General features: G+C 71.8%; 85 protein-coding genes and 1 tRNA gene (1 of these 86 only partly in view). 41 read left to right on the forward strand and 45 right to left on the reverse strand.

Annotated elements, in window-relative coordinates; genetic code table 11:
- Positions 1-52: 52 nt before the first annotated feature.
- Positions 53-2,590 carry an FtsX-like permease family protein gene (locus AC5P1B_RS02765; protein WP_493884540.1) on the reverse strand — a complete coding sequence of 846 codons (2,538 nt, stop codon included), beginning with the start codon at positions 2,588-2,590 and terminating at the stop codon, positions 53-55.
- Complete coding sequence (locus AC5P1B_RS02770; protein WP_493884541.1) at positions 2,587-3,612, reverse strand: ABC transporter ATP-binding protein; 1,026 nt, start codon at positions 3,610-3,612, stop codon at positions 2,587-2,589. The genes AC5P1B_RS02765 and AC5P1B_RS02770 overlap by 4 nt, the downstream gene beginning before the upstream one ends.
- A 304-nt stretch (positions 3,613-3,916) precedes the next feature.
- Here AC5P1B_RS02770 and AC5P1B_RS02775 point away from each other — a divergent pair, with 304 nt between their 5' ends.
- Positions 3,917-5,098, forward strand: coding sequence for a cation:proton antiporter (locus AC5P1B_RS02775; RefSeq protein WP_493884542.1), 1,182 nt, complete (start codon positions 3,917-3,919; stop codon positions 5,096-5,098).
- Between the two features lie 277 nt (positions 5,099-5,375).
- Here AC5P1B_RS02775 and AC5P1B_RS02780 read toward each other — a convergent pair whose 3' ends face one another.
- On the reverse strand, positions 5,376-5,687 hold the full coding sequence (locus AC5P1B_RS02780) for a trypco2 family protein (RefSeq protein WP_493884543.1): 312 nt from the start codon (positions 5,685-5,687) through the stop codon (positions 5,376-5,378).
- A gap of 92 nt (positions 5,688-5,779) precedes the next feature.
- Between AC5P1B_RS02780 and AC5P1B_RS02785 the strand changes: the two genes are divergently transcribed.
- The 3 genes from AC5P1B_RS02785 to AC5P1B_RS02795 are packed head-to-tail and all read left to right on the forward strand — an operon-like array spanning position 5,780 to position 11,966.
- The gene (locus tag AC5P1B_RS02785) at positions 5,780-9,517 is read left to right on the forward strand and encodes a tetratricopeptide repeat protein (RefSeq protein ID WP_493884544.1); all 3,738 of its coding nucleotides are present in this window, start codon (positions 5,780-5,782) and stop codon (positions 9,515-9,517) included.
- 11 nt (positions 9,518-9,528) lie between these two features.
- Positions 9,529-10,638, forward strand: a complete 1,110-nt coding sequence (locus AC5P1B_RS02790; RefSeq protein WP_493884545.1) for a GlnX family signal transduction membrane protein — start codon at positions 9,529-9,531, stop codon at positions 10,636-10,638.
- Entirely contained in the window at positions 10,635-11,966 is a 1,332-nt protein-coding gene (locus tag AC5P1B_RS02795) for an extracellular solute-binding protein (protein ID WP_493884546.1), read from the forward strand. The genes AC5P1B_RS02790 and AC5P1B_RS02795 overlap by 4 nt, the downstream gene beginning before the upstream one ends.
- A gap of 129 nt (positions 11,967-12,095) precedes the next feature.
- Here AC5P1B_RS02795 and AC5P1B_RS02800 read toward each other — a convergent pair whose 3' ends face one another.
- Positions 12,096-13,232 (reverse strand): PP2C family protein-serine/threonine phosphatase, encoded by a 1,137-nt coding sequence (locus tag AC5P1B_RS02800; RefSeq protein ID WP_493884547.1) that lies wholly within the window; start codon positions 13,230-13,232, stop codon positions 12,096-12,098.
- A 180-nt stretch (positions 13,233-13,412) separates the two neighbouring features.
- On the opposite strand from AC5P1B_RS02800, the gene AC5P1B_RS02805 reads away from it, so the two are divergent.
- Positions 13,413-14,642: a GNAT family N-acetyltransferase gene (locus AC5P1B_RS02805; protein WP_493884548.1), complete on the forward strand. Its 1,230-nt coding sequence runs from the start codon at positions 13,413-13,415 to the stop codon at positions 14,640-14,642.
- Positions 14,643-14,745: 103 nt separating this feature from the next.
- On the opposite strand, the gene AC5P1B_RS02810 is transcribed toward AC5P1B_RS02805, so the two are convergent.
- Together AC5P1B_RS02810 and AC5P1B_RS02815 are read right to left on the reverse strand one after the other, a co-directional pair.
- On the reverse strand, positions 14,746-15,567 hold the full coding sequence (locus AC5P1B_RS02810; protein WP_493884549.1) for an Fpg/Nei family DNA glycosylase: 822 nt from the start codon (positions 15,565-15,567) through the stop codon (positions 14,746-14,748).
- A 109-nt stretch (positions 15,568-15,676) separates the two neighbouring features.
- Positions 15,677-16,162, reverse strand: a complete 486-nt coding sequence (locus AC5P1B_RS02815) for a ribose-5-phosphate isomerase (protein WP_493884550.1) — start codon at positions 16,160-16,162, stop codon at positions 15,677-15,679.
- Between the two features lie 156 nt (positions 16,163-16,318).
- Between AC5P1B_RS02815 and AC5P1B_RS02820 the strand changes: the two genes are divergently transcribed.
- Positions 16,319-17,740: an amino acid permease gene (locus AC5P1B_RS02820; protein ID WP_493884551.1), complete on the forward strand. Its 1,422-nt coding sequence runs from the start codon at positions 16,319-16,321 to the stop codon at positions 17,738-17,740.
- 178 nt (positions 17,741-17,918) lie between these two features.
- Here the strand turns inward: AC5P1B_RS02820 and AC5P1B_RS02825 are convergent, their stop codons facing one another.
- A complete protein-coding gene (locus tag AC5P1B_RS02825) occupies positions 17,919-18,521 on the reverse strand; it encodes a biotin transporter BioY (protein WP_493884552.1) in 603 nt (200 codons plus the stop codon).
- Positions 18,522-18,839: 318 nt separating this feature from the next.
- On the opposite strand from AC5P1B_RS02825, the gene AC5P1B_RS02830 reads away from it, so the two are divergent.
- The 5 genes from AC5P1B_RS02830 (at position 18,840) to AC5P1B_RS02850 (ending at position 26,995) form a co-directional block, all read left to right on the forward strand.
- Entirely contained in the window at positions 18,840-20,276 is a 1,437-nt protein-coding gene (locus AC5P1B_RS02830; protein WP_493884553.1) for an amino acid permease, read from the forward strand.
- 141 nt (positions 20,277-20,417) lie between these two features.
- Positions 20,418-21,875, forward strand: coding sequence for an amino acid permease (locus AC5P1B_RS02835; RefSeq protein ID WP_493884554.1), 1,458 nt, complete (start codon positions 20,418-20,420; stop codon positions 21,873-21,875).
- A 226-nt stretch (positions 21,876-22,101) separates the two neighbouring features.
- On the forward strand, positions 22,102-22,743 hold the full coding sequence (locus tag AC5P1B_RS02840) for a superoxide dismutase (protein WP_493884555.1): 642 nt from the start codon (positions 22,102-22,104) through the stop codon (positions 22,741-22,743).
- A 396-nt stretch (positions 22,744-23,139) separates the two neighbouring features.
- Complete coding sequence (gene pepN, locus AC5P1B_RS02845) at positions 23,140-25,746, forward strand: aminopeptidase N (RefSeq protein WP_493884556.1); 2,607 nt, start codon at positions 23,140-23,142, stop codon at positions 25,744-25,746.
- A 220-nt stretch (positions 25,747-25,966) separates the two neighbouring features.
- A complete protein-coding gene (locus tag AC5P1B_RS02850) occupies positions 25,967-26,995 on the forward strand; it encodes a hypothetical protein (RefSeq protein ID WP_493884557.1) in 1,029 nt (342 codons plus the stop codon).
- On the opposite strand, the gene AC5P1B_RS02855 is transcribed toward AC5P1B_RS02850, so the two are convergent.
- Positions 26,979-28,232, reverse strand: a complete 1,254-nt coding sequence (locus AC5P1B_RS02855) for a serine hydrolase domain-containing protein (protein WP_493884558.1) — start codon at positions 28,230-28,232, stop codon at positions 26,979-26,981. The two genes, AC5P1B_RS02850 and AC5P1B_RS02855, sit on opposite strands and share 17 nt — an antisense overlap.
- 98 nt (positions 28,233-28,330) lie before the next feature.
- On the reverse strand, positions 28,331-30,103 hold the full coding sequence (locus AC5P1B_RS02860) for a TIGR03767 family metallophosphoesterase (protein WP_493884559.1): 1,773 nt from the start codon (positions 30,101-30,103) through the stop codon (positions 28,331-28,333).
- 364 nt (positions 30,104-30,467) lie between these two features.
- Between AC5P1B_RS02860 and AC5P1B_RS02865 the strand changes: the two genes are divergently transcribed.
- The 3 genes from AC5P1B_RS02865 (at position 30,468) to pepN (AC5P1B_RS02875) (ending at position 37,734) form a co-directional block, all read left to right on the forward strand.
- Positions 30,468-30,740 (forward strand): DUF1876 domain-containing protein, encoded by a 273-nt coding sequence (locus tag AC5P1B_RS02865; RefSeq protein WP_493884560.1) that lies wholly within the window; start codon positions 30,468-30,470, stop codon positions 30,738-30,740.
- 943 nt (positions 30,741-31,683) lie between these two features.
- Positions 31,684-35,010 carry a S8 family serine peptidase gene (locus AC5P1B_RS02870; protein ID WP_493884561.1) on the forward strand — a complete coding sequence of 1,109 codons (3,327 nt, stop codon included), beginning with the start codon at positions 31,684-31,686 and terminating at the stop codon, positions 35,008-35,010.
- Between the two features lie 144 nt (positions 35,011-35,154).
- Complete coding sequence (gene pepN, locus AC5P1B_RS02875; protein ID WP_493884562.1) at positions 35,155-37,734, forward strand: aminopeptidase N; 2,580 nt, start codon at positions 35,155-35,157, stop codon at positions 37,732-37,734.
- Between the two features lie 160 nt (positions 37,735-37,894).
- Here pepN (AC5P1B_RS02875) and AC5P1B_RS02880 read toward each other — a convergent pair whose 3' ends face one another.
- The 6 genes from AC5P1B_RS02880 to AC5P1B_RS02905 all read right to left on the reverse strand — a co-directional run bounded on the left by AC5P1B_RS02880 (position 37,895) and on the right by AC5P1B_RS02905 (position 44,695).
- Positions 37,895-38,866, reverse strand: a complete 972-nt coding sequence (locus tag AC5P1B_RS02880) for an acyl-ACP desaturase (protein WP_493884563.1) — start codon at positions 38,864-38,866, stop codon at positions 37,895-37,897.
- 145 nt (positions 38,867-39,011) lie between these two features.
- Complete coding sequence (gene alc, locus AC5P1B_RS02885) at positions 39,012-40,193, reverse strand: allantoicase (protein WP_493884564.1); 1,182 nt, start codon at positions 40,191-40,193, stop codon at positions 39,012-39,014.
- Between the two features lie 158 nt (positions 40,194-40,351).
- Positions 40,352-41,278: a LysR family transcriptional regulator gene (locus AC5P1B_RS02890; protein WP_493884565.1), complete on the reverse strand. Its 927-nt coding sequence runs from the start codon at positions 41,276-41,278 to the stop codon at positions 40,352-40,354.
- 251 nt (positions 41,279-41,529) lie between these two features.
- A complete protein-coding gene (locus tag AC5P1B_RS02895) occupies positions 41,530-41,772 on the reverse strand; it encodes a hypothetical protein (protein WP_493884566.1) in 243 nt (80 codons plus the stop codon).
- Entirely contained in the window at positions 41,769-44,408 is a 2,640-nt protein-coding gene (malQ, locus tag AC5P1B_RS02900) for a 4-alpha-glucanotransferase (RefSeq protein ID WP_493884567.1), read from the reverse strand. Before malQ ends, AC5P1B_RS02895 begins: the two co-directional genes overlap by 4 nt.
- Positions 44,408-44,695: a hypothetical protein gene (locus AC5P1B_RS02905; protein WP_493884568.1), complete on the reverse strand. Its 288-nt coding sequence runs from the start codon at positions 44,693-44,695 to the stop codon at positions 44,408-44,410. The genes malQ and AC5P1B_RS02905 overlap by 1 nt, the downstream gene beginning before the upstream one ends.
- Positions 44,696-45,354: 659 nt before the next feature.
- On the opposite strand from AC5P1B_RS02905, the gene AC5P1B_RS02910 reads away from it, so the two are divergent.
- Together AC5P1B_RS02910 and AC5P1B_RS02915 are read left to right on the forward strand one after the other, a co-directional pair.
- Positions 45,355-45,519, forward strand: coding sequence for a hypothetical protein (locus tag AC5P1B_RS02910; RefSeq protein WP_493884569.1), 165 nt, complete (start codon positions 45,355-45,357; stop codon positions 45,517-45,519).
- 80 nt (positions 45,520-45,599) lie between these two features.
- The gene (locus AC5P1B_RS02915) at positions 45,600-48,701 is read left to right on the forward strand and encodes a beta-N-acetylglucosaminidase domain-containing protein (RefSeq protein ID WP_493884836.1); all 3,102 of its coding nucleotides are present in this window, start codon (positions 45,600-45,602) and stop codon (positions 48,699-48,701) included.
- A 187-nt stretch (positions 48,702-48,888) separates the two neighbouring features.
- Here AC5P1B_RS02915 and AC5P1B_RS02920 read toward each other — a convergent pair whose 3' ends face one another.
- Complete coding sequence (locus AC5P1B_RS02920) at positions 48,889-49,425, reverse strand: HNH endonuclease (protein ID WP_493884570.1); 537 nt, start codon at positions 49,423-49,425, stop codon at positions 48,889-48,891.
- 239 nt (positions 49,426-49,664) lie between these two features.
- Between AC5P1B_RS02920 and AC5P1B_RS02925 the strand changes: the two genes are divergently transcribed.
- From AC5P1B_RS02925 to AC5P1B_RS03000, 16 genes are all read left to right on the forward strand, one after another.
- A complete protein-coding gene (locus AC5P1B_RS02925; RefSeq protein ID WP_493884837.1) occupies positions 49,665-50,747 on the forward strand; it encodes a mechanosensitive ion channel family protein in 1,083 nt (360 codons plus the stop codon).
- Between the two features lie 448 nt (positions 50,748-51,195).
- On the forward strand, positions 51,196-52,353 hold the full coding sequence (locus AC5P1B_RS02930) for an ROK family transcriptional regulator (RefSeq protein ID WP_493884838.1): 1,158 nt from the start codon (positions 51,196-51,198) through the stop codon (positions 52,351-52,353).
- A 122-nt stretch (positions 52,354-52,475) separates the two neighbouring features.
- Complete coding sequence (locus tag AC5P1B_RS02935; RefSeq protein WP_493884571.1) at positions 52,476-53,825, forward strand: ABC transporter substrate-binding protein; 1,350 nt, start codon at positions 52,476-52,478, stop codon at positions 53,823-53,825.
- 11 nt (positions 53,826-53,836) lie between these two features.
- The gene (locus AC5P1B_RS02940) at positions 53,837-54,835 is read left to right on the forward strand and encodes a carbohydrate ABC transporter permease (RefSeq protein WP_493884572.1); all 999 of its coding nucleotides are present in this window, start codon (positions 53,837-53,839) and stop codon (positions 54,833-54,835) included.
- A gap of 4 nt (positions 54,836-54,839) precedes the next feature.
- Positions 54,840-55,748, forward strand: coding sequence for a carbohydrate ABC transporter permease (locus tag AC5P1B_RS02945; protein WP_493884573.1), 909 nt, complete (start codon positions 54,840-54,842; stop codon positions 55,746-55,748).
- A 6-nt stretch (positions 55,749-55,754) separates the two neighbouring features.
- On the forward strand, positions 55,755-57,041 hold the full coding sequence (locus AC5P1B_RS02950) for a 6-phospho-beta-glucosidase (protein ID WP_493884574.1): 1,287 nt from the start codon (positions 55,755-55,757) through the stop codon (positions 57,039-57,041).
- Positions 57,032-58,084, forward strand: coding sequence for an N-acetylglucosamine kinase (locus tag AC5P1B_RS02955; RefSeq protein WP_493884575.1), 1,053 nt, complete (start codon positions 57,032-57,034; stop codon positions 58,082-58,084). The genes AC5P1B_RS02950 and AC5P1B_RS02955 overlap by 10 nt, the downstream gene beginning before the upstream one ends.
- A gap of 293 nt (positions 58,085-58,377) precedes the next feature.
- Positions 58,378-58,608 (forward strand): hypothetical protein, encoded by a 231-nt coding sequence (locus AC5P1B_RS02960; protein WP_493884576.1) that lies wholly within the window; start codon positions 58,378-58,380, stop codon positions 58,606-58,608.
- A complete protein-coding gene (locus AC5P1B_RS02965) occupies positions 58,601-59,428 on the forward strand; it encodes a DUF2637 domain-containing protein (protein WP_493884577.1) in 828 nt (275 codons plus the stop codon). Before AC5P1B_RS02960 ends, AC5P1B_RS02965 begins: the two co-directional genes overlap by 8 nt.
- A gap of 616 nt (positions 59,429-60,044) precedes the next feature.
- Positions 60,045-61,520 carry a GlnX family signal transduction membrane protein gene (locus AC5P1B_RS02970; protein WP_493884578.1) on the forward strand — a complete coding sequence of 492 codons (1,476 nt, stop codon included), beginning with the start codon at positions 60,045-60,047 and terminating at the stop codon, positions 61,518-61,520.
- Between the two features lie 14 nt (positions 61,521-61,534).
- Positions 61,535-62,557: a glutamate ABC transporter substrate-binding protein gene (locus AC5P1B_RS02975; RefSeq protein ID WP_493884579.1), complete on the forward strand. Its 1,023-nt coding sequence runs from the start codon at positions 61,535-61,537 to the stop codon at positions 62,555-62,557.
- A 145-nt stretch (positions 62,558-62,702) separates the two neighbouring features.
- Positions 62,703-64,064: a hypothetical protein gene (locus tag AC5P1B_RS02980; RefSeq protein WP_493884580.1), complete on the forward strand. Its 1,362-nt coding sequence runs from the start codon at positions 62,703-62,705 to the stop codon at positions 64,062-64,064.
- The gene (locus AC5P1B_RS02985; protein ID WP_493884581.1) at positions 64,061-67,192 is read left to right on the forward strand and encodes a serine/threonine-protein kinase; all 3,132 of its coding nucleotides are present in this window, start codon (positions 64,061-64,063) and stop codon (positions 67,190-67,192) included. Before AC5P1B_RS02980 ends, AC5P1B_RS02985 begins: the two co-directional genes overlap by 4 nt.
- Before the next feature lie 849 nt (positions 67,193-68,041).
- On the forward strand, positions 68,042-69,457 hold the full coding sequence (locus AC5P1B_RS02990; protein WP_493884582.1) for a PP2C family protein-serine/threonine phosphatase: 1,416 nt from the start codon (positions 68,042-68,044) through the stop codon (positions 69,455-69,457).
- A 202-nt stretch (positions 69,458-69,659) separates the two neighbouring features.
- Positions 69,660-71,018, forward strand: coding sequence for a vWA domain-containing protein (locus AC5P1B_RS02995; RefSeq protein ID WP_493884583.1), 1,359 nt, complete (start codon positions 69,660-69,662; stop codon positions 71,016-71,018).
- A gap of 79 nt (positions 71,019-71,097) precedes the next feature.
- Positions 71,098-72,870 (forward strand): FHA domain-containing protein, encoded by a 1,773-nt coding sequence (locus AC5P1B_RS03000; RefSeq protein WP_493884584.1) that lies wholly within the window; start codon positions 71,098-71,100, stop codon positions 72,868-72,870.
- Positions 72,871-73,140: 270 nt separating this feature from the next.
- Here the strand turns inward: AC5P1B_RS03000 and AC5P1B_RS03005 are convergent, their stop codons facing one another.
- Complete coding sequence (locus AC5P1B_RS03005) at positions 73,141-74,289, reverse strand: methyltransferase domain-containing protein (protein WP_493884585.1); 1,149 nt, start codon at positions 74,287-74,289, stop codon at positions 73,141-73,143.
- 124 nt (positions 74,290-74,413) lie between these two features.
- Here AC5P1B_RS03005 and AC5P1B_RS03010 point away from each other — a divergent pair, with 124 nt between their 5' ends.
- On the forward strand, positions 74,414-74,818 hold the full coding sequence (locus AC5P1B_RS03010; protein WP_493884586.1) for a globin: 405 nt from the start codon (positions 74,414-74,416) through the stop codon (positions 74,816-74,818).
- A gap of 41 nt (positions 74,819-74,859) precedes the next feature.
- On the opposite strand, the gene AC5P1B_RS03015 is transcribed toward AC5P1B_RS03010, so the two are convergent.
- The 7 genes from AC5P1B_RS03015 to AC5P1B_RS03045 all read right to left on the reverse strand — a co-directional run bounded on the left by AC5P1B_RS03015 (position 74,860) and on the right by AC5P1B_RS03045 (position 86,020).
- Positions 74,860-75,831, reverse strand: coding sequence for a DUF8185 domain-containing protein (locus AC5P1B_RS03015; protein WP_493884587.1), 972 nt, complete (start codon positions 75,829-75,831; stop codon positions 74,860-74,862).
- Positions 75,828-76,313 carry an acyl-CoA thioesterase gene (locus AC5P1B_RS03020; RefSeq protein WP_493884588.1) on the reverse strand — a complete coding sequence of 162 codons (486 nt, stop codon included), beginning with the start codon at positions 76,311-76,313 and terminating at the stop codon, positions 75,828-75,830. The genes AC5P1B_RS03015 and AC5P1B_RS03020 overlap by 4 nt, the downstream gene beginning before the upstream one ends.
- Before the next feature lie 5 nt (positions 76,314-76,318).
- Positions 76,319-77,983, reverse strand: coding sequence for an energy-dependent translational throttle protein EttA (gene ettA, locus AC5P1B_RS03025; protein ID WP_493884589.1), 1,665 nt, complete (start codon positions 77,981-77,983; stop codon positions 76,319-76,321).
- An 830-nt stretch (positions 77,984-78,813) separates the two neighbouring features.
- The gene (locus AC5P1B_RS03030; RefSeq protein WP_493884590.1) at positions 78,814-80,268 is read right to left on the reverse strand and encodes a Cys-Gln thioester bond-forming surface protein; all 1,455 of its coding nucleotides are present in this window, start codon (positions 80,266-80,268) and stop codon (positions 78,814-78,816) included.
- A 211-nt stretch (positions 80,269-80,479) separates the two neighbouring features.
- On the reverse strand, positions 80,480-80,941 hold the full coding sequence (locus tag AC5P1B_RS03035; protein ID WP_493884591.1) for a single-stranded DNA-binding protein: 462 nt from the start codon (positions 80,939-80,941) through the stop codon (positions 80,480-80,482).
- A 259-nt stretch (positions 80,942-81,200) separates the two neighbouring features.
- Positions 81,201-84,029: a GTPase gene (locus tag AC5P1B_RS03040; protein WP_493884592.1), complete on the reverse strand. Its 2,829-nt coding sequence runs from the start codon at positions 84,027-84,029 to the stop codon at positions 81,201-81,203.
- Positions 84,026-86,020 (reverse strand): dynamin family protein, encoded by a 1,995-nt coding sequence (locus AC5P1B_RS03045; protein ID WP_493884839.1) that lies wholly within the window; start codon positions 86,018-86,020, stop codon positions 84,026-84,028. The genes AC5P1B_RS03040 and AC5P1B_RS03045 overlap by 4 nt, the downstream gene beginning before the upstream one ends.
- A gap of 391 nt (positions 86,021-86,411) precedes the next feature.
- Here AC5P1B_RS03045 and AC5P1B_RS03050 point away from each other — a divergent pair.
- A tRNA-Arg gene (locus AC5P1B_RS03050) sits at positions 86,412-86,484 on the forward strand.
- Positions 86,485-86,653: 169 nt separating this feature from the next.
- On the opposite strand, the gene AC5P1B_RS03055 is transcribed toward AC5P1B_RS03050, so the two are convergent.
- Positions 86,654-87,175 (reverse strand): ATP-binding protein, encoded by a 522-nt coding sequence (locus AC5P1B_RS03055; protein WP_493884593.1) that lies wholly within the window; start codon positions 87,173-87,175, stop codon positions 86,654-86,656.
- A gap of 288 nt (positions 87,176-87,463) precedes the next feature.
- Between AC5P1B_RS03055 and AC5P1B_RS03060 the strand changes: the two genes are divergently transcribed.
- Positions 87,464-87,709, forward strand: coding sequence for a DUF397 domain-containing protein (locus tag AC5P1B_RS03060; protein ID WP_493884594.1), 246 nt, complete (start codon positions 87,464-87,466; stop codon positions 87,707-87,709).
- A 77-nt stretch (positions 87,710-87,786) separates the two neighbouring features.
- On the forward strand, positions 87,787-88,683 hold the full coding sequence (locus tag AC5P1B_RS03065) for a helix-turn-helix domain-containing protein (RefSeq protein ID WP_493884595.1): 897 nt from the start codon (positions 87,787-87,789) through the stop codon (positions 88,681-88,683).
- 249 nt (positions 88,684-88,932) lie between these two features.
- Here the strand turns inward: AC5P1B_RS03065 and AC5P1B_RS03070 are convergent, their stop codons facing one another.
- The 5 genes from AC5P1B_RS03070 to AC5P1B_RS03090 form a co-directional block, all read right to left on the reverse strand.
- On the reverse strand, positions 88,933-89,763 hold the full coding sequence (locus AC5P1B_RS03070) for an SAM-dependent methyltransferase (RefSeq protein WP_493884596.1): 831 nt from the start codon (positions 89,761-89,763) through the stop codon (positions 88,933-88,935).
- Between the two features lie 164 nt (positions 89,764-89,927).
- Positions 89,928-90,428: a hypothetical protein gene (locus tag AC5P1B_RS03075; RefSeq protein WP_493884597.1), complete on the reverse strand. Its 501-nt coding sequence runs from the start codon at positions 90,426-90,428 to the stop codon at positions 89,928-89,930.
- Between the two features lie 45 nt (positions 90,429-90,473).
- Complete coding sequence (locus tag AC5P1B_RS03080) at positions 90,474-91,571, reverse strand: helix-turn-helix domain-containing protein (protein ID WP_493884598.1); 1,098 nt, start codon at positions 91,569-91,571, stop codon at positions 90,474-90,476.
- An 862-nt stretch (positions 91,572-92,433) separates the two neighbouring features.
- The gene (locus AC5P1B_RS03085; RefSeq protein ID WP_493884599.1) at positions 92,434-93,714 is read right to left on the reverse strand and encodes an MFS transporter; all 1,281 of its coding nucleotides are present in this window, start codon (positions 93,712-93,714) and stop codon (positions 92,434-92,436) included.
- Between the two features lie 177 nt (positions 93,715-93,891).
- Positions 93,892-95,493, reverse strand: coding sequence for an FAD-dependent oxidoreductase (locus tag AC5P1B_RS03090; protein WP_493884600.1), 1,602 nt, complete (start codon positions 95,491-95,493; stop codon positions 93,892-93,894).
- A gap of 165 nt (positions 95,494-95,658) precedes the next feature.
- On the opposite strand from AC5P1B_RS03090, the gene AC5P1B_RS03095 reads away from it, so the two are divergent.
- The 3 genes from AC5P1B_RS03095 (at position 95,659) to AC5P1B_RS03105 (ending at position 98,440) form a co-directional block, all read left to right on the forward strand.
- Positions 95,659-95,817 (forward strand): hypothetical protein, encoded by a 159-nt coding sequence (locus AC5P1B_RS03095; RefSeq protein ID WP_493884601.1) that lies wholly within the window; start codon positions 95,659-95,661, stop codon positions 95,815-95,817.
- Positions 95,818-96,407: 590 nt separating this feature from the next.
- Positions 96,408-98,021 (forward strand): FAD-dependent monooxygenase, encoded by a 1,614-nt coding sequence (locus AC5P1B_RS03100; protein WP_493884602.1) that lies wholly within the window; start codon positions 96,408-96,410, stop codon positions 98,019-98,021.
- Between the two features lie 206 nt (positions 98,022-98,227).
- Positions 98,228-98,440: a DUF4287 domain-containing protein gene (locus tag AC5P1B_RS03105; protein ID WP_493884603.1), complete on the forward strand. Its 213-nt coding sequence runs from the start codon at positions 98,228-98,230 to the stop codon at positions 98,438-98,440.
- A 136-nt stretch (positions 98,441-98,576) separates the two neighbouring features.
- Here AC5P1B_RS03105 and AC5P1B_RS03110 read toward each other — a convergent pair whose 3' ends face one another.
- The gene (locus AC5P1B_RS03110) at positions 98,577-98,936 is read right to left on the reverse strand and encodes an ArsR/SmtB family transcription factor (RefSeq protein ID WP_493884604.1); all 360 of its coding nucleotides are present in this window, start codon (positions 98,934-98,936) and stop codon (positions 98,577-98,579) included.
- A gap of 220 nt (positions 98,937-99,156) precedes the next feature.
- Between AC5P1B_RS03110 and AC5P1B_RS03115 the strand changes: the two genes are divergently transcribed.
- Positions 99,157-100,518 (forward strand): MFS transporter, encoded by a 1,362-nt coding sequence (locus tag AC5P1B_RS03115; RefSeq protein WP_493884605.1) that lies wholly within the window; start codon positions 99,157-99,159, stop codon positions 100,516-100,518.
- Positions 100,519-100,578: 60 nt separating this feature from the next.
- On the opposite strand, the gene AC5P1B_RS03120 is transcribed toward AC5P1B_RS03115, so the two are convergent.
- The 5 genes from AC5P1B_RS03120 to AC5P1B_RS03140 all read right to left on the reverse strand — a co-directional run bounded on the left by AC5P1B_RS03120 (position 100,579) and on the right by AC5P1B_RS03140 (position 105,402).
- Entirely contained in the window at positions 100,579-101,349 is a 771-nt protein-coding gene (locus tag AC5P1B_RS03120; protein WP_493884606.1) for a thioesterase II family protein, read from the reverse strand.
- Positions 101,350-101,389: 40 nt separating this feature from the next.
- The gene (locus AC5P1B_RS03125; protein WP_493884607.1) at positions 101,390-102,733 is read right to left on the reverse strand and encodes a beta-ketoacyl synthase N-terminal-like domain-containing protein; all 1,344 of its coding nucleotides are present in this window, start codon (positions 102,731-102,733) and stop codon (positions 101,390-101,392) included.
- Positions 102,734-102,862: 129 nt separating this feature from the next.
- On the reverse strand, positions 102,863-104,170 hold the full coding sequence (locus AC5P1B_RS03130) for a beta-ketoacyl-[acyl-carrier-protein] synthase family protein (RefSeq protein WP_493884608.1): 1,308 nt from the start codon (positions 104,168-104,170) through the stop codon (positions 102,863-102,865).
- Positions 104,160-104,402 (reverse strand): acyl carrier protein, encoded by a 243-nt coding sequence (locus AC5P1B_RS03135; protein ID WP_493884609.1) that lies wholly within the window; start codon positions 104,400-104,402, stop codon positions 104,160-104,162. The genes AC5P1B_RS03130 and AC5P1B_RS03135 overlap by 11 nt, the downstream gene beginning before the upstream one ends.
- On the reverse strand, positions 104,389-105,402 hold the full coding sequence (locus AC5P1B_RS03140) for a UbiA family prenyltransferase (RefSeq protein WP_493884610.1): 1,014 nt from the start codon (positions 105,400-105,402) through the stop codon (positions 104,389-104,391). Before AC5P1B_RS03140 ends, AC5P1B_RS03135 begins: the two co-directional genes overlap by 14 nt.
- 486 nt (positions 105,403-105,888) lie before the next feature.
- Here AC5P1B_RS03140 and AC5P1B_RS03145 point away from each other — a divergent pair, with 486 nt between their 5' ends.
- Positions 105,889-107,286 (forward strand): cytochrome P450, encoded by a 1,398-nt coding sequence (locus tag AC5P1B_RS03145; RefSeq protein WP_493884611.1) that lies wholly within the window; start codon positions 105,889-105,891, stop codon positions 107,284-107,286.
- 126 nt (positions 107,287-107,412) lie between these two features.
- On the opposite strand, the gene AC5P1B_RS03150 is transcribed toward AC5P1B_RS03145, so the two are convergent.
- From AC5P1B_RS03150 to AC5P1B_RS03190, 9 genes are all read right to left on the reverse strand, one after another.
- Positions 107,413-107,790: a hypothetical protein gene (locus tag AC5P1B_RS03150; protein WP_493884612.1), complete on the reverse strand. Its 378-nt coding sequence runs from the start codon at positions 107,788-107,790 to the stop codon at positions 107,413-107,415.
- Positions 107,791-107,918: 128 nt separating this feature from the next.
- Positions 107,919-109,502, reverse strand: coding sequence for an FAD-dependent oxidoreductase (locus AC5P1B_RS03155; protein ID WP_493884613.1), 1,584 nt, complete (start codon positions 109,500-109,502; stop codon positions 107,919-107,921).
- 287 nt (positions 109,503-109,789) lie between these two features.
- Positions 109,790-110,032: a CDGSH iron-sulfur domain-containing protein gene (locus AC5P1B_RS03160; protein ID WP_493884614.1), complete on the reverse strand. Its 243-nt coding sequence runs from the start codon at positions 110,030-110,032 to the stop codon at positions 109,790-109,792.
- Between the two features lie 130 nt (positions 110,033-110,162).
- Positions 110,163-110,819, reverse strand: coding sequence for a HemK2/MTQ2 family protein methyltransferase (locus AC5P1B_RS03165; RefSeq protein ID WP_493884615.1), 657 nt, complete (start codon positions 110,817-110,819; stop codon positions 110,163-110,165).
- A gap of 154 nt (positions 110,820-110,973) precedes the next feature.
- Positions 110,974-111,480 (reverse strand): DinB family protein, encoded by a 507-nt coding sequence (locus AC5P1B_RS03170; protein WP_493884616.1) that lies wholly within the window; start codon positions 111,478-111,480, stop codon positions 110,974-110,976.
- Complete coding sequence (locus AC5P1B_RS03175; protein WP_493884617.1) at positions 111,477-112,025, reverse strand: flavin reductase family protein; 549 nt, start codon at positions 112,023-112,025, stop codon at positions 111,477-111,479. The genes AC5P1B_RS03170 and AC5P1B_RS03175 overlap by 4 nt, the downstream gene beginning before the upstream one ends.
- A 66-nt stretch (positions 112,026-112,091) precedes the next feature.
- Positions 112,092-114,272 carry an MMPL family transporter gene (locus tag AC5P1B_RS03180; RefSeq protein ID WP_493884618.1) on the reverse strand — a complete coding sequence of 727 codons (2,181 nt, stop codon included), beginning with the start codon at positions 114,270-114,272 and terminating at the stop codon, positions 112,092-112,094.
- A gap of 60 nt (positions 114,273-114,332) precedes the next feature.
- Complete coding sequence (locus AC5P1B_RS03185) at positions 114,333-115,142, reverse strand: class I SAM-dependent methyltransferase (protein ID WP_493884619.1); 810 nt, start codon at positions 115,140-115,142, stop codon at positions 114,333-114,335.
- A gap of 96 nt (positions 115,143-115,238) precedes the next feature.
- Positions 115,239-115,343, reverse strand: partial view of a MupA/Atu3671 family FMN-dependent luciferase-like monooxygenase gene (locus tag AC5P1B_RS03190; RefSeq protein WP_493884840.1) — the 3' portion only. 3,042 nt of this gene lie beyond the right edge of the window; only the last 105 of its 3,147 coding nucleotides appear in the window; its start codon lies beyond the right edge, outside the window; the stop codon is at positions 115,239-115,241.

Raw genomic sequence — 115,343 nt, forward strand, 5'->3', positions numbered from 1 at the left:
ACGTCGTGTCGTCAGCCAGTGTCCCGGCTCCACGCGCCGGGTGCTCCCCCGGTCACTGCTTCTCACCCGCTCCCCCAAGGCCGGTGGCCCGTAGTGCCATGCGGGCGGGGACCGTGGTGGAGACGACACCGAGGAGGAGGGTGGCGCCCGCGAAGGCCGCGTAGAGCTCGGGCGGGATGTGCGGGCCCGAGCCGGTGATGCCGCGCGTCATCGGGTTCAGGGTGGCCAGCGCGATGGCGGTGCCCAGGACCAGGCCCGCCGCCGCTACCAGCAGGGCCTCCCAGCGGACCATGCCGAGGATCTGCCGCCTGGTGGAGCCGATCAGGCGCAGCGTGGCCAGTTCTCGGCGGCGGTCGAGCACGGTCATGACCAGCGTGTTGGCCGCAGCGATGGCGGCGAAGCCGCCGAGGACGGCGGCCATGGTGGTGTTGGCCCAGGCGTTGAGCTCGCGGTCCTTGTCCTGGGCCGCCGCGTAGCCGTCGCGGTCGGTGACGTCACCGAGGGGGGACAGCGCCGCGGCGACCTTGGCGGGCGGTGCGCCTGCCGCGTCCTTGATGAGGATGTCGCTGTCGAAGGCGGACGACACATGACCGGCGAGGGCGGACCTGGGCAGGGTGAGCTGGGAGATGCCCAGGCCGCGTCCGTACGTCGCGACGATCTCCGGCTTGGCGCGGGTGCCGTCCGGCAGCCGCAGAACGAGCCGGTCGCCGACCTCGACGCCCGCGGAGTCGGCCAGCAGGGAGTCGATGGCCACGGTGCCGGGGCGGCCGATGGAGTGCGGGTCTCCGGCGCGTACGTCGAGATCCTGGACGGCGCGCAGGTCGCTGCCGGTGCCGGAGACGCCCTGGGCCGACGCGCTTTGCAGCCGGCTGCCGCCGCCGGAGCCCATGGGGACCAGGACGCCGGTCCGCAGCAGGCCGACCGCCGTGTCCACGCCGGGCGTGCGCGCGGCGCGGGCGGTGGCGTCGGCGGGCAGGCCGTCCGAGGACGAGATGACGTGGTCGGCGACGATCCCGGCGCGGCGCTGGTCGGCCATCGCGTGGTCCTCGCTGGTGTGCATGAACACCAGTGTTGACGCGAAGGCCATGGCCAGCACGATCGGGGTGATCGCCGAGGCCAGGCGGCGGGAGTTGGCGCGGGCGTTGGCGGCGGCGAGGTTCGCCGCGGCGTTTCCGGCGCGCAGTGGCAGGCCGATGAGCCAAGCGCAGGCGCGTGCGATGAGGGGCCCGAGCAGGCCGACGGCGACCATGAACGCCATGACGACGCCGAGCGCGACGTTCGCCGCGTCCTCTCCGGTCTCCTTCGCCGCGACTCCGGCGAGGACGATGCCGCCGACGAGGGCGCCCGCGCCGAGGAGGGTGCGGATGACGCCGGGGCTGAAGCGTTCCACGGCGGACTCGCTCAGCGCCTGGCCCGGCTTGATCCGGGCGGGGCGGCGGGCCGCGAGCAGCCCGGCGACCAGTGAGGTGAGCAGGCCCGCGCCGACGGCGCTGACCAGCGGAATCCAGGAGACGGCGAGATCGACGGAGGCGGGGATGGCGCTCTTGTCCCGCAGTTGCCCGAACCACCAGGCGGCCAGGGCGACGCCGGGCAGGCAGCCGATCACTCCGGCGAGCGGCGCGACGAGCAGGGCCTCGGTGGCGACGGACCGGCGCAGCTGGCGCGGGGTGGCACCGATGGCGCGCAGCAGGGCGAACTCGCGGCGGCGCTGGCCCACGCAGAGGGCGACCGTTCCCGAGGCCGTGAACACGGCGACCATGGTGGCGATGCCGCCGAAGGAGCCGCCGAGGGCCATGAGGAGTTCCTTGGCCTCGGCGAGGCCCGGCTGCTCCACTTCGCCTCTGCCGTCGCCGGTGTGGATGTCGGCCTTGCTGTCGACGGCCTCCTTGACCTGGTCGGCGAGCCGGGCGGTGGGGGTGCCCGGCTTGGCGAGGACGGCGATGGCGTCGATCTTTCCGGGGTGGCCGGAGAGCTGGATGGCCTGGGTGTCGGTGAACCAGACGGTGGGGGCCGCCGGTTGGGGGCGCTGGGCCGGGCGGGTGATGCCGGAGACGCGGAAGTGCCGGGCGCCGTCGGAGGTGGTCAGGGTGATCCGGTCTCCGACATGGGCGGCACCGGCCTTGGCGGTCGCGGGGTCGAGCACGACGTCCCCGGCGGTGCGGGGTTCGGCGCCGTCCGCCAGCCGGGTGCCGGTGAAGGCGGTCGAGCCCCAGCCGTTCGCGGTGGCGGTGCCCGTTTCCGTACGGACCTGGTAGCCGATGTCGGGGATGGCCGCGGCGACCCCGGGAACGGCGGCGAGCTTCGTGGTGAGCGCGGCGTCGAGGCGGGCCAGGTCGGGCACCAGCTCCCCCTCGTCCTCGCGGTCTTCGCCGCTGCCCGTGTAGTGGTGGGCGCGCTGGTCGGCCGCGGCGACCACGGGGACGTCGGCGTAGCGCTGCGGTGGCACGGAGGCCCGTATACCGGTCTCCAGCAGGATGCCGCAGGCGGAGACGATCATCGCGGCCATCATCAGCGCGACGAAGGTGCCGGCGAAGGAGGCGGGTTTGAAGCGGACGGCCGCGCGGGCCAGCCCGTTGGTGAGGGCTCTCATGCCGCAGCTCCGGCCGCCATGGAGTGCGGAGGCAGGTGCGGCATGGGGCTCGTACGGGCGGTGAGCGCCGCCATCCGGTCGGCGATCTGCTGGACGGAGGGCCGGACCATCTGGTCGGCGATCGAGCCTTCGGCGAGGAACAGGACACGGTCGGCGTAACCGGCGGCGGACGGGTCGTGGGTGACCATCACGACGGTGGCGGACAGGCGGTCGACGGCGTCGCGCATGAGGGCCAGAACCTCGCCCGCCGTGCCGGTGTCCAGGGCTCCGGTCGGTTCGTCGGCGAAGATCACGTCAGGCCGGGTGATCAGGGCACGGGCGATGGCGACGCGCTGCTGCTGGCCGCCGGAGAGCTGGCCGGGGCGGCGCTTGGTGTGGCCGTCGAGCCCGACCTGGGCCAGTACCTCGCGGGCCCGGTGGCGGTCGGGGCGCTGCCCGGCGAGCCGCATCGGGAGCAGCACGTTCTGCTCGACGGTCAGCGAGGGCAGCAGGTTGAACGCCTGGAAGACGAAGCCGAGGCGGCTGCGGCGCAGCTCGGTGAGCTTGTTCTCCTTCATGCCGGTGATCTCGGTGCCGCCGAGTCGTACGCAACCGGCGGTCGGCCGGTCGAGCCCGGCCGCGCATTGCAGGAAGGTGGACTTGCCGGACCCGGAGGGGCCCATCACGGCGGTGAAGCTGCCGCGCGGCAGGGCGAGGTCGATGCCCCGCAGCGCGTGGACGGCTGAGGAGCCGCGCCCGTACTGGCGGCGCAGCCCGCGCAGTTCGACGGCCCAGTTCCCGGGCGGGGCGGCCGCCGCGCCGTGGGAGGAGGCGGCGTCCCATCCGGCGGCGGGTGCGCCGTCGGGACGAGCGGACCGGTCGGCGGTGCCGTAGCGGCCGCTGTCCGGGCCGCCGACGGGGTATGGGTCGGCGACGGGGTACGGGCCGCCGACGGGGTACGGGGCGCCAGGTGGTGCGGCCTGACCGGTCCGCTTGTCCCGACGCCTGCTGCGCAGCCCCATGGTGTTCCCGTCCTTCGCCAAACGTGTGATGTGCGAACACCTCGAACGTACGGAGCGAAGGCGCGTCGGAGCCATGACGGCCGCTACCCGATGCATGGTGGGGAAAACCCGACAGCCGGACGCGGGTCAGCCCTCGGCAGGGCTCCCGGAGGGCTCCGACGGGGCCGGCTCACGAGGCGTCTCACGAGCACCGGAGGAGCCCTTTCACCAGCACCCAAAAACACTTTGGTAAACTAACTACTGACGATTTCTTGACTCCCCCTTGACCTAGTCGTCAGGCCAACTCCCTGGAGGAGCTATCGGACACGCGGACACCCTCATCGCCATGGGCGGGGCGTTTCTCGCCGCCGCCGTGCTCGCCCGCCTCGGCGCCCGGATCGGGCTGCCCACGATCCCCCTGTTCACCCTGGCCGGGATCTTGCTGGGCCCGCATACGCCCGGCTTCGTGCTCGTCGACGACCCGCACGAGCTGGAGATGCTGTCCGCACTCGGTCTGGTGCTGCTGCTCTTCTACCTCGGCCTTGAATTCCACATGGACGACCTCAAGACCGGTGGCCGCGCGATGGCCGTGGCCGGTGGGGCCTATCTCGCACTGAATGTCGGCGCGGGCCTCGCCTTCGGCTTCGTGCTCGGCTGGGGCACATCGGAGGCGCTGGTCCTCGCGGGAGTGCTGGGCATCTCCTCGTCGGCGATCGTCACCAAGGTCCTTGTCGACCTCGGCCGGATCGGCAATCCGGAGACCAGGCCCATCCTCGGCATCATCGTCGTGGAGGACGTCTTCCTCGCTCTCTACCTCGCCGCACTCCAGCCGGTGATCTCCGGCGCCGACGACCTGGCCTCGGCCGCCGTGGACGCGGGCAAGGCGTTCGGCTTCCTGCTGCTGCTCGCCGCGCTGGCCCGCTGGGGCATCGGCGCCATCGGCGGGGTCATCGCCACCAAGGACAACGAGCTGCTGGTCATCTCCTTCCTGGGCGCCGCTGTGTTCGTCGCCGGGGTCTCGGAGTGGTTCGGTGTCGCGGACGCCATCGGCGCCTTCATGGTCGGCCTGATGCTCGGCGCCACGACCTCCGGGGACCGCATCCGGGAGCTGGTGCATCCGCTGCGGGACGCGTTCGGCGCGATCTTCTTCTTCGCCTTCGGGCTCTCCATCGATCCGGGCGACCTGCCGACGGTGCTGTGGCCGGTGCTGGCCGCCGTCGCGGTCACCCTCGCCATGAACGTGCTGGCCGGGCTCGTCGCCGCCCGCGTCTACGGGTTCGGTCCCGGCCCCGCGGCGAACATCTCGACCACCCTGCTCGCCCGGGGCGAGTTCGCGCTGATCCTGGCCACGATGGCGGCGGGCGCGGGGCTGGACGACAGGCTGGCGCCCTTCATCGCGGGGTACGTGCTGATCCTCGCCGTGCTCGGCCCGCTCGCGGCCGGTAGCTCCCACCGACTGGCGCGGCTGCTTCCCGGCGGGCGCCGCGACGCCCTGGCGGAAGCGGAATCGGGTCCGGCCAGGAGCTAGGCCGTGGCGGCGGGTCATGCCGGGGAGGGGGTGCCCCTGTTCGTGCTTCGCGGGCTGCGGGTGCGTTGTGGCTGGTCGCGCAGTTCCCCGCGCCCCTGACAGGGCACGCCCCTTCGCTGCGCGAACTGCCCCCGGCGGGGCATGCCGGGCAGAGGCAGCCCCTGTCCGTGCGTCGCGGACCGCGGGTGCGTCCTGGCTGGTCGCGCAGTTCCCCGCGCCCCTGACAGGGCACACCTCTTCGCACAGCCACCACGGCCCAACCCGCGGGACAGAACAGCTACCGCCGGTCCCCGCCCACGCTGAAGTGCGGGCTCTCCCTGCCGTGCGGCTTCAGCTCGATCTGGACGCGGTGCGTGGTCTCCCTGGCCGCGGCGGCCCCCGCGCCCGCCGTGATCACGCCGATCCGCAGCGCCGCCCGGCCGGCGCCCTCCCGCCGGATCTGGACCTCGAACTCCAGGCTCACCCGCTCCACCAGGAAACTCAGTTCGCTCTCCGCGCCGCTGCGCTGAGCCCGTTCCAGTTCGTCCCTGACCTCTCCGATGACCTCGGCCAGCCCCGCCACGCGCGCGTCGTCGTCCCGCTCGCCCATCGTGATCTCCCCCGTTCGCTGTCGTCCCCCGACGGTCCCAGCCGTTACGCCCTGGGGTCTTTTGTCACCCCGCGTGGCTATCGTTGAGCAGTATGAAGGAGCTGAGCCGCGCTTCCAACTCCTGGAGATCGGAGGAAAGTTGGCGGGTGCGCCTGTTCCGTACGGGGGAGCGCGAGCGGCATCCACCGCTGGGTGCCGGGGTGCTGCTGCCCGGCGGTCTCGTGCTCACCTGCGCCCATGTCGTGCTTGCCCGCGCCACCGCGGGAGGCGGCCCCCAGAGCCGTACCCCCTTCGACTCGGTGTACGTGGACTTCCCCGCCGCCCCGGGCGCCGCCGCCGAGCCCTTGCGGGCCCGGGTGATGCGGGAGCATCTGGTCCTGCCCACCCCGTTGTTCAGCGGCGACCTCGCCCTGCTCAAGCTCGACCACGAGCCACCCGCGACACCGGCCGTGCTGCACCGGCAGATCCCCGCGCGCGGCGAACGCGTCCACACCACCGGCTACCCCGACGACCTGTGGGGCGGCGAGACCGTCGACGCCCGGCTCATGGGGCGCGGCGGACCCGGACTCAATCCCGAGTGGGTACAGCTGGACACGCTCGGCGCGCCGTATGTGATCCGGCACGGTTACAGCGGCGGCGGCGTGGTCCACGACCGTTCGCGGCGGCTCATCGGCATCGTGGTGCACCAGTTCGGCAGGCCGCAGGCGCCCGTGCCGCTCGCGCACGCCTACATGATCCCGACCGAGACGGTCCTCAAGCACCTGCCGCTGGAGCGGCTGGGCCTCACGGTGACCGGCACCCGCGCCGTCTCCCGGGACATCGCCGTAGCCCCCCGGCAGACCGACAGCGCCCGCGCCCCCGGGCTCCGCCGCTGGCTGACCCGCTGGCTGGAGCGGGCCGAGGAGACCGACCCGGTGGAGATCGCCTTCGCCCGGGAGGGCGAGCGGGAGATCACGCACACCCTCCAGTCCACCCTCACCCTCGCCGACCGCGAGCAGAACCCGCGGCCCACCTCCGGCGGCGACCTGGACGAGCCGCGGGCGGGCAGCATCGACCTCGCCGTGGACGCCACCAACGACACCGTGGCACGGCTCGCCGCCCGCGTCGCCGACCGTGCCGGACTCGACTCCGGCGGCGACCAGGACGCCGTGGTCCGGCGGATCGCCGCCGAGGCGCCGCCGCTCACCGCCGCCTTCCTGTCCGTGGACCGCTCGGCCTCCCCTGACGAGGACGTACTTGAGCTGCTGCGCGCGCTGTGCCGACGCCGGAGCCGACTGCTTCTGGTCTTCCGCGACCCGGAGGCCGCCCTGCTCACGCTGGTACGCAAGGAGCTGCTGGAGTCGCGGTGGACCGAGCTGCGTGCCGACCATGTCGCGGCGCGCCTCGCCCGCCTCGCCGACGCCGAGCACCGGTTGCGGCAGCTGCGGGCGAGTGCGCCCGCCGCTCGTCCCGTGCCGCACGCGCCGCCGCCCCGCGCTCCCGGACTGCGCCGGGAACTGGACCGGTTGCGCCGCCCCGGGCCGTACGACGACGTGCCTGCCCGGCCCTACCGGCTGTTCCGGCTCGACATCGCCGCCGAGGAGGCGCTGCTGCGGGCCGAGACCGCCGAGCGGCTGCTTGACCGGCCCCGCGACCCCCGCGAGTTCGTCGTGGAGCCACCCGGCGGCGGGCTCACGGATCTGCCCGTCGTCGCCGTACGCGATCCTGACGCGCTCGTCGGCCCGGACCCGGCGCCCGACACCGGCGACGGCGGGCGGGGCGATCACGCGCTGGCCCGTGGAGACCTGCTGCAACAGCAGTACAGGGTCGTCGGCCCGCTCGGTCAGGGCAGCTACGGCCAGGTGTATCTGGCCCGCGACCTGCCCCTGGTGAACCGGCCCGTGGCACTCAAGGGCGTGCTCGATCCGGATGATCCGGCGGCTGTACGGCAGGCGCAGCAGGAGCGGCTGCGGCTGGTCAGCCTCAACCATCCGTCGGTCATCCGCGTGATCAATTACGCCCAGCATCCGCGCGGTACCGCCGAGTTCATCGTGATGGAGTTCGCCGACGGGGCTCCGCTGTGGTGGATCGCCGACCGGATCGCGCACAGCGACCCGCCGTTCTCCGGCTTCCGGGTTCACGAGTTCGTCGTCTCGTACGGGCTGCGCGTGCTCGACGCGCTCAGTTACCTGCACGACCAGGAGGAGTTCGTCTACGGGGACCTCTCGCTGACCAACGTGCTGCACTGCGGCAACGGCATCAAGCTCATCGACCTCGCCGGTGTGCGGAAGATCGGCTCACCCGGCCCTGTCACCTACCGGCCGCCGGAGGTCGGCGAGTCCGGCGCGATGACCATCGCGGGCGACCTCTACAGCGTCGGCGCCGTACTGAAGGAGCTGCTGCGAGGCGGTCCGCCGCCGCCCTCCGACCTCGGTACGGAGTCGCTGCAATGGGCGCTGGCCCGGGCGACCGCGCATGACCCGAAGGAACGGTATGCCACCGCGCAGGAGATGGCCCTGCAACTGCGCGGCGTGCTGCGCGAGCTGCGTTCCCTGCGGCTCGACGAGGAGACCTTCGAGCCGTCGCCGCTCTTCTCGCCCGCGGCCGCCGCTCTCGACGGCCAGCTCGGCACGGCCCCGCCGCCGCACCACTGGCGGCGCGGCGGCAACCGCAAGCGTCCCCTCACCGTGCGGGTGCCAAGACCCGCCGAGGTCGCCGTGGGGCTGCCGGTGCCCAAGCCGGACCCCAAGGACCCCAACTGGAAGGAGCTCCAGCGCACCTCGTACGACGACCCGGCCGGTCTGCTCCAGCTCAGCGACGAGTGGCTGGCCTCGCCGGAACTCCACCTGCTGCGCTGCCGGCTCCATCTCGACCTCGCCCGCGACCCGGCGCACTCGCGCGGTGACCAGCTGGTCGCCGCCGGTCTGGAACTCGACAAGGCGCACCGGCTGCTGCCGGGCCTCGCCGACTTCGACTGGCGCCTGCGCTGGCACCAAGGGCTGATCGAGCTCGCCCACGACCGCCCGGAAGACGCCCTGGAGACCTTCACCAAGGTCTACGCGGCCATCCCCGGCGAGTACGCGCCGAAGCTCGCTCTCGGCTACTGCCACGAGAAGTGCGGCGACGCGAACCGGGCCATGGAGTTCTACGGGGCGGTGTGGCGCCGCAACCACGCCCTGGGCAGCGCGGCCTTCGGGCTCGCCCGCATCCAGCTGGCCCAGGGCCGCCCGGACCAGGCGCTGACCACGCTCGAAGGCGTCCCCGCGGATTCCCGGCACCGCACCGCCGCGCGGACGGCGATGGTCCGCATCCACGCCAGCCTGCCCGCCGACGGCGCGCCACCGACCGTGGCCGCCGCCGTCCGTGCCTTCATGGGGCTGCACCGGCTGTTCCGCCACGAGGGCCTCACCGACCGGCACGCCCGCGAACGGCTCACCGCGGATCTGCGCGAGCTGCTGCTCGAACTGGTCCGTACGGCGCGGCGGCGCGGCGACGGGCGGGACCCGCTGGCCGAGCTGCACCAGGCGCTGCCGCCCGGCGTGCGGGCCCCGCGCACCGAAAGGGAGCTGCGCGAACAGCTCTCCGACAGCTACCGGCAGCTGGCCAAGCAGGTCCCGCGCACCGCCCGCGCGGAGGACGCCGCGCTGGCGGAGGCGCTCCTCGACAACGCCTACCGCACCCGGCCCCTCGGTCTGCGCCACCGGCGCGGCGACCGGCGGCGGCCATGGCCACTGGGGCGGCTGCTGTCCCAGCCGCAGTCCCAGGCACAGCCGCAATCGCAGCCGCAGCCGCCGTCGCGGTCGCGGGGCTCCGCCGACGGGGGTCGGCCGATGAGGGATGAAGAGGTGTGAGGGGTGGGGAGATGAGGGGGTATGCGCGGGGTCTCGTCATCGCCGCCCGCCGGGGGTTGTCGCGGTGCGCTCGGCTGCTGCCCTGGCTGTGGCGATGGGCCACCGGACGTGCCGGGTCCCCGCAGGGCCGCCGGACGCCGACCTCCGCGTTCCTGCGCAGCCGCATGCTGCTCCTGCCCGCCCTCGCCCTGGCCGTCCTCGGCCTCGCCGGTACGGCCTACTTCGACGTCCACGGCCGGACGGAGAGTCTGCGGGACCGGCACTCCCCCGCGCTGGTGGACCTGGCCCAGGCACGCACCGCGCTGGAACTGGCGCAGCAGGAGGCCGTTCGGCGGCTCGGTGGGAACGCCCAGGTCGGGCTCGGCGAAAGGTACCGCTCGCTGTTCACCGAAGCGTCGCAGAGCCTCAACCGGGCGGCGCGGACGGAAGCTCTCGACAAGGAGCAGGACCAGGAGCTGCGGGTGGTGTCCGGTCTGGTCGTCGCGTACGGCGACTGGATCGCGTGGGGAGACCGGCACGAGGCATCGGCCGCCCTGCGGGAGGCGGGACTCACGTACGCGGAGAGCCAGTTGCGGGACGAGGCCGATGAGCCGACCGCCATTCTGGACCGGATCGAGGAGCTGGAACGTCAGCTGCGCGCGGGCGCCGGGGAGCGTGCCGGGTGGGGTCCGCTGACCGTGGCGGCCGCGGTGGGAGCCGCGGTGGCGGCCGCGCTGTTCGCGGTGGCGGCCGTCGGCACCCTCGTCTACCTCCGCTTCCGGCTGATGCTGATGAGCGTGCCGCTGGCGGTCGCCGCGCTGCCGGTGCTGCTCGCCCTCGTCCCGCTGGCGATCGGGGGTGCGACCGAGCACGACGCACAGCGCCACGCGTACGGGACCCTCCGCGAGCTGGCGCACCTGGGCACGAGCCGGTCGGCCCCCGCCGCGATCGAGGCCCACGAGGCCGACCTCGCCACGCGGATGCGGCAGGCGCACCCGACGGGCTGGGCGGTCACGGCGGGCGTCGCCCTCTCGGTGGGCACGGTGGGCGCGGCGGCGTGCGGGGTCACGCTGCTCGTCTACGGGCGTGAGTATCTGCGGCGGCGCAGGTACCCCGCGTTGTTCAAGGACGCCGAGCTGTGAGGACACCGGAGGACAAGGGTGGTGGTGCGCGCGTGAGCGGCCGGGCGGTGAGAGGGATACGGGCCCTGCTGGCGGGCTGCCTGCTCGCCGTCCTCGGCGCGGGGACGGGCAGCTGCTCCCTCGATGACGACCGGCGGACCCTGGTGGTCCTCGGCCCGTGGACGGACGGCGAGGAGAAGCCCTTCGAGAAGGTGCTGGAGCGCATCGGTGAGCGCACCGAGCGCCGTTACGTCTACAAGGGCACCCGGTCGCTGCGGGAGACCCTGGTCGCGCAGCTCCAGGCGGGCGCCCCGCCCGACGTGGCCATCCTCAACAGCCCGGGCGAACTCGCCGAGTACGCGCGCGAGGGCGCCGCCCAGCCGCTGCCCGAGAAGGTGGCGGCCGCCGCGGTCCAGCCGTGGGCGCCCCGGATCACCGTCGTCGGCGGGGACGGCGTCGCCCGGGACCACGCGTACTGGGCGCCGGTGCGGGTGGATCTGAAGGGCCTCGTGTGGAGCCGCGCGTCCTCGTCCGGGAAGGCCCCCGACTGGTGTCTGGGCATGAGTTCCGGAGCCACCTCCGGTTGGCCCGGCACGGACTGGATCGAGGACCTGCTGCTGCGGCGCCAGGGCCCTGCGGTGTACGAGGACTGGGCGACCGGCGACCTGGCGTGGACGGACCGCCGGGTGCGGCGCGCCTGGACGGACTGGGGCGAGCTGCTGACCACGGAGACGGCGAGGAAGGCGCTCGCCACGCCGTTCGAGGACCTCGGACGGAAACGGTACGGGCTGCTCAACCGGAAGACCGACGCCTGCACGCATGAGCACCAGGGGTCGTTCATCCGCCGCCACTACGGCGACGACGTCATGCCCGCCCCGACCGCCCGGTTCGTCCCCGGCCTGCCGCCTGACCGCAATGTCTTCGCGGTCTCCGGGGACATGGCGGCCGTCTTCAAGACGAGCGACGACGCCTGGCAGCTGCTCTCCGAGCTGACCTCGGGCCCGGCGCGCGCCGACTGGGTGCGGGCGGCGAAGCCCGGGGAGCGGCCGTACTTCCCCGGCGGGCCCGTCCGGGGGCCGACGCGGCCGACTCCTGGCACCGCCGCCGTGCAGCGGCTGCTGACCGGGGCCGACCGGATCTGCTTCGACGCGTCGGACGCCATGCCGCCGACGCTGCGCGGGGCGTTCAGCCGCGCCGTACTGGAGTTCCTGGCCGCGCCGGAGGACGGCCGAAGACTCGACGGGCTGCTGCGGCGGCTGGAGGCGGAGCGGCTGCTGCAACGGGAGGACGGGACGTTCGCCCTGGACGACCTGTGCGACCGGCCGGTGGCGTCCGGCCGGCCGGGCTGAGACATGGCCTGGACACGGCGCGCCCCGACAGGGGCGCGGGGAACCGCGCGACCAGCCACGACGCACCCGCACTCCACAACACACGGACACGGACAGAGGCTCCCCCAGCACGGTCCGCCGGACAACGGCTCAGTGCCGGCAGATCAGCAGCAGCGCGCGGTCGTCGTTGACGTCCTTGGCCACGCTCTCGATCAGGTGCCAGGCCGCGCCCTGGAAGCCGCTCGTCACATAGCGGTCGGCTTCGCCGCTCAGCCGGTCGATGCCCTCGGAGATGTCCTGTTCCGCGGTCTCGACCAGCCCGTCGGTGAACAGCATCAGCACGTCGCCGGGGTGCAGGCTCCCCTTGACCGCGTCGAACTGCGCCCCGTCGTAGACCCCGAGGAGCGGCCCTCCGGCGGTGATCTCCTCCCAGCGCCCGGTGCCCGCGTGCAGTTGGAGCGCGGGCGGATGCCCGGCCGACAGCAGCTCGTACTCCCCGCTGTCGAGGTCGAGTACGAGATGGATGGAGGTCGCGAAGCCTTCGTCCCAGTCCTGGCGGAGCAGATAGCCGTTGGCCGCGGGCAGGAAGCCGTGCGGCGGCAGCGAGCCGAGCAGGCCGCCGAACGCGCCCGACAGCAGCAGTGCCCGGGAGGCCGCGTCCATGCCCTTGCCCGAGACGTCGGTGAGGACGACCTCCAGCGAGCGGCCGCCGTTGGTGCGGGCGGCGACGACGAAGTCGCCGGAGAAGGACTGCCCGCCCGCGGGGCGCAGCGCCATCTCCCGGTGCCAGCCCCGGGGCAGCTTCGGCAGTTTGCTCTGCACCCGGATGCGCTCGCGCAGGTCGAAGAGCATGGTCCCGCCACCGCGCCACGGCACGCCGACCCGGCTGCGGAACTGCGCGATGAGCAGCCCGAAGAAGCCGACGGCGGCGACCACGAGGATGGTGCCCGGGCTGACCCGGTCCTCGCCGCCGGTGTACGGGCCGAGCGCTTCCGCCTCCACGATCAGGGCGACCGCGGACGCCGCGTACAGCGCGAGCAGGCTCGCCGGGCGCAGCAGCAGCCCTCCGGCGATGATGGGCAGCACGAGGGCGGCCGGGTCACACAGGTCGGGCTGGGCGATGGTGCCCGCGGCGATCGCGGGTACGGCGATGAGCAGGGTGACGAGCGCGAGCCAGTCCGAGCCGCCGCCACGGAAGTAGTCGACCCCGGCCTTGCGCACGCTGGTCCGGGCCCGGTGCAGCGCTTTGCGCATCCGGGCCTTCGGGGATTCCACGCCGCCAGTCATCGCATCGGGACCCTATCCACCCACCGCCATGCTCCGCACATTTCATCGTCTCCGACGCTTCGCATGGGGGGCGCCTCCAGCGGCGCGTCGATTCGCGCGCGCTTCGGGTCACCGGCCGAGATGGGCAATCTTAAGCGAAATACGTTCGCCTGTGCGGGTAAGCGAGGGTAGGCATGGGTTATGACAACCAAGTTGCGTGTGTTACGTCCCGACGAATGGGACGGCTGGTTCGACACCCTGGAGTTGGCCTTCGGCGGGGTCGCGGAGGCCCCGGAGGAACGGGAGCTGTGGCGCGATCTGACCGAGGTCGAGCGATCGATGGGCGTGTGGGACGGCGCTGACTGTGTGGCCACGGCGGGGGCGTTCAGTTTCCGGCTCGCCGTGCCGGGCGGCGCCGTGGTTCCCGCCGCGGGCGTGACCATGGTGGGCGTGCGGCCCACGCACCGGCGGCAGGGCATGCTGCGGTCGATGATGCGGCGGCAGCTCGACGACATACGGGCCGCGGGTGAGCCCGTCGCCGTACTGACCGCCTCGGAACCGGCTATTTACGGACGTTTCGGGTACGGCGCCGCGACCCAGAGCCTGTACGGGACCATCGATCTGGCCCAGGTGAGCTTGACCGTTCCCGAGGGCACCGACGGCGTCCGGCTGCGCATGGCATCCCCGGACGCCTCCCTGGAGGCGTGCGAGGCGGTGTACGCCCAGCAGGTCGCGCTGCGGCCCGGCGGGCTGGTGCGGCTGCCCGGCTGGGAGCGGCTGGGGCCGCATGACCCGCCCGCTGAACGTGAGGGGCACTCGCCGCTGGTGTGCCTGCTCGCCGAGGTGGACGGCGAGGTCGTCGGCTACGCCCGCTACAGCGTCAAGCCCGACTGGGACCTGTCCGGCGCCAGGGGCATCGTGCGGGTACGGGACATCGCGGCGGTGCGTCCTGAGGCGTACGCGGCACTCTGGCGCTGCCTGTTCGAGATGGACCTGATGTCAGTGATCACCCTCAGGAACCGTCCCGTCGACGACCCGGTGCTGCAACTGGTCTCCGACATCCGCCGCTGCGAGCTGCGGCTCATCGACGCGATGCACGTACGGCTGGTCGAGGTCGGCGCGGCGCTTGAGGCGAGGACGTACGCGGCGCCGGTGGAGGTCGTCTTCGAGGTCGAGGACGCGTTCTGCCCGTGGAACCAGGGCCGTTGGCGGCTCGTCGGGGACCAGAAGGGCGCGTCCTGCTCGCGTACGGAGGACGCGGCCGATCTCGCGCTCGGCGTCCGGGAGTTGGGCTCCGCCTACCTCGGTGGCGTCTCGCTCACCTCCCTCGCGGGCGCGGGCCGGGTGCGGGAGCTGCGGCAGGGCGCGCTGGCGGAGGCGTCGGTGGCGTTCGGCAGCGAGCGGGCGCCCTGGCTGCCGCACCGCTTCTGAGGAGTCCGGGGGAGGCGGGGGAGCGTCAACGCCCGCCCCGCCTTGGCCCCTTCCGCCTTGGCCCGTTCTGGTCCCGGCGCCGTCGGCCGCGAGCGCGCAGACGCTAGCGACGCTGGCAGGCCGGGCACCAGAACAGGTTGCGGGCGGCGAGTTCGGCGGTGCGGATCTCGCCGCCACAGACATGGCAGGGCTGGAGTGCCCTGCGGTACACGTAGACCTCTCCCCCGTGGTCGTCCACGCGCGGCGGGCGGCCCATGGCCTCGGGGAGGTGCTCGGGCCTCACTGTATCGATGCGGTTGTTTCGTACACCCTCGCGCATCAAAATGACCAAGTCCGCCCAGATGGCGTCCCATTCCGCCCTGGAAAGGTCACGACCGAGCCGGTACGGATCGATTCCGTGCCGGAAAAGGACCTCCGCGCGGTAGACGTTGCCGACCCCCGCGATCACCTTCTGGTCCATGAGCAGCGCGGCGACGGTGGTCCGGCTGCGCGACACGCGCAGCCAGGCACGCTCGCCGTCGCCCGTGGGTCCGTGCGGCGGGCGCAGCGGGTCGGGGCCGAGCCGGTCGTGTATCGCCTGCTTCTCGACATCGGTGATCAGCGCGCAGGTGGTGGGCCCGCGCAGATCCGCGTACGCGTCGGCGTTCGCGAGCCGCAGCCGTACGGTCTCGGTCGGCGGCGGCGCCGGGGCCGGGCCGAACGTCAGCTTTCCGAAGAGGCCGAGGTGGATGTGGACCCAGCCGGAGGCGGCGAAGCCGAGGAACAAGTGCTTGCCGTGGGCGTCGGCGTCGTCCATCGGCTGGCCGTCGATCAGCGCCGCGCCGTCGGCGAACTTGCCCTGCGGGCTGCTCGCCCGTACCGCGCGGTCAGCGAACCGGTCCCGGTAGTCCGCCGCGAGGCGGTGGATCGTATGCCCCTCGGGCACGGTTGCTCCTCCGGAGTGGGCGCGGGCCCAGGGCGCGCGGCGGACGGCCGCCGCGCGGCCTGGAGCCGCCGCCTTCGTCGGGTGGCGGCCGGCAGGGGGCCGCCGGGTGCTACGGCTGCGGGTGGTGGGCCGGGATGGGCGGGAGCTCGCCGGTCAGCTCGTACGTGGAGAGCATGTCGATGCGACGGGTGTGACGCTCCTCACCCGAGTACGGCGTGGCCAGGAAGACCTCGACGAAGCGCGTCGCCTCTTCCTGGGTGTGCATCCGGCCACCGATGCTGAGCACGTTGGCGTTGTTGTGCTCCCGGCCGAGGGCGGCGGTCTCCTCGCTCCAGGCCAGTGCGGCACGGACGCCCTTGACCTTGTTGGCGGCGATCTGCTCGCCGTTTCCGGAGCCGCCGATCACGATGCCGAGGCTTTCGGAGTCGGCCGCGGCGCCTTCGGCGGCGCGGAGGCAGAACGGCGGGTAGTCGTCCTGGGCGTCGTAGATGTGCGGACCGCAGTCGACGGGCTCGTGGCCTGCGGCCTTGAGCCATTCGACGAGGTGGTTCTTGAGTTCATAGCCGGCATGGTCGGAGCCGAGGTACACGCGCATGTGCAGAGTGTGGCATGAGCGGGGCGGGGTAGCGGCCCATGGGTGCGGAAGGCAGCCTTCCGGGATGCAACGATTTGGAATCACATCTTTCACGCAAGGTTCGCCCTGCGTTTGAATGCCTGAGCCTCACAACGCCCTCAATGTGAAGGATCGCGCATGAGCACCCAGCCGCCACCTGTAAAGGTGGCCACGGCGCCCGGAACCTCCGGTGACGCCCCCCAGGACAGCCTCAAGGCCGGCCTGAAGAACCGGCACCTGTCGATGATCGCGATCGGCGGAGTGATCGGCGCGGGCCTGTTCGTCGGCTCGGGCGCCGGGATCGCCAAGGCGGGCCCAGGAATCCTCATCTCGTACGCCATAGCCGGCCTGCTGGTCGTGCTGGTGATGCGGATGCTCGGCGAGATGGCCGCCGCCGACCCGACCTCGGGGTCGTTCTCCGCCTACGCGGACCGCGCGCTCGGCCGCTGGGCCGGTTTCAGCATCGGCTGGCTGTACTGGTTCTTCTGGGTCGTGGTGCTCGCCGTCGAGGCCACGGCGGCCGCCGCCATCCTCACCGAATGGGTGCCGTCCGTCCCGCAGTGGGCCTGGGCGCTGATCGTCATGGTGGTACTGACCGCCACGAACCTGGCCTCGGTCGGCTCGTACGGTGAGTTCGAGTTCTGGTTCGCCGGGATCAAGGTGGTCGCCATCGCCGCCTTCATCGTGATCGCCGGGCTCGCGGTCTTCGGCGTGCTGCCGGACACCGAAGCGGCGGGGACCTCTCATCTGACCGGAGACGGCGGCTTCCTGCCCAACGGGCCGGGCACGATCTTCTCGGGCATGCTGCTCGTCATCTTCTCCTTCATGGGCAGCGAGATCGTCACGCTGGCCGCCGGTGAGTCCGCCGAGCCGGAGAAGATGGTGAGCCGCGCGACCAACAGCGTCATCTGGCGTATCGGCATCTTCTACCTGGGCTCGATCGCCCTCGTGGTGACGCTGCTGCCGTGGAACTCCAAGGCCGTGGTCGAAGACGGCCCCTATGTCGCGGCGCTCAACGAGATCGGCATCGCGCACGCCGGGACGATCATGGATGTCATCGTGGTGACCGCCGTGCTGTCCTGCCTCAACTCCGGCCTCTACACGGCCTCCCGGATGGCCTTCTCGCTCGGCCAGCGCGGTGACGCGCCGAAGGCGTTCGGCAAGGTCGACAAGCGCGGAGTGCCCGCGGCCGCGATCTGGTCCTCGGTGGCCTTCGGGTTCGTCGCCGTCATCTTCAACTACACGTCGCCCGACACCGTCTTCGAGTTCCTGCTGAACTCCTCCGGCGCGGTCGCCCTGTTCGTGTGGCTGGTCATCTGCTTCTCGCAGCTGCGGATGCGGCCGATCATCGAGCGGGAGATGCCCGAGCGGCACTCGGTGAAGATGTGGCTCTACCCGTATCTGACGTACGCGACGATCGGGCTGATCCTCTTCATCATCGGCTACATGTTCTACGACAAGGACGGCCGGGAGCAGATGGTGCTCTCGGTGGTCGTGGGCGTGCTGGTGCTGGCCGCGGGGCTGGTGCTCGACCGGCGCAGGCAGCGGGCCAAGGCGTAGTCATCCGGCGGCCGGGGCTCGCTCAGCTCTCCCCGCCCGGGCCGGGGGGAGCGCCCGCCGGACGGGCTTGCCGCCAAGCCCGTCCGGCGCCCGAGGAGAGCGCCGCCGGAGGCGGGACTTCTTCCAGTCCGCCTCCGGCTTCCCGGCTTCCTCCGGCGCGGCGCCTGACCCGCGCGGGTCAGGCCCGGCGGTCCAGCAGTCGCCAGGCGGTGGGCAGCAAGCCCATCGCGAGGGCGGCCTTGAGCGCGTCGCCGAGGAGGAACGGGGTGAGGCCCGCGGCGATGGCCTCGTTCAGGGAGATGTCGGCGGCCAGGGCCAGGTACGGCACGCCCACCGCGTAGGTGATCGCGGAGCCGACCGCCATCGTGCCCACGGTGCGCAGCATGCCGCGGTCACCACCGCGGCGGGCCAGCGCGCCGACGGCGGTCGCGGCGAGCATCATGCCGATGACGTAGCCGAAGGACGGCGCCGCGGCGCCGGAGCCACCCTCGGCGAACCACGGCATGCCCGCCATGCCGACGACCGCGTACACCAGCAGGGCGAGCAGGCCGCGCCCGGCGCCGAGCGAGGCTCCGACCAGCAGGGCGGCGAAGGTCTGCCCGGTGACCGGCACCGGCGAGCCGGGGACGGGGACGGCGATCTGTGCCGCGACGCCGGTGAGCGCGGCGCCGCCCACGACGAGCGCCGCGTCACGGGCGCGGGCGCGGCCCGAGGTGGAGACCTGCAACAGGTCGGCGAGGACCGAACCGGTCCTGGCAGTGGAGGCGGAAGCGAGGCTCAACGTTTCTCCCCGAAAGATGTGATGGACAGGTAAGTGGTGGACAGGCGGGACAGGCTGACGTTAGCCCAGCTGCCAACTGCCGCTCACCGTGAACTGATGACAAACCCGGGGCATGGGTCTTGGTGACTTCCCCCTCTGGTCCGGGTGTCCCTGTAGACCTGTGGTTTCGCCGTTTCGGCTGGTCGCGTGATGCTCATCACGAAGGACCGGTCGGCAGCCGCTCGCTTTGCGAGGGCGTGGGCCCGACGGCGAGACTGTGGAGTCTCACCAACACGGTCGGCACTTGTGTGTCCCGGCCATCGCGAGAGTACGAGCGTCATGCACTCCCCCAACCTCCGCCCGGGGGCGACCCCGCCCCCGCCCGCCGCAGTCGGCGCCCGTGCCGAAGAACCGCTCGCCGGTGGGCTCAAGCAGCGGCATATGACGATGCTCGGCCTCGGCGGGGTGATCGGAGCCGGGCTCTTCGTCGGCTCGGGCGCCGGGATCGCCGTGGCCGGGCCCGGCATCGTCCTGTCCTATGTCATCGCCGGTGGTCTCGCGATGCTGGTGATGCGGATGCTCGGCGAGATGTCGGCGGCGATGCCCGCCTCGGGGGCGTTCTCGGTCCACGCGGAACGGGCTCTTGGCCGGTGGGCCGGGTTCTCGGTGGGCTGGCTGTACTGGTTCCTGCTGGTGGTCGTGCTCGCCGTGGAGGCGACCGGCGCGGCGGGGATCGCGCACGGCTGGGTGCCGGAGGTGCCGCAGTGGGCGTGGGTGCTGCTGTTCATGGTGGTGTTCACCGCCGCCAACCTCGTCGCGGTGAGGAACTTCGGCGAGTTCGAGTTCTGGTTCGCCGCGCTGAAGGTGGGCGCGATCGTCCTCTTCCTCGCGCTCGGGCTGCTGGCCGTCTTCGGAGTGCTGCCCGACACCGAGGCGGTGGGGCTCGCCAATCTCACGGGGCAGGGCGGATTCCTCCCCGAGGGCTGGGGCGGTGTGGTCTCGGGCGTACTCGCCGTCGTCTTCGCCTTCGGCGGTCTTGAGGTCGTCACCATCGCCGCCGCGGAGTCGGACGACCCGGCACGCGCGGTCGGCCGCGCGGTGCGCAGCGCGGTGTGGCGCATCCTCTTCTTCTACATCGGCTCGATGCTGGTGATCGTGACCGTGCTGCCGTGGACGGCGATGTCGCCCGGCAGGAGCCCGTACGTGGCCGTGCTCGACCACATCGGGGTGCCCGCCGCCGGTCAGATCATGAACATCGTGGTGTTCGTGGCGCTGCTGTCGGCGCTCAACGCGAATCTGTACGGCTCGTCGCGGATGGTCTTCTCGCTCGCCGAACGCGGCGAAGCGCCGCGTTCGTTGCTGCGTGTGACAGGCGGCGGGGTGCCGCGCAGGGCGGTGTTCGCCTCGGTGACGTTCGGCTTCGTCTCCGTGCTGCTGAATCTGAGGTGGCCGGATTCGATCTTCCAGTATCTGCTGAACGCGGTGGGCGCCGTACTGCTCTTCGTATGGGCGCTGATCGCCGCTTCACAGCTGCGGCTGCGGCGCCGGATCGAGCGGGAGGCGCCGGAGCTGCTGTCGCTGCGGATGTGGTGTTTTCCCTGGTTGACCTGGCTGGCGCTGGTCGCGATCGGGGCCGTGCTGGTGCTGATGCTGACCGACGACGAGGCCAGGCCGCAGCTGCTGTGGTCGGCCGGGGCGACCGCCGCCGTGCTGATCGTGGCCTGGCTGCGGGAGCTGTTCACCCGTCGCGCGGTGGGTGAAAAGTCACCTACCTGACGATCGGTCGGGTACGGAGCGTGACGTGAGCGTCTGGATATCGGACAGGAAAGCTCCGACTGTTGTCCTGAGCGGACAAGCGCCCCAGACTGGGGCCTTCATGCGCACGCCATGGCTCTCACGGACTGGACTTCAATCACCATGAACTGGACACCCTCGTCCTCCGCGCCCGAGCGCGAGCCGACCGAAAAGGTCACGGACGGCGACGGAGCCGACGCGACCGACCGCGCGGATCTCGGCCATGGTCTGAAGCAACGCCATCTGTCGATGATCGCGCTCGGCGGCGTGATCGGGGCAGGGCTGTTCGTCGGCTCCGGCGCCGGCATCGCCGCCGCCGGCCCCTCCATCGTCCTCGCGTACGCCGGGTCCGGCCTTCTGGTCATGCTGGTCATGCGGATGCTCGGCGAGATGTCCGCGGCCAACCCGGCTTCGGGCTCCTTCTCCGTGCACGCCGAACGCTCCATAGGCCCGTGGGCGGGCTTCACCGCGGGCTGGATGTTCTGGATGCTGCTGTGCGTCGCGGTCGCCGCCGAGGGCATCGGCGCGGCCGCGATCATGACGGACTGGTTCCCCAGCACTGAGTCATGGATGTGGGTCGCCCTCTTCATGGTGCTGTTCACCGCCACCAACCTGGCGGCGGTCAGCAACTTCGGCGAGTTCGAGTTCTGGTTCGCCGCACTGAAGGTCGCCGCCATCGCGGTCTTCCTCATCCTCGGCGTCCTCGCCATAGCCGGCGCGCTGCCGGGGACCGACGCACCCGGCTCCGACAACATCACCGGTGACGGCGGATTCATGCCCAACGGCGTCGACGGCCTCGTCGTCGGCCTGCTGGCCTCGGTCTTCGCGTACGGCGGCCTGGAGACGGTGACCATCGCCGCGGCCGAGTCGGAAAGCCCGCGCAAGGGCGTCGCCAAGGCGGTCCGTACCGCGATGTGGCGGATCGGCCTGTTCTACGTCGGCTCGATGCTCATCATCGTCACCCTCATCCCCTGGGACCACGTCTCCGTCGTCAGCGACGGCCCGTACGTCGCGGTGCTCAACCACCTCGACATCCCGGCGGCGGGAGAGACGATGAACGTCATCGTCCTGATCGCCCTGCTCTCGGCGATGAACGCCAACATCTACGGCTCCTCGCGCATGGCGTACTCGCTCGTCGCACGCGGCCAGGGCCCGAAGTTCCTGCGTACGGTCAGCGGCCGGGTGCCGCGCCGCGCGGTGCTGGCGTCGGCCGCCTTCGGCTTCGTCGCCGTGCTGTTCAACTACTGGTGGCCCGAGACCATCTTCAAGTGGCTGCTCAACATGGTCGGGGCCGCCGTGCTCGTGGTGTGGGGCTTCATCGCCGTGGCGCAGTTGCGCGGCAGGCGGCGGCTGGAGCGGGAGGCGCCCGAGAAGCTCATCGTGCGCATGTGGCTCTTCCCGTATCTGACGTGGGTGGCCCTGGCGGCGACGGTCGGCGTGCTGCTGCTGATGCTCCGCGAGGACGACACCCGCACGCAGCTGTTCTTCACCATGGGCCTCGCCGTGGTCTTCGCGGTCACCGGATACATCCGGCAGCGGACGGCGGAGGACGCCGCGTCCAAGAAGGCGACGGCGGGCTGACCCAGCCGCGGCGCGGGCCCGTACGGCCCGCGCCCGCACCATGCGATGCCGCGCGCCCTGGCTGACAGGGCGTCTGCGCACCCCGGAGGCGGGGTGGTTCCTCAGACCGGGGAACCACCCCGCCTCCGTCTTTCGGACCAGGTCAGGGTCCTTCCGTGGCGCGAAATGGTCTTGCTGGTAGCGTGCACTTGCAAGTTAATTGCAATAAGCAGTCGGAGGGCTCGGCATGGCCATCTACACACTTCCTGAACTTCCGTACGACTACTCGGCGCTGGCTCCGGTGATCAGCCCCGAGATCATCGAGCTGCACCACGACAAGCACCACGCCGCCTACGTCAAGGGCGCCAACGACACCGTGGAGCAGCTCGCGGAGGCCCGGGACAAGGACCAGTGGGGCGCGATCAACGGCCTGGAGAAGAACCTGGCCTTCCACTTGTCCGGTCACATCCTGCACAGCATCTACTGGCACAACATGACCGGTGACGGCGGCGGCGAGCCGCTGGACAAGGACGGCGTGGGCGGTCTCGCCGACGCCATCGCCGAGTCCTTCGGCTCCTTCGCCAAGTTCAAGGCGCAGCTGACCAAGGCCGCGGCCACCACCCAGGGTTCCGGCTGGGGCGTCCTCGCGTACGAGCCGGTCAGTGGCCGTCTCATCGTCGAGCAGATCTACGACCACCAGGGCAACGTCGGCCAGGGCTCGGTGCCCGTGCTGGTCTTCGACGCCTGGGAGCACGCCTTCTACCTCCAGTACAAGAACCAGAAGGTGGACTTCATCGAGGCCATGTGGCAGGTCGTCAACTGGCAGGACGTCGCCAAGCGGTACGAGGCCGCCAAGGCGCGCGCCAACACGCTGCTGCTCGCGCCGTAAGGCGCCGGGGCACCGACCCCACGGGGCCTCCGCCAACCGGTGCGGCGGCCCCGACCCCCCAGCCTCCTGCCTCGTGATCGTCTTCTCACCCTTCACGCGGGCAGGCGGAAGGGCGAGGCCCCCGCGCGGTCGACTCGCGCGGGGGCCTCGCCGCGCCATGGTGCGGGCCGCCCCTGGGGAACGGAGCGCGGCCCGGCGGCGGGCGGCTCACGCGGGCGGCTCACGCGGGCGGCTCACGCGGGCGGCTCACGCGGGCGGCTCCGGCCGCGTCCCGCGGGGCGGGGCCGGCCGGCTCGCACCCGCCGTAAGCGGAGCGCTTGTCTTGCCCCGCCCTTACACCGCGCATGAAATGATTCCCGGTGTTCGATATTCGACCACTGGCAAGGGAGCCGCGTCGTGCCCGGTGAGAACCTGACCCGTGAAGAGGCCCGCGAGCGGGCGAGGCTGCTCACCGTTGACGGCTACGACGTGGCGCTCGACCTGCGGTCCGCCGTAGCGGCGGACGAGCCGGCGGACGGGCCGCGCACCTTCGGCTCCACGACGACCATCCGGTTCCGCTGCGCCGAGGAAGGCGCCGCCTCGTTCGCCGACCTCCTCGCGCCGTCCGTGACCGCGGTGACCCTCAACGGGCGCGCCCTCGACCCGGCGGTGGTCTTCGACGGCACGCGCGTCGCCCTGTCCGGCCTGGCCGCTGAGAACGTGCTGACCGTCGAGGCGCGCTGCGCGTACAGCAGGACCGGTGAGGGGCTGCACCGCTTCGCCGACCCGGAGGACGGCGAGATCTACCTCTACACGCAGTACGAGCCCGCGGACGCCCGGCGCGTCTTCGCCGCCTTCGAACAGCCCGACCTCAAGGCCCCTTTCACCTTCTCGGTGACCGCTCCCGAGGGCTGGCTCGTGCTCGGCAACAGCGAACGGGACGGCGATCCCTCCGCCGCCGACGGCGGCGGGACACTCACCCGCTTCGCGCCGACCCGGCCCATCTCGACGTACATCACGGCGGTCGTCGCCGGCCCGTACCACTACGTACGGGACCACTACAGCCGCACGTTCGACGACGGCAGCGTCCTGGAGATCCCGCTCGGCGCCCTGTGCCGCAAGGGCCTCGCCAAGCACTTCGACGCCGATGACATCTTCACCGTCACCAAGCAGGGCCTGGACTTCTTCCACGACCACTTCGACTACCCCTACCCGTTCGGGAAGTACGACCAGGCGTTCGTGCCCGAGTACAACATCGGCGCGATGGAGAACCCCGGATGCGTCACCTTCCGCGAGGAGTACGTCTTCCGCGGCAAGGTCACCGACGCCTCCTACGAGGGCCGCGCCACCACCCTGCTGCACGAGATGGCCCACATGTGGTTCGGCGACCTCGTCACCATGGAGTGGTGGAACGACCTGTGGCTCAAGGAGTCCTTCGCCGACTTCATGGGCGCCTTCGCGCTGGTCGGCTCGACCCGGTTCACCGACGGCTGGATCTCCTTCGCCAACCGCCGCAAGAGCTGGGCCTACCGCGCCGACCAGCTGCCCTCCACGCACCCTGTCACCGCCGACATCAGGGACCTGGAAGACGCCAAGCTCAACTTCGACGGCATCACCTACGCCAAGGGCGCCTCGGTGCTCAAGCAGCTCGTGGCGTACGCCGGGCAGGACGCGTTCCTTGAGGGCGCCCGCCGCTACTTCAAGCGGCACGCCTACGGCAACACGACCCTCGCCGACCTGCTGTCCGTGCTGGAGGAGACCTCGGGCCGGGACATGACCGCCTGGTCGGCCGCCTGGCTGGAGACCGCGGGGGTCAACGCCCTCACCCCGCAGGCCACCTACGACGCGGCCGACCGGATCACCGAGCTGGCCGTCCTCCAGGAGGCCGCGGAGGGCCATCCGACGCTGCGCCCGCACCGCGTCGCCGTGGGCCTCTACCGGCGCGCGGGCGCGGACGGCAAGCTGGAGCGGTACGCGCGCGCCGAGGCCGACATCTCCGGGCCCAGGACCGTCGTGACCGAGCTCGCCGGGGCCGAGCGGCCCGAGCTGATCCTGGTCAACGACGACGACCTGACGTACTGCAAGATCCGGTTCGACGAGGGCTCGCTGGCCACCCTGCGCAAGCACCTCGGCGAGCTGACCGACCCGCTCGCCCGCGCGCTGTGCTGGTCGGCGCTGTGGAACCTGACCCGCGACGGGCTGATGCCGACCCGCGACTTCCTCTCGCTCGTCGAGCGGTTCGCGGGCGCCGAGAGCGACATCGGCGTCCTCCAGATGGTGCAGTCCTGGGCTTCCTACGCGCTGGCGCACTACGCCGTGCCGGGCAGGCGCGAGCAGGACGCTCGGGCGCTGGCGCACAGCACGCTGCGTGAGCTGCGGTTCGCCGAGCCCGGCAGCGGCCACCAGCTGGCCTGGGCGCGGTTCTTCGCCGGTGTCGCCACCACCGAGGCCGATCTCCAGCTGCTGACGGGACTGCTCGCGGGCAGCGCCAAGATCGACGGTCTCGCGGTCGACCAGGAGCTGCGCTGGACGTTCCTGGCCACGCTCGCCGGGCGGGGCGCCGCCGACGCTGCCGCCATCGCCGCCGAACTGGCCAGGGACGACACCGCCTCCGGCAAGCGGCACCAGGTCCGCTGCCTGGCCGCCCGGCCTTCCGCGCAGGTCAAGGCAGAGGCGTGGCAGTCGGTCGTGGAGTCCGACGCGCTGTCCAACGCGCTGGTGGAGGCCACCATCGCCGGATTCGACCAGCCGGACCAGCGCCACCTGCTCGCACCGTACGCGCCCCGGTACCTGGACGTCATCGAGCGCGTATGGCGGGAACGTTCCATTGAGATCGGCATGGCCATCGTGAGGGGCCTGTTCCCGCTCCGCCAAGGCGACCAGCCGACGCTGGACGCGGTCGACGCGTGGCTGGAAAAACACCCCGGCGCGGCGCCCGCGCTGCGCCGGCTGGTGCTTGAGGGGCGCGACGACCTGGCCCGCGCGCTGCGGGCGCAGAAGTGTGACGCGATGGCCACGCGCTAGCGCATGACCGCTGCCCGAACTGGGCAGACCTCGCGCCGGGCGGGTGATCTCCACACCCGTCCGGCGTCCGGCAAGCACGGCGAGCGGACGGGAATCCAGCACGTCGACAGGCCTCTCATCGGCAATCGAACTCCCGTACTTTAGTGCGGTGTTGTCCTGATTTATCGACGGTTTTGTCACAGCGGTTCATAGTCACACCGGACGCGGAAGTCTCCCGGGCATGACCCAAGACTTCGCCACTACCGGCGGCGGGGCGCCCTCCCCACTCGCGCCCCGCCCCCTGCGCCACCTGTCAGCGGCCCAGCGCCGCGTCCTGACAGCCCGCCAGCTGCGTGAGCACGGCGTGCCCGCGGCGATCGCCGCCGAGCGCGGCCACCCCGGCGGCCCCTGGCAGCAGCTCCTGCCCGGCGTCTACCTGCTGCACGCCGAGCCGCCCAGTGGCGAGGAGCGCGCGGGCGCCGCCCTGCTGTACGCGGCCACCCCTGGCCCGGGTCAGGGCCCTTACCCGGGGACGATGCTCACAGGACCGGCCGCGCTGGCGCTGCGCCGCTTCACCTGCGTTCCGCCGCTGGACGACCTCGACCGCTTCGATGTGCTCGTGCCACGCACCCGGCGACTGCGCTCCACAGGCTTCGTCCGCGTGCTGCGCACCACTTCCCTGCCGCGCCCGCTCGACATCGCCGGATTGCCGGTCGTGTCCGTCGCCCGCGCCCTCGCCGATACCGTCGCCCAGCTCACCGACCCCGCCGTGGTGCGCCGGCTGCTCACCGAGGCGCTGCGCGGCGGCCACTGCGAGGCGGCGGACGTGGTGCGGGAGCTGTCGCGGGCCCGGCTGCTGGGCAAGTCGCATCTGGTGGACGCGGTGGAGGGGCTGCTCGCCGAGGGGAGAGCCGTCGCCGAGGGGCAGTTGTACGCCCTCGTGCGCGAGCACGGCCTTCCCGAGCCGGTATGGAATGTCGGACTCCGGCTGCCTGGAGGTCCGTTCCTTGGCCCCGTGGACGCGTACTGGCCGCACGAGGCGGTCGCTGTCGAGCTGGTCGCGCGCGGCCCGCTGCCCCACGAGGACGCACCCTGGCCGCAGGACATCCGCAAGCGCGAGCACCTGGAAAGCCTTGGCATCACGGTCGTCCAGCTCACCGCGCGGCAGCTGCGCGATTCGCTGGAGCGGCAGGCCGCGGTCGTACGTACCGCCCTGATGGCGTCGGTCGACCACGAGCCCGCCGCGTACGTCGTTATCCTGCCGCGGTGATCGCCGGGGTCAGGTCGGCGCGAAGGCCCTTGTCCAGCCGCTGGTCGGCCTTCTGGCCGGACGCGCCGCAGAACTCGGCGTTGATCACGGCCGGGCCGCCGTTCTTCCAGTCGCCGTTGGTGTTCACCGACACCGAGTGGCGGCCGTCCCTGGTGGCGAACGACTGGCTGAGGGACCCGTGGATGGCGCCGTCGTGGCCCCACAGCTTCTTACCGCACGGCACCGTGTAACGGATCAGGCCGAGGCCGTACCGCACATCCGGGTTGTCGGCACCGACGGAGACGGTGGTCGTCATCTGCTTGAGCTGCGCGGCCGGCAGCAGCTTGCCGCCCAGCAGAGCGGCGTAAAAGCGGTTCAGGTCGCCCGCGGTCGAGATCATCTCACCAGCCGACCAGCCCCACGAGGGGTTGAGCCTGGTGACGTCGTACGTCTTCTTCGCCGGGTCGTCGGGGAGCTTCGAGTACGCCTTGCCGCTGGGCTGCGGCAGGTCGGCCTTCGTACCGGGGAAGGTGGTGGAGGTCATCTTCAGCGGCTTGGTGATCCGGCGCTGGACCTCCGCCTCGTACGGCTTGCCTGTCACCTTCTCGATGATCATCCCGGCGACGATGAAGTTGGTGTTGCTGTAGCGCCAGGAGGTGCCGGGCTTGAAGTCCGGGCTGTGCTTCATGGCCAGCCCGACGGCCTCGCGCGGCGTCCAGGTGTCGTAGCGGTGCTGGAAGAACTCCATGGTGGCCCACTGCTTCAGGAAGCCCGGGTCCGCGGTGTAGTTGTAGAGGCCGCTGGTGTGGTTGAGCAGCTGGCGCACGGTGACCTTGCGGCCGTCGTGGCCGTTGCCGCGGACCAGGCCCGGCAGGTACGTCTCGACGCTCTTGTCGAGGTTGACCTTCTTCTCCGCCTGGAGCTGGAGCATGACGGTCGCCACGAGCGACTTGGTGATGCTGCCCGCCCGGTACCGGTCGTCCTTGCCGCGCTTCTTCTTCGTCGTCAGGTCGGCGACGCCCGCGTTGCCGTTCCAGGTGCCGTTCTTGTCCCGGACCTGCCCGACCACTCCGGGAATGCCCTCCTTGACGACGGCGTTCATGGCGGCCTGAGCGGCGGAGTGCGCGCCCTTGGCTTCGGCGGCGTCGGCAACCCCGGTCGCCCCGGCGGCCGGGGCGGTCAGTACGGCGGTGCCCATCGCGGCCACCGCTATGGCCCCGGCCAGGACGGTGCGTATCGCGCCAGTCGGTATATGCATGAGACCTCTCTTGACGAACGTTTCTCCGGTGACCTGCTTCCGCCCAGGTCGAGAGACAAGACGCCAAGATCAGTTGTTCGGTTCAGCTCGCGTGTGTGTCAGCGCTTGCGGAGCAGCAGTTCCGTGTTCCGGTCGCCCGGCTCGCCGGAGAGGGTGGAGCTGGCGCCCGGGGCGTTGAAGGACAGCTCGCGGTAGAGGGCGGCGAGGCCGGTCTGGGAGAGGTCGGCGTAGTCCGTACGGTGCGGCGCCGCCGACTCGACCAGGGTGGTGAACAGGGACAGCGTGCCGTCCTTGTTGTCCACCAGCTCGAAGACCCTGGCCAGTTGGGGGAAGTCGATGTGGGAGGCCGTGGTGATCTCCCAGAAGGTGCCGCGCGGCGTGATCTCGTTCCTGTGGCTGTGGCCGTTGATCCAGGCCAGCACGTTCCGGTTGCGGCGGAACAGGGCCACCAGCTCGCCGCCGCCGTGCCGCGCCTCGTTCGGGCGTGCCGGGTCCCGGTTGACGTTCTTCATGCCGCGGCTGTAGTGGTGGCTGAAGACGATGACGTGCTCGTCCTTGTGCGCCTTCAGGGTCCGCTCCAGCCAGCGCAGTTGGGCGGTGCCGACGGAGCCGGTGTAGTGGCCGCCGGGGTCCGTGGAGTCCAGGCTGATCCCGATCACGTCGGCCGAGACGCGGAACGCGTAGTAGAGGGTCCCCGCGTCGAGGTTGGCCTTCGTGTAGCCGTGCCCGACGGGGCCGTGCCCCACGTGCCGGGGGTCGAAGTGCGCGGCGAGGTACTCGCGGGCGGTGAACGGGGCCCTGCGCTCGTCGGCGGTGACCCTGCGCATGCCCTTCGCGTGCGCGCGCAGCAGTTCCTTCATGCGCGTGCCCCGGGGGTCGTCGCCCTTCCGCTCGGCCTGGTAGATCTTCTCGGCCTCGGCCGCCGGGATGATCTGGAGCTTGCGGTCGCCGGTGGCCATGTCCGCGAGGAAGCTCCCGCCGAACGCGTAGGCACCGCCGCTCAGGTCGTCGTGGTTGCCCACGGTCGAGTACCACGGTATGCGCAGACCGGGGCTGTTGACGCTGCGCAGGGCGGCCTTCAGGAAGCCGTCGAGCCGGGGGAAGCCGAGCTTCTTGTCGGCGTCGCGCAGCGCGCTCTGCGGGTGCCAGAAGTCCTTGATGCCGCTGTCCTGCACGCCCTCGTACCGCTGGGGGTCACCGGTGTTGGGGGTGATCCGGCCGCCGCTCATGGCGGTCAGGAACCAGTCCAGCTCGACGCGCGAGTTGTTGTCGGTGTTGTCGCCCGTGGTCATCACGAAGGACAGCGGCGCACCCGTCTCCGGCCCGCCGCGCAGCCCGTTGATCCGTTCGATGAGGGAGACGGCTCCGGGCACGGACAGCGCCTCGTGCGGCCGCCAGGCGCCGACGCGCCCCGACCGCAGGAACTCGTAGCGCAGCGGGTGCTGCACATCGGTCACGTGGAGGTCGGTGAGCTGGACGAACGACGCGAGGGTGGTGCGCCGCTCGGTGCGCCCGCTCTTGGCCGCCGCGAGTTCGCCGCGCACCGTGCGGGCCCACCCCGGGCCGTCCCCCAGCCGCCGGTAGCCACCGCCACCGCCGCGCGGGGCGGCCACGCTCCGCAGCGTCGTCCCCGCGGTCGATGGCGCCACCGGGACCGCGTGGACGCCGGAGGCGCGGCGCGCGACCGCCCGCGCCGTGGGCGACGGTGAGGCGGTGGCCGACCCGCTGCCGGGCCCGAAGGCCAGGCCGAGCCCGGCGGCAGCCCCGACGCCACCGGCGGCGGCGAGCAGGGCACGGCGGTTGAGGTCGGCGACGGCCGATGTGGCGGCGGAGGCGGTGGACCGGATACGGGACCGGGCGATACGGGACATGCGCGATCTCCCCGAGTCGATACGCGGAAGCGGTGGGCGGAGTCGTTCCGCCCTCACTCCGGATGGTTGGCAGCGGGGATGACCTGCGCGTTAACGACGCGGCAACGCGCGACACCGATCACCGCACGTGGATCTTCGCCCTGCCCGATCGCCATCGGCCGCTCGTCTGCGGGCGTTTTGCCGGCCACCGGGTGTTCACCGGCCCTGGGAACACGGGCTCCACGCGGTGGGTACGCGCCGCCCTGAGGAGCACGCCCCGGCGGCGGCTCCCGGGCCGCTCCGCGCCCCGTGTGCGACCCGGCGGGACCGGTGCCAGCATGTGAAGAGCGGGAACGCGTACGCGCTGGGCACGAGGAGGCTTCCGATGACTGGCATGAAGACCTGGACTGCCGAGATCACCGTCACCGAGACCGGCCGCGAGGTGACCGCTGAGGCCACGCTGAACGGACCGACCAGCGGGTCACTGGTCGGCCGTGGAACCGCCGTGTGCAACCCGAGCGACCAGAACGTCCCCGCTATCGGAGACGAGCTCGCGGTGGCCCGAGCGATGTCCGACCTCAGCCACCAGCTGGTGCACATCGCGGCCCAGGACATCGAGGCGCACACGCGGCAGCCGGTGGACCACCTGCGGGTGTGAGACCGCACGGCTTCGCGGCTGTGCTCTCGCGTGGTGACACGCTGCTGCCCTGCCGCCCGGGCGGCGGCGCGCTGATGGCCGCCCTGGCGGTCTCGGGCTGACCGCTCGCGCCGACCCGCACGAGGTGTCCCGGGTACCGCGCCAGGGATGAGGGGCGTTCCGCGCGACGCGCGGCGACGGCCAGCGGTCGGCGCTGACCGCGCACGGGCGATGCGTCGCGGGCGTAGAACGTCCGCCGACTCGATCGCTGCTGCTCTTTGCCGCTCCCGCGGGCCCCAGGATGCCCGTCAGCGGTGGCGAGTCAGTCGCCGCGCCGGTCGGCCTCCGGTCGCCGAGTGCGACGCGGCGGGCGGGCGTACGCGGCCAGGGCGGTTTTCGCCTGTACGCAATGCGCGACGCCCACGCCGCGGCCCATCAAGCGGCCAGCCGTCTCGACCGGTTGGCGAGTGGCTCCCCTCCGTGACCCGCCTCGCCGCGTCGCGTCGTGCCGCGTCACGCCGTCCAGGGCGCGCCCTCACCAAGCCGCCACGGCGCGCGCACTCCGCGTTGGCCCTCCGTGCTCCGACGAGCCGAGAACGCGTGGTCCCGCCCTGCCCGGTCGTCCCTGTGACGCGTGAAGGGCCGCAGCGTCTCTGCTGCCTGCGCTCTCTGTGCAATCTGCGCCGCTTGTGCCGTCTGTGAGCGCCGAGGGCAGTGTGACCTCGCCCTCGCGCCCGCGGCCCAACTCACCGCGCGACGCCCGGCCGAGGCCCGGCGGACGCCACGCGTCGAAAGAGTTCCCGCCCGGCTCGCCGTTTCGCGGCGTTACGCATGGTTCGTCACCGACGACGCATGGCGGAAATATGCCAATCCGTAAATCTGGCTCAGGTAGCCCTCCCCAAACAACGGCCACTTACACAAAGGTGAACGAACTGTTGGCACCGGATTCCGAACAAGGATGCCCATGTCTCGATCACCCATCGACATATCCCGACACGGCAAGAGACGCACGGTCCGTATCGCGCTCGCCGCTGGGCTCGTCGCCGCCCTGACGACGGCCGGTGTGGCGCCTGTCTTCGCCGAAGACGGGCGTGACGGTACGCCCCCCACCCCGGCCCCCGCCAAGGCGGCGGGCGACAAACTCGGCGCGGCCGACGCCGAACTGCTCGCCGAGGCCAAGGCCGAGGGCGACAAGACGATCACGATGATGGTCGCCGCCAAGCCGGGCTCGACCGAGCGGGTCGCCGACGAGCTCGGCACGGTCGAGGGCGCCTCCGTGGGGCGTACGTACGACAAGCTCGGTTACGTCCGGGCCACCGTGCCGACCGGGCAGGCCGACGCCGCCATCGGCAAGGCCAAGAAGCTCTCCGAGGTCCACGGCATCGACCTCAAGCACGAGATCAAGCTGCCCGACCCGACGCCGGGGGCCGACTCCGTACGCGGGAAGAAGGCCGCCAAGGCCGGTTCGTACCCGGCGCCCGGCAAGGACACCCCGGCCAAGAACCCGTACCAGCCCTCGTTCGAGACGGGCGCCGTCGACTTCGTCAAGGCCAACCCGAAGGCCGACGGGCGCGGCGTGACGATCGGCGTTCTCGACTCCGGAGTCGACCTCGCGCACCCCGCGCTCCAGAAGACCACCACAGGCGAGCGCAAGATCGTCGACTGGGTGACGGCGACCGACCCGGTCACGGACGGGGACGCCACCTGGCGTCCGATGACGACCTCGGTCTCCGGCCCCAGCTTCTCCTACAACGGCCGCACCTACACCGCCCCCGAGGGGGCCTACCGGGTCAGCTCGTTCAAGGAGAGCATCACCGACGGCGGCGAGGGCGGCAGCGACTACCACGGCGACGTCAACAGGGACGGCGACAAGACCGACTCCTGGGCCGTGCTCTACGACGCCGCCAAGGGCACCGTGCGCGTCGATCTCAACGACAACGGCAAGTTCGAAGACGACGCGCCGATGACGCCCTACAAGGACACCTTCCAGGTCGGCTACTTCGGTACGGACGACCCGAAGACCCCGGTCGCCGAGCGGTCGCCGTTCGTCGTGGAGATCCGCAAGGACGTGCCGCTCGACCCGCTGGGCGGCGACAACGTCGGCAAGAAGACCGACTTCGTCAACATCGGCATCATCGAGTCCGAGCACGGCACGCACGTCGCCGGCATCACCGCCGCCAACAAGCTGTTCGGCGGGAAGATGAACGGCGCCGCGCCCGGCGCGAAGGTCGTCTCCTCGCGCGCCTGCACCTGGTCCGGCGGCTGCACCAACGTCGCGCTGACCGAGGGCATGATCGACCTCGTCACCAAGCGCGGCGTGGACGTCGTCAACATGTCCATCGGCGGCCTGCCGCCGCTCAACGACGGCAACAACGCGCGCTCCGAGCTGTACACCCGGCTCATCGACACCTACGGCGTGCAGCTGATCATCTCCGCGGGCAACAGCGGCCCCGGTGCCAACACCATCGGTGATCCGTCGCTCGCCAACAAGGTGATCAGCGTGGGCGCGGGCGTCTCGAAGGAGACCTGGGCCGCCAACTACGGCTCCGAGGTGAAGCGGAAGTACAACCTCTTCCCCTTCTCCTCGCGCGGCCCGCGTGAGGACGGCGGCTTCACGCCGACCCTCGTCGCCCCGGGCGCCTCGATCAACACCACGCAGACCTGGATACCGGGCTCGGCGACCAAGGAAGCCGGTTACGAACTGCCGCCCGGCTACAGCATGCTGCAGGGCACCTCGATGGCGTCCCCGCAGGCCGCCGGTGCCACGGCGCTGCTGCTCTCGGCCGCCAAGCAGAAGGGGATCAAGCTCACCCCCGCCACCCTGCGCACCGCGCTGACCAGCACCGCGCACAAGATCAGCGGCGTGCAGGCGTACGAGCAGGGCGCCGGCCGGATGGACATCACCGACGCCTGGAAGTTGATCCGCAAGGGCGCCACCGCCCACCAGTACACGGTCAAGGCGCCGGTGAAGACCGCGCTGTCCGACTTCCTGAAGACTCCGGGCTACGGCACCGGCGTCTACGACCGTGAGGGCGGCCTGGAGGCCGGGCAGTCGAAGACGTACGACGTCACGATCACCCGCACCACGGGTCCGGACCGTCCCGTCAAGCACACCCTGAAGTGGCGCAACAACAGCGGCGCGTTCCGGCTGGCCGGCAAGAGCAGCGTCGCACTGCCGCTGAACCAGGCGGTCACCGTCAAGGTCACGGCGAAGCCCGGCGCGGCCGGAATCCACAGCGCCATCCTTGAGGTCAACGACAAGAAGACCCGCGGCGTCGACCACCAGGTGCTGAACACCGTCGTGGCCGCCGAGCCGCTGGCGAAGCCGTCGTACACGGTGCGGAAGTCCGGCTCGGTGCAGCGCAGCGCCCCGACGTCGTACTTCGTGAACGTCCCGAAGGGCACCAAGACCCTTGAGGTCGCGCTCGGCGGGCTGGAGGGCAAGAGCCAGACGCGCTTCATCGCGATCAGCCCGTACGGGGTGCCGGTCGACTCGACCTCCTCCATCGTGTGCTACCCGTACTACGACAACCCGAAGAACACCTGCGCCCCGGACCGCCGCGCGTACGCGAACCCGATCCCGGGCGTGTGGGAGATCGAGGTCGAGTCGCGGCGCACCTCGCCGCTGCTCGACAACCCGTACCAGCTCACCGCCACGGCGCTGGGCACCACCTTCGACCCGCGGACGCAGACCCTCGCCGAGGCGAAGGTCGGCCAGGCCGCGCCGGTCCAGTGGAAGGCCACCAACGGCTTCGCCCCGATCGACGGCAAGCTCAAGGGCGGCGCGCTGGGCTCGGCGAAGACCGAGCGGCCCACCATCAAGCAGGGTGAGACCCGCACGACCGAGGTGAAGGTCACCGAGGGTGCCTCGCGGCTCGACGTCACGATCGGCAAGCCGTCGGACGCCAAGTCCGACCTCGACCTGAACGTCGTCTTCGACGGCAAGGTCGTCGGCAAGTCCACGTCCTCAGGATCGGAGGAGAAGGTGTCGCTGCTGAAGCCGAGGGCCGGTACGTACACGGTCGAGGTCTCGGGCTACGCGATCCCGTCCGGCACGAGCGAGTTCGACTACCAGGACCTGTTCTTCGCCCCCTCGCTGGGCGAGCTGAAGGCCGACGAGTCGAAGCCCGTGAAGCTCGGCAACGGCGAAACTGCCACCGTCGGCGCCGATGTCGTGGTCGCCGGTCCCGCGCCCGAGGGCCGTACGTTCTTCGGTGAGCTGACGCTGGTCAACGCGGCCGGTACCAGCACCGGCGGCGGTAGCGTGAAGATCGAGAAGGTCCTTCCGTAACGCCGTGGTACCGCTCAGGCGGGGCGGGTGCCGATCGGCGCCCGCCCCGCCTTCCGCGTCCCGGGACGCCCCGTATCTCCCTCGGGGTCCGCCGACGCGGCGTGGAAGGATGGGCGGACGTCTGAGACATAAGGAGATGCCCAGGTGCCTGGCACGAATCTGACCCGCGAAGAAGCGCAGGAACGCGCGCGCCTGCTCAGCGTGGACGCGTACGAGATCGAGCTTGATCTTTCCGGCGCCCAGGAAGGGGGCACCTACCGTTCGGTGACGACGGTCCGCTTCGAGTCCGCGGAAGCGGACGCGGCCTCCTTCATCGACCTGGTCGCGCCGACCGTGCACGAGGTAGTGCTCAACGGTGCCGCGCTCGACCCCGCCGAGGTCTTCGCCGACTCCCGGATCGCGCTGCCCGGGCTGCTCGCCGGACGCAACGAACTGCGGGTCGTCGCCGACTGCGCGTACACGAACACCGGCGAGGGCCTGCACCGCTTCGTCGACCCGGTCGACGAGCAGGCGTACCTGTACACGCAGTTCGAGGTGCCGGACGCGCGGCGGGTCTTCGCCTCCTTCGAGCAGCCGGACCTGAAGGCGACCTTCCAGTTCACGGTGCTGGCCCCGGAGGGCTGGACGGTGATCTCCAACTCGCCGACGCCGGAGCCGAAGGACAACCGCTGGGTCTTCGAGGCGACGCCACGCGTCTCCACGTACATCACCGCGCTGATCGCCGGTCCTTACCACAGCGTGCACAGCAGCTGGGAGGGCAACGGCCGGTCGGTGCCGCTGGGCATCTACTGCCGCCCGTCGCTGGCGGAGTTCCTCGACTCCGACGCCATCTTCGAGGTCACGCGGCAGGGCTTCGACTGGTTCGAGGAGAAGTTCGACTACGCGTACCCGTTCGCCAAGTACGACCAGCTCTTCGTCCCCGAGTTCAACGCGGGCGCGATGGAGAACGCGGGCGCCGTCACCATTCGCGACCAGTACGTCTTCCGCTCCAAGGTGACCGACGCCGCGTACGAGACGCGCGCGGAGACGATCCTGCACGAGCTGGCCCACATGTGGTTCGGCGACCTGGTCACCATGGAGTGGTGGAACGACCTGTGGCTGAACGAGTCGTTCGCCACCTACACCTCCATCGCCTGCCAGGCGTACGCGCCGGGCAGCAAGTGGCCGCACTCGTGGACGACCTTCGCCAACTCCATGAAGACGTGGGCGTACCGGCAGGACCAGCTGCCGTCCACGCACCCGATCATGGCGGAGATCAACGACCTGGACGACGTCCTGGTCAACTTCGACGGCATCACGTACGCCAAGGGCGCGAGCGTCCTCAAGCAGCTCGTCGCCTACGTCGGCATGGACGAGTTCTTCCGTGGCGTGCAGGCGTACTTCAAGCGGCACGCGTACGGCAACACCCAGCTCGCCGACCTGCTCGGCGCGCTGGAGGAGACCAGCGGCCGTGACCTGAGGACCTGGTCCAAGGCGTGGCTCCAGACGGCGGGCATCAACGTCCTCCGCCCGGAGATCGAGACCGACGCGTCGGGCACCATCACCTCCTTCACCGTCCGGCAGGAGGCCCCGGCGCTCCCGGCGGGCGCGAAGGGCTCCTCCACGCTGCGCCCGCACCGGATCGCCATCGGCGCGTACGACCTCGACGCGGGCGGCAAGCTGGTGCGCGGCGAGCGGATCGAGCTGGACGTGGACGGCGAGCGCACGGCCGTGCCGCAGCTCGTCGGCAAGCCCCGCCCCGCCGTGGTGCTGCTCAACGACGACGACCTGTCGTACGCGAAGGTCCGCCTCGACGAGGAGTCGCTGCGCGTCGTCACCCAGCACCTGGGCGACTTCACCGAGTCGCTGCCCCGCGCGCTGTGCTGGGCCTCCGCCTGGGACATGACCCGCGACGGCGAACTCGCCACCCGCGACTACCTGGACCTGGTGCTCTCCGGCATCGCCAAGGAGTCCGACATCGGCGTCGTGCAGTCGCTGCACCGCCAGGTGAAGCTCGCCCTCGACCTGTACGCCGCACCCGGCTGGCGCGAGAAGGGCCTGGCCAAGTGGAGCGAGGCCGCGCTGGAGCAGCTGCGGGCGGCGGCCCCCGGCAGTGACCACCAGCTGGCGTGGGCCCGTGCCTTCGCGGCGACCGCCCGCACCGACGCCCATCTCGACCTGCTCGCCGGGCTACTGGACGGCACCGAGTCGGTCAAGGGGCTGGCCGTCGACACGGACCTGCGCTGGTCGCTGCTGCACCGGCTCGCGGCGACGGGACGGGCCGACGAGCAGGCCATCGACGCCGAGCTGGCCCGCGACAGGACCTCGGCGGGCGAGCAGCACGCGATGAGCGCGCGCGCCGCACGGCCCACGGCGGAGGCCAAGGCCGCGGTGTGGTCGACGATCGTGGAGTCCGACAAGCTGCCGAACGCCATGCAGGAGGCGGCGATCGGCGGCTTCGTCCAGACCGACCAGCGCGAACTGCTCGCCGCTTACACGGAGAAGTACTTCTCCGTGGTCAAGGACATCTGGAACAGCCGCAGCCACGAGATCGCCCAGCAGATCGCGGTCGGCCTCTACCCGACGCTCCAGGTGTCGCAGGCCACGCTCGACGCCACCGACGCGTGGCTGGCCGAGGCCGAGCCGAGTGCGGCGCTGCGCCGGGTGGTCACCGAGAGCCGTGCGGGCGTGGAGCGCGCGCTGCGCGCCCAGCGAGCGGACGCGGACGCGGAAGCGGCCGCCTGACGGCCACGCGGGCCTGAGGCACCGGCTCCCGGTGCCTCAGGTGCGCGAGCGCCCGGCGCATGAGTGTGGCCCCCGGCTGCTGCCGGGGGCCACCTCTGTTCGCGTCGCGGTGCCGAGCGCTCAGCGGACGCGCTCAGTGAGCCGGCTCAAGCGGGCCCGGTCAGCCCTTCTGGCGGGCGGCGCGGCGGGCGAGCAGCGCCTCGCGACGCTCGTCGAACTTCACGGCCTGCTCGTTGAGGCCGCCCATGTACATGCCGATCTCTTCCTGCGCCTTGAGCCCGTCGGGGCCCAGGCCCGAGATCTCCAGCACCTTGAGGAAGCGCAGCACCGGCTGGAGTACGTCGTCGTGGTGGATGCGCAGGTTGTAGATTCCGCCGATCGCCATTTGGGCCGCGGCGCGCTCGAAGCCGGGGATGCCGTGGCCGGGCATGCGGAAGTCGACGACGACATCGCGGACGGCGCGCATCGTCTGGTCCGGGGAGAGCTCGAACGCCTTGCCGAGCAGGTTCCGGTAGAAGACCATGTGCAGGTTCTCGTCGGTGGCGATGCGGGCCAGCATCCGGTCGCACACGGGGTCACCCGACTGGTGACCGGTGTTGCGGTGCGAGATCCGGGTGGCGAGTTCCTGGAAGGCGACATACGCGACGGAGTGGAGCATGCTGTGCGCGTTGTCGGACTGGAAGCCCTCCGACATGTGCGACATGCGGAACCGCTCCAGCTCGACGGGATCGACGGCGCGCGACGTGAGCAGGTAGTCGCGCATGACGATGCCGTGGCGGCCTTCTTCGGCGGTCCAGCGGTGCACCCAGGTGCCCCAGGCGCCGTCACGGCCGAAGAGGGAGGCGATCTCGTGGTGGTAACTGGGGAGGTTGTCCTCGGTGAGGAGGTTCACCACGAGTGCGATCCGGCCGACGTCGGTGACCTTCGACTGGTCGGGGGCCCATGCCTCGCCGCCCATGACGCCGTCGAAGTTGCGGCCATCGCTCCATGGCACGTACTCGTGCGGCATCCATTCTTTGGCGACGCTCAGGTGCCGGTTCAGTTCGGTCTCTACGACTTCTTCGAGCGCGTACAACAGCTGGCTGTCGCTCCACGTAGCCTGGCCGGCTCGGCGTGGGGTGGCGGTGGTCACAGCGAAGGCTCCTGGGGACGGGGAGTCAGGGACGGGACGTGTTTGACCTACGGCTCCGTAGGTTACGTCACCGTAGGTTAAAGCGCCCGTAAGGGGCAAGGCCCGCACTCCCCTCCGGTGAGGGCCTTGCCTGGTCAGACCCCCGTCAGCCGGTTACGGCCGCATACCGCTCCAGAAGTTGACTCTGGCCGGAGCCGGTCAGCTGCCCGTGGGCGCGCAGCCGGGCGATTCCGCCGTCCGGGAAGACGTCGACCCGCAGGTGGGTGGCGGTGGCGGGAGCGGCCAGCCGGAAACGGTGCGGGGTGTCCGGCTGGAGCCGGGTGCGCGGCAGCACCTCGAACCAGCCGCTCTCGTCGGCCGGGTCGCTCCGCGTGGCGTCGCAGCCGTAGACGGCGACCCAGCCCGCCGAGTTCCCCTTGAGGTAGGCGGTGTCGATCTCCAGTGCGCGGATCTCGCTGTGCCCGGCGAGCCGGAAGCGCACCCAGTCGTTGGTGTCCCTCACGCGGCGGCGGCGGTTCTCCCAGCCGTCGTCCATCTTCCGTGCCAAATCGGGCTTGATGATGCTGGTCGGCGACGAGTAGAAGCGGTCGGACGCGTCCTCTACGGCGCCGCCGTGCAGCACCGAGGCCAGGTCGAAGGTGCCGAGCAGCCCCAGCCACTCGGGGTCGGGGACGACCTCGCCGTGGACCCGCAGCCGCGCGACGCCGCCGTCGGGGTGCTGGTTCAGCCGAAGGTGGGTATAGCGGCGCTCGCTGGTGACGGTGAAGCCGTTGGCGGCGTGGCCGAGCACGGGCGTACGCGGGACGATCTCCTCCCACTTCACGGCGTCGGACAGCAAGTGCTCGGGGCTCGGGGAGCCCTCGACGGCGGCGGCCTCGACGCTGATCCGCTGCGGGTAGTTGCCCCGGAAGTGCGCGGTGTCGACGATCACGCCCCGGACGACGCCGGGGACACCGAGCCGGATGAGCGCCCAGTCGTGGTCGCCCTCGGCCGGGAAGGGGTGGTCCGCGTCGGCGCCCCTGCGGCGGCGCGTCTCCCAGCCGTCCATGACCTTGCCCTTGTGACCGAACGCGTGCGGGTCGAACACGGCGGGTTCGGGGAGCAGCAGGTTCTCCCGCTGGGCGAAGAACTCGTCATTGGCGGCGACCACACCGGCTCCGAGGCGACGGTCGGCCAGGTCGACGAGCTCGGTGAAGGGGAAGTCACCACCGCGGTAGTCGGCGTACGGGTCGCCGCCGCCGTACGGGCTCGCGTCGTTGGCGTGCGGGTCGGTGTCACTGGCCTGCGTGTGCGCCGTGCTGGTCCGCGCTGCGGGACTGGGAGTCATGCCGTGCCTTTCGGTCGGGGCTGGGCTCGCTCCACGACTCTCGCAGCAGCCGAATGCTCAGGTCTATCGAAAGTTTCTGACCCTTCTGTTCAGTTCAACTGAACGTTCTGCCTGGTCGGCGCGCCCGGCGCCCGCCCTGCCTCACAGGTCAGGCTGCCTTACCGGTCAGGGCGGGCCGCCGCGGCCTCGCGCAGCGCGTCGAGGACGCGTGCGAGCCCCGGCGCCTCCTCGGCCCCCCGGCGCACGGCGGCCACCACGTGCCGCCGCGGCTGGTCGGCGTGCAGTACCCGTACGGCGACGGCGGGGTCGGCCCCGCCGTGCTCGGCGCCCATCGCCATCCTGGGCACGAGCGCGACCCCCATGCCCGCGGCGACCAGCGCGAGGATCGACGGCCAGTCGGCGGCGGCGTGCGCCTGCTCCGGTACGAAGCCCGCCGCCTCGCACGCCGTCGTGGTGATCTCCGACCACGGCCCGCTGCTCCCGAAGATCCACGGCTCGTCCGCCAGATCGGCCAGCCGCAGCCCGGGTTCGGTGGCGAGCGGGTGAGCGGCGGGCAGCGCCACGTCGAGAGGATCGGCGAGCAGCGCCACGCGGGCGAACTTCTGGTCCCGCGCGGGCGGCGCGTGCGCGGCCAGAGACAGGGCCAGATCGACGGAGCCACGGGCCAGCAGCTCATACGCCTCGGCCGCCTCCGCCTCCCTGACCCGCACCTCAAGACCGGGGTGGGTGCGGCGCAGCTGCTGGGCCGCCGGTACCACCAGCGCCGGAATGGCCGTACTGAACGCGCCGACCCGCACCCGGCCCGTCTCACCCCTCCGGTAACCGGCCAGCTCGGCGTCGGCCCGCTCCAGCTGGGCGAAGACGGCCTCGGTGTGGCGCAGGACCAACTCGGCGGCGTCGGTGAGCCGCACCCGCCGCCCGTGCGCCGCGAGCAGCGGCACACCGAGCTGCTTGGCGAGCCCCGACAGCTGCTGCGAGACCGCCGACGGCGTCATGCTCAGCGCCTCGGCGGTGGCGGTGACCGTCCCCAGCTCACCGAGGGCGCGCAGCACGCGGAGCTTTCTGAGATCCCAGTCGGAGGACATGGGGGAAACGTACACAGCCGGGCGGCGGCGGACCGCTCGCCGCTACGCCGCCAGGCGCGGGCGGGCGGGTTTTCCCGAGGGGCAACCTGGGTGATGGCTGCCTGCTTGATGCTGGCTGCCTCTGAGTTCCGCGGTGACGGTCCTCGCCGGTCGCTGTCTTGTCCTCAAGCGCCGGACGGGCTGATTTCGAAGAGGCCCGGACATGGCGAAGACGCCCTCGGCCGGTGGCCGGGGCGCCTTGCGGGAGACCGTCAGTGGGGCAGGTCGTTGTTCCTGCTGCCGACCATCACGAGGCCCGCGATCACGAGGAAGGCCACGATGGGGGCGGCGACATAGAGGCCGAGCGTCTCCATGACGCTCAGGCCCGGACCCGGGTCGTCACCGTCGTCGCGTGTACCCACGGCGAACGCGGGGGACGACACCAGCAGCATCAGCGTCAGCCCGGCGGTGATCGTGCCGGCGCGCAGGGCGTTCTTGTTGGCCTTATTGCTCACGGCATCAACCTACCGAACCCCTCGGCGGTGCGCGCCCCCGGGGTCGCGTTTCGCCGTGCGGAACGCCCGCCGTGGGCGGCCATCCCCGACCTCACCTCTTCCAGCAGCGCGTGCAGCCTCGGCGAGGCGACGAGCTGTTCGAACGAGACCGCGCGGCCTTCGGCGTCGGCGATGGGCAGCCGCCAGTTCGGGTACTCGTCCCAGGTCCCGGGCAGATTCTGCGGCCGCCGGTCCCCCACCGTGTCCGGCAGCCAGACGCCGACCATCCGGGCCGGGGTCATGGCCAGGAACCGGTAGACGGCCCTGACCGCCGCCTCGTCGCCGCCGGTGCCCCCCGGCAGCAGGTCGAGCCGCCGCAGCACCGCCAGCCACTCGGCGACCTCCACCGCGTCCCGCGCCTGCTCCTCGGCGAGCGAGTCCGCGAGGAGGCCGAGCCGGTGCCGCAGCCCGACGTGCTCGCCGGTGAGGCGCGCCGCGGTGCTCGGCAGGTCGTGGGTGGTGGCGGTGGCCAGACAGCCCGCGCGCCACTCGTCGGGCGCGAGCGGCCGGGGCGGCCGGGCAGCGGCGGCCTCGGCGGGCTCCGCTACCCGGTCCGCTAGCCGGTCAGGACAGTCAGGACCGGCGCCGGATTCGTGGCCGGCGGGCGACTCCGCCGCGGGCTCCGCGTAGGCGCGCTCGAACCACAGCACCGACGTGCCCAGCACGCCCCGCTCAGCGAGCGTCTCCCGTACGCCGGGCTCGACCGTGCCCAGGTCCTCCCCGATGACGGTCGCGCCCGCCCGGTGGGCCTCCAGGGCCAGTATCCCGAGCATCGCCTCCGCGTCGTAGCGGACGTAACAGCCCTCGGTCGGCTCCTTGCCCTCGGGGACCCACCAGAGCCGGAACAGGCCCATCACATGGTCGATGCGCAGCGCGCCCGCGTGCCGCAGCAGGCCGCGCAGCAGTTCCCGGTACGGGGCGTACGCCGAGGCCGCCAGCGCGTCCGGGCGCCAGGGCGGAAGGCCCCAGTCCTGGCCCCGGGAGTTGAACGCGTCGGGGGGCGCGCCGACCGACATGCCCTCCGCGAAGATGTCCCGCTGCGCCCAGGCGTCCGCGCCCGAAGGATGGACGCCGACCGCGAGATCGTGGACCAGGCCCGTGCCCATGCCCGCTTCGAGGGCGGCGCGCTGCGCGGCGGCGAGCTGGCTGTCGGTGAGCCAGGCCAGCCAGCAGTGGAAGTCGACCTGGTCGAGGTGTTCGCCGCGGGCGCGCGCGGTGCGGCCCGAGCGCGGGTCGGACAGGCCGTGCGGCCAGGAGCGCCAGTCGGAGCCGTGGATCTCGGCGAGCACGGACCAGGTGGCGTGGTCGTCCAGGCCCTGGCCGCGCTCGGCGAGGAAGTCGCAGTAGGCGGCGCGGCGGCCGGGGCTGAGGGGCACCGTCCTGACCAGTTCCAGCGCCTCACGCTTGAGGGCCCAGGTGGCGTCCCTGTCGATGAGGCCGCCGTCGCGGAGGACGGCGTCACGCAGCGCGTCGGCGCGGGCGAGCAGCGCGTCCACCCGCTCCCGTTCCCGGCCGCGCAGCTGCGCGTATTCCGGGACGTCGGTCACCCGTAGATAGACCGGGTCGGGGAAGCGGCGCGAGGAGGGGCGGTACGGGGAGGGGTCGGTCGGGGCGCCGGGGACGGCCGCGTGCAGCGGGTTGAGCTGGATGAACCCGGCGCCGGGGCCGCGGCCCGCCCAGGCGGCGAGGTCGGCCAGGTCGCCGAGGTCGCCCATGCCCCAGGAGCGGGCGGAAAGCAGCGAGTACAGCTGCACCAGGAACCCGTAGTCGCGGGTGGGGCGCTCCGGCATCCGGTCGGGGACGACGATGAGGCCGGCGAGCGCGGACCGGCCGTCGGGGGCGTGCGCCCGCAGGGTGTGGCAGCCGAACGGCAGGCCCGAGGCGCGGTCGGTCACGGCGGGGCCGTGCGTGGCTAAGTCATCCGCCTCCGAACCCCAGCTGCGGACGTCGCCGTCCTCGGTGTCCACGCGCAGCGCGGTGCCTTCGGGGACGCCCAGCCTCGGTGGGCGTCCCGGGCTCGTCACGACGCACGGCGGCAGCAGGCGCCGCTGGCCCCAGTGGGCGTGCTCGTCGAGGGCCGCGCGCACGGCGCGCGGCGTGGAGGCGTCCACGCCGAGCGCGGCGAGTACGGCGACGACGGTGTCCTCCGGCACGTGGACGGTGTGGCCGGGCGCGGGCTCGTAGGAGGTGACGACGCCGTGCAGTGCGGCGAGCCGCACCCGCCCGGAGCTTCCTGCGGCCGACCGGATGACGCCGCGCACGGGGGCGGGCCCGGCGACACGCGCGGCGGGGGTGCGCGGGATGCGTCCGGCACTGTCCTCGCCCGCCTTGCGTGCGCGCGCGATGTCCTTGGCGGCGCTGTCCGGCCTGTCCGCACCGCCCGGGCTCCCCGGGCCGCCCGCGGGCGCGCAGCCGGGGTGGCCGTCCGCGGCGAGGGGGGCTCGCCGGGGCCGCCGGGGTGCCCCGGCCTGTGCGGTCTCTTCGGCTGCTGGGGCGCGCCCGGGGGCTGGCTCCCGTGGTTGACACTGGTCTCCCTGATCGCGGCCCGTGCCGCCGTCCCGCTGTCCGCCCCGGTCTCCCGCGCGCGCTGTGGTCATCAGAGGTCTGCTGCCTCCGAGCCCGCGCCGCAGTGTTCGACGGGGTAGGCGACGGCGGCGCTCGGCTCGCTGGTGAGGGGCAGCTCCGTGCCGAGCGGTGGCTCGCTGGTCAGGGGGGCGGCGTCGGAGAGCGGAGGTTCACTGGTCAGCGGCAGTTCGGCGGAGCCGCAGGAACCGGAGCCGTCAAGCCCGCAGTCGGGGTCGGAAAGCCCCTCGAAGAGGTCGGGCTCGGACAGCTCCCCGCGTTTGGAGAGGGCGGACGGCAGAAGCTGAGCTGAAGCGGCCACACGGGCCTCCAGGGATCGAGTCGGCAGTGAGACACGACCAGCCCTACCCAATGCCGGCGAGGGCAGACATGCCTCTCCCTTCAACGTGCTCCAGGTCACATTCTCCTCCCAACCGCCGATTTATCGCGCATCGAGACCGGAGGCAGCGAGATGTGGCCCCGATCGGGCGTTCGGGCGCCGGATTTACGGAGTTTGCCGTAGCCGGATTCGGCGTCCGCGAGCCCCGCACCACCGGGCAATCGCCGCACATCGGTCACGCCCGTTGACACCTTCACCGGCCAGGTGGTGGGCTCAACGCCGATCGGCCCGCCCGCGCGCCGCGTACGCGTTCACCGTCGGCGTGGCGCCATAGCGGCTGATCACCGACAATCGGCGGCTTACCGCGACGGGCTGGTGACGACTTGCCGCGACGGACAGCGACGTACGGCACAGCGACACACGACACCGCGCACACGACACCGCGACCTGAGACGGCGTCCCGCGCCGGCGGCCCGCGGCGCAGCGGCACTTGGCGCACCGGACCGCAAACCGCACGCCGCATGACAGACCGGCCATGGCGCACAGCGGGCGGCCTTCGGCTGCCGGACGGATGTCGGCGATCGGGCGGCGTACGGCGCGAGAGGGCGTCGCGCGGGCGGCAAGTGGCGTATGACTTGCGCATGTCGGCACTCGACTGGGCGTACGGCTGGTCGTATGACTGGATCGCGCACTGGTGGTACGAGGTGTACGGGCCGCCCATGCGGCTCCACGCGCGGCTTACCGGGCGTGCCGTGCCGGGACGCGTGTCCGGCCGTCGGCCACCCGTGGCCGTGGGTCGTCTATGAAGGGTAAGGAGGGGGCCGTGCGGCTCCGGGGGAACAGGCCGAAAACAGCCAGGGCTGCGGGCGCCGCCGGGGCGACCGCGATGGCCGCCGCCGTCATCGGCGGGCTGCTCGGCCCTGTGCCCGGCGCCGTCGCCGCGCCAGGGCCCGGTGAAGGGTCCGGCGGCACGGCGGAGACCCCCGAGAGCAGCGCCACGGGACTGCCGCCGGTGTGGCCGCGCCCGCAGTCGATGCGTCCCGCGGGCACCGCCGTGCCGGTCGGCGACGAGGTGACGCTGGTCGCCGAGAACGGCACGGACACCTACGCCCTGGACACGCTGCGCGCCGTGCTGCGCTCGGCCGGGGCCCGCACCGTCGTCGACGCCGCGCCGGGCGGCGAGCTCCCGCCGCGCGGACTGGTCGTGTACGCCGGGGGGCGTGGTGCGAACGACGCGCTGCGCGCCCTGCGCGCGCCCGCCCAGGCGGACCTGCCCGACGGCGGCTACCGGCTCGCGACCGGCCTGGTCGGCGGGCGCGACACACTCGCCCTGTCCGGCGTCGGCCCGGACGGCCTCTTCCACGCCGTCCAGACACTGCGTCAGCTGGTCACGGACCGCGGCGGCCACCGGGAACTGCCGGGGGTCAGCGTCCGGGACTGGCCCGCGACGCCGGTACGCGGCACAACAGAGGGCTTCTACGGCGAGCCGTGGACCCAGCGGCAGCGGCTCGACCAGCTCGACTTCCTCGGCCGTACGAAGCAGAACCGGTACCTCTACGCGGCCGGGGAGGACACCTTCCGGCAGGCCCGCTGGCGGGACCCGTACCCCGCTGAGCGGCGTGCGGAGTTCCGGGCGCTCGCCGAACGGGCGCGGCGCAACCATGTGACGCTCGGCTGGGCCGTCTCGCCGGGGCAGTCGATGTGTTTCTCCTCGTCCGACGACGTGCGGGCGCTGAAGCGCAAGGTGGACGCCATGTGGGCGCTGGGCGTGCGCTCCTTCCAGCTCCAGTTCCAGGACGTCAGCTACAGCGAGTGGCACTGCGGCGCGGACGCCGACGCGTTCGGGTCGGGCCCCGAGGCCGCCGCGAAGGCGCAGGCGAAGGTGGCCAACGCGCTCGCCGCGCACCTGGCGGAGCGTCACCCTGAGGCGGCGGCGCTGTCGCTGCTGCCGACGGAGTACTACCAGGACGGCACGAGTGAGTTCCGGGGCGCGCTCGCGCGGGAGCTGGCCGACGGGGTCGAGGTCGCGTGGACGGGGGTCGGCGTCGTACCGAAGACGATCACCGGGCGGGAACTGTCCGAGACCCGCAGGACGTTCGGCCACCCGCTGGTCACCATGGACAACTACCCGGTCAACGACTTCGCGCAGGATCGTCTCTTCCTCGGCCCGTACACCGGCCGGGACCCCGCCGTGGCGACCGGCTCCGCCGCGCTCCTCGCCAACGCGATGAAGCAGCCGACGGCGTCCCGTATCCCGCTGTTCACGACCGCCGACTTCGCATGGAACCCGCAGCGGTACGACGCGCAGGAGTCCTGGCAGGCCGCCATCGACGACCTCGCCGGGGACGACCCGCGCACCCGCAAGGCGATGCGGGCGTTCGCCGGCAACGACGCGTCGTCGGTGCTCGGCACCCGGGGGCACAAGGGCGCGGGTGCGAAGGCCGTGCCGGAGTCCGCGTATCTACGCCCGCAGATCGACGAGTTCTGGTCGGCCAGAGAGGCCGCGGCCCAGTCCTCCGGCGCCACCGGCACGCGGCGGTTCGAGGCGGCGGCGCGGCGGCTGCTCGCGGAGTTCCGCACCCTGCGCGACGCGCCCGCACTGCTGTCGGACACCTTCGACGGGGAAGCCGCGCCCTGGCTTGAGCAGTTGGGCCGCTTCGGCGCGGCGGGCGAGCGGGCCGTGCTGGCGCTGACCGCGCAGGCGCGCGGTGACGGCGCGGCGGCCTGGCGTGCCCAGCGCGAGCTGCGAAAGCTGCGGACGCGCATCGAGGCCAGCCCGGTCACGGTCGGCAAGGGCGTACTGCCGGACTTCCTGACGCTGGCCGTCACCGAGACCGACGCCTGGTGGGGGCTCGACCCTGGCCGCGTCAAGGAGCGGGCGGAACATCTGACTGCGGACGGCGGAGCGGCGCGGGCCGCTGACGGCGACGCGACGACGGCGTACGAGCCGCGCGACGCCGCTGCCGAGGACGGCCGCGCCGAACCGGTGACCGTGTCGTTCGACGACAGCCGCCCGCTGACCGCCGTGACCGTGTTGACGGCCCCGGTCATCGGCCGCGCCGGGGAACCGGCGGGCTACGTGGAGGCCCGCGTCCCGGGCCGGGGCTGGCAGCGTCTTGGCCGACTGTCCGGTGACGGCTGGACGCAGGTGCCGGGCCGTGGTGTGCGGGCGGACGCGGTGCGGGTGGCATGGGCGGCGGGCACGAAGCCGCCCGCGGTGCACGAGGTCACCCCCTGGTTCGCCGACACCCCGGCCTCCGACCTGCGGCTCTCGCGCACCGAGGCGGACGCGGAGATCGGCGGCCGCCCGGCCACGGTCAAGGCGTGGCTCGTCGGCCGCCGCCCCGGTGATGTGCGCGGCGATCTCACGGTGCGCGCGCCCGCCGGGGTCACGGTCACCGCCCCGACCGATGTCACCGCCCCGCGCGGCGGCACGGCCACCGCCGAGATCCAGGTGTCCGTCCCGGCCGGGGCCAAGGCGGGCACGTTCCGTATCCCCGTGCGCTTCGGCTCGGAGGAGACCACGCTGACCGTGCGGGCGTACCCGCGCACCGGCGGCCCCGATCTCGCGCGCGGCGCGCGGACGACCTCCTCGGGGGACGAGACGGACGCGTTCCCCGCGTCGGCGGCCACCGACGGCGACCCGGAGACCCGCTGGTCCTCCCCCAGCGAGGACGGCGGCTGGCTCCAGGTGGAACTGGACCGTCCGGTCCGTCTCGGCCGGGTCGAGCTGCACTGGCAGGAGGCGTACGCGTCGCGCTACCGGGTGCAGGTCTCCTCGGACGGCCGGAACTGGCGGACGGCGGCCACGGTGCGCGACAGCGAGGGCGGCGAGGAGACGGTGCGGATGGACGAGCCGGGCACCCGTTTCCTCCGCGTCCAGGGCGACCAGCGGGCCACCCGTTTCGGTTATTCGCTGTGGTCGGTTCGGGCGTACGCGGTGAGCGCCGGGCCGGCTGCCACGAGTCCGGCCCCTCCGGCAGGCTGAGCGCGCCGGTCGTCACGGGGCGGTAGCCCTCCGCTGACCCGCGCCCCCGTAATGGTCCCCGGACGGGCTGAGAGGCAAGCCCGTCCGGCGGCCGGGGGTCGGCGATGGGCCCGCCGCTGGCGGCTCCCGGGCGGGGCACCCACGCCCGCCGCGCGCGGCATACCCGTACACGATGAAGGCCCGGTCCTCAGGCGGATACGCCGTCGATCCGGGCCATCGCGTCGTCCGCGCCGTACGGCTGCAAGTACGGCAGCCAGCGCGGGTCCCTATGCCCGGTGCCGATGATGCGCCAGGCCAGGCCGGAGGGCGGCGCGGGTTGGTGGCGCAGTCGCCAGCCCAGCTCCGCGACATGGCGGTCTGCCTTGACGTGGTTGCAGCGGCGGCAGGCCGCGACCACGTTCTCCCAGGCGTGCTGACCGCCGCGGCTGCGCGGAATCACGTGGTCGACGCTGGTTGCGACGCCACCGCAGTACGCGCAGCGGCCGCCGTCCCTGGCGAACAGGGCACGACGGGTGAGCGGAACGGGGGCCCGAAAGGGGACTCGCACGAACCGCTTGAGGCGGACCACGCTGGGTGCGGGTATGACGCGGGTCGCGCTGTGCATCAGGGCGCCTGAGTCCTCAAGGCTGATGGCCTTGTCGTTGAGGACGAGTATGAGCGCGCGGCGGAGCGGTACGACGCCGAGCGGCTCGTACGACGCGTTGAGGACCAGAACATGCGGCACGGGTGCCTCCCTGTACGCCGGCGGCGCGTGGCTCGCGCCGGGACGATCTCCCCTTAGTGTCTACGGATGGCTGGTGAGCGCGCCACCACCACCAGGTAACGGACCAAGAGTGTTTTCGACCACACCCCGTTCATCCCCCTCGACACACCGCTCTCTCTCGAACATCGCGACGAAGCATTCCGCGTGTCCCGTTAATGTGAAGGATCTGCCCGTGCGCCAAAGTGCCGGGCATGTCCAACATGAAGGGTTCCGCCGTGCTCTGGTCCGCCGCTCCGGCCGCTGACGCGAAATCGCGCGCCACGTCGCTCGACGAGACGCAAGACAACGCGGAAAGCGCCGCGGGCTGGATAGAGGACAACTGGTCCGAGTGGCTGGGCCTGGGTCTGCGCATGCTGCTGATCGTGGTGATCGCGGTCGTGCTGCGGTCGGTGATCCGGCGGTCGATCACCCGGCTCATCACCCGGATGAACCGGACGGCTCAGGCCGTGGACGGCACCGCGCTCGGTGGGTTGCTGGTCAACGCGGAGCGGCGCAGACAGCGCTCCGAGGCGATCGGTTCGGTGCTGCGCAGCGTCGCCTCGTTCATGATCATGGGCACGGCCGCGCTGATGATCCTCTCCGCACTCGACATCAACCTGGCCCCACTGCTGGCCAGCGCGGGCGTGGCAGGCGTGGCCATCGGTTTCGGCGCCAGGAACCTCGTCACGGACTTCCTCTCCGGCGTCTTCATGATCCTGGAGGACCAGTACGGCGTCGGGGACTCCATCGACGCGGGCGTCGCCTCCGGCGAGGTGATCGAGGTCGGGCTGCGCGTGACGAAGCTGCGCGGCGACGACGGCGAGATCTGGTACGTCCGCAACGGCGAGGTCAAGCGCATCGGGAACCTCAGCCAGGGCTGGTCCACGGCGGGCGTCGACGTCCAGATCCGCTACGACGAGGACCTGGACAAGGCCCGCAAGGTGATCACCCGCGCGGGCGAGGAGATGGGCCGGGCCCGGCCGTGGGACGAGGCGCTGTGGGAGCCGGTCGCCGTGCTGGGCCTCGACGCGGTGTACCTGGACTCGGTGATCATCCGGGTCTCCGCGAAGACCATGCCGGGCAAGGCGCTGAGCGTGGAGCGCGAGCTGCGCTGGCGGATCAAGCAGGCGCTGGACGCGGAGGGCATCCGGATGGTGGGTGGCCCACCGCCGCAGGCGGAGGGCGCCGAGGCGGCGGCCGACCCCACAGCGGGCATGTCGGCCCCGTCCGCGCTGGCCAGCCCGACCTCACCGCAGTCCCTGGCGGCGTCGCCGATACCGCCGCCGCCCAGCCTCCAGAAGTAGCAGCGCCTCCGGAGGGAGCCGCACCGGCGACCGCACACGGTGCGGCAGTCGTCACAGGCTGATGACCTCACCGCGGGAAACGCGGGAAAAGCGACAAACAACACATCACGGCGGGGCCGCCCCTCAGGGCGGCCCCGCCGTCGTGCGCGCACCGGGCGAGGCTCCGCCGATAACGCTTCGGACAGACGTAGGCGCCGACCCATTGACGCCGCACTGACGACCGCCTTACCTTCCTTCATCAACAGGAAACTTTCCTAACAGTAGTTTCCTCGCGCACTCCAGCAACCTCACAGCAACCTCACAGCAACCTCACAGCGATCGCACAGCGATCTAGCAGTGACCCAGCAGCGATCCGTCCGGCGACCGTCCCGGGCGCCTCACCGAACCGCAGAGCGGGGGACCAGCCGTGACCACGAGCACCCCGGGCACACCGCGCGTGCTGCGCGCTATGAACGACCGGGCCGCCCTCGATCTGCTCATCGCGCACGGCCCCCTCACCCGCACCCGGCTCGGCGAGCTGACCGGCCTCTCCAAGCCCACCGCCTCCCAGCTGCTCACCCGGCTCGAAGCCGCCGGTCTCGTGCGGGCCACCGGCACGGCGACCGGCCGCCCCGGGCCCAACGCCCAGCTGTACGAGATCAACGCGGCCATCGCCCATGTGGCCGCCCTGAGCGTCGACCCGCTCGGCATCACCGCGGCCATCGCCGACCTCACCGGCCGGGTCGTGGGCGAGCACCGGGTAGCGGCCGAGGCGACGGCTCACGACGTCCGTACCCGTACCGCCGCGCTGGTCACCGAGGCCGTGGACGGCGCCCTCGCCGCCGCCGGGCTCGGCAGGGACGCCTTGCGGCGCACCGTCATCGGCACCCCGGGCGCGCTGGACCCGCGCACCGGCGCCCTGCGCTACGCGCCCCATCTGCCCGGCTGGCACTCCCGTACGCTGCGCGCCGAGCTGAGCGACACGCTCGGCACCCCCGTGGTCATCGAGAACGACGTCAACCTCGTCGCGCTGGCCGAGCAACACCGTGGGACCGCGCAGGACTTCGACGACTTCGTACTGGTCTGGGCCGACGAGGGGGTCGGTGCCGCCATCGTGCTGGGCGGCGTCCTGCTGCGCGGCGCGACCGGCGGCGCGGGCGAGATCGGCTACATGCCGCTGCCCGACGCGCCCCTCGCGCGCGGCGGCCCCGGCGCCACCGTCGCCCCCGACGGAGGCGGCGGGTTCCAAAAGCTCGTCTCCTCCCCCGCCGTCGTACGGCTCGCCGCCGAGCACGGCATCGAGGCGACCGGCGCGGCCGGCGCGCTGGCCGCCGCGCTGCGCGACCCCGGCGCCGGTGACCCGGTCCTCACCGAGTTGGCCCGCCGCCTCGCCACCGGCGTCGCCGCCGTCGTCGCCGTCGTCGACCCCGAACTGGTGGTGCTCTCCGGCGAGGTCGCCCAGGCCGGTGGTGAACGGCTGCGCGGCCTTGTCGAGGACGAGCTGACGGGCCTCGCGCTGCCCCGGCCGCAGGTGCGGCTGAGCTCGCTCGACGGCTCACCCATCCTGGACGGCGCGCTGCGCACCGCGCTGGCGGACGCCCGGCACACCGTGTTCGACACCGCCTGATCACCCTGCGCCCCGGCGGCGTCCCGCGCCGCCCCGCACTCCTCGATTCCCACCCCGATTCCCAGCCGCCGATTCCCACCCCTCCCCGCTCCGCCCATTCCCCGCCGCTAAGGAAGTCCGCCATGCCGCGAACGCGCACGCACCGCGCTCCGGCCGTCCTCACCGCAGCGCTCGCCGCCTGCGGCCTGCTGCTCTCCGGCTGCGCCAACCCCAGCACCGGAAGCGCGAAGGACGACCCCACCAAGCCCGTCACCTTGAAGTTCTGGCACGGGTGGAGCGAGAAGAACGAGGTCAAGGCGATCAACGACAGCCTGGCCAGATTCACCGAGCTGCATCCCAACATCAAGGTCAAGGCCACCAGCAACGTCAACGACGTCACCACCAACCAGGCGCTGCGCGCGGGCGGTGGCGACGCCCCCGATGTGGTGTCGTCCTTCACCACCAACAACGTCGGGCAGTACTGCTCGTCGGGCATGTGGGTCGACCTCGACCCGTTCATGGCGAAGACCGGCCTCGACAAGCACAAGGTATTCCCCAAGCCCCTGCTGGATTACACCAGTTATGAGGGAGAGCAGTGCGCGCTGCCGCTGCTCGCCGACGCGTACGGCCTGTACTACAACAAGGACGCCTTCGCTGAAGCGGGCATCAAGCGGCCGCCGCGCACCATGTCGGAACTCCAGCGCACCGCGGTGAAGCTCACCAAGCGCGAGAAGAACGGCGATTACGAGCGGCTGGGCTTCATGCCCAACTTCCGGCTCTACCAGAACAGTCCGGACCGGATGTTCGCCCAGTGGGGGCCGCGGTATTTCGACAAGGAAGGCAAGGCCAGGCTCGCCGACGACCCGGCCGCGAAGGAGTTCTTCAGCACGCAGCGCGAGCTGGTGCGGGCCCTTGGCGGTTACGGCCCCACGGAGAAGTTCCGGGCGACGTTCGGGGATGAGATGTCCTCCCAGAACGCCTTCCTGACCGGCAAGCTCGCCATGCACATGGACGGCGAATGGCGCGGGCTGATGCTGGACGACGCGAAAGCGGACTTCGCGTGGGACACGGCGCCCATGCCGGTGCCGGACGACCAGCCGGAGACGTACGGGCGCGGCTATCTGACCGGCACCGTGGCGGGCATCGCGCACAGCAGCAGGCACCAGAACGCGGCGTGGGAACTCGTGCGCTTTCTGACCGCCGACACCGACCAGGTCGTCAGCTTCGCCAACGCCATTCACAACGTGCCCTCGACCAAGGCGGCGCTCACCTCTCCCAAGCTGGACGCCGATCCCGCGTTCCGCACGTTCCTTGACATCGCGAGCCACCCGGACAGCGTCGCGATACCCCCGTCGATCAACGGCGGTCAGTACATCCTCACGCTTCAGGACTTCGCGTACGACGCGGAGGCGGGAAAGGTCGGCGACATGGACAAGGGCCTGCGCGAACTCGATGACCAGATAGACGCCGACAACGTCCAAGCGCGGAACTGACGGAGTCAGCCATGGCCATATCGAGTACCAAGGCGCCGAGCGGCGCGGCGGCGGCCGACCCGGCGCCGGACAACGCGGCGGCGCTGCGCCGCAGACACCACCGGGACCGGCTGCGCACGATCGGCTTTCTCTCCCCCTGGCTGATCGGCTTCACGGTCTTCTTCGGCTACCCGCTGGTCGCCACCGTCTATTTCTCGTTCATGCACTACAACCAGATCGAGTCGCCGACGTTCGTGGGCTGGCGGAACTGGGAGTACGTGTTCCAGCAGATGCCGCTGTTCGGACCCGCCCTGCGGAACACGCTGTGGCTGGTCGTGGTGATGGTGGCGCTGCGCGTCGCCTTCGGGATCGGCATCGGGCTGCTGGTCACCAAGATCAAAACCGGTGTCGGCTTCTTCCGTACGGCCTTCTATCTGCCGTACCTCGCCCCGCCGGTGGCCGCGACCGTCGCCTTCGTCTTCCTCCTCAACCCCGGCACGGGGCCCGTCAACGAGGTGCTCTCCACCGTCGGCATCGACGCGCCGAACTGGTTCAACGACCCCACCTGGGCCAAGCCGTCGCTGGTCATGCTGTCGCTGTGGGGCGTCGGCGACCTGATGGTCATCTTCATGGCGGCGCTGCTGGACGTGCCGAGGGAGCAGTACGAGGCGGCCGAGCTCGACGGCGCGGGGGCGTTCGCGAAGTTCCGGTACGTCACCTGGCCGGCGATCATCCCGATTGTGATGTTCGCCGTGGTCACCGGTGTCGTGCAGACCATGCAGTACTACACACAGGCGCTCGTCGCGGGGAAGCTCGCCTCCGGCGTCAGCGTCGGCCCGGGATCGACCATCCCGCCCGGCCACCCCGACCACTCCACTCTCACCGTACCGCAGCTCGTGTACTCGCTCGGCTTCCAGAACTTCAACACCGGTGCGGCATGCGTGCTCTCACTCGTGCTGTTCGCCATCGCCATGGCCGTGACCACCCTGCTGATGCGCAAGCGCGCCGGGCTGCTTTCGGCGGAGGACTGACCCCATGACCAGCACCGCTCTCCCACCGCGCGCGACCCGCGCGCCCCGGTCCGTACGCACCCCCGCCCAGGAGGCGGCCCGCGCCCGCCGTACCTCGGTCCTGCACTGGATAGCGGTGCACACCGGTGCGCTGGCCGCCGCTCTCTTCTTCCTCCTGCCGTTCGTCTTCGTCTTCCTCACCTCCGTCATGAGCGACAGTCAGGCGATGAGCGGCGAGCTGTGGCCCCACGAATGGCGCTGGTCCAACTACGCGGACGTCTTCCACACCCCGGGCTTTTTGACCTGGTGGCGCAATTCGCTGCTGTACGCGGGCATCGGCACGCTCCTCACCGTCTGCTCGTCCATCCCGGTGGCGTACGCGCTCGCCAAGTTCCGCTTCCGGGGCCGCCGGGGCGCCATGATTCTCGTCATCTCCACGATGATGCTGCCGCCGCAGGTCATCGTGATCCCGATGTACCTGGTATGGGCACAGCAGTTCGGCCTCTCCGGATCGCTGTGGCCGCTGATCATCCCGATGGCCTTCGGAGACGCCTACTCCATCTTCCTGCTGCGGCAGTTCCTGCTGACCATTCCCCAGGAGTATCTGGAGTCCGCGCGCGTGGACGGCTGCGGGGAGATCCGTACGCTGCTCACGATCATCGTGCCGATGGCCAAGCCGGGCATCGCCGCCGTCGCGCTCTTCCAGTTCTTCTACTGCTGGAACGACTACTTCGGCCCGCAGATCTACGCGGCGCAGAATCCGGGAGCCTGGACACTCAGTTACGGGCTCGAATCCTTCAAGAGCGCGCACAGCGTCAACTGGAATATGACGATGGCCGCGACCATGCTCGTCATGGCACCAGTCATCATCGTGTTCTTCTTCGCACAGAAAGCCTTCGTCGAAGGCGTCACCCTCACCGGAGTAAAGGGCTGATTGGCTATGAAGCTCGCAGTGGTCGGCGGAGGCTCGACCTACACCCCCGAACTCATCGACGGTTTCGCCAGACTGCGGGACGTACTGCCGCTGGAGGAACTGGTCCTCATCGACCCGGCGGCCGACCGGCTTGAGCTGATCGGCGGCCTGGCGCGGCGGATCTTCGCCAAGCAGGGCCACCCCGGCACCGTCTCGTGGACCTCGGACCTGGACGCCGGTGTGGACGGCGCCGCCGCCGTCCTGCTGCAACTGCGCGTCGGCGGCCAGGCCGCCCGGAACCAGGACGAGACGTGGCCGCTGGAGTGCGGCTGCGTCGGCCAGGAGACGACCGGCGCGGGCGGCCTGGCGAAGGCGCTGCGCACGGTGCCCGTCGTCCTCGACATCGCGGAACGGGTGCGGCGCCGCAACCCGGAGGCGTGGATCGTGGACTTCACCAACCCGGTCGGCATCGTCACCCGCGCCCTGCTCACCGCGGGCCACAAGGCCGTCGGGCTGTGCAATGTCGCCATCGGCTTCCAGCGCAAGTTCGCGAAGCTGCTCGACGTCGCCCCCGGCGAGATCTACCTGGAGCACGTGGGGCTCAACCACCTCACCTGGGAGCGCGGGGTGCGGCTCGGCGGGCCCGACGGCGCCGACGTCCTGCCCAAGCTGCTCGCCGACCACGGCGAAGCGGTGGCGGCCGACCTGCGGATGCCCCGGGAGCTGATCGACCGGCTCGGCGTCGTCCCCTCCTACTACCTGCGCTACTTCTACCAGCACGACGCGGTCGTACGGGAGCTGAAGTCCAAGCCGTCCCGGGCCGCCGAGGTCGCCGCCATCGAGCAGGAGTTGCTCGGCCTCTACGGCGACCCGGCGCTGGCGGAGAAGCCGGAGCTGCTCGGCAAGCGCGGCGGCGCCTTCTACTCGGAGGCCGCGGTCTCCCTGACCTCCGCGCTCCTCGGCGACACCGGGGACGTCCAGGTGGTCAACGCCCTCAACAACGGCACGCTGCCCTTCCTCCCCGACGACGCGGTGATCGAGGTCCCGGCGGCAGTCGACGCCTCGGGCGCGAGCCCCCTGCCCGTACGGCCGCTGGAGCCGCTGTGCGCCGGGCTGGTCGGGCACATCACCGCGTACGAACAGCTCGCGCTGGACGCGGCGCTGCTCGGCGGGCGGGAGACCACGCGGCGTGCGGGACGCGAGGCCGTGTTCCGGGCGCTGCTCGCCCACCCGCTGATCGGTCAGATCGAGTACGCCGACCGGCTCACCGACGACCTCATCGCGCACAACCGGGAGCACCTGGCGTGGGCCTGACCGGTTCCGTGCTCGCCATCGACGCGGGCAACAGCAAGACCGACGTCGCACTGGTCGGCCCGGACGGCTCGATCCTCGGATCGGCACGCGGCGGCGGCTTCCGGCCGCCCGTCGTGGGCACAGAGACCGCCGTGGCGGGGCTGGCCGGGCTCGTCGCCGAGGCCGCCGGGGCGGCGGGCGTCCGCACGGCGCCGTGGAAACCAGGGCAACAAGGACCGGAGGGGACGGCCGCCCCGCTGGTCGAGCACGTCCACGCGTGTCTGGCCAACGCGGATCTGCCCGTGGAGGAGGAGCGGCTGACACGGGCCATCGTGGCGCGCGGCTGGGGCCGCACGGTCACCGTCGCCAACGACACGTTCGCGCTGCTGCGTTCGGGCCTGCCGGACACCGGCGAGCCGACCGGGGTCGCCGTCGTCTGCGGCGCCGGAATCAACTGCGCGGGCCTGGCGCCCGGCGGGCGCGCCGCGCGGTTCCCGGCGATCGGCCGGATCTCCGGCGACTGGGGCGGGGGCGGGTATCTGGCCGAGGAGGCACTGTGGTGGGCGGCGCGGGCGTGGGACGGGCGCGGTGAGCCCACCGCCCTGGCCGACGCGCTCCCCGCCCGCTTCGGCCTGCCCGGCATGCTGGAGCTGATCGAGGCGCTGCACCTGGGGGACGTGCCGCGCGCCCGCCGCCATGAGCTGACGCCGGTGCTGTTCGCGGTGGCCGACGCGGGTGACGCCGTGGCCCGGGCGATCGTCGCCCGCCAGGCGGATGAGGTCGTCGCCATGGCCGCGGTCGCGCTGTCGAAGCTCGACCTCATGGGCGAGCAGACACCGGTGATCCTCGGCGGCGGAGTCCTCGCCGCCCGGCACCGGCTGCTCGACGACGGGGTGCGGGAGCTGCTGGCCGAACGGGCGCCGAAGGCGACCCCGCGCGTGGTGACGGCTCCACCGGTGCTGGGCGCGGCCCTCCTCGGCCTTGACCACATCGCCGCCGGACCCGCGCTCTACACTCGGCTGCGCGCCGCGTACGGTGAAACCGGCCCGCCGGGGCAGCCGTGACTCCGTGTGAAACCGAGGGCTCCGGGCGGAGGTTGTTCCGGGGCCCTCCGCCCGTTCTTCAGATATTCGCCACGCTTTTACGAATTATCAAAGCTCGTTTATTCAGACCGCCTTAAATACGTTGCACGGTAGATCGTAAGAATCGTAACTTCCCATCTATTGTCGCCCAGGGGGAGTACGCCCGTCTGGCCGTGTCGCTCGTTATTCCTCATGTGACTTCACACCCCGCGCACTTCGGCCCAGCGGCCGAGGTCGCGCCCCGCCCGCGGCATCAACGCCTGGGAGACTGGGTAATGACCGCCGCCTCTCCGGACGACTCGGACAGCACAGCGCGTGCCCAGCTCCAACGCGGCGTGGAACAGGTACGGCTGCACTGCTGCCGCCCCGAGCTGGCGGACTTCGCAGCGGCCATGGAGCAGATCGAGGCCGAGTACGCGCGCCGCAGCGCCGCGCTGTACGAGACGGCCGCGGCCACTTCCACCACCCGCCCGCTCCCGCAGCTCTGGCAGGTCCGCCATGCATGAGGGTTACGACTCCTACGGCATCCACCCTCCTGAGCCCGATGCCTACTACGGGCCGCACGCCGGTCTCGGCCCCGTGGGCATGCCCTACTCCACGCACCCCGAGTTCGGCCCCGCTGACGCCTTTCCCGAGGCACACTTTCCCGAGGCGCAGGAGCCCTACCCCTTCCCGACCCCGCAGGAGCCCTTCACCGCCCCCGACCTCGCCGTGCTCGGCGGGCACTGGGAGAGCGAGGACGAGCTGACCGAGCTGCTGCGGGAGTCGACCGAGGCTGAGTACGGGTTCATCCCGCCGCCCCGCGCCGCGGGGCCCGTCGCCTCGCACCGGCGCCGCCGCCTACAGGGGCTCCGGAAGCTGTTCAAACGCCGCCCGAGCCGCGTCAACCGCTCACACCTGCTGAGCTACGTCATCGCCGCGGTGACGGCGCTCATCGTCGCCGTGGTGAGCGTGCTGGGCGGGATGTTCGCCAACGAACCGCTGCGCCGCGTCGCCTCCCCGGGGCCCGTGGACCATCTGGCCATCTGGTGGCCCGTGCTGATCTACGGGCCGTGGCTGGTCGCCGCGCTCTCCATCCTGCGCTCGGCCGTGCACCAGCGCCGCGCCGCCCACTCGTGGGCGATCGTCCTGCTCTTCTGCGCCTTCGCCGTCCTGCTGTGCGTCGCCTGCGCCCCCAAGACCGTCAACGGCGTGGCCGTCGCCGCGCTGCCCGCCATCGCGGCGGTGACCTGCTTTCACCAGCTCGTCCGGCAGATCACGCTCACCCGACCACCGCGCCGCTCCACAGCGGGCCAGCACAGCTCCTTGCGTCACCCGAATCCGTAACCCGGCCGGCTCCGTGCGCCAAGCAGGGCGAGGCCACGGGCCGACACGGTCACGTCGACGCGACGCGCACGCCCCATGGCGGTCACAGCCGCACGCGCGCCCCCGCGGGACAGGCGGGACAGAGGGCGACGCACACGGCCGGTGCCACCAGCCCCGGGCGCACCCTGTCGGGTACGAACAGGGCGCCAGGTCCGATGTCGAGCGGCGGCTGAAAATCGCGCATGCGGCGTTCCTCCGCTTCCGGTGCTCCTGGCATTTCCAGTGCCGATCAGGCCCGTTCACCACGTCGTGGCCCCGCGGACGCGTCATGAGCCGCCCGGGCCGCCATGGCGTTCCGGCCACCTCGCACGCCGGGACGACACGGTTACCGCACTCCCGCGAGAACCGAACGCGGCGGCCCCGGAACCGAACACGCCGGCCTGACGTCCTCGGATGCGAAACCGTGTCGGGGTCGGCGTCGGGGTCGGCGTCCGGGGCGGGACGAAGCTCGCGGTCACGACAAGATCCGTTCATTACCGGTGTGGTTGTCAGCCCTTGCCGCCATACTGCTGCCCGGACGCCCGTCGCCTGCCCCACCGGGTGGCGGACCGCCGCCAGCGACCCAGGGGGAGGTCTCGTGTCACACCCGCCGACCGGCGGTATCGCGTCGGCAGCGGCAGCGCCCGCACCCGAGGCGCCGTCCCCGGCCCCCGCGGCCGGGCAGAGCGCGCCCCCGGTGCCCGCCGTGCGGCGCAAGGCCTGGCGGGAGGGCCTGGACCAGCTGCGGGCCGCGGCGACGACCGAGCCGGGCAGGCTCCGGGTGATCGGCGCCGTACTGGCGGCGCTGGTCATGGCGTTCGGGGCGCTGACAGCCATGCAGGTGGCGGACCGGGCGGAGTCGGCCGACGCGGTCGTGGAGAGCAGCCAGCCCCTGAGCCGCGACGCCGCCGACATCTACCGCACCCTCGCGGACGCCGACGCCACGACCGCGCGCGGCTTCCTGAGCGACGGCCCGGAGCCCCGCCCCGTGCGCCAGCGCTACGAGAAGGACATCGCGAGGGCGTCCGAACTGCTGGTGAAGGCGGCGGCGAACACCGAGGGCTCACAGTCCGCCCGGCGGCAGATCGCCAAGCTCAACCACCATCTCCCGGCCTACACCGGGCTGGTGGAGTCCGCGCGCTCCAACAACCGGCAGGGGCTGCCCCTTGGCGGTGCCTATCTGCGGTACGCGAACCAGACGATGAGCGAGCAGCTGCTGCCCGCCGCCCGCGAGCTGTACGAGGCCGAGTCCGCTCAGCTCGACGCGGACTACGACGACGCGAAGACCTGGCCCTGGGTGGCGCTCGGCTCGGGAGTGCTGGCGCTGGCCGCGCTCGGCTGGGCCCAGCGCCGCCACTACCGGCGTACGAACCGGGTGTTCAACCACGGTCTCGTCGCCGCGACGGCGGCGACGACGGTGGTCCTGCTGTGGCTGACCGTGGGGCACACCGTCGCCCGCGCCGGTCTGGCCGACTCCGACGAGCACGGGGCGCGGTCGCTGCGCGTCCTGAACGAGGCCCGCATCGCCTCCCTCCAGGCCCGGGGCGACGAGAACCTGACCCTCGTGGCGCGCGGCGCCGTGGTCGTCGAGAAGGGCCCCGCCAAGAACAAGGACGCGTACGAGGTGGGCTTCGGCTCCCGGATGAACGACCTCGCCGGAGAGCAGCGGGCGGACTCGCCGGGCACCCCGCCGGCCGCGGCGAGCAGCCTGCTCGGCGAGGCCCGTTCGCTCGCCGACGACGCCAGCGGACGCGAGCCGGTGGCCAAGGCGCTGGCGGGGGTGCGGGAGTGGCAGCGTCGGCACAGCGACGCGAGGAAGACGGACGACCACGGCGAGTACGACAAGGCGGTGGCGAAGATCACCGGCGGCAAGGGCAGCACGGGCGAGTGCTTCGACCAGGTGGACACAGCGCTGGCCGCCGCGATCTCCCACGAACAGCGTGAGTTCGAGCAGGCGGCGGACGACGGGCGCGGCGCACTCGGCGGTCTTCCGGCCGGTGCCGCCGTGCTGGCCCTGCTGGCGGCCCTGGGCACGGTGCTCGGCGTGGGCCGCAGGCTGTCGGAGTACCGGTGACAGGGGGCATGAGGATGCGAACGGCGCGAAGCGGGCGAGCGGGCCGACGGCGGACAGCCGCCCTGTCGGCGGCGGGTTGCGCGCTGGCGGTGACGGTGGCGCTCCTGGCTCCGGCGGCGTTCGGCGACGGAGGCGGCGACGGCCGCCAGGACGGCGGCAGTGCGCGGCAGCGCGTGGCGGCTCAGGCCCGGGACGCCGAGGCGCCCGCCGCCGACTGCGAGACGCCGGAGGCGAGCCTGCGGCCCGCCGGCGCCACCGGTGACGCGGTGCGGCGGATCAAGAACAGCAAGGCCAAGAAGCTGGTCGCCGGAGTCGACCAGAACAGCTACCGCTGGGGTTACCGCGACCCGGCGACCGGCAGGCTCACCGGCTTCGACATCGACCTGGTGCGCGCCATCGCCAAGGACATCTTCGGTGACCCCGAAGCGGTCATCTTCCGTACGATCCCGACCAGTCAGCGCATCCCCGCCCTCAAGCAGCACAAGGTGGACATCGTCGTACGGACGATGACGGTCAACTGCGACCGGATCAAGGAAGTCGCTTTCTCCACCGCGTACTTCGAGGCCGGTCAGCAACTGCTGGTGCCCAAGGGCTCGCGGATCACCTCGTACGGCGAGAGCGTGCGCGGCAAGCGGATCTGCACGGCGAAGGGATCGACGGGCGAGGCGGAGCTGGACGACGAGGAGCATGGCGCGCGTGCGCTCGGCGCGACCAAGATGACCGTCCCCAACCAACTCGACTGCCTGGTAAGGCTCCAGCTCGGCCAGGCGGACGCCGTCCTCACGGACAACGCGCTCGCCGCCGGCCAGGCGGCACAGGACCCGTCGGTGAAGCTGGTCGGCGAGCCGTTCACGAAGGAGTCGTACGGCGTCGCCATGAACCTCGAAGACGAGGATCTGGTGCGCCGGGTGAACAAGGTGCTGGAGGATTACCGCAAGGGCGGAAAGGACAGCCCCTGGATGCGGGCGTACAACAAGTGGCTCGCCGAGGACCTCAAGGGGATCAAGGCACCACCCACGCCCCGCTACAAGGACTGACACCACCCCGCAGACCGGCCAACAGCCCGACATCCAACAGCCCGACAGGACCAGCGAACCGGACGATACCTACCAGGCGCACCGCCCCACGACAGCGCGGCGCACACGGGCAGCACGCACAGGACACGCACAGGAGAGGTGATCGATGGCGGTCCCGGGTTCCTTTCCCGGCTCGGCGGAGATGCCGCGGCATCCCGCGGCCATGCCCCATGGGCCGGTCCTGGAGCGGGAAGAGGTGGACCGCGCGCTGGCGAAGCTCGGCGCCGAGCACGAGGCCATCGAGTCCTCGCTGCTCGCCTTGCAGGACCACGCCGGGCGCAGGCTCCTGGAGGGCGCCGAGCTGACCGGCACCACCAAGGTCAGGTGGGCCGCCGCCGAGCAGATCATCACGACCCTGTGGACGTACTTCGACGCCTACACCGCGGCCCTGACCACCGCACGCGAGCTGCGGGGCCGCCGCCGCTGGCCGAACCAGAGCGACCTGGCCGAGCTCACCGAGATCCTGCGGGGCACGCACGTCACCGTGCCCGGCGGTGGGCCGCTGACCGGCACACCGCGGCTGAGCGAGCGGTTCAGTCTGGACGGCCTGGTGGAGCGGATGAACAGCGGGTACGCACAAGCGCTCGACGTGGTCGTCACCTCCGACACCGTGTGGTCGGCGCTGCCCGCCCGGATCGACATGCTCGCCGCCGAGCTCCAGCGCACCCGCTCGCTCGCGCACTCCGTGGGCGTCCGCCCCGGCGAGCACCCCTCCGGTGACGACCTGGAGGAGATCACCGCGGAACTCACCGCGCTGCGCGCCGAGGTGATCTCCGACCCGCTCGCCTTCTGGTCCGGCGCCTCGCCCAGCTCGGCGCCGGGCGGCGGCCGCCCCGACACCGAGCGCTACGACAGGGCGGCGCGGGCCCTGGAGGACGTACGCAGGGAGATCGAGGCGGTCCTCGCCGTACGGCAGGACGCCGAGCGGCGGCTGATGCAGCTCAGAGACGTCCTGTCGCGCGCCGACCGCACCCTCGCCGAGGCACGGCAGGCGCGCGGCGAAGTGCTCGCGAAGATCTCCGCTTCCGTGGTGCCCGCCGTCAGCGGGCCGCCGACCGCGCTGTACGAGCAGCTCGCCAGGGCCGCCGAGCACCGCAGGCACTCGCGGTGGCACCGGCTTTCACCGCTGCTGGAGAGCCTTGAGGAGCGCGCCGACGACGAACTGCTCCGGGCGCGCGAGTCCTTGACGGCGGTGACGGCGCCGCTCGCCGTCCGCGCGGAACTGCGCGGCAGGCTCGACGCGTACAAGGCGAAGGTCGCCCGGCACGGCATGGCGGAGGACCCCCTGCTCATCGAGCGGTACGACGCCGCCCGCCGCCTGCTGTGGAGCGCGCCGTGTGACCTGCTCGCCGCCGAGCAGGCCGTGTCGCGCTACCAGCGGGCGGCCGCCGACGCACTGGTGCCCCGGCAGGCGTCGCCCGCCGACCGGCCGGGGCAAGGACCAGGGCAGCCGAGGGGGAACACATGAGTACCAGCGCCAGCGCGAGCTGCCAGCGGCCCGGCTGCGCCGGGACGTATGAGGACATGGGCGGCGGCGAGCTGTACTGCGACACCTGCGGTCTCGCCCCGGTGGTGTCGCCCCGGGGCCTTGTCTCCTCGCCGCCCACCGGTGTCACCGGCGGTGGCGGCAGCGGACGGTCCGGCGCCTCGGGAAGCTCCCGCTCCTCGTCCCGGTCTTCCTCCCGGTCTTCCTCAAAGTCATCGTCCCGGTCCTCCACGTCGCGCCGCTCGGTGTCCGGGCGGCTGTCCAGGTCGCTGTCGGGGAGCAGCACCGGGCGTTCGGTCTCGGTGCGCAGCTCCCCGTCGACGGCGTCCGCGTCGGGCCGCAACCGGCTCGGCGCCGGTCTGGTCTCCGTGCCGGAGGTGCCGCGCCCCGACCCGCGCACCGCCGTGCTCGTGAACCCCGAAGTCCCGGAGCGGAAGCGTTTTTGCAGCCGCTCCGACTGCGGAGCCCAGGTAGGTCGCTCACGTGGCGACAAGCCCGGCCGCACCGAAGGGTTCTGCACCAAATGCGGCCATCCGTACTCCTTCGTGCCCAAGCTCAAATCCGGCGACGTCGTGCACGGGCAGTACGAGGTGGCGGGCTGCCTCGCGCACGGGGGCCTCGGCTGGATCTACCTCGCCATCGACCGCGCGGTGTCCGACCGCTGGGTGGTGCTCAAGGGCCTGCTGGACACCGGGGATGAGGACGCGCTGGCCGTAGCACTCTCCGAGCGCCGGTTCCTCGCCGAGATCGAGCACTCCAACATCGTCCGGATCTACAACTTCGTCGAGCACCTCGACCAGCGCACCGGCAGCCTCGACGGCTACATCGTGATGGAGTACGTCGGCGGCAAGTCGCTCAAGGACCTGGCCAACGAACGGCGCGCGAGCGACGGCAGGCGTGACCCGCTCCCCGTCGAGCAGGCGTGCGCCTACGGCATCGAGGCCCTGGAGGCACTCGGCCACCTGCACAGCCGCAACCTGCTGTACTGCGACTTCAAGGTCGACAACGCCATCCAGCAGCAGGACCAGCTCAAGCTCATCGACATGGGCGCGGTCCGGCGCATGGACGACAACGACAGCGCGATCTACGGCACCGTCGGCTACCAGGCTCCCGAGGTCGCCGAGCACGGCCCCTCCGTGGCCTCCGACTTGTACACCGTGGCGCGCACCCTCGCCGTGCTCACCTTCGACTTCCAGGGCTACACGAACATCTTCGTGGACAGCCTCCCCGACCCCGGCAACATCGACGTCTTCCGGCGCTACGAGTCGTTCTACCGGCTGCTGGTCCGGGCGACCGACCCGGACCCGGCCCGCCGTTTCGCCTCAGCCGAGGAGATGGCGGACCAGCTGACGGGCGTGCTCCGCGAGGTCGTCGCCCTCCAGTCGGGACGGCCAAGGCCCGCGCTCTCCACTCTGTTCGGGCCCGAACTGCGCGTCGTGGACACCCGGTTGTTCGCCGAGAGCGGCGCGGAGACCTCACTCCTCGGCGCACGCCCGGACGGCGGCCGGGCGGCGAGAGGCGGCCGATGGCGCCGGGGCGGCCGCGCCGGGACCAGGGCATCGGCGCTGACACGGCCACCACTGCCGGGCGGGCACGGACAGGCCGGGCAGCACGGGCCGGCCGGGCAGCACGGGCCGGGCGGGCACGTGGGCCCGCCGCTGGGGCCAGTGGCGTCCGGCGCGCCAGGGCAGCCGCCGCAGGCGGCACAGACGTCGCAGCCGTCCCAGATCTCGCAATCGTCACAGCTGCCGCACCAGACTCGGTACTCACCCTACGGCCAGGCAGTCCCGCAGGCACCGGGCCTCAGTCCAGCGGCGCCTGGCGTGCCGACGGCGGCCCAGCCGTGGGGTGGTGGCGTCCCGGCGCCGCAGCCCGGCGCGTGCGGCCGAGGAGGACCGGGAAGCGGACATCCGGGCGGACATCCGGGCGGCCGGGGGCCGGGCGAGCTGGGCGGCGCTGCGACGCGCGGTGGGACGAACGGGAACACGGGGACGAGCGGGAGCACAGGTACCAGCGGGACGACAGGCGCCGTTGGACCCGCCGGAGGCACCGGTCAGATCGTCGGGGCCGTCGGGACGGCCGGGGCCGCTGAGGCGCCTTTGCCGCCCGCCACGCCGTCCGGGCTGCCCGCCCTCGCGCCCCTGGACGCGGCAGCGATCGCGCTGGCGCTGCCCGTCCCCCGCATCGACCCGGGCGACCCCAACGCGGGCTTCCTCGCCGGGCTGCTCGCCGCGGCCCCCGCCGAACTGAACGCCGCGCTCCGCGCCGCCCCGGCCGCCTCCACCGAGCTGCGGCTGCGGTGCGTACGGGCGGAGCTCGAACTGGGCGAGACGGCCCAAGCCGGGCAGTCCCTCGCCACGTTGGAAGCCACGCACCCCGATGACTGGCGCGTCGTCTGGTACCGGGGCCTGCACGCACTGGCCACCGGCGACCGGGAGACGGCGGCGCTGTCCTTCGACGCGGTCTACGACGCGTTCCCGGGCGAACCCGCGCCGAAGCTGGCGCTGGGCGTCTGCGCCGAGGTGCTGGGCCAGTTGGACAACGCGGCGGAGTACTACCACCTCGTATGGACGACCGACCCGAGCTATGTGAGCGCCGCCTTCGGGCTGGCCCGGGTGCGGCTCGCGGCCGGTGACAGGGCGAACGCGGTAGCGGCACTGGAGTCCGTGCCGGAAGCGTCCATCCACTACACGGCGGCGCGCGTGGCAGCCGTACGAGCACGGCTCCGGCAGGGGGCTCCCCCGGCCGGAGGCTGGGGCAGCGACGTGCGCGAGTCGCTGCTCACCGATCTGCTGGCGGCAGCCGGACAGGTCGAGCGTCTCGCCGACGCCGGTCTGGACGCTGTCCGGCGCGAGCAGCTGTGCACCGAGGTGCTCGGCAGCGCGCTGGACTGGATACTCTCCAGCGACAGCGGAGCCCCGCCGTCCGCCGGACCCGAAGCGGCGGCGGGAGCCCGACCCGTACTGCTCGGAAGCAGCCTGGATGAGCGTGGGCTGCGCTTTGGTCTTGAACGCTCATATCGGGTACTCGCCAGGCTCGCGCAGCGGGGCGAGGAAAGGATCGAACTGGTGGAACGGGCCAACCGTTTCCGCCCCAGGACGTGGGTGTGATCGATGTCGCAGAAGCCTCGGCTGCCAGCCTGCCCGAGCTGTGCGGAGCCGCTTGACTCGGAGGACAACTTCTGCGGTGCGTGCGGAGCGAGCGTCGCCGTACCGGCGGACGCCCGCACGCCGAGCCCGGAACCGGACCCCGGCGCGGGCCCCGGACCCGACTACGCGTGGGGACGCGCCACGCCCGGCCCCGCGGCCGGGCCGGGAACGGGCTACGAGCCGCCGCCGGGGACACCCGGCGCGGTGACCGGCCAGCGAGCCGGTTCCGGCGCTGACTACGAGCTGCGGCCCGGGACTCCGGCCCCCCGCGTGGCCCCGGAGTCGGCGGAGCCGGACCAGCGGCCGCTGAACGGCGCTGTGCCGCCCGGCGATCCCGCTGCGGCTCTTTCCGCCCCACCGCCGGTGCCCGCGATGCCACCCCGGTCCCCCGGCGCCGGACAGGCACCGGCGGCGCCGGTCCCGCCTGTCGCGCCGGCACCGCCCGCAGCCCTGCGAGGGCCCGTGCCGGCACCGGCGGAGTCAACGCCGTCCGGAGCCGTGCCATCGGGTCACACGCCCTCGGCGGCACCGTGGCCGCACCCCGAGCAGCCGACCGCAGCCGGTGCCGGACCCGTACCCGCCTTCCCGTCGCTCACCCCGACGGAACGGCCCACCGGGGGCCAGGGCACGGGCTCGGCGCCAGGCGGCCCCCCTGCCCCGGCCGCCCCCTCCGCTTCCCCTTCCCCTTCCCTTTCTGTTCCTCCTTCTCCCCCTGCTCCTCCTGCTCCCGCTGCTCCCGCTGCTCCCCTTTGCGTTTCTGCTTCCGTTTCCGCTGACGGCTTCGGTCCCGCACCGGGCGCAGGTCCGGGCATGGACGGCACTCCCGGCATGGGCGGCAGTCCGGGCGCCCCTGCCTCTGGCGGGCCGAACTCCGGTTTCGGCCCGGCTCCCGGATACGGCGCGGGGGGAAGCTTCGGTGCCGAACCCGGTTTCGGTACGGACTCCGGTTCCGGTACGGATTCCGCTCCCGGCAGGGACGCGGGCGGCCGGTGGCCCGCCGGGCCGGCCACCGCCCCCGACCCGCGGGAGGCGGCCGCCCTGGACGCGCCGGGCGGGTCCGGCGATCCGACCCTGGTGATGTCGAGCGAGCCCACCCCGCCACCCACCCCGGCTGGCCCCGCCTCGTCCCACGAGAGTCCGGCGGGTCCGACGAGCCCGGCTGGGCCCGCGCCCACCGGTGCCGGAGCGGCGGGCCCGGGCGCAGGCACGGGCTCAGGAGGCGCCGGAGCAGCCGGTGCGGAGCCCGCGGAGGCCGCGGCAGCGGGCAACCGCCCGACCGGCGCCGCCTCCCCGCAGGCAGCCGAGCGGCGCCGGTGCGCCGAGTGCCGGGCCGGTGCCATCGACGACGACGGCTACTGCGAGAACTGCGGTCACGCTCAGCCCCGTGAACGGGACCACATGGAAGAAGAGTTGCCGAGCATCGCCGCCGCGAGCGACCGGGGGCTGCGGCACCACCGTAACGAGGACTCCTTCGCTCTCTCCGAGAGCGCGCTGCCGGACGGCTCGCCCGCCGTCGTCGCCGTCGTCTGTGACGGTGTGTCATCGGCGACCCGGCCGGACGACGCGTCCGCCGCGGCGGCGGCTGCCGCCGGTGAGCGGCTGCTGGCGGCGCTCCCGGCCGGCACCCACCCGCAGCAGGCCATGCACGAGGCGATCCTCGTCGCCGCCGACGCCGTCAACGCGCTGGCGAACGAGGAGAGCGCGGCGCGGAGGCAGGATCTGCACCGGCAGGAGAACGCCCCGGCGTGCACCATCGTCAGCGCCGTCGTCTCGTCCGGCATCCTCACCGTGGGCTGGATCGGCGACAGCCGCGCCTACTGGGTGCCCGACGACCGCACGTCGCCCGCGTCCCGGCTCACCGAGGACGACTCGTGGGCGGCGCAGATGGTCGCCGCCGGGCTGATGTCGGAGGAGGAGGCGTACGCGGATGACCGCGCGCACGCCATCACCGGCTGGCTCGGCGCTGACGCGTACGAGATCGAGCCGCACACCGCCGCGTTCAAACCGGACCGGCCTGGAGTGGTCGTGGTGTGCACGGACGGACTGTGGAACTACGCCGAGTCCGCGGCGGAGATGGCGGCGGCCGTGCCGGCGGACGCCCGTTCCCGACCGATGGACAGCGCGCGGCGACTGGTCGCATTCGCACTGGAGGGCGGGGGCCACGACAACGTAACAGTGGCCGTGGTGCCGTTCCCCGGGCCGCCCGGCAGGGCAGGATCGGCCTGACGGCTGCGGACGGCCGGGCGACCTCTCGGGGGCGAGGGACGGAGGCAGGGGGCCTCCAGGGGATCAGCGGAGGTTCGGGGGGCGCGGGAAGTCTCGGGAGTCACGGGGGATTGAAGGGGCCGCGTTCGCGTGTCACCAGCGGGCGCTGCCCTGTCCGCCCATTTGTCGATGTGTCCACATGGAGCGTCAAGGAGCGGAACAGATGGCCAACTTCTCCAAGTCGAACGTGCCGCGGTTCTCGGTGGAGGTCTACCAGAACGAGTACCTCCCCGAGGACGGCCGCGAGGTGAACGCGATCGTCACGGTGACCTCCACCGGTGGCGGCACCACGGGGGGCCTGCCGCTTGCCTCCACCGACCCGGCGCGCGTCGAGGCGCGCGGCGCGGGGCCGGACGCGGCCGTCGTCATCATGGTCGACTGCTCCGGCTCCATGGACTATCCGCCGACGAAGATGCGCAACGCGCGGGACGCGACCGCCGCGGCGATCGACACGGTGCGCGACGGCGTCGCCTTCGCCGTGGTCGCCGGTACGCACAAGGCGAAAGAGGTCTACCCGGGCGGCGGCGCGCTCGCGGTGGCGGACAGCATGACCCGCGCGCAGGCCAAGGACGCGCTGCGGAAGCTGAGCGCGAGCGGTGGCACGGCGATCGGCATCTGGCTGCGGCTCGCCGACCGGCTGCTCAGCTCGTCGGATGTGGCGATCCGGCACGGCATCCTGCTCACCGACGGCCGCAACGAGCATGAGAAGCCCGAGGCGCTGCGGGCGGCGCTCGACGCCTGCTCTGGCCGGTTCACCTGCGACGCCCGGGGCGTCGGCACCGACTGGGAGGTGAAGGAAGTCACAGGCATCGCCTCGGCCCTCCTCGGGACCGCCGATATCGTGGCGAACCCCTCCGAACTGTCCGCCGACTTCACGCGGATGATGGAGGCGGCTATGGGGAAAGAAGTCGCGGATGTCTCTTTGCGGATCTGGACTCCCCAGGGTACGGACGTCACATTCGTGAAACAGGTCGCACCGACCGTCGAGGACCTCACAGGCCGCCGCACCGAGACTGGTCCGCGCGCGGGCGACTACCCGACGGGCTCCTGGGGCGACGAGTCCCGTGACTACCACGTCTCGGTTCGGGTACCGCTGGCAGGAGTCGGCCAGGAGATGCTGGCCGCGCGGGTCGCGCTGGTACTGCCCACCCCGGACGGAAGCCCTCCGCATACCCTTTCGCAAGGTCTCGTACGGGCTGTGTGGACGGATGACATGGCCGCGTCCACAGCCATGAACCCGCAGGTCGCGCACTACACAGGCCAGGCGGAACTGGCCCAGGCCATCCAGCAGGGACTCGACGCGCGCAAGTCGGGCGACTGGGATGGAGCGACCGCGAAACTCGGCCGCGCGGTGCAGCTGGCGAACGCCTCAGGGAACGCCGATACAGCGAAACTGCTTTCGAAGGTGGTGGACGTCGTCGACGCGGCGACAGGTACTGTGCGATTGAAGGCGAAGGTCGCGGATGCCGACGAGATGACGCTCGAAACGCGCTCGACGAAGACCGTCCGCGTCAAGAAGTAGCGCCGGACCCAGTAACGAGAACCAGCAACGAAAACCAGCCACCAACGCCAAGAAACGGCACACGAGGGGGAACACCGACATGCCGACTTGCCCGAACGGCCACCAGTCGTCGACCGAGGACTGGTGCGAGGTGTGCGGTCACCGGATGTCGGCCGCACCCGCTGGCGCCGTGCCCCCGCCCCCGCCGCCTCCCGGCATGATGGGCGTCCCCAGCCCGCCCCCGCCCCCCGGCGCACCCGGCCCCGGCGGCCCCGGCGGTTACAACGGCCCCGGCGGCCCTGGCGGTTACGCCGGCCCTGGTGGCCCCGGCGGTTACGACGGCCCTGGTGGCCCCGGCGGCTTCAACGGGCCCCGTGGCCCCGGCGACCCGGCTGGCCCCGGCGGGCCTGGCCAGGGCCCGGGCCAGGGCGGCTTCGACGGCCCGGGCGCCCCTGGTGGTCCTGGTGGTCCTGGTGGGCCCTCCGGCGGTTTCGGTGGCCCCGGCGGTCCCGGCGGCCCGGGCCAGGGGCCCGGCCCCGGCGGCTTCGACGGCCCTGGCGGCCCTGGTGGGCCGAACGGTCCCGGCGGGGGCTCCGGCGCGTTCAGCGCTCCCGGCGCCCCCGGTGGGCCTGGCGGTTCCGGCGGCCCCGGCGCTCCCGGCGGCTACGGCTACCCCAGTCAGGAGTCGGAGCCCACCTTCCACGCGGAGCTGTGCCCGCAGTGCCGTACGCCCCGTGAGGCGCAGGCGCCGTTCTGTGAGGAGTGCCGCTACAACTTCCTCACCCACTCGGCGACCTCGTACACCCCGTACAGCCCGCCGCCCGCTCCCTCGCGCGGTGGCTTCCCGCCGCCCCAGCCCCAGCCCCAGCCCCCACACGGCCAGCCGCAGCAGGGCCAGCCCCCGCAGCAGCAGCCGCAGCAGGGCCAGCAGCCGCATCCGTACGCGCCGGACTCCCCCCCGCCCGGCCCGCCGCAGGGTCAGCCGTCGCAGGGATTCGACTACCAGGGCTCCCGCCCGTCGCAGGTGAACCGCCCGGCCGAGCCCCTTCCGCACGCCGGGCCGCCCCCGCATGCCGGAGGCGGGCCAGGCGGTGCGCCCCATGGGCAGCAGACGCCCCCGCCGCCGGGTGGTCCGGCCTTCGGCGGTGACGACGACTGGATGCTGTCCCCGCCGGGTTCCCCGGAGGCGTCGGCTTCCGGCAGCGCGCCTCCCGCGCCGCCCCGGCAGTTCCCGGACCCGCCGGCGCCGGGGCGCGGAGGTGCGCCCTCGGGGCAGCCGCCGTTCCAGGGTGACGACGAGTTCGCGAGCTCGGCGGTCGCTCCGCCGCAGCCCGTGCAGCCGGTCCACCCCGGCCCGCCGCCGCCGTACACGGGACAGCCGCAGCCTCCGCAGCACTCGCAGCCGGACGCGTCGTACCAGCAGCAGCAGAACTTCCCGGGCCCCGGCCAGGGTGGTTCTGCCGGTCCGGGCAACTGGCTGGCTGTCGTCGCGCCCGACCGTGAGTACTTCATGGCGATGATGACCCGCAGCGGCCCCGAGGCCGCCGGGCTGAACCTCCCGGCGTACTCCCCCGAGCAGCAACTGCCGCTCGTCGGGCACCAGATCACGATCGGTCGCCGCCGCCACAGCACCGGCGAGTCCCCCGACATCGACCTGTCCCGTCCGCCGGAGGACCCGGGCGTCTCGCACCAGCACGCCGTGCTGGTGTCGCAGCCGGACGGCGGCTGGGCGGTCGTCGACCAGGACTCGACGAACGGCACCACCGTCAACGGCGGCGACGAGCCCATCCAGCCGTACGTGCCGGTGCCTCTCCAGGAGGGCGACCGCGTCCACGTCGGAGCGTGGACGACGATCACGGTCCGCCGGGGCTGATCAGGAACAACGAGGACCGTCACGGTCCTCGGCGACCCGTGACCGGGCCGACCCCGCCGGTCACGGGTCGCCGAGGCCGGTCACGGTCGGCCCGCCCGGCGGTCGGCCGGCTCCGGCTCAGCCGGGCCGCCGCGCGCTTACCGCTGCTCGCCCCGGTGCCGTGACGACGTCCGTACATATCCACAACCGTACGTATCCACCGTCCACGGCACCGGAGCGTCCGCCGGGCCCGGCGCCTGCCCGCGCTCCCTCCCTGCGTGCCGCGTTCCGCTAGCGGGTGAGCAGCGGCCATTGGTACGGGCCGTCGGGGCGGTCGAGCCAGGCCCACTGACGTTCACGCTGCGGTCCGTGTCCGTGCCGACGGGTGGGCGGCGCGTCGTGGGGGCGCTCCCGCACGCCCTCATCGCCCGGTGCCTGGCCGTCCTCGCCGTGGCCTGGACCCTCGCCGTTTGTTTCGGTGCGCCCTGCGGCTGCCCCTGACGCCGTCCCCGAGGTCAGCTCCACGCTCAGCCCGAAGCGCTCGCGGTCGGGGCAACCCTCGTGCTTCCAGAGCTCCAGGGCCTCCAGCGGATGGAGGTGTCCCGCGGTGATCGACAGCAGGAAGCGGATCAGCGGGTTCTCCAGGTCCGCGAGGGGCAGCCCGTCCGTGTCGACCCGCGGCGGGAGGCCGCTGCCGCGCAGCGGCACGAAATACGCGGGTGTGTCCAGGAAGCGGCCCTCCGCGTGCGCCGCGTCGCTGACGCGCAGCTTGATCAGCCCGGTGGCCAGCGGGGCCAGGATGAGCGCGCCCGGCGCGCACTGGGCGAGCCAGGCGGTGGGGAGGGACGAGAGCGCGCACGTGGCGATGATCCGGTCGTACGGGGCGCGCGCGGGGCAGCCGCGCGCGCCGTCGCCGGTGACGATCGTCGGCCGGTATCCGGCGGCGATGAGGTGGTTGCGCGCCGACTCGGTGATCTCCGGGTCGAGGTCCACGCTGGTCACCAGGGACTCGCCCAGCCGGTGGCAGAGCAGCGCGGCGTTGTAGCCGGTGCCGGCGCCGATCTCCAGCACCCGGTTCCCCTCCCGCAGGTCCAGGGCCTCCAGCATCCGCGCCATGAGGGAAGGCTGACTGCTGGAGGAGACCAGCTCGCCGTCGCGTACCCGGGTGGCCAGCGGAGTGTCCGCGTACGCTCCCGTCAGCCAGCGCTCACCGAGCACAGGGTCGGGGTCGTCGCGCCACAGCCGCCGGAAGCCGCCCCCGTCCAGGTCACCGCCGCTGACGAAGTAGTACGGCACGAACAGGTGCCTCGGGACCTCGGCGAAGGCGGCCCGCAACGCGGAGTCGGTCAGCTCACCGCCCGAACTGATCTCGTGCACCAGCTCTTCCCGCTCCACGGCTGCCGCCGCGGCGTAAGGATCGGTCTGCGCCTCGGCACCCATCCCCCCACTCTCCCGCCGTCCTGCCACGCACGGCAAACGGTGGCCGGGCGCGGCGGAACGGGTCCCGGCACAGGCGGGACCTAGGTCTTCCGTACTCGGTCACGCCATCTGAGAGCATTGAAGCGTGACTAAGATCCCGCGCGGCACGCTTCAGGAGCAGACCTTCTACGAGCAGGTCGGCGGCGAGGACACCTTCCGGCGCCTGGTTCATCGTTTCTACCAGGGGGTCGCCGAGGACCCGCTGCTGCGGCCGATGTACCCGGAAGAGGACCTCGGCCCTGCCGAGGAACGGCTCGCGCTGTTCCTCATGCAGTACTGGGGCGGCCCTCGCACGTACAGCGACGAGCGCGGACACCCCCGGCTGCGGATGCGGCACGTGCCGTTCACCGTGGACCAGGCCGCGCACGACGCCTGGCTGCGCCATATGCGCGTCGCCGTCGACGAGCTGGGGCTGGCCCCCGAGCACGAAGAGCAGTTGTGGAGCTATCTCGCCTACGCCGCCGCCTCGATGGTCAACTCCGACGGTTGAGCGGACACAAGGACGCGCCCGTCAGCCGGGGGTGACCGGTGTCAGGCGGGGGTGACCGTGAGCCCCGGCGGTCCGGCCGTACGGACCGCGATGGACCCATACGGAGTGCGCAGCCGCAACCAGCCGCCCGCCGCGAACAGCGCCAGCGTGTCAGCGGCCTCGGCGGCCCCGCCGATGGCGGCCTCACCCCGTGCGGCGGGCTCCGGTGGCACCGCGCCGCCGGAGCTCCGCGCGGCGGCCCGCGCGGACGCCGTCGGCCCGGCCGGTGCGGCGTGTGCCACAGCGGGCGTCGGAGCCGCCGGGGCAGTGGCCGGCACCGGCCCCGGACGGGCCTGGCGCAGAAAACCGAGGGACTGCGCGGCGTGCACGGCGCGCAGTGGCAATCCGGTGCCCCCCAGGGTGCGGGACCAGATCTCGCGACCGATGCGGTCGCGTTCCGAGCGGGTGCGGTGCTGCTCGGGAAGAGCCTCATCGCGCGCGCGGAACTCGGCGACGGCCGCCGTGACCGCTGCCCTGACCACGTCCCCGTCCGGCAGCCCCGGCACGCGTCGCCAGCCGCCACGCGGCGGCAGCACCCCGGCCCACGGCGGTCCCGTGACGGCCTCGGGCACGGAGACGGTGAGCCCTGCGGGCGCCGCGCCGGTACCGGCGGTCCCGGCGCTCGTCCGGGCCGCGTCCAGCGCGTCCGCGAACTGGCCCGCCGAAACCGTGATGTCCAGCTCCACGACCCCGCCGACGCCTTCAGCGGTCGCGGGGTGCCCCGCAGCCGCAGCCGCGCCTTGTGCCGACGGTGCTGGCGCGGGCGCCAGCCTGGCCGTACGGATGGCGAGCACCTCGAAGGACGCCGGGCGCCCGAAGACGGCGAGCACCCCGCCCGCCTTCGCCGTGGGCCCCGGCACGCTCGCCTGCAAGCGCACGGCGGCGGCGCGGTCGTAGTGGATCAGCCGGGCCAGGAAGGCGGCGAGGTCCGCCGCCTCCCCGGCGTCGGCGAAGTGGAGCACTGGCGCCGTCATGCGGCGACAGCCTCCTCCGGCTCTTCGCCGCGCCTTCCGTCAGCCTTCGGCTTTTCCCCGTCGCCGTTGGACGGTGCCTCCTCCAGATACGTCTTGAGGAAACCCTGTTCCGTCCGCGTGAGCCGACGCGGACGCGCCTGTTCGAGGTCGTACGGGACGACGATGGTGGAGGCCCGCACGTAGACGGTCTCCTCATCCTTGACCTCGTACGAGAGCGTCAGCGACGCGGCGCCGATCTTCGTCACCCAGGTCTCGACGGTGACCGGCTCATGCCGGTGCACCAGCGGCTTGCGGTAGTCGATCTCGTGCCGGGCCACGACGGAACCACCCGCGAAGGCCTGGTGGTCCGCCGCCACCGCCAGCCGCCACATGAGATCCACTCGCGCCTCCTCCAGGTAACGGAGGAAGACCACGTTGTTGACGTGGCCGAAGGCGTCCATGTCCGACCAGCGCAGCGCGCACGAGTAGACGTGACGTGCCATGCCACTCAGCCCCTGGTCAGCTTCTTGTACGTGGCACGGTGCGGGCGGGCCGCGTCCGGGCCGAGCCGCTCGACCTTGTTCTTCTCATACGACTCGTAGTTGCCCTCGAACCAGAACCACTTCGACTCGCCCTCGTACGCCAGGATGTGCGACGCGACGCGGTCGAGGAACCACCGGTCGTGGGAGACGACCACGGCGCAGCCCGGGAATTCGAGGAGCGCGTTCTCCAGCGACGACAGGGTCTCGACGTCGAGGTCGTTGGTCGGCTCGTCGAGGAGCAGCAGATTGCCGCCGAGCTTGAGGGTGAGCGCCAGGTTGAGGCGGTTGCGCTCACCACCGGAGAGGACACCGGCGGGCTTCTGCTGGTCCGGGCCCTTGAAGCCGAAGGCGCTGACGTACGCGCGGGACGGCATTTCGACATGGCCGACGTTGATGTAGTCCAACTCGTCGGAGACGACGGCCCACAGCGTCTTCTTGGGGTCGATGTTGGCGCGGCCCTGGTCGACGTACGAGATCTTGACGGTGTCGCCGACCTTGATCTGACCGGAGTCCGGCGTCTCCAGGCCCTGGATCATCTTGAACAGGGTCGTCTTGCCCGCGCCGTTCGGGCCGATGATGCCGACGATGCCGTTGCGCGGCAGCGTGAACGAGAGGTCGTCGATGAGCACCTTGTCGCCGAACGCCTTCGACAGGTTCTCGACCTCGACCACGATGTTGCCAAGACGCGGGCCCGGCGGGATCTGGATCTCTTCGAAGTCCAGCTTGCGGGTCTTCTCCGCCTCGGCGGCCATCTCCTCGTAGCGGGTCAGACGCGCCTTGGACTTCGCCTGGCGGCCCTTCGCGTTGGAGCGGACCCAGTCCAGCTCCTCCTTGAGGCGCTTGGCGCGCTTGGCGTCCTTCTGCCCCTCGACCTTCAGACGCGTGGACTTCTTCTCCAGGTACGTGGAGTAGTTGCCCTCGTACGGGTGGGCGCGGCCACGGTCGAGTTCGAGAATCCACTCGGCGACGTTGTCGAGGAAGTACCTGTCGTGGGTGACGGCGACGACGGTGCCGGCGTACTTGGCGAGGTGCTGCTCCAGCCACTGCACGGACTCGGCGTCCAGGTGGTTGGTGGGCTCGTCGAGGAGCAGCAGGTCGGGGGCCTCAAGCAGCAGCTTGCAGAGCGCCACGCGGCGGCGCTCACCACCGGAAAGGTTGGTGACGGGCCAGTCGCCGGGCGGGCAGCCCAGCGCGTCCATGGCCTGCTCAAGCTGGGTGTCGAGGTCCCAGGCGTTGGCGTGGTCGAGCGCTTCCTGGAGCTTGCCCATCTCCTCAAGCAGCGCGTCGGAGTAGTCGGTGGCCATCTGCTCGGCGATGTCGTTGAACCGCTTCAGCTTGGACATCGTCTCGGCGGCGCCGTCCTGGACGTTCTCCAGCACCGTCTTGGACTCATCCAGCGGCGGCTCCTGGAGGAGCATGCCGACGCTGAAGCCGGGGGCCAGGAAGGCGTCACCGTTCGACGGCTGCTCAAGACCAGCCATGATCTTCAGGACGGTGGACTTTCCAGCACCGTTGGGGCCGACGACGCCGATCTTCGCACCCGGCAGGAAATTCAGGGTGACGTCGTCGAGGATCACCTTGTCGCCGTGGGCCTTTCGGGCCTTGCGCATGGTGTAGATGTACTCAGCCAAGAGAAACCGTCCGGCATTCATGAGAGTGGGCAGATACAACCCATCTTGCCGTACGGGTGTGCCCCGACGAAAACGAGTAGGTCGGGGGACCACTTTCACCGCTGAGCTGGGCCGCTGGTCCGGCAGGCCCACGAGCGCTGATCACCTTCAGCCCGCCCCCGGCCACTGTCGCCCGCTCCGAGGCGGTCCGTGAGGGCGCTGCCCGCCCCACGACGGCCCCCGACCGCCCCTCTCTCTTGGCAGCTGCCCCATCGGCAGCCCTGCCCCATCCCCCAACGGTCCCGAGTGGCGGCCACGCCCCCGTTACCGGCCCCCACACGGCCCCGGGGCCCGGCCGCGCCACCCGCCAGCCACCGCGCCGCAGCCCCTGAACAGCGGCCCAGCCCCCTCCGGGGGCGGCAGATCCTCCTGGGAGGCAGCAGACCCCTCTACGGATGCGGCAGGCCGCAGGCCGACCGCTCACCGCCGCTGCCCACCATCCCACGCCGCTCTCCACCGCTCGCCGAGAGGCTGGGCGCCGCTCACCCTCAGCCGGTGATCCGGCGCCGAGCCGGGTCTCACGCCCTGGACGCCACCCGCACGTCGCCCCTCGCTCTTACCGCAGCACTCCCCGTGCACACGGGGGCGCTTCCCCGGCTCTGTTCTCCGTTCAGCTCTCTGCTCTCTTATTTATTCTCTTTTTTATCCGCACCGGTCTTATTTCACTTACTGCCCTTTTCGCGACTCCGCGCCCGGGTCCTTTTTTCGCCGCGCGGGCGGCAGACAGCCGCGGCTGCCGTCCCAGGGCTGTCCCTCGCCGCCGCGGCCCCGCGCCGGCGTATCCGCCCCCTCTACTCCCCAGCCGTCTCGCCGGCCGCGTTCTTCTTCCTCCGTACGAAGAACACCGCGCCGCCGCCGACCGCGACGAGGGCGACCGCGAGGCCCGCGATCAGCGGGGCGGGGCTGCTGTTGCCCGTCTCCGCGAGGTCGTCGCCGCCGGTGTCCGCCTCACCGGTCGAGCCGTCCGCCGAGGCCGGGCTCGGCTTGGTCGCCGGCTTGGCGTCGGCGTCTCCAGGCTTGGCGTCACCGTCTCCAGTGGAGCCACCGGTGCTGGCGGTCGCGCAGTCCAGCACTCCGGAGAACGTCTTCTCCGAGCCGTTCACCCCGGCGATGGTGAACTCGTACGCCTGGTCTTCCTTCACGGGGACGGTGACGGTTCGGGACTTTCCCGCGGCGATGGTGTGCTCCGCGCCCGCCAGCTTGAACGTGAACGCCTCGTCGCCCTTGTTGTTCACGCTGATGTCCACACCGCCCTTGGCGCAGTTCTTCTCCGCCGAGACGGCCGGTATCGCGCCCTCCTTGGCCCAGTTCGCTGAGGCGGTGGCCGAGACCGTGCTCTCACTGGAACCGGCGAGGATCTGGGTCTGGCTCTTGGCGTGCTGCCCGATGCCGGTGAAGGCACGGCCGACGGGCACCTTGGTGGCCGCCTCAGCCGTCAGCTCGGCGGCGCCGTCGGGGGTGCGCGCGGGGACGTCGAAGAACAGCTTGGTGCCGTTGGTGGCACGGGCGACCGGCTTGCCGTTCTTGCCGACGATCTTCACGCCTGAGGCGGTCGCCTTGGCGGGTGCGCTGACGGTGACAGTGGTGGCGTTGGTACGGACGGTGACCGGGCCGAGCCGCTTGCCGGACTTGCCGGAGACCGCGGGCGGGTCGAGGGTCAGCGACGCCTTGGGCTCCGCGACGTTCCGCGCCTTCTTGTACAGATAGTCGGCGAGCTTTTCCGCGGCCGGGTCCACCGCGTCCACCTTGACGTGGTCGGAGTAGCGCCAGATGGCCACCTGCGTACCCGCCGCGGCGGTCTTTTCGCTCAGCGTGCCGGAGCTCGCGGTCTGAGCGAGCGAGGCGAGGTCGTTCACCTGCGGGTAGGAATGCTGGAGAATCCAGCGGATCTTCCCCGCGTTCGCGTTGCTGTGCAGCGAAGACGCCCTCCAGGGGACTTCCTGGTACTTCGCCTGATTCTGCGTCGGCTTGTGGATGTCAACGCTGTAGGTCTGCAGCGTGCCGCCGTTGTCGACAGCCATCTCGAAAAGACCGGCGCCGGTCTTCTCTTCCTTGCCACCGTCACGAATGACCGCTTGACCGAAGGTCTTGAGGCCGTCAAGCGTCGCGGCGGCGCCGCCGTGGTGCGCGGGCGCGTCCTCCGCCGCGGCCGGACCCGCCCCGGCCATCGCACCCACCGCGACCAGGCCCGAGGCCCAGGCAGCGGCGGCAAGGCGGGCAGACCCCCGCCTCCCTACAGAAATCATGGATTTCCCCTCATGCGGGCGCGAACAGTCAATGGATTTCGGCGCCTCGCCAGCGAACTCATACACCTCAGAACCCCGTTGCTACGCAGGGGATCTTAGGGACGGGGCCATGCGCGGGGCCGCACGGAGACCGACCCCCAACCGATCCGCATCGGAATCGTTATGGGCGGCACCACCCACGAACTGGAATTATCGATAAATCCCCATGGATTCAGGGGGGTGTCGCCCCCATAGCTGCGATTTCCGGCATTACTTCCCGCCCGGACTCTTCGGACGCGTCACCAAAGGGCGCTTCAGCTGGCGACTTCTTCGCCTGCGATACACGCCGGAATGCCGACGTCCCCCGGGCGAGGTCGTGCCCCACCGCGAACGCGTCGATATCCGCGGAGAACCACCACTTGCCGTCGCGCTCCCGTTCGCTGACCTTCAACCGGCCCTGGACGATGAGTGGTTCGCCCACCGACACCGAAGCGGCCACGTTCGCCGCGAGCGACCGCCACGCCCGCACCGTGTAGAAACTCGTCCCGCCGTCCGTCCACGCCGAGCGCTCCCTGTCCCAGCGCCGCGCCGTCACCGCCAGCCGGAACCGCACCACCGCCACGCCCGTCGCGGTCTCCTTGTAGTCCGGTTGCGTCGCCACGTTCCCGACCACCGTCACCACCGTCTCGTTCATTCCGCCCCCCTGTTCGTGTCATTCGTCGCCGCGTCACGGCTCGGCCGCGCAGCTTCGCCGTGCGCCATCCCCGCCGCGTACGCCGTGGATGACCTCATGGTGCGCGCCTTCGACGAACCCCGCTCAGCCCTGTGGACGGCTGATCGACTGTGGATAACTCGCTCACCGATCCGGGTGAACTCCCGCACCATGGCCGCAGCCGCGGACTCATCTCCGCCCGCCCGCGGGTCCCAGCCATCCCCCGCGTCACCCCAGCCCCCTACGCCCCACCCGACGCGACGACGTACCGCTCCCTGACCTCCCGGTAGCGCTGCAACTCCGCCTCGACCGGCTCCAGTACGCGGGACCACCCGCACACGGCCACCGCCCTGCGCAGCCGCTGCTCAACGTCCTGCCCGTAGCTGTGGGCCGGGCCGCGCGCCGCGAGACCGCAGCCCCACGCCAGTACGGGGCCGCCCGCCCAGCCGGTCAGCAGCAACACGGCCGGCACCCACCACGCCCCACCCACACACCCGGCCATGGCACTCAACAGCCACACCACACCCACCAGTTGCAGGATCAGCGCCACACTCTGCGCGGCGGCCACCACCGACCACCAGCGCGGCCGCTGACTCGCCACACGCTCTCCCACCGCGCCACTGTCACGGTCACTGTTCGCGTCGCCGCGCCAGAGGCGCCCGGTGGGCGCGCCGGGTGCGGCGTACGCCCCCCGCCCAGGCACCGGCGAACCCGCCTGCGCCGACCCGCCAGGTCTCCCTTCACCTGCGGCTTCCGGCACGGTCCGCGGGCCCGGCGCTGTCGGCGCCGCCCGGAAGAACCGCGGAACACGTGGCGAAGCGCCCGCCCCGCCCCGTACGGACGTCTCTGGCTCCGTATGCCCGCGCGCGCCCGCCACGCTCGCACTCACGCCCCCACCCGAGCCCGGTCTCGCCTCCCGGGCCGAGACCGCCACGTCCGTCACACCTGGCCCTCCAGGAACGCCCACCCCCGACGTCAGGCCCGTATGAGAAGCCGGGCCCGACCGGCTCGCGGGCAGGCCCGGCTCGGCGCCCTCCCTGGTCAGAGCCAGGGCCACTTCGGCGGCCGCCGCTTCCACCGTCTCGTCGAGTGCCTCGGCCAAACCCGCCGCCGAGTACTCCGCCACATCCCTGACCGAGCGCGCCCACGGTTCGGGAAGGCCCGTCACGGCCTCGTCGGTCAGCATCCGTACGGCCTGCTCGACCGCCGGCCTGGCCACAGTCGCCGGAGCGGCGACGGCCGCCGGACCCGGCCGCGCGGCGCGGCCGGTCACCGGCTCGGCCCACGACGTCGCCTGGCCCCGCGCGCCAGGCGACCCGGCGGGCCGCGCCCGGCCCCGCGACCGGGCCGCGCGCCTCTCGGCCAGCCGCGCCCAGGGTGTACCGCAGACGCGTTCGGCTTCCCGCAGCCAGGCCCGTTCCGCCGCGAGACCGACCGCCACCACGCCCGCGGCCTCCGCGAGCCGGTCCTCGAACTCCTCCCAGGCCCCGTCACTCAGCCCGGCGCCGCCCTCCGCCACGTACGCCGGACGCAGCCGCTCCGTGGCCCCGTCGATGTCGGCGGCCAGCCGTCGCTCGGCCGCCGCGCACTCGGCCGCGAAGCGCCCCAGGGTCAGGCGCAGCTCGCCGACACCCTTTCCGGTCAGCGCGGACAGCGCGAGCACCGTGGCCCCCGGCTCGCCGTGCTCGCCAAGCGCGAGGCCGTCCTCGTCCAGCAGCCGCCGGAGGTCATCGACCACCTGCTCAACGGCAGCGCCCGGCAACCGGTCCACCTGGTTCAGGACGACGATGGTCACCTCGGCGTATCCGGCGAGCGGCCGGAGATAGCGCTCGTGCAGCACAGCGTCGGCGTACTTCTCGGGATCGACCACCCACACCACGGCGTCGACCAGCCCCAGCAGCCGGTCCACCCGCGCCCGGTGGCCGGTGGTGACCGAGTCGTGGTCGGGCAGGTCGAGGAGTACGAGGCCGGCGAGCGCCGGATCGTAGGGGCGCGCGGGTTTGCAGCGGTCCTCCGGAGGGATGCCCAGCCGGTCCAGCAACCCGTCCGCATGGTCGGTCCACGAGCAGGCGAGCGGCGTCGAGGTCATGGGCCGCTGGATGCCGGCCTCGGCGAACGGGGCTCCGACCAGCGCGTTGAACAGCGTCGACTTGCCGCTGCCGGTCGATCCGGCGATGGCGACGACGGTATGCGCGTGCGAGTGCCTGTCGCGCGCGGCCGCCTCGTCCAGCACGCGCCCCGCCTCGGCGAGCGTCCGGCCCGCCAGCCGCGTACGGGACAGTCCTACGAGGTCGCGCAGGGCGTCGAGCCGAGGCCGCAACGCGCGCAGCCCGGGCCCGCCACCCGCCGCCTGGGCGTACGGTCGGAGTCCATGACCGGCACCTCCGGCGTGGGCGAATCCGGCACCCTGCCGCGAGCCGCCCTCCGGCCCGGCAGCGTTCATGGGGCGCCCGGACCCCGCATGCGCCTCGCCGCACTCCCCCTGGGCCGCACCCCAGCCGTCGATCGGGAGCCAACTCGCGTCCGGAGGCCCATCGGAGCCGCTGTTCCCCACGCGGCCGCTACGCGCCGCTCCACTCGCCCCGCCAGCCTCATCCCGCACAGGCCCTACGACCCCGACAGCCTCCGTACCGCCGCTCCGTTCGAGGGGGGCTTCACGGCCCGAGGCGGCTCTGAGCGTGGCCATGCGGCTGGACGGCTTGCGGTAGTCCCCGCCGGCCCGGCGTGCGATCAGGCCGTCGTTCCAGGTGCCGACCGCTTCCGGCGCCTCGGGCACGAAGGCCGGAGGTGCCGGCTCAAGGCCGTCGTCACCGCCGCCAGAGCCCTCGTCCGCACTGCGGCGGCCACGCTCACCCCCGTGCGTACCGCCGTCGCCCGGAACGTCGTCGTCGCCGGGAGCGTCCCCCGTTCCAGCACCGACGCCGCTGTCACAACCGCCGCCGATGCCACGACCTGCGCCCATGGCGGAACCACCGCCCATGGCAGAACGGCCCTTGGTGGCGGAACCACCGTCCGCCGCAGTTCCGTCGTCGGTGTCAGGACCGGGCTCCGTGGCCGTCACCTCGGTCACCTCTCCTTCTCTCGCTGCTGTTCCTGCTGCTTCTTCTGCAGTACGGACAACGCCGCGATCAGACCGGCTTGCTGGTCCGGCGTGACATCGAGCGCTTCGAGCGGGGCGAGCAGCCGCTCGCGTTCCCCGTCCAGTACGCGCCGCAGGCAGGCGTCGAGGAGATCGCCGCCCCCGTCCCTGAGCCGCAGAGCGACTTGTACGCCCAGCGTCTCCGCCAGCGTCTCGCCCGCCTTCCGGGCCCGGCGTCCGCCGAGCAGTGCCGCGAGCAGCAGGGCGGCGATCGCCTCTGGGTCGAGCTCCTCGACACGCTCGGCGACGCGCAACTCCTCCTCGGCCAGCTCCTCGACGCAGCGGCTCCAGTGCCGTACGGCCACCCCGATCCGCTCGGCGGCGCCCCGCGTGTCCGGCGGCGCGAGCCCGGCGCGCGCGGCCGGGTCGCGCTGTCCCGCTGCCACGATCTGCTCTTCAGCGCCCGCGACAGCGCAGCTCAGCAGGGTGCTGAGGGAGGTGGTGAGGGAGCTGAGCAGCTCGCCTGGGGTGCTCTCGTCGGGATAGCAACGCCAGTGCGTGAGCGCGTCACCGGCGAGCGCCACCCCCTGAGCGACCTCGCGCCGGACGCGTTCGGCAGCCGTCGCGTACGCGTCGTCAACGCGTTGTACGAGCCGTACAGCCGCGGCGTGCTGGGCCGCCGCGGCGGCGGCCAGGGCCGGCATGCGGGAGCGCAGTGAGGCGATGGCCCCGTCGGCGGTACGCGCGGCGGCGGCCGCGCGGGCGACTGGGTCCTGGGCACGCTGGGTGAGCCAGGCACGGAGGGCCGCGACGGCCGTCGCCGGCAGCAGGCCGCTGCCGCCGCCCGCGGATTCGGGCAGCTCGGGGATCGTGAAGCGCGGCACGTCGCCGAGGCCGGCCGCGTGCAGCAGGGCGGCGTACTGCCGGGAGACCTCGGCGACCACCTGGTGGGGCACGCGGTCAAGCACGGTGATGAGCGTGACGTCGTATTCCTTGGCGGTACGCAGCAGGTGCCAGGGGACGGCGTCCGCGTACCGGGTGGCGGTCGTGACGAGAACCCAGATGTCGGCGGCGCAGATCAGCTCGGCGGCGAGTTCGCGGTTACCCGACACGAGCGAGTCGATATCGGGCGCGTCGAGCAGGGCGAGCCCGCGCGGCAGGGCCGGGTCGGTCTCCATGCGCAACGGCGGCGCCGCCCCGTGCTCTGTGCCCCGGCGCGCCTCAGCGCGTGGCACCTCACGCTCATCCGGCGCATACGCGTCGCACTCACCCGTCGAATACGCCTCATGCTTCGCGGAGGTCTCATGCTTTTCGTGCGCCGGGCACTCCTCATACGCCCCGGGCTGCTCGTACGCGTCTCGCCTCTCGTACTGGCCGCGATTCCCGTATCCCCCGAACTCCCGGTAATCGCCGCGCTCCCCGTAATCCTCGTCGTTTTCTTCATCCTCTTGACCCCCGAATGCCGCATGCGCCTCGCGCCCCTCATACAATGCCTGGGCACGGAAAAGCTCATATGACTCGTAGGGCCCACGCGTGGCGAAGGTGGGACCCGCCTCATACGGCTCGCGCAACGCACGCGACTCGTGCGAAGCACTGGCCACCCCGTCCTGGGTGGGCATCCACACCCGCGCGAGCTGCGGCAGGACACGTCGGCCCGAGAACCAGTGACGATCATCGGGGTGACAGACGAGGACGGGCGTACGGGTCGTGGGGCGAAGCACCCCGGCCTCGGTGACCCGGCGGCCGATGAGTGAATTGACGAGAGTGGACTTGCCAGCTCCGGTCGAGCCGCCGATGACCGCCAGCAACGGTGCTTCAGGTGCGCTCAGCCGGGGCACCAGGTAGTCATCGAGCTGAGCAAGAAGTTCGGAGCGGTTGCGTCGGGCGCGCGCCGCGCCGGGAAGCGGGAGCGGAAAGCGTGTGGCGTCAACACGGTCACGCAGTGCGGACAGTGCGTCGAGCAGTCGGGGCCGTACGTCCAAGGTCGCCACATGGGCACAATGCCCAATTTTGCTTGGCTTTTGAAGCGTATACCCCCCTGTGCGCGCCGATGAGACCCGCCCGGATCACCGCAGAAGGGGCAAGGGGGCGGCGTGAGGGCTGAGTCTCAGGCATAACGAGTAGACAACACCCGCCCCCCGAGGCGTGAAAAACGGTGCAGGATTCGCACCTGCCTGCGATTATCGGCATCGCTTCACCGAACCTCCACAACGTGCCACGGAGGTGAAGCAACCGGGATGAGGTGTACGGAGCCCTATCCTTGTCTCCGGCAACGTCACGGTTCCGCCCCACCCGGCCGTCGGCACCACGGCCCAACCGGTCGGAAACGCAGACGCCCCCGGGGCTCCAGCAGCCGTCCGCGGCCACCAACCGGCCCCCGTAGCTCAGTGGATAGAGCAGGCGCCTTCTAAGCGCTTGGCCGCAGGTTCGAGTCCTGCCGGGGGCGCTCTTCCCCATCGGTCACCAGCTCTCCCCACGGAGGGCTTTTTGCAGGTCAGGGGCACTTTACCGAGGACGGCGTAGCGGGGACGTAAACGCCGGAGGCGTCCCCTCGCCCGGCGGGTCACGGAACCTGGGCACGGTGCCGCCGCGGTCGCGCCGCGGGCCGATGGCTGTCATCTGGCTCCCGGCACGCGGCCGGTTGGCCGGCTCGTGGGGATGCGGGCCCATACGGTCTTCCCTGATCTGGTGGGGGTCGACCAGCCCCAGGTCTCGCTCAGCATGGCGATGATGTGCAGACCGCGGCCGTCTTCGGCGAAGGGTTCCGCCGGTTTGACGACCGGCGGGGTGGGGCTGGGGTCGGCGACGGCGCACAGGAGGGCGTTCTCCTTGCGGGTGAGTACCAGCCACGCCACGCCTGCCGGGGCGGCGGCGGAGGGGCTCGTCTCGTCGAGGGCGTGCTGGATCGCGTTCGCGACGAGCTCGGCGGTGATGGTGGCGGCGTCGTCGAAATACGCGGACAGGTTCCAGCCGCTGAGTGTCTCGCGTACGAATTTCCGGGAGGTCGGAAGGCTGCGCGTACCGGCGTCCAGGCGCAGGGCTGCAAGGCTTCCGGAGGTGAGGCCGAGCGCGACGGCCCAGTCGTGATCCCCGGCGCGTAGGACCGCGCCAAGACCGGGGGCGCCAATTTCGGCCACTGCTGGTCGCGAGTGCCACTTTCGCTGGCCCTGTGCTGCGACGTTGCGATGTGCCGACATGATTCATCCCCCCGAGGGATATCCCGGTGAAGGTATCGAGATGACCCCAGCTACCTGAGTATTCTCACTACCGAGCCCGTTCATGCAATTGCCTCGGGGCAATTGCCAAACGGCGTACGGGGGATGCGCGTGAGCGCGTGGCACAGCTCGAACGGAAGATCGCCTTCCGGAGTGGGCGACCACGAGGGAGGGCGAGTTGTTCGAATTTCCCAAAGGGAGTGATGGCGGATGCAGCAGGTCGTCAATGGGGTTGAAGCCAGTTCGATTCAGGGTGTGACGTGGGTCAAAAGCGCGCGCAGCGGCAAGGAAGGCAACTGCGTTGAGGTTGCCGCGCTTCCCGACGGCGGGGCGGCGTTCCGTCATTCCCGTCACCCGCAGGGACCGGCACTGGTATACACGAGGGGCGAGATCGCCGCCTTCCTCGAAGGCGCCAAATCAGGGGAGTTCGACTTCCTGACCGACCAAGTCGGCTGATATGGGCAGCTGTTAGCACGCGAGTTCAAGCTCCTCGGTGGGATACTGGCTACCGCTGTTTCCACCGAGGAGCTCGCATGCCCCCCGATCCCGACTTCACCGCATCGATAGAGCAGTACCTGAACCGGGCGAGTCAGAGCCCGGTCGCCGTCCGGATCGCCCTGGGCAGCCATCTGCGGCAGCGCAGGGAGGCCGCGGGTTTCACGATGGCGGACGCGGCGCAGCACATCAGCGGTTCCATCGCCAAGATCAGCCGCATGGAGACCGGGAAGCGCACGTGTAAGGAATGGGACGTCATGCGGCTTCTGCGCATGTACGGCGTCCCGGAGTCTGACATCACGCCGGTCCTGTCTCTCGTGGCCGTCTCGGTCGAGCCGGGGTGGTGGCGTCCGTACGAGGACGTGCTGCCGAAGTGGTTCGAGCTGCTCGTGGGTCTCGAATCCGCGGCTGAGCGCATCCGCACCTATGAGATGACCCTCGTGCCCGGCCTGCTGCAGACTCGTGAGTACGCCTGGATCATCGCCGACGGCGACCTGGGCAGCGACGTCGCCCAGCTCCGCGTCGATCTGCGGATGAAGCGCCAGCACAAGATCCTCGGGGACGTCGACGGTCCCCAGTTGCTGTGGGCGATCATCGAGGAGACGGCGCTGCTGCGCGGTGTCGGGGACAGCGGCGTCATGCGCGCCCAGATGGAACATCTGCGGGAGCTGGCGGATCACCCGCGCGTCAGGCTCCAGGTCGTCCCGTTCGCCCAGGCGTATCTCAGCCCTCCGCTCTCCTACACCCACCTGCACTTCGCCGAGCCGGAGCTGCCCGACACCGTCTATATCGAGCAGCTGAACGACGCGAAGATCCTGGACAAGGAGGACGAGGTCGAGAGGTACCGCGGCCAGCTGGACACCTTGTCCACCAGCGCACTGACGCCCAAGGAGACGCGGCGCAGGCTGGATGAGGCCATTCGGCACTTCGGCTGAGGGCACGGCTTGGTTGATCGGCTCGCTGATCGGCTCGGTGATCCTCGTGCCACGGTGCCGGACACCGTACGCGGACACCACTGCCTCAAACCCCGGTCTGGCGCCTCTGTCGTCCGGTTGGCGACCGTGCATCCGGTTGGCGACCGTACATCCGGTTGGCGACCGTGCGGCCAGCGGACTGCCGCTGGCTGCCGGCGTACGGGCGTACGGGCGTACGGGCGTACGGGCGTACGGGCGTACGGGCGATGATCAGCCGTCGGTCAGCTGGGCGGCGCCGCCGTACTCGATCCACTCCTCGGCCGGCTGCTTGCGCGCCAGATCCGTGTCAGGGCGCCAGGTGGAGACCTCGACGAGTCCCGGGTCCAGCAGGCGCAGGCCCTCGAAGTAGCGGTCGACGTCGTGCGTCTCCCGCACCCGGCCCCAGTCGCCTCCGGTGCTGTGCAGCATGAAGTCGGTGGTCCGCTGCCGTACGGCCGGGTCCTCGCTGACCAAGTGGCTGATCACCAGGAAGCTCCCGGGGGGCAACGAGGCCACCACGCGCCGCACGAGTGCGGCGGGGTCGTCCTTGTCGGGGATGCAGTGCAGTACGGAGACGAACAGCGCGGCCACGGGTTCGCCGGGTCGGATGAGGCGTTTGACCTGCGGGTCGTTCATGATGCCGGCGGTGTCGCGCATATCGGCCTGAATGACAGCGGTGTTCTCGTTGTCCTCCAGCAGGGCCCGGCCGTGGGCCAGGACGATGGGGTCCTTGTCGACGTAGACGACGCGCGCGTTCTTGTCGACGCTCTGGGCGACTTGGTGGACGTTGTCCTGCGTGGGCAGCCCGGAGCCGTGGTCGAGGAACTGCCGCACCCCGTACTCGTGCGCGAGCACCTTCACGACACGCCGCAGGAAATGGCGGTTGTTCTGCGCGAGGATCTCCGTGCTCGGTGCGAGAACGTTCAGCTCCGCGCACGCTTCGCGATCGGCCGCGAAGTTGTTGCTCCCGCCCAGGTAGTAGTCGTACATGCGCGCGACGCTGGGCACCCCGGTGTCGATGTTGCGAGGCAGCCGCGGGCGACGCGGGTTTTCCTGGTCCATCCGGCGTTACTCCCAGGGCGGTTACGCTCCAGTGGAGCGCCCATCCTAGGCACAGCGTCAGGTGCCAGGAAGGCATCGTTCGTGTGATGGGGAAGGTACGGACGCGAACCGGCCACCCCCGATCGGGGAGAGCGCCCCAGCGTGCGGTGGGGGAGCGCAGCGCCTCACGGGCGCCGGTAGGTCAGTGGCGGGGGCTGCGCTTCGCGCGGCAACTGCCGCCACGCCATGCGGAGCTGGCTGGCGATCATCGACTCCTCTGTCCCCATCAGCTGGGCTGACTGCGCGGTGGTCAGCGAGAGCCGGTAGCGCAGAATCACCACGTCCGCCTGTGCGTCGGGCAGCGCGCGGTGCAGGACGTCCCATCCCCGCGCCCACCCGTCGGCCGGCGCCGCCGCCCGCACCCGGGCTCCCAGCGTCTCCCACGCCACGGCGGCCACACAGGAACTGCGCAGGGCCCTCTCCCAGATGATGGCCAGATCTCCCAGGGCGCGGGCCACGGCCACGCGGCTGATCGTGGTGTCCTTGATACGGGCTCGGCTGTAGCGGTGGTAGTGCTCTTGGTGGAGGAGGCAGAAGGCGGTGTAGTCGAGCGGCAGTGTGATCGCCGGCTGCTGGGCGTGGAGTTGGGTGTCTTGCTGGAGCTGGGGTGGACCGTGGTCGGTCATGGCTGTCTTCCCGGCACAGCGTCGAAAAATCAACGAATCGGTGTGCTACGTGTCGTCAGTACCGCGGTCAGGAGACGTGGGGCCGTCCACGATCCCGCCCGGCGGAGTGTCGAGTGTGGCCAGGACGGCGTAGTGGAACGCCTCCCACACCGCCCGGATGTCCGAGGGGCAGGCTCCCAGAGCGCTGACAAGGGCACTGAGCTGTGGCCAGTCGGGCACTTCCGCCCCGCACAGCAGACGGTCGACGCTCTCGTCCGTCAGCGCCCCCTGGCTCGCCCGGCTCACCTCGGCGATGCCCGGGCAGCCCGCCGCCAGATATAAGCCCAGCACCGCCGCGTGTACCCGCTCCGCGGCCTCACTGAGCGAGGTGCGGGCCGCGGGCGCGATACCCTGGGCGCCCTCCCAGAGATGCCGCACGTCGGCGGGGACCCCGTCGCATTCGTTCACCAGCGCTTCCACCACGGGCCAGGCGGCCAGGCGCTCACCACTGAGGATGCGCGAGACATAGGACGCCGAGCGTCCGACGGCCTCGGCCACGTCCTGGACCGCCCGGCCGCTTTCCGCGTGCAGGTAGCGCAGCGCGGCGGCGAGCCCCCGGGCCGCACGCACCGACGCCGCGTTCCCCGCCTCCGGTGCCAGGCCGGCGAGCGCCGCCGCGTGCTGGCGCGGTCCGGGGAGCGGGAGGTGTCCGGCCTCTGCCGAGCGCTCCTCCTGGCGGCGCCGCAGCCGACGCTCCACTTCCCCTTCGCCCCACCGGGCCCGGGCCGTGGGCGCGCTCACGTTGGCCGCCGCGGCCACCCCTTCCCAGGCCATGCCCGAACGGCGCGCGTCCACGACCGCCGCCGCGATGTAGTACTCGATCTCCCGGCTCAGCTTTCCCACACGCTCCAGGAGCTCCGCGAGGTCCTCCTCTCCGTATTCCGCCGCGAGCAGCGCCTCGACCCGCTCGGGCAGATCCTCCGCGATCGCCAGCGCCAGCCCCTTCGGGCCGCGCGGACCGCAACTGTCCGGCGGCCCGGACCGCTGGCGTTGCGCTCGCCGTCGGCACGCCGTGGAGCAGTACAGCTTTCGCCGCCCCGGCCCCTCGCTCTGGGCCAGACCCCGCCCGCAATACCGGCACGAACTCCTGAGCGACTCCCTCACGGCAATGCCCCCTCCTTGGAATCCCCGCCCCGTTTCTCCCTCGCCTGCTGCCTTCTCTCCCACGCGCGGAGAGCAATTGCCGCCCGCGCCTCCGCACCGGGACCGGCTCCGGGAACCAGCGGAATGTGGCCGCAGTACGGACCCGCACCCCGACGCGTCAGGCCAGAACAGGCGAACATGCAGGTAACCGGGGTAGGAGTGAGACCCGGCCACCGCCATGACGGCCATGACGGCGGCTCCGCCGGAGGCCGACGGGCACCGGACACCACGCGGACCGCCTCTGCGACGACCGCGGGCGGCCCGCCGAACCGCATGACAGCTCAGGCAATTGCCCGCTCGGCTCCATCGACCGAAACCGTCGAATGCTACGGTCGAAGGAGTCCGGAGGCGGCGCCAGCCCCCTTCGAACAAATGGTTCGCGCATCGACATTCCTTTCTCGCAGACCATTTCACGCGAGGCCCCCGGATCTGCTTCCCGGCCGTCTCCGGGGCACCCTTAGTTGTGTCCTTTACAGTGTTCTCAATCGTTACGCACGGACAGTATCGCGCCCATGACGCCAGCCGCTATCGGCACGGTACTTAATGCGGGAAATCCCTTTTTCGCCTCAGGCGGCCCTCGCCGCTTCGTCTGCGTACCGAAAAACGGTGATCATTCGCGATCCCGCATCCAAAGAGCCCGATCGCGCATCAGCGGTAAGCAGATGAAAGGCGAATCGCTGACACCTTTCGACTGGAAGCGAAAAATGCGCAACCGTATCGATCATTTTCTTGCAGTCGTGAGTGGCGGCACCCGGGACGAGCGCCAGCGAAGACGGGGAGCTCTGAGACGGGGCTCAGATCGCTCAGGCGGAGCTCGTATCGCTCAGGTCTGAGCCTTCGACACGCGGGGGGTGTCCGGGGAAGGCACCGCCTGTTCCGACAGTTCACGTCGGGTGCGCACGGGAGAGAGGAAGACGGGCAAGAAGGAGAGCGCCAGGCAACAGCCACCCACCCACAGGGCGATGTGCACCCCGGCGAACTCTCCGATCAGCCCTGCCACGGCGGAGCCGATGGCGATCGCCCCGGTGAGCATGAAGCGGAAGGTGGCGTTCATCCGGCCCAGGAGCGGATCGGGCGTCAAGTGCTGGCGCAGGCTGACGCCGAGTACGTTGTCGACGCCCATCTTGAGGGTGACCAGCAGCCATCCGGACCCGGCCAGCCAGAGCCAGGGGCCCCGGTCGATGAGGGGGATGACCAGCGCGGTCGGCGCCAGACAGAGACCGGCCAGGCCGAGAGCCCGGCCGTAGCCCAGGCGGCGGGCGATGGGGCGGGCGCAACGGGCGCCGAGGAAGATGCCGACCCCGCCCACCGCCCAGTACAGGCCCAGTACGCCTGCGGAGAGGCCGAGTTCGCGGGTGAACAGGACGGGGAGCAGAGTGTTGATGATCTGCGCACCGAGGTTGTTGAAGGACGCGGTGAGCGCGAGGGCGCGGAGTTCGCCGTGGCGGAGGACGTGGCGCAGCCCCTCAGCGATCTGCGACATCAGCCCGGCCGGTCGCCGCGCTGGGTCCGGCGGTGAGGTCGGTGCGGTGCGGATGCTGGTGAGGCGTAGCGCCGAGGCGAGATAGAGCACCCCCGTGCCCACCACGGCCACCGGCGCCGTGAGCAGCTGAACGATCCCGCCCCCCGCACCCCTGCCCGCCACATTGCTCGCGGCCTGGAGGCTCACCACCGCCGCGTTCGCCTGCACGAGCCCGTCACGCGCGACCAGTCGCGGCAGCCAGCTCTGCGAGCCCACGTCGAAGAACACGGTGGCGCAGCCGTTCAGCAGGACGACGATGTACAGCTGCCCCAGGGTGAGAGCTTCCAGCGACCAGGCCACCGGGACCGAACCGAACAGGACAGCACGCGTCAGATCGGCGGCGATCAGCACGCGCCGGTGGCGCATCCTGTCCACCCAGGCCCCGGCGGGCAGGCCGATGAGGAGGAAGGCGGCCGTGCTCAGAGTGGCGAGAAGCCCCACCTGGCCAGGGCTCGCGTCGAGTTCGGAAACGGCGATCAGCGGTACGGCGACGTAACCGATGTTCGTGCCCAGCTGGCTGAGGGCGGTGGCGGTGAACAGGGTGCGGAAGCCGGGTATCCGCCAGAGGCTCTTCGTGGACATGACCGGTACGGTGCCGGGCGCCCGACCTCCCTACCAATGATTTAGCCCTGGCTGAACGGTGTGCGACTGGCGGGCTGAAGGCGGCGGGATGGAGATCGGGTTCTCGGCCGAGGATGGGGCCCGTACGCGCTTCGCCGCCGGGGCTCATCGAGCGGGACCTCCCGGCCCTCTCCCGCGTCAGCGGCCGGGGAACTCCAGGTAGTCCAGTACGGCCGGGGCGTCGCCGGCCTTCGCGATCAGTCCCACATGGTTGTCGGGCCGGACCAGGACCAGCGAATCCCCGGTTATCCCGTACGCCGAGCGGGCGTGCCCCTGGTCATCGAGCAGCCCGTCCGGACCGGCACCCACCATGCACGCCCGGACGGCGTCGCCATGTTTCGCGGTCGCTTCCCGTAGTGCCTCGGCCGTGCTCGCGCCGAAGCCGAGCAGGGTGAAGTGCGGCCCGGCGAACATGTCGAAGAGGCGTATCGGCGCGCCGGTGGCGGCGTCGCGGCAGGGGGCGTCCGGGGCGCGGTCGCCCGCCCGCAGCCGACCGCCGTCCGACTCTCCCTGCCCGTCGCTGCGCCCTCGAACGTCACTCGTTCCCCGCGCAGCCCAGTCGTACTGGTCGTCCGGTACGTCCAGTTCGCGGGAGAGGGAACTCCACCGGTACCCCACCCCCAGCGTGGTCGTCGCCTGGGTGAAGACGACATCCAGACCGCCGCCCGGCTTCTTGATGGCCTCCAGGGCGGCGACCAGCCGGTCGGAGGTGACGTCCAACGTCCAGGCGGCGATGGGCAACCGCTCTTCCTCGTAGGTGTCGAGCAGACTCGCGTCCGCCTGACCGTTCACGACCATCGCGAGTTTCCAGCCCAGGTTGAACGCGTCCTGGATGCCGGTGTTCATGCCCAGCCCACCCGCGACGGGGTGCACGTGCGCGGCGTCACCGGCCAGGAAGACATCGCCGACCCGATACCGGTCGACCATGCGCACGTTGACCCGGTAGGTCGACAGCAGCTCGGCGCTGCGCACCCGGCTGCCGGGGAGCCTGGCGTGTTTACCGAACAGCCGCTGGAAGCTCTCCAGCGAAGGCGCCACGAGAGCGCCTTCCTCGTCCCGCTCGGGACCGGCCTGGAACCACCACCGCGAGCGCGTGCCCGGGATGGGGCACAGCATCACGGCACCGTCCGTGTCGAACCACTGGTGCCAGTAGTCGCGGTCAAGGCCGTCCACCTCGGCGTCACCGCAGACCATGACCTGCTCCTCCGCCGTCTCCCCCGCGAACGAGACCCCCAGCAGCTTGCGCACCGCGCTGTGGCCGCCATCGCAACCCACCACATACCGCGCCTCGATGTTCCTGCCGTCGGCGAGCGTGGCGATGACTCCGGTGGACTCCTGCGTAAGCCCCGTCAGTTCGGCGCCCAGCTCGACGCTCACGCCGTACTCCCCCAGCCGCTCGCGCATGATCTCCTCCAGCCGCCACTGGGAAATGAGCCACGACCGGTCGTAGGGAACGTCAGGGGCAGGACTGACCCCGGCGAACGGGTCGGTGTCGGCGACCGGCTGCCCGTCCCGGTACTTGCGCATGACCACGGGCGCCGACCCGGAGGCGATGACCGCGTCGATGACGCCCAGGTCTTCCAGCACCTCAAGGCTGCGGGGGTTGGGCCCCTTGGCTCGTGAGCTGCGGGGAAACCCCGGGGTCTTCTCGATGATCCGTACAGCCACACCACGTCGGGCGAGGTCACAGGCCAGCGTCAGCCCGGTCGGTCCAGCGCCCACGATCAACACACTGCTCATGCGTACTCCCTGTCCGCGTCGGCGATCACGCGTCCGCCGATTGGTTCGACCTCCAGGGAACCGTAACCGAGTAAAAAAAGCAACCATGAAATAATCCATACCTGGTTGTGGCACGTCCGGGCTCGTCACCGCGTATGAGTCGTTGAGGCACAGGAGTCCCCGGGCGTGGCGGTGCGGACCTGCACGGTCCGCTACATCGGCCCGCTCCTGGGCGAGGACCCGCTCGCCGCGCGGGAGGGCGTGGAGTACCTGGCCGGGCAGCCGGGCATCGAGCCTGCCCCGTGCGGGAAGCGGCACCCCGGGGCGTCGGTCGACGGCGTATGAGCGCACGCCCGGGCGTACGAGCACGCTCAGGAGATCCAGAAGCGGTTCAGGTGCCGCGAGATCGCGCTCACGCCGGCCTTGGCGGCGCTTCTGGAGATTCTGGAGGTGGCTGGAGCGGCCAGAGGGCTCCCGCGGCCACTTCCGCAGGCCCATGGGAGGTCCGGAGGTCCGGAGGTCCTCCTGGACCGATGGCACCGCCGCACGCGGCGCGCCAGCCACTTCGGCAGGAGAGTGCCGGTAGGAGGGTGTCCGCCCACAGCTGCCCGTCCGCAGCGGACGACGAGGGCGAGGGACGACAAAGGGCAAGGAGAAACCCACTCCTTGCCTCTCTCAAGATATAGCGCACCAGGGGGCTTGCGGCAAGGCCCGGGGCGTGCCGCAGAATTGCCGACCAAGGCCAGGACCTGCGGAAATCAGAGATTCGCGCCGTACGTGCGCTGTTGTCGGCGTATGGGTCGCGGGGGGACGTCGCACCGACGGAGGACTCGCGGAGCGGTTTCGGGCACCCGGCGCGGAGGTGCGGGGGTGCGCGTCACCGGACTGCGCGGAGCGGCTGGCCGACATTCGACCTTGTTCAATGGGGGCTTCTTGTGATTGACGTGATCGTGGTCGGTGGCGGGCCGACCGGCTTGATGCTGGCCGGCGAGTTGCGGCTGCACGGCGTGCACGTGGTCGTGCTGGAGAAGTTGACCGAGCCGACCGAACAGTCCCGCGGGCAAGGCCTGCACGCGCGCAGCGTCGAGATGATGGACCAGCGCGGCCTGCTGGACCGGTTCCTCGCGGTCAGTGAGAAGTTCCAGGTCGGCGGTCTCTTCGGCGGCATCGCCAAGCCGTGGCCGGACCGGTTGGACACGGCACACCCGTACGGCCTCGCCACGCCGCAGCCGGTCACCGAACGACTGCTCAACGAGCACGCCCTCGAAGCCGGCACGGAGATCCGGCGCGGCTGCGAAGTAGTCGGGCTGAGCCAGGACGAGGACGGGGTGACCGTCGAGCTGGCCGGTGGGAGCACCCCCGCCACGGAGGCCGTAGCCAGTGGGCGTCCCCCCGGCAATGGGCGTCCCCCCGGCAATGGGCGTCCCCCCGGCAATGGGGGTCCCCCCGGCAGTGGGGGTCCCCCCGGCAGTGAGGGCGTAGCCGCCGGGGGAGAGGGCGTAGCCGCCGGGGGAGAGGGCGTAGCCGCGGGCGGGGGCACGCGCCTGCGCTCGCGCTACCTCGTCGGGTGCGACGGCGGCCGCAGCGTGGTGCGCAAGCAGCTCGGCGTCGGCTTCCCCGGCGAGCCCGCCAAGGTCGAGACGCTGCTGGGCGAGATGGAGGTGACCGAGGACCCGGCGACGATTGCCGCCGTCGTCGAGGAAGTCCGCAAGACCCAACTGCGGTTCGGCGCCACCCCCAACGAGGGCGGGGTATACCGCATCGTCGTGCCCGCCGACGGCGTGGCTGAGGACCGTGCGACGGCGCCGGCCTTCGAGGAGTTCAAGAAGCAGCTGCGGGCGGTCGCGGGCACCGACTTCGGTGCGCACTCGCCACGCTGGCTGTCCCGGTTCGGCGATGCCACCCGGCAGGCCGAGCGCTACCGGGTCGGCCGGGTGCTGCTGGCCGGCGACGCGGCGCACATCCACCCGCCGACCGGCGGGCAGGGGCTCAACCTCGGCGTGCAGGACGCGTTCAACCTCGGCTGGAAGCTGGCCGCCGCGGTCAACGGCTGGGCTCCGGAGGGGCTGCTGGACAGCTACCACGCCGAACGGCACCCGGTGGGCGCCCGCGTGCTGGACAACACCCGCGCGCAGATCACGCTGCTGGGAACCGAGCCGGGTGCGACCGCGCTGCGGGAGCTGTTCTCGACGCTGATGGACTTCGAGGAGGTCAACCGGTACGTGACCGAGATGATCACGGCGGTCGGGGTCCGCTACGACTTCGGCGAGGGGCATGAACTGCTCGGCCGGCGGATGCGGGACGTGGGGCTGAAGCGGGGGCGGCTCTACGAGCTGACGCACGGCGGCCGAGGGCTGCTGCTCGACCAGACCGGCCGGCTTTCTGTGACCGGTTGGGCGGATCGGGTCGACCACGTCGTCGACGTCAGCGAGGAACTGGACGTGCCCGCGGTGCTGCTGCGGCCGGACGGCCACGTGGCGTGGGTCGGTGAAGATCAGCAGGACCTGCTCAGCCAGCTGCCACGGTGGTTCGGCGCCACCGCCGGCTGAGCGCGCGGTCGCGGCCCGAAAGGTGGGGCCTTGCGCGAGACGCCGGAGTGGCTGGTGGGAACTGCGAGCCGTCCTGGGCCCGGTGACCAGGCGAGCGGGCGAGCGGAGTCCGCGCGGCCCGGGGAGACCGGCATCCTTGCCGGTCCGGTCGGGCAGGGCATGCACGGGCAGGCCGCGTTGTCAGTGGCTCATGGCAGGCTGCGACCATGACTGAAACCGTCAAGGGGCCCGCCAGTTACTTCCCGTCGATCGAGCAGAAGTACGGTCGGCCGATAGCCGAGTGGAAGGCCCTCGTCCACACCTCACCCCTGACCAAGCACATGGAGCTGGTCAGCTGGCTCAAGGCGGAGCATGGTCTGGGGCACGGCCACGCGAACGCTCTCGTCGCCCACGCCCTCGCGGAGGCGAACGCCCGGTAGAGCACCGTTGTTCGGGGCCTGTCTCCATGGTCGGCCGCGGTCCGGACTAGGACGGCGCGAGGTGGAACGCGGTCCGCGCCACCGCGCGAGGCGGGCACCTACGGCGTTTCGCTCCCCGTCGCGCGCCGGGGCGGCGTCAGGAGTGCCAGGGCTTGCCGGTGACCTGGTGGTCGGCGTGGTTCAGGGCCTCCTCGACCAGGCGGCGCAGGTGGCCGTCGCGCAGCGCGTACACCGAGTGGCGCCCTTCCTTGCGGGCGTGCACGAGCCCGGCAAGGCGCAGCTTGGCCAGGTGCTGACTGACGGCTGTGCGGGTCGCGCCGCTGGCGGCCGTGAGCGCCGTCACGTCCGACTCCTGGTCGGCGAGCAGCCACAGGAGATGCAGCCTGGTCGGGTCGGCGAGCAGGGCGAAGACGGTGGAGGCGGCGCGCAGTTGCTGTTCTCCCGGCGTGCGCTCATGCGCATGGTTCGCAACTGAGGGCTCTTCGCGTACCGGCATGGCTCCATCGTAGGCCGATGGCCGCAGAAAGCCCGTCCCGTGCGCGAGGCCGCGCACAAAGGCGCGGGCGGGAGCGCGCACGGACTGCGGGCAGCCCCTGCGCCCGCGCGTGACCCGTGCGGACACATATCGTCATGTGCGCAGATGCGCACATGACGATACCGTGGTCGTGCTGTGCCGTGTCGTGTCATCGCGTCGCCGACCCGAAGGAAGCGCTCCCGTGCCCTCCGTGCTGCGCAACCGCGCCTACCGCCGACTCTTCACCGCCCAGGTCGTCGCGCTCGTCGGCACCGGGCTGGCGACCGTCGCCCTCAGCCTCCTCGCCTACGACCTCGCCGGAGCGAACGCCTCCGCCGTCCTCGGGACGGCACTGGCGATCAAGATGGTGGCCTACGTGGGCATCGCCCCGATAGCGAGCGCCTTCGCCGACCGGCTCCCCCGCCGCACCCTGCTCGTCGCCATGGACCTCACCCGGGGCGCGGTCGCCCTGGCCTTGCCCTTCGTCTCCACCATCTGGCAGATCTACGTCCTGATCTTTCTGCTCCAGGCGGCCTCAGCGGCCTTCACTCCGGCCTTCCAGGCCACCATCCCCGCCCTTCTGCCCGACGAACGCGACTACACCCGGGCGCTGTCCATGTCACGCCTCGCCTACGACCTGGAGAGCCTGTTCAGTCCGGCACTGGCCGCCGCGCTGCTGTCGCTGGTCACCTACAACTGGCTGTTCACCGGGACCGCCACCGGATTCCTGGCCTCCGCCGCGCTCGTCACCTCCGCTGCTCTGCCACGGCCCGAACCGGTGGAGCGCACGGGTGGCGTGTACGCCAAGGCCACGTCCGGCACCCGGTTGTTCTGGGCGACCCCCCGGCTGCGCGCACTGCTCGCCCTGAACCTCACCGTCGCCACCGCGAGCGCCATGGTCACCGTCAACACCGTCGTGCTGGTGCGCGAGCAGGCCCACCGTACGGCGGGGGACGTCTCCCTCGCGCTGGGCGCCTACGGGGCCGGATCGATGGTCACCGCCCTGCTGCTCCCCCGGGTACTCGACCGGGTCAGCGACCGCGCGGTGATGCTCCCCGGCGCCTTCGCGGTGGCCGGGGTCTTCGCCGCGTTCGCACTCGGCACGGCAGCGCCCGGCGGCCCGCCCTGGCCCGTACTGCTGATCACATGGGCCGCCTTCGGCGTGGCCTGCTCAGCGATACTCACTCCCACCGGCCGCCTGATCCGCCGCTCCGCGACACCCGCCGGGCTTCCGGCCGCGTTCGCCGCGCAGTTCTCCCTCTCGCACGGCTGCTGGCTTCTCGCGTATCCGCTCGCCGGCTGGCTCGCGGCCCGGGCGGGCATGACGGCGACCGCCTGCACGCTCGGTGCCCTCGCCCTGGTCGCCGCGCTGACGGCCATCCGGGCCTGGCCCGCCCGCGACCCCGCCCGCCTCGACCACCTGCACACCGACCTGCCCGCCGGCCATCCGCACCTCACCGAAGCCCACCCGGCACGCGACGGCTGGCGGCACGGTCACGACTTCGTGATCGACGCACTGCACCCGCGCTGGCCGACCAGCCGCCCCATGCACGGTGCTTCCTGACGCGTCACAGGCCAGCGGTCAACAGCCATGCGGACGGTGGGTGATGGGCGGTTTACGGTGCTACGTCTGACGACCGGCCGCGTCATGGACCGGCCGCCCCGAGGACCCGTCACCGTCACCGCCCGACCGTGCGATCTCCCGCAGGACTTGGAATGTCTCGGACGGCTGGTCCATGACGAACAGGTGGCCCCCCGTCACCCAGTGGCTGCCGCGCGCCCCCAGGGCCGCGCCCAACGCGTCGAGCAGCGCCGGAGGACTCACCGCGTCCTGGGTGCCGCCGAGCATGTGGAGGGGCGCCGATACGGGTCCGGGTGTCCAGCCCGTCCGCCCTGGCACCGCCAGATCCGCTCGCAGCTCCGGCAGCAGCAGCCGGGTGACCAGCTCTTCCGGAAGCCCCAGCTCGGGGACGATGCCACAGGCGGTAGCCGCCGCGAGGAGCGACTGGTCATCGAGGTCGGGCAGATAGCAGGGAGGCGCGCCGGGCCTCGGCGGCGCGGAGAGCACCAGGCGAAGGTCCGCGGGCCAGCCGGGCGCGTGACGCTGCGCCATCCGGTGAGCCACCGCCGCCCCGAGGCTGTGCCCGAGCACGATGCCAGGACCGGCGAGATCGTCGGCGAGCAAGTCGGCGTAGAAGTCGGCGAGTTCGTCGAGGCCGATGCGCCCGTCGTACTCCCCCGCCGTCGGCGGCCGCACCGCGACGACCGTCCAGTCCTCCGTGACGTGCCGGGCCAGCCGGGTGAACGACCGGGCGGAGCCACCGGCGAAGGGCACACAGATCAGCCGGAAGGGGCCGCCCGTACGCAGTTCGAGCCGAGCCGGGCCCGCCCTCATGAGGTTTGCTCCGCGCGGCGCGGGCCGGTGTTGTCCGCGCTCACCGGTCGTCCTCCCGTGGCGTGGCCGGAGCCCCGAGCAGCACGGCGGTGGCCGTCCCCTCCGGGTCGAGGCCGAGACACAGCGCGACCGGTCGGCCGAGCGGTACGGGCTCCGCGTAGACCAGTCGCGTCCCGCCGTACGCGGCGGACGGCACGCGCAGACCTCCGATCGGCGGCACGACGGACCGGGTCAGCGCCTCGACGGCGACCGCGACGGCCAGCGCACCATCCGCGCCGCCGGTCCTGCCGGTCGTCCCTGTCGCGTCGCACACCGGAAGGGAACTCCCGAAAGCCGAAGCGAGCGCGGTGCACGCGGCCGACTCCACCAGCCGGTCACCGCCCGACGCCGTGACGGCGACACCGACCTCCGCGGGCTGGCGGCCCGCCTGGCGCAGCGCGTCCCGGACGGCCCGGTCGGCCGCGTCAGCCAGCGCCCGCGCCGCATCGCCGGGCGCCGGACCCCCGTCCGTGCCCGTGTCCGTGCCCGCGTGTGCGTGCCTGTCTCTGTCCGTGTGCGCGTTCGTGTCCGCGTACGCCTGCGCCGTCGCGAGCACGTGGGCCAGGACCTGGCCGGGGTGCTCCAGGACTTCCTGCCGCGCGAGGACGATGACGGCCGCGCCTTCGCCGTCCGGCAACCGGGCGCCATCAGCGTCGTACGGGCCGCCCACAGCGGCCGGCGTGAGCGCTTCGGGTGGGGCGGCGGCCGACAGGGTGTCCACGCCGCCCGCCAGGACCGTGTCGCAGGCCCCCGACCTCACCTGCTGTACGCCGAGCGCTATCGCGTCCAGCCCGACCGCCGCGCCGGATGTCAGCGTCACATTCGGCCCGCGCAGGCCGAGGTGGATGGAGAGCTGGGCGGCCGGGGCGTTGTAACTGGACTGCGGGCCCCACACCGGGTTGACCGGCCCTGAGCCGCTGCCTGACCTGTTGTGGATGGCGACGTACTCGCTGCGTCCCGCGTACAGCGTTCCGTTGATGACGCCGACACGGTCGCTCGGCTGGTCCGCGGCGCGTACCGTCGGCATTGCGTCTGCCGCCGCGCTCAGCAGCAGCAACGTGTCGCGGCCCAGCGTGCGCCGCGCCCTGGTGTCGACGGTGTCGGCGAGCGAGAGCGGAGCCGTGACGTGCGCGCCGAACACCTCACGGGCACTGTCCTGGCCCGGCTGCCAACCAGGGCCCGCCGGAATGGCGTTGGCGACCAGCGCGACATCGCGCGCGGCGAACGGTCTGGCTCCGCGCAGCATGTCCTCGAAGAGCCGCGCTGCCGTCGTGCCGGAGGCGCTGGCCACTCCGACGCCGGTGACGGCCACCGGCCTCGGCGCGGTCACTTCTTGCGTGGGCACGTGCACTCGACTCCTTGTCGTTCTGTGTTCCATGACCTGTGAGCCATGGCCTGTGTTTCGTGACCTGTGCTCCGTGACCTGTGCTCCGTGACCTGTGTTGCATGACGTCGTCCCGGGCCGCTGGACAGGTCAGTCCGCGTACTCCGCGAACACCACGGTCGAGGTGTTCCCGCCGAAGCCGAAGGCGTTGCTCAGCGCCACGCGGACGCGGAGGTCTCTGGCGGGCTCGCGGACAAGGTCCAGGCCCCGGCAGCGGTCGTCCACGGTCCTCAGGGTGGGATTGCCGGGCACGCGCCCATTGTTGATCGCCAGCACACAGGCGACCGCCTCCAGCGCGCTCGCCGCGCCCTGGGAGTGGCCGAGCATTCCCTTGATGGACGAGATGGCGGGCCGGGCGCCCGCGGAACCGAAGTAGTGGTCCACGCAGGCGGCTTCGGTGGCGTCGTTGGCCGGAGTGCCGGTGCCGTGCGCGCTGACATAGTCCACGTCCTGGGGGCGCAGGCCGCCCATCCGCAGGCTTTCCCGCATGCAGCGCAGCATCCCGTCGCCGTCCGGGTGCGGGGCGGTCATGTGATGGGCGTCCGCCGCTACGGCGTGGCCGCGCAGCTCGGCGTGGAGGGTGGCGCCACGGGCGCGCGCGTGGTCCAGCGACTCAAGGACGACGACGCCTGCCCCCTCGGAGGGCATGATGCCGCGCCGGTCACGGTCGAACGGCCGGACCACATCGGGCTCAAGGGCGCGCAGGGTGGTGAACAACTGGAAGACGGCCTCGGCGAGTTCGTCGACGCCACCGGCGAGCACGCAGTCCGCCTGCCCGGTCCTGATCAGGTCGGCCGCCAGGCTGATGGCGGTGTTACCGGCGGCGCACCCGGCCGCGACGACCTGCCGGGGGCCGAGCAGCCCGAAGCGCCGTGCGGGCCCGGTGACCAGCGGGCCCGGGGCGTCCCACCTGCGGTCACCCACCAGGTCACCGCCCCGGCGGCGGAGCTCTTCCAGGTGGGGGCGGGTGCCCATGACGGTGCCGAGGACAAGGCCGACCCGGTGCGGGTCGGCGTGGTGCAGCACCTTCGACTCGTCGAGAGCCGCCCGGACGGCGTGGTCGGCGTACCGCAGCGACCTCGGCGCGAGGTCACCGTCCGGGCCGTGCGGCGCGGTCAGGGCGGCGCAGTCGACCTCGGCGGCCAGGTGGGTCGGGTACGCGGCGGTCGAGAATCTGGTGACGGGGCCGGTGGCGACCTTCCCCGTCGTCACGTTGCGCCAGAACGTGTCGGTGTCGCATCCCAGCGGCGAGACGACGCCCATGCCGGTCACGACGACCCTGATGGCGTCCGCCGGCCGGGAACCACCCGCGTCCGGTGGCGCGGTGCCGGGCTCGCCCGGGCCCGTGGACGCGGGCCCGCCCGGAGCAGCGGTCTCAGGAGACGTCTCAGGAGACATGGGTGCCGATGTACTTCGCCAGCGTCTCGACCGAGTTGCCGAGCGTGGCCTCGTCGTCGGTGAGGCGGCAGCCGAACCGCGCCTCCACATGGGCGATGACCTCAAGCTTGTTCAGCGAGTCGGCGCCCATGTCGTCGTACAAGTCGGCGCTGTCGGGCACCTCTTCCGGTGCCAGGGTCAGGACTTGCGCGACGACCTCGCGTACGCCCGTACGGATCTCAGACTCGTTCATAGGTACCCCCGCGAGACGACGGAACAGCGATCTTGGCCCACATGCGCAGTTGGCCACGGGTGATCCCGGCGGCCCAGTGCAGCTTTCTGGACGCCAGCAGCCAGTAGCCGGCACTCAGCGCGACCACCACGGCCATGCCGCCCGAAGGGACGGCGCACAGCAGGAACGCGGCAAGGAAGAGGAAGGTGTAGGAGTGCATCACCTCGCGCGCCACGGAGCGCTCCTCGGACGACTCGGCGCCGTTCGCGGCACGGACGACGTAGGCGGAGAGCACGATGAAGGGCGTGATGACGAGGCTGGACACGGGCAGCAGCCGGAACGCCACGAACCCGGCGTTCAGCGCGAACGGCGCCGCCACCAGGCAGTACACGGCCGCGCCACGCCCGATCCTGACCACGGTGAGCCACAGGCTTGAGTATCCGAGCAGCCGGTCGCCCTCGACGTCGGTGATGTCCTTGATGCCCGAGAGGCCGAGGCTGAAGGCGACCAGCACGGCTGCGGCGGGCAGGACGGGTGATCCGAGGGCGTCCGCGTCCGCTCGTGTCGCCCATGCGGTGAGCATGGGCAGGACCAGCGGTGTGACGAGGATCAGCAGGGAGGTCACGCGGCGGCGCTTGAACGCCGGTCCGACCGAGTACCCCACCGCGATGCCGATATCGAGCACGAGCACGATGAGCAGGGCGGGATGCGGGTGGGCCCAGAACATGGCGGCCCCGATCGCCGCGAACACCACCCATGCGGCGACCGCGATCCTGGCCAGCCGGGGCCAGCCGATCTCGTCGCAAAGCCGGGTGCGTTCTGGCCGGTTGATGACATCGGCCTCTCGGTCGGCGAGCCTGTTGACCGCCTCCGTACCAACGCAGCAGGCCAGCCACAGCGGCACGCCCAGCATCGCCCAAGCCACCGACAGCCGGTCCACAGCGGCCAGCCCGGCGAGGAACCCGGTCCAGTAGTACGCGGCGAACCGGCAGCTGCAACCGCGCAGGAGCAGCAGCGCCACGGTACGAACCGTCGCCAGGGACTCCCTTACGCCCATGCGAACCCCGTCAGCGAAGAGGTGCTTTGGTTCATTCCAGCGCTCCGTATCCGGGGAAGACCGTCGTCGACAGGCGGGCATGCAAACTACAAAGGGCGGCCGCGCCTCTTCAATAGCCCGGCGGTGAGGTGTCCGGGGCCTGCCACATGGCCGCGTCCCTGCTCCACGCGGATCGAGTCCCGCGCTACCGGGGCCCCACCGGAGCACCACCGTGGCCCGGTCGCTGAGCGCGGCACATGGCGTAACGCCCGGCCGTCTTCGGCTTCTGACCCGCAGTCGCGGCTTGGACCGCACGGGTGGCGAAGGGCTGCGCCGATCGGGCGGCGCGCGGGCGTGCGGGGTTTCCCGGTCGGCCGCCCGGGTATCCGACGCCCCCTTGGGGTGATGTCCCGGACAGCGCGGTCGGGTGACAGCGCCAGCCCGGGAAGCCGCGTGCGCAGAGGAGTTTGCATGTCGACGTCAGCCACCTCCGGACAGACCGCGAAGGCCGTGCCCACAGCGAGCGCGGCGGATACCGCGCGCGTGGCCGCCCATGTCGTGCTGCCCGCAGTCGTCGGCGGTGTCATCAAGCGGCGCCCCGCCGGTATCGCCCTCACCGAGCGCTTCCACTGGGACAAACGCGGCGTCAACACCATGCGCCACCTGCGCGGCCAGTACGGCGACGGACCGCTGTTCCTGCGCGTCGCGGGACGCTCCGTCGCGCTCGTACTCGCCCCCGACGACGTACGTACCGTGCTGGACCGGACGCCGCACCCGTTCTCGCCCGCCACCTGGGAGAAGAAGGGCGCACTGTCCCAGTTCCAGCCGCACGGCGCCCTGATCAGCGAGGGGCCGGACCGCACGGAGCGCCGCGAACTCAACGAGAACGCTCTCCAGATGAGCCAGCCGCTGCACCGGCTGGCACCCGCCGTCGTCACGGCCGTGCGCCAGGAGGCGATGGCGCTCCTCCGTCAGGCCGACCGCACGGGGGAGCTGAGCTGGGACGAGTTCGCCTCGTCCTGGTGGCGTACGGTGCGGCGCGTCATCCTCGGCGAGGGGGCCCGCCATGACGAAACGCTCATCAAGCAGCTCGACCAGCTGCGGCTGGCCGGGAACTGGTCGGTCCTCCAGCCCCGGCGGCGGCAGCTCAGGGACGACTTCACGCGGAGGCTGCGCCAGCACGCTGACGCGGCGGGGCAGGAGACCCTGGCGGGCGCGCTCAGCGAGCTGCCCGCGACCTCACGCGCCGACGCGGTCGGCCAGATCCCGCACTGGCTGTTCGCCTACGACGCCGCCGGAATCGCGGCCATGCGGACCCTGGCGCTGCTCAGCACGCACCGTGAGCAGGAAGCGGAGGCCCGCAAGGAGATCGACACGCAGGACCTGAGCCGACCTCAGACCCTGCCCTTCCTGCGCGCCTGCGTCCTGGAGTCCGTACGGCTGTGGCCGACGACCCCGCTGCTGCTGCGGGAGAGCGTGGAGAGGACCGACTGGCGCGGCGCCACCATCCCCGACCACACGACCTTCCTCATCTACGCGCCGTACTTCCACCGGGCGGAGACGACCGCCGTGCCCTACGGCGACCGCTTCGTGCCCAGCATCTGGCTGAACGGCGAAGCGCGGAAGAACCCGGCGCTGGTGCCGTTCAGCGGAGGCCCAGGAGAGTGCCCTGGGCAGAACATCGTGCTGCTGACCGTGAGCACATGGCTCGGCGCGATGCTCGAAGGCCACGAGTACCTGCTGTGCTCCTCGACCCGGCCCGCCCCCAAGGAGAAGCTCCCGTCAGAGCTCAACCCGTTCGCGCTGGAGTTCTCCGTACGCGCCACGGAATCCGCGGAATCCGCGGAATCCGGAGAGCCCGGAGAGTAGGCAGCACAAGGCAGCGGCCGTCCCGGTGAAGCGGACGGCCGCCTGCCTTCGCCCCTGATGGCGGCCAGCGGATCAGGGTGCGCGCGACGAGGTACGACCAGTGGGTCAGACGAGTGGGTCAAGGGCTCACCGGGCCGCGAGCCGCAGCCTGACCTCCATCTCCTGGTCGCCCGGGATGGCCTTCTCCTCAGCGACGGCGAAGTGCCGTTCCAGCACGTCGCGCACCTTGTGGATGGGCGGATCGGTGCCGTACAGGTCGACGCTCACCGGCTTCGTCAGCCGCGACGAGCGGCCCGCACCGGCGGGCTCACGGGTGTCGACGGTCATCGACCACACCATGGGACGCTCGGACCGGGTGGTCGGCTTGCCCTCGGCGCCCGGCCACTCGTCCGCGGTGGTCGCGGGGAAGGCGGCCTTCAACACGTTGAACACGGCATCCGCGTCGTCCCACTCACAACCGCATACGTGGACGCCGACGCCGGCCGAACTCTGCTCAGTGCTCATGACAGCCGGGTAGCCGCCTGACGGAAGTCAAAACCGATCTCTTCGGCACCGGGCGTATCGCGGGACACGCGCGCGGGACACACACAGGACCCCGCACGCGCGAGTGCGCGCGCGGGGTCCACCGCGCCCTACTCGGCGCCCTGCCCCGTGTCCGGCTTGGTCTCCGGTGTGGCATCCGGCGCGGCGGCCTCCGGGAGCCGGCGGGGATCGAGAGGGCGTACGGCGGGGCCTTGCAGCACCGCGCCGTCCACGCCGAAGCGTGAGCCGTGGCAGGGGCACTCCCAGGTGCGTTCCGCGTCGTTGAAGTGCACCAGACACCCCAGATGGGTGCAGCGGGCGGAGACGGCGTGCGGGGTGCCGGCCTCGTCCCGGTAGACGGCGCAGCGCCTGCCGTTGACGCGTACGACCGCGCCGCCGCCCGGTTCGATGTCGGCCACCGAGTCGACCTGTGAGGGCCGCAGCCGGTCGCCGACGAAGTGCTTGGCCGTCGTCGCCTGGAGGCTGAGCAGGCGTCCGGCCTCGCGGGTGGGGTGCAGCCGTCGCGGATCGTACAGCTCGGCGTGCGGCGACTTCTCGCCGGTGATCCGCGCCGCGAGCAGCCGCCCCGCCATCACACCGTTGGTCATGCCCCAGCCGCCGAAACCGGTGGCGACGTACACATGGTCGGCGCCGGGGTGGAAGGGGCCGACGAAGGGGACCTTGTCCGTGCTGAAGTTGTCCTGCGCGGCCCACCGGTGGGTGATCTCGGCGGTCGGGAAGTGGTCGGCCAGCCAGTCGGCCAGCCGCCGGAAGCGGTCCCCCACCTCGCTGGTGCCCGGCGTGAACTTCTCGCCCGTGACGATCAGCAGGCGGCGCCCGTCACCGTACGGGGCCGTCCGCACCGACCGGGTGCCCCCCTCCGGGGTGATGTACATGCCGTGTGGCGCGTCGGCGGCGGGGAGGGAGGCGGCCACCACGAGTTCCCGGGTGGGCTCCAGCCGGGCGAACATCAGCGCGCGGTCGAACACCGGGTAGTGGGTGGCCACGACGACGTCGCGTGCCACGACCGTCGCCCCGCTCTCGGTCGTCACGCGGCAGGGCGTGCCCTGGCGGAGGCCGGTGACCCGGCTGCGTTCGAACACGCGGCCGCCGTGGGCCCGTAGATCGTCGGCCAGCGCGAGCAGGTACCGGCGCGGGTGGAACTGCGCCTGGTCGGCGACGCGGACGGCGCCGGCGACGGGGAACGGCAGCTCCGTCTCCGTGACGAAGGTCGCGGGCAGCCCGGCCTCCGCCGCCGCTTCCGCCTCGGCGCGGACCGCACCGACCTGGTCGGACGAGGTGACGTAGGTGTAGGCGGGGGCACGCTCCAGCTGGCAGTCGATGCCGAGCTCGGCCGTGACGTCGGCGATCCGGGCGATCGCGTCCTCCTGCGAGGCCGCGTACAGCTGCGCCGCCCGGCGGCCCTGGCTCTCCCGGAGCGGGGCGTAGACGAGGGTGTGCAACGAGGACACCTTCGCCGTGGTGTAACCGGTGACGCCGGTCGCCAGCCGGTCGGCCTCAAGGAGGGCGACGGTCCGCCCGGCGCGGGTCAGCTCCCACGCGGTGCAGATCCCGGCGATCCCGCCGCCGACGACGGCGACATCGACCTCCAGCTCCTCGGGGGCGCTCGGGTAGTCGGTGGCTGCTGTGGTGTCGACCCAGTACGACTCGTCCATGCCGGGCAGTGACGTCATGCGGCGCTCCTTCCTCCCATGGTCTCCTCCCCCGTTCGGCGGTATGCGGCGTGGTTCCACGGAGGGCGGTGTGCGTCGTGCCCCGGCGGGTGATGCGCGGGTTTCCAGGCGGCCGTGTCCGGCGGTCTTCTCTCTCGACGTCTCTCGCGACCGCGTCTCTGTCGGTAGCACGGCCGCCTCACTCTCGCGATGCTGCCGGGTACCCCGGGGTGGTGCTGCCGAAACGCATGGCGCGCGGACCCGGCTGGGCCCCCGGCCGCTGACGCGCACCGCTCCACGAGGGCCCGTCAGTCAGCCGTGTCGTCGTCGCGGCCGGGTCCGCGGTGCTCGGGAGCATGGCCTGCGGGAGTGTGGTGCTCGGGAGTGTGGTGCTCGGGAGTGTGGTGTTCCGGAGTGCGCCGCCGGTGGCTGGTGTCGCACCAGGGGTAGCTGCGGCTGCGCCTGCACGCGCAGATCGCCACCATGAACCGGTCCGAGGTCACCGAGCGGCCATCGGGCAGCGTGACCTGCACCGGACCCTCGACCAGCACGGGGCCGTGGGCGTCGAGAACGACCCGGCGGCGCTGCGGTCCCGCGTGTTCCCCCTCAAGCCCCGATGGGGGCCCGGCTTCGTGTTCAGGCTGTACGTGTTCAGGCTGTACGTGTTCAGGCTGTACGTGTTCAGGCTGTACGTGCGGGCTGATCGGCACGGATGACCACCAACTCCTCTTCTCGCTCTCCGGGCGCGATGAGGCCACGCTCCTCCAACCAGGCGGCCCGGGACCGCAGGACGGGCCCGAAGGGCTGGCGGTGACGGGCCACGACCGAGGACTTCAGGCCGACCTCGCGCAGCATGCGCACCGTCGTCTCCGGTCCGCACAGCGAGGAGTGAACGATCAGCATGACGCCACTGGGGCTGAGCAACCGGGGCGCGGCCAGGCACAGCCGGTTGATGAACCACCGGCCGTCCTCCCCCGCGTCCCAGGCCCGCGCCCGCCCCCTGCCGTGCGGCAGATGGCCGGGGCAGGGCACGTACGGCGGGTTCGCCGTCACCACGTCGAACTGGCGGCTGCCGCGATGGGCCAGGAAGTCTCCCCAGTGGACGCTGACGGGGAGCTTGCCCAACCAGGCGTTGAACCGGGTGGTCAGCACCGCGGACATCGACACGTCCACGGCCTGTACGTGTGCCGCGCCCATGCGCGCCGCGGTCAGGGCGAGCAGCCCGCTGCCCGTGCACACGTCCAGGACGGACGCGTGGGGCGGCGGAGCCGCCCGCAGCAGGGCGTCCCGCAGGAGGTACGAGTCTCCCTGTGGCGTGTAGACGCCGGGTGGTTTCATGAGAAGCACCCCGCCCGGGTACCTCGTGATCACGAAAACAAACGTGGCGGGAGGAGCTGACGGCCTCGCGTGTGGCGCGTCGCGCGCCAACGTTCCCGTCAGCCGCCGACAGCCCCGTCCGGCCCGACAGCCCCATCAGGCACCGACAGTCCCGTCAGGGGCCGACGGTCCCGTCGATGCCCTCCCGCAGGAAGTCGGCGTGGCCGTTGTGCCGGGCGTACTCAAGGATCACGTGCACCATCACCAGGCGCAGCGAGACATGCTCGCCCCACCGGGGCTGGTAGCCGGTCACGTCCAGGGACTGCGCCGCCGCCTCGATCCGGCGCGCGTGCTGGACCTCCGTCTGCCAGGCGGCGAACGCCTCCGCCCGCGTGGCCTGCCGCGCGTCGTACGCCACCTGGTAGTCCCCCTCGTCGGACCACACCAGCGGAATGTCCTCCGCGTTGATCACTTTGCGGAACCAGGTGCGCTCGACCTCGGCCATGTGCCGGACCAGGCCGAGCAGGGACAGCGTCGACGGCGGCATCGACTGCCGGCGAAGCTCCTCGTCGCTGAGGCCGTCGGCCTTGAGCGCGAGCGTCGCACGGTGGAAGTCGAGGTAGGCGCGCAGCGTCTCGCGCTCCCCGGCGCGGTAGGGCGGGCTGACGCGTTCGATGGTCACTGGTGTTCCTTCCTGGGCCAGGACGCGAACCGCCGGAAACCGTACATCAGGGGTGGCTCCGGCTCGCCCTCGAAGGCCAGGCCGACCACCTCGCCGAAGATCACCACGTGGTCTCCGGCCTGCGCGGACTCGGTGATCCGGCATTCGGCGTAGGCGAACGCGTCCTCGGTGAGCACCGGCAGCTTGTTGGTGTCCGTCGGTGCCCACTGGACGCCGGCGAAGCGGTCGCGCTCGGCCGAGGCGAAGACCTCGGCCGCCCGCCGCGCGTTGTGGTGCAGCAGGTTCACCGCGAACCAGCCGCGGTCGATGATGTGCTGGGCCGTGTTGCCGCCCGAGCGCGCACAGACGAGAAGCATGGGCGGCGTCAGCGAGACGCTGCACATCGACGTGCAGGTGAAGCCTTTCGGCTCGCCGTCGCTCATCGTCGTGATGACGGACACGCCAGTGGGAAACGAGCCCATGAGCCGCCGGAACAGGTCCGGGCTGACCGGGGACGCCTCGATGGACTCCTGGAAGGACACTTGGGTGAGCGGTGCTTCGGTCATCTCTCGCGCTTTCAGCTCGCGGCGGGTGAACCCGCTTCGGGGCAGGCTGCCGACGGAACAGCACACCTACTTCTGCTCGACCAGCTCGGGCTCCGCCGACTCCTCCCGCAGGCCGAACCGGTCATGGAAGCGCCGCAGGGGGGCCGGAGCCCACCAGGTGGCGCGGCCGGTGACTGCCATCAGGGCGGGGACAAGCAGGCAGCGGACAAGCGTCGCGTCGACCAGGACGGCCAGCGCGACACCCAGGCCGAGCATCTTGGTGATGGTGATCTGGGACGTACCGATGGCGATCATGACGATGGCGAGGATGAGCGCCGCCGCGGTGATGACACCACCGGTCTTGGACACACCGAAGACGACCGCGCCGCGGTGGTCTCCGGTCTGGTCGTAGTGTTCCTTGATGCGGGACAGCAGGAACAGGCTGTAGTCCATGGACAGGCCGAAGGCCAGGCAGAACATCAGCACCGGCAGGGACGTCTCGATGAAGCCGGTGGCGGTGAAGCCCAGCGCGCCGCTCAGGTGCCCCTCCTGGAACACCCAGACGGCGGCGCCGAACATGGCGGTCAGGCTCAGCGCGTTGAGCACCACGGCCTGGAGCGGCAGCACCACGGAGCCGGTCATCAGGAAGACCATCAGCATGGTGACGACGATGATGAACAGCACCGCGTAGGGCAGCAGGTCGCCGATGGACTTCTGGCTGTCCACGAGCATGGCGGCCTGACCGCCGACCTTCGTCGGGAAGGGTGCGTCGATCGACCGCACATCGGTCACCGCGTCCTGGCTCTCCACCGAGATGTCCTCCACCGAGCGGTCGAGCCAGACCGTCAGATAGCTGGTGCCCGAGACCACCCGGGCCGCGTCGGCGGCCGACGGCTCGCGGTCCAGGGCGCCGTCCCGGTAGCCACCTGCGGGGCTGTCCACCCGGCTGACCTTGGGGAGTTGGGACAGCCGGCTGGCGTACGCGGCGAGGCCGTCCTTGGCCGCGGTCTCGGCGACGATGTCGATGCCGCCGGTCGGGCTGGCCGGAAAGGAGTCGCGGATCGTGTCGTGCACGGCGCGCGGCTCGGCGTGCTCGGCGAGCTGCCGGTCGTCCACCGTGCCGAAGTCGACCTTGAGGAACGGCAGGCCGAGGAGGACCAGCAGCACCGTGACAGACACCGTCACCAGCGGCCCCTTGCGCATCACACCGCCGGTGAAGGCGCCCCAGCGCCGGTCCGCCGCACCCCTCCCGCCGCGCCGCAGCACCCGCAGGGAGTTGACCCGCTTGCCGAGGAGCAGCAGCAGGGCGGGCAGCACGGTCAGGGCGGCGAGCGCGGCCAGCAGGACGACGGAGATGCCCGCGTATGCGAACGACCGCAGGAAGTAGAGGGGGAAGATGAGCATCGCGGACAGCGAGATCGCCACCACGAACGCGGAGAACAGCACGGTACGGCCGGCCGTGCGCAGCACCGTGCCCAGCGCCGTGGACGGGTCCGGGTCCCGTTCAAGCTCCTCGCGGAACCTGCGGACGATCAGCAGGGCGTAGTCGATGGCGAGGCCGAAGCCGAGGGCGGTCGTCAGGTTCTGCGCGAAGATCGAGACGTCGGTGAACTGGGTGATGCCCATCAGTACGGCGTTGGTGCCCATGATGGCGACCACGCCGATCACCAGCGGCAGCAGCGCGGCGATGACGCTGCCGAAGGCGAGGAGCAGGATGACCAGCACGATCGGCATGGCGATCATTTCCGACTTCACCAGGTCGTCGGCGGTCTGTTCCTGTGCCTCGTTGCGCACGGCGACCGTGCCGCCGATGGAGACGTCCAGGCCGTCGACGTCACCGTGGTAGCGCGGCCTCAGCCGGTCGAGGACCTTGCCCGCCTCGGTCTCGTCGCCCTTGATGTGGGCGACGATCAGGGCGTGCCCGCCGTCTTCGGCGCGCAGCGCCGGGTTCTTGGTCTGCCAGTACGACAGGACACCGGTGACGCCCTTCTCGGCCGCCAGCCGCCGGGCCAGCGCGGTGCCCTGCCGCGCGGTCCCCGGGTCGTCGGCCGTCCCGTCCACCAGCAGGACGAGGTTGGGCCGACTCGCCGGGAACTTCGCGTCCATCACCTCCGCCGCCTTGCTCGACTCCGCGGCCGGGTCCTCGGTGCCGCCGAGCTGCAACCGGTCGGTGAGGCCGCCGCCGACGAGCACGGCGGCGATCAGCACGAGCAGGGTGCAGGACAGCAGCAGCCGGGGGCGGGCGGAGATCCGCAAGAAGAGAGACATCAATACCGCCGTTTCAGTCGGGGTGTCGGAGGGGGGTCAGGACGCGTGCGCTGCCGTCGGTCAGGGCTTGGTGACGGCGAAAATGAAGACCGAACCGAACTTCTTCAGCTTGTAGTTGGTGAAGCCGACCTTCTCCAGGTCGCTGTGCAGGGTGGTCAGGTCGGTGCGGCGGATGCCGGTCAGCTGGACGCCGATGCGGCTGCTGGTGCGGTCGTTGAGCGCGAAGGTGCTCGCCGAGTACACGCCGCCGGGCTTGAGCAGCCGGTACACCTCGCGGTAGGCGGCCACCGGGTCGGCGTACAGGTGGAGCGAGCCCGCGTTGTTGACGCCGTCGAACGTCTCGTCCTGGAAGGGCAGTTTGCGGATGTCGCCGCGGACGAACTCGACGTTGGGCCGCCCGACCGTCTCCTTCACCGACGCCTTGAGCATCTCCACCGAGATGTCGAGGCCGACGACGGTGGCGTTCGGCAGCGCTCCCGCCATCTCGTCGGTGAAGTGGCCGCCGCCGCAGGAGAGGTCGAGCCACGCTCCGCCGCGCTGCTCGCCCAGCTCCAGCCACTCGCGGTAGATCTCGAACTCCTCCTCGTAGCTCGGGATCTTGTTGCCGAACCCGGCGAAGAGCCGCGCGAAGAAGGGGCGCATGGCCAGCTCGTAGAGCCGGACGAACTGCTTGCTCTCCATCATCTTCTGCGCGGTGGTCGGGGCGGCCGGGTCCGGCTTGCCCTCTTCGCGGATCATGTCCACGAAGCCCGCGGCCTCCACCGGGGAGACACGGGCGCACGAGACGCAGGTGTAGCTCTGCGGCGAGCTGAGCTTGACGGTTCCCGAGCACTCCGGGCAGCCGAGGAGATCCGACAGCTGGACCTGCATGTAATTCTCCCTCTGTGTTCGTTCCTGCCGGTGCCGCCCGCGCGGTCCCGGCGTGGGGGTGATCAGGCGCCGCCCGCGCGGGCGACGCGGCGCGCGTCAGTGGTCGCGCGGTCCCGCGTCCAGGGCGAGGTCGCCGATGAGCTTGGCCAGCTGGTCGACGTAGGGCGTGGTGAGCATGGTCAGGTGGTCTCCGGGTGTCTC

It is taken from the genome of Streptomyces sp. A01, assembly GCF_059026195.1.

Bases quoted from the DNA above. Each gene is read 5' to 3' on its own strand.
- AC5P1B_RS02765 (WP_493884540.1), bottom strand. From the start codon at position 2,590: ATGAGAGCCCTCACCAACGGGCTGGCCCGCGCGGCCGTCCGCTTCAAA.
- AC5P1B_RS02775 (WP_493884542.1), top strand. From the start codon at position 3,917: ATGGGCGGGGCGTTTCTCGCCGCCGCCGTGCTCGCCCGCCTCGGCGCC.
- AC5P1B_RS02780 (WP_493884543.1), bottom strand. From the start codon at position 5,687: ATGGGCGAGCGGGACGACGACGCGCGCGTGGCGGGGCTGGCCGAGGTC.
- AC5P1B_RS02785 (WP_493884544.1), top strand. From the start codon at position 5,780: ATGAAGGAGCTGAGCCGCGCTTCCAACTCCTGGAGATCGGAGGAAAGT.
- AC5P1B_RS02790 (WP_493884545.1), top strand. From the start codon at position 9,529: ATGAGGGGGTATGCGCGGGGTCTCGTCATCGCCGCCCGCCGGGGGTTG.
- AC5P1B_RS02800 (WP_493884547.1), bottom strand. From the start codon at position 13,232: ATGACTGGCGGCGTGGAATCCCCGAAGGCCCGGATGCGCAAAGCGCTG.
- AC5P1B_RS02805 (WP_493884548.1), top strand. From the start codon at position 13,413: ATGACAACCAAGTTGCGTGTGTTACGTCCCGACGAATGGGACGGCTGG.
- AC5P1B_RS02815 (WP_493884550.1), bottom strand. From the start codon at position 16,162: ATGCGCGTGTACCTCGGCTCCGACCATGCCGGCTATGAACTCAAGAAC.
- AC5P1B_RS02820 (WP_493884551.1), top strand. From the start codon at position 16,319: ATGAGCACCCAGCCGCCACCTGTAAAGGTGGCCACGGCGCCCGGAACC.
- AC5P1B_RS02830 (WP_493884553.1), top strand. From the start codon at position 18,840: ATGCACTCCCCCAACCTCCGCCCGGGGGCGACCCCGCCCCCGCCCGCC.
- AC5P1B_RS02835 (WP_493884554.1), top strand. From the start codon at position 20,418: ATGAACTGGACACCCTCGTCCTCCGCGCCCGAGCGCGAGCCGACCGAA.
- AC5P1B_RS02840 (WP_493884555.1), top strand. From the start codon at position 22,102: ATGGCCATCTACACACTTCCTGAACTTCCGTACGACTACTCGGCGCTG.
- AC5P1B_RS02850 (WP_493884557.1), top strand. From the start codon at position 25,967: ATGACCCAAGACTTCGCCACTACCGGCGGCGGGGCGCCCTCCCCACTC.
- AC5P1B_RS02855 (WP_493884558.1), bottom strand. From the start codon at position 28,232: ATGCATATACCGACTGGCGCGATACGCACCGTCCTGGCCGGGGCCATA.
- AC5P1B_RS02860 (WP_493884559.1), bottom strand. From the start codon at position 30,103: ATGTCCCGTATCGCCCGGTCCCGTATCCGGTCCACCGCCTCCGCCGCC.
- AC5P1B_RS02865 (WP_493884560.1), top strand. From the start codon at position 30,468: ATGACTGGCATGAAGACCTGGACTGCCGAGATCACCGTCACCGAGACC.
- AC5P1B_RS02870 (WP_493884561.1), top strand. From the start codon at position 31,684: ATGTCTCGATCACCCATCGACATATCCCGACACGGCAAGAGACGCACG.
- alc (WP_493884564.1), bottom strand. From the start codon at position 40,193: ATGACTCCCAGTCCCGCAGCGCGGACCAGCACGGCGCACACGCAGGCC.
- AC5P1B_RS02890 (WP_493884565.1), bottom strand. From the start codon at position 41,278: ATGTCCTCCGACTGGGATCTCAGAAAGCTCCGCGTGCTGCGCGCCCTC.
- malQ (WP_493884567.1), bottom strand. From the start codon at position 44,408: ATGACCACAGCGCGCGCGGGAGACCGGGGCGGACAGCGGGACGGCGGC.
- AC5P1B_RS02910 (WP_493884569.1), top strand. From the start codon at position 45,355: ATGTCGGCACTCGACTGGGCGTACGGCTGGTCGTATGACTGGATCGCG.
- AC5P1B_RS02915 (WP_493884836.1), top strand. From the start codon at position 45,600: ATGGCCGCCGCCGTCATCGGCGGGCTGCTCGGCCCTGTGCCCGGCGCC.
- AC5P1B_RS02925 (WP_493884837.1), top strand. From the start codon at position 49,665: ATGAAGGGTTCCGCCGTGCTCTGGTCCGCCGCTCCGGCCGCTGACGCG.
- AC5P1B_RS02930 (WP_493884838.1), top strand. From the start codon at position 51,196: ATGAACGACCGGGCCGCCCTCGATCTGCTCATCGCGCACGGCCCCCTC.
- AC5P1B_RS02935 (WP_493884571.1), top strand. From the start codon at position 52,476: ATGCCGCGAACGCGCACGCACCGCGCTCCGGCCGTCCTCACCGCAGCG.
- AC5P1B_RS02940 (WP_493884572.1), top strand. From the start codon at position 53,837: ATGGCCATATCGAGTACCAAGGCGCCGAGCGGCGCGGCGGCGGCCGAC.
- AC5P1B_RS02945 (WP_493884573.1), top strand. From the start codon at position 54,840: ATGACCAGCACCGCTCTCCCACCGCGCGCGACCCGCGCGCCCCGGTCC.
- AC5P1B_RS02950 (WP_493884574.1), top strand. From the start codon at position 55,755: ATGAAGCTCGCAGTGGTCGGCGGAGGCTCGACCTACACCCCCGAACTC.
- AC5P1B_RS02960 (WP_493884576.1), top strand. From the start codon at position 58,378: ATGACCGCCGCCTCTCCGGACGACTCGGACAGCACAGCGCGTGCCCAG.
- AC5P1B_RS02965 (WP_493884577.1), top strand. From the start codon at position 58,601: ATGCATGAGGGTTACGACTCCTACGGCATCCACCCTCCTGAGCCCGAT.
- AC5P1B_RS02975 (WP_493884579.1), top strand. From the start codon at position 61,535: ATGCGAACGGCGCGAAGCGGGCGAGCGGGCCGACGGCGGACAGCCGCC.
- AC5P1B_RS02980 (WP_493884580.1), top strand. From the start codon at position 62,703: ATGGCGGTCCCGGGTTCCTTTCCCGGCTCGGCGGAGATGCCGCGGCAT.
- AC5P1B_RS02985 (WP_493884581.1), top strand. From the start codon at position 64,061: ATGAGTACCAGCGCCAGCGCGAGCTGCCAGCGGCCCGGCTGCGCCGGG.
- AC5P1B_RS02990 (WP_493884582.1), top strand. From the start codon at position 68,042: ATGGACGGCACTCCCGGCATGGGCGGCAGTCCGGGCGCCCCTGCCTCT.
- AC5P1B_RS02995 (WP_493884583.1), top strand. From the start codon at position 69,660: ATGGCCAACTTCTCCAAGTCGAACGTGCCGCGGTTCTCGGTGGAGGTC.
- AC5P1B_RS03000 (WP_493884584.1), top strand. From the start codon at position 71,098: ATGCCGACTTGCCCGAACGGCCACCAGTCGTCGACCGAGGACTGGTGC.
- AC5P1B_RS03005 (WP_493884585.1), bottom strand. From the start codon at position 74,289: ATGGGTGCCGAGGCGCAGACCGATCCTTACGCCGCGGCGGCAGCCGTG.
- AC5P1B_RS03015 (WP_493884587.1), bottom strand. From the start codon at position 75,831: ATGACGGCGCCAGTGCTCCACTTCGCCGACGCCGGGGAGGCGGCGGAC.
- AC5P1B_RS03020 (WP_493884588.1), bottom strand. From the start codon at position 76,313: ATGGCACGTCACGTCTACTCGTGCGCGCTGCGCTGGTCGGACATGGAC.
- AC5P1B_RS03030 (WP_493884590.1), bottom strand. From the start codon at position 80,268: ATGATTTCTGTAGGGAGGCGGGGGTCTGCCCGCCTTGCCGCCGCTGCC.
- AC5P1B_RS03035 (WP_493884591.1), bottom strand. From the start codon at position 80,941: ATGAACGAGACGGTGGTGACGGTGGTCGGGAACGTGGCGACGCAACCG.
- AC5P1B_RS03060 (WP_493884594.1), top strand. From the start codon at position 87,464: ATGCAGCAGGTCGTCAATGGGGTTGAAGCCAGTTCGATTCAGGGTGTG.
- AC5P1B_RS03065 (WP_493884595.1), top strand. From the start codon at position 87,787: ATGCCCCCCGATCCCGACTTCACCGCATCGATAGAGCAGTACCTGAAC.
- AC5P1B_RS03070 (WP_493884596.1), bottom strand. From the start codon at position 89,763: ATGGACCAGGAAAACCCGCGTCGCCCGCGGCTGCCTCGCAACATCGAC.
- AC5P1B_RS03075 (WP_493884597.1), bottom strand. From the start codon at position 90,428: ATGACCGACCACGGTCCACCCCAGCTCCAGCAAGACACCCAACTCCAC.
- AC5P1B_RS03085 (WP_493884599.1), bottom strand. From the start codon at position 93,714: ATGTCCACGAAGAGCCTCTGGCGGATACCCGGCTTCCGCACCCTGTTC.
- AC5P1B_RS03090 (WP_493884600.1), bottom strand. From the start codon at position 95,493: ATGAGCAGTGTGTTGATCGTGGGCGCTGGACCGACCGGGCTGACGCTG.
- AC5P1B_RS03105 (WP_493884603.1), top strand. From the start codon at position 98,228: ATGACTGAAACCGTCAAGGGGCCCGCCAGTTACTTCCCGTCGATCGAG.
- AC5P1B_RS03110 (WP_493884604.1), bottom strand. From the start codon at position 98,936: ATGCCGGTACGCGAAGAGCCCTCAGTTGCGAACCATGCGCATGAGCGC.
- AC5P1B_RS03120 (WP_493884606.1), bottom strand. From the start codon at position 101,349: ATGAGGGCGGGCCCGGCTCGGCTCGAACTGCGTACGGGCGGCCCCTTC.
- AC5P1B_RS03130 (WP_493884608.1), bottom strand. From the start codon at position 104,170: ATGTCTCCTGAGACGTCTCCTGAGACCGCTGCTCCGGGCGGGCCCGCG.
- AC5P1B_RS03135 (WP_493884609.1), bottom strand. From the start codon at position 104,402: ATGAACGAGTCTGAGATCCGTACGGGCGTACGCGAGGTCGTCGCGCAA.
- AC5P1B_RS03145 (WP_493884611.1), top strand. From the start codon at position 105,889: ATGTCGACGTCAGCCACCTCCGGACAGACCGCGAAGGCCGTGCCCACA.
- AC5P1B_RS03150 (WP_493884612.1), bottom strand. From the start codon at position 107,790: ATGAGCACTGAGCAGAGTTCGGCCGGCGTCGGCGTCCACGTATGCGGT.
- AC5P1B_RS03155 (WP_493884613.1), bottom strand. From the start codon at position 109,502: ATGACGTCACTGCCCGGCATGGACGAGTCGTACTGGGTCGACACCACA.
- AC5P1B_RS03165 (WP_493884615.1), bottom strand. From the start codon at position 110,819: ATGAAACCACCCGGCGTCTACACGCCACAGGGAGACTCGTACCTCCTG.
- AC5P1B_RS03175 (WP_493884617.1), bottom strand. From the start codon at position 112,025: ATGACCGAAGCACCGCTCACCCAAGTGTCCTTCCAGGAGTCCATCGAG.
- AC5P1B_RS03180 (WP_493884618.1), bottom strand. From the start codon at position 114,272: ATGTCTCTCTTCTTGCGGATCTCCGCCCGCCCCCGGCTGCTGCTGTCC.
- AC5P1B_RS03185 (WP_493884619.1), bottom strand. From the start codon at position 115,142: ATGCAGGTCCAGCTGTCGGATCTCCTCGGCTGCCCGGAGTGCTCGGGA.